The organism is Butyrivibrio sp. LB2008 (assembly GCF_000621565.1).
Classification (GTDB): domain Bacteria; phylum Bacillota; class Clostridia; order Lachnospirales; family Lachnospiraceae; genus Butyrivibrio.
In genome coordinates this window covers 1-87875 of sequence record NZ_KK211306.1, presented here as the reverse complement: position 1 = coordinate 87875, position 87875 = coordinate 1, and the positions used below count along the sequence as shown (strand labels likewise).

Below are 87875 nucleotides of genomic sequence, written 5' to 3'. Positions count from 1 at the left end.
AAATCAAGATACCAACAGGGAATCTAGGCGAAAATGCCCTGTTGGAAATGCAGGAAATCAAGATACCAACAGGGAATCTAGGCGAAAATACTCTGTTGGAAAAGCAAGAAATCAAGATACCAACAGGGAATCTGGGGCATTCAATAGTAAGAAGAAAAGCGGATAGGATTTATATAGAAAAAGGCAATAATAAAAAACTTGGAGACGTAAACTATTTTACTTTTGAACCACATATCAGTATTGCAGGTTCTAAGTATGGGTATAAAAGAGAAAACATATATTATTTTGAGAATCATAAAATAGAGGAGTTATAGTATATGACAATCGAAATAAATTACAGAGATAACGAATCGCTTCGATATTCCTTCAATGAGCTTGCCGGAAAGGTGTTTGGCGGACTGAACTTTGAAGGTTGGTACCGGAATGGCTTTTGGAAAGATAATTACATTCCGTATTCGGTTGTGGCTGACGGGAAGATTGTTTCGAATGTTTCGGTAAATACTTGCGATATGAACTATGATGGCAGAATTGTAAAGCTTATCCAGCTTGGCACTGTAATGACCGATCCTGATTACAGGGGGAGGGGATACGCAAGGATGCTGATGGAGAAGATTATTGAAGACTACGAAAACAAAGTTGATGGAATATATCTTTTTGCAAACGATTCTGTCGTTGATTTCTATCCCAAGTTTGGCTTTCGTAAGAGTAGTGAGTATCAGTTTAGTAAAGCTGTGAAGATTGATACAGAGCGGACTGCACAGCTTGTACCGATGGCAGAAAAGAGCGATTGGGACAATATGGTGCAAATTCTTAATAAAACTGAGCAGAATGCCAAGATGTACATGGTTTCCAATTCGGGACTTTATATGTTTTATCTGTCTCAGTTTATGCAGGAAAATACTTTTTACATTGCGGATTGTGACAGTTATGCGATTGCTGAGATTGAGAGCGATACGTTAATTCTTCATGCAGTTATAGGCAGTGGCGAGCTTGACCGCGTGATAGCTGCCTTTGGAAAAGAGATTAAGAAAGTAATTCTCGCATTTACACCGAAGGATTCAACAGGTTATGATAAAAGCGTGGTTGTCGAGGAAGATACGCATCTTTTTGTGAGAGGTAAGTTCTTCGACGAAACCGGTGAGGATGAGTTTATGTTTCAGGCGATAACGCACGCCTGAAAGGGCGTTATAGCAGTAGTGCCGGTAGGAGTTAAGTTATGAAAAGACTAAAACAGGTCATAGTGGTTGTTATGATTCTTTTGCTATTGGCATTGCCTATAAGAATAGCATGGTTTCTGGTGGCGCTGAATTTTAAAGTTGATTTTTCGCAGGAATATCGAAAAGTAAAAGGATATGAAGATATTTTATTTGTCCAAGAGAATACCGCATATAAGCGTACATTCTGGGGACTCAAGGAAATCCCATTGGATACCGCTTCGTTAGGAGAGGAATCATGTTTTGAGGATGAGAAAACCTATGAGATGCTGAAAGATTCAAGGGAAGAAGATTATTATTTTATATCAAAGATGGTTTTATCTCCTGACAGAGATCAGGTCCTTTACGAAGAAGTACGTGCCTGGGGAGCCGGTGCTCCGACAGATGATAATGATATTTATTACAGAGTATTGAATCTGACTGATGGAAGCATTCATACAATTTTTAAAATGCCAATGCGTCAGTTCGATTTGTATTGGCAATGAGAGGATGGATATGGGGAACAACGAAAATCTCAATGTTGATAGAGATGCCGGATATGATGTAATTGCTGAAGTTAATAAGTTGGAACTAAAATACGGAGATGAGTTCAATTGGGGAACGGATATGGACAATGCCTTTTTTGAAAAAGAGCTCATAAAAGAGTTGGTCATTTCTCCAAATTCCAATGTTAAAGCGCTAGCAAGAAGCTATTCGGATGACGATGTTCTGTTTTTGCTGGATGAAGAGGTCTATAGGATTTACCATTTGACTTATTCAGTAGGGACACCTCGGTATATAGAATTTGCGGATGGCAAGTCGGCAGTTGAATATATAGAGAAGCAGTTTGTTGAAGAGTATTTGTGAGGTTATAAAAATGGATAGAGAGAGTAATTTAAGCTGGCTTCAAAACTGGTTTTTTGATCATTATGATAGTGATTTTGATTATGCCCAAGAGGTGAAGATAGAGGCAATTGATAATCCCGGATGGCATTTACAGATTGATCTTGAGGGCACAGAGTTAGAAGGAAAGTCATTTGAAGCTATTCAAATAGATAACGGAGATGATTGGCTTGTGTGCAAAGTCGAAAATGATATGTATGATGCGTGTGGAGATTCTTTTAAATTGGATGAGATGATCGGAGTTTTCAGGAGATGGGCTTCAGAAAATGAATAATGAAGTGTAGGGAGATTTTCGAGAATTATCCGCCGTATGATAATCTGGTCGGAGCGGTGTGTATGACAAAAAATCTGTGAAAAACGGTATATATTATATGTTGTGCAATAATGGACCACAAACCCCGTCCCTATGGACCAAAAGGACGGATACCAACGAAAGAGAAACTCATGGAAGATAAAAAATTTCTTTTTGAAAAAGACAATATACCGCATGCGCTGGGAGTGATGGCACTTCCGGCGGTTGCGAGTCAGCTGATAGCGCTTGTTTATAACCTTGCGGATACTTGGTTTGTCGGAAGGACGAATAATCCGTACATGGTGGCGGCTTGTTCTCTGGTTATGCCGATTTATATGCTTACGATTGTGATATCAAATATCTTTGGAGTCGGCGGAGGTACGCTTATTGCGCGCCTTATCGGTGCGGGAAATGATGAAGAAGCATCGAAAGTGTCGGCGGCCTGTATATGGATGGCGCTGGGAGTCGGATGTCTTTTCTCGTTACTTAGTTTGATAGGGATGACAAATGTACTTGTTTTTCTTGGGGCGAGCGAAAATGTGCTTGAATTTTCCAGGCAGTATATGTTTTTTGTGGTTGTTATCGGCGGAGTTCCGTTTATATTCAGCAGCACGGTTTCATCAATGCTAAGAAGCATAGGGCTTTCTGCGAAGGCATCGTTTGGGCTTAGTATGGGCGGCGTGCTTAATACTGTGCTTGATCCTATTTTCATGTTTGTGATATTGCCTGACGGAAAGCAGGTTATGGGCGCCGCACTTGCGACTATGCTCAGTAATATCGTGGTTTCGGTGTACTTTATCGTTACTTACCATAAAGCGGGCAAAGAAACTATTCTCAGATTCAGGACAAACGGCGATTATCCGTCGCGCGAGTCTTTTTCCTCGATATTCGGAGTTGGAATTCCTGCGGCTGTGGGAGTGCTTCTTTTTGACCTGTGTACGATCGTCATAAATCGCCTGGCAGCGTCATATGGCGATGTTGAGCTGGCTGCCATCGGTATCGTGCTGAAAGCCGAGCGTCTGCCGCTTAATATCGGAATAGGTATCTGCATGGGAATGGTGCCGCTGATCGCGTACAGTTATTCTTCGGGTGATAGGAAAAGAATGGATGGAATCTTCAGATTTGGCAGAGTAGTGGGGCTTGCGATAGGAGTTGTGAGTGTGATCTTGTATTATGCATTTGCGCCTTTTATCATGAGGGCATTTATCGGAGATCCCGACACGGTGCACTTTGGAACGCAGTTCCTTCGTGCGAGGTGCTTTGCTACGCCGCTGATGTTCCTTTGTTTTTCGATGGTTCATTTTGCGCAGGCAATCGGTCGCGGCAAGGAATCGTTCTGGCTTGCGGTGATAAGGCAGATTGTCTTTAACATCCCTATTCTGATTCTGTTTAATCACTGGTTTGGAATGACGGGAATCGTGTGGACGCAGGCAGTTGCGGATCTTTTTACGGTCATCGTTTCGTACGTGATATATTTCGGTATGAGGAAAAAAGAAGGCTGGCCGGCGGGAGTGTGACGGATTATGAGATTGGCAAGGCAAAGTGAGCGTAGGATTTGTGTATGGAAATTCTTCTTGTGATTGATGTTCAGGAAAAGTATATGGGCTTTTATCGGGAAGGGCTTTTGGATGCGGTTAATGCAAGGATTGATGAGGCAAAAAAGCTGAATCTTCCGATTGTGTACATAAGGAATATCGGTGTTCTGGGGAATGCGAGCGGTTATGAACTGGCGTGCGGACTTAATGTTGAGTCGGGGCTTGTGTTTGATAAAAGGTTTCCTGATGCATTTACAAACAAGGAATTTGCACAGAAATTGAAAGAGATGGATGTTGATACTATTGATGTCGTCGGTGTTGATGGCAGATGCTGTGTGTTTCGGACGGTGATGACTGCAATAGAGCAGGGGTTTGGCGTAAAATTGTACCTTGATGCAATAGGTGCCAGACAAAGCAGGTTTTATGAGAAGGAGCTTCAGGAGATGAAGGCAGCAGGAGCGGAGTGCGTAGAATGTCATTTTTGATTAAATATGTATTTGGCATGGCGAAGAGTGTTATGTTGCGGTACTTTCAATTGTCGATGTCAGGCGATTTTCTTGATTATATTTTTTGAGAAAAAAGAGGTGTGTATGAATTTTTTGTTTGTGGCTCTTGGAGGAGCTTTGGGAGCGGTGCTTAGGTATGCGATAAGCCTTATTCCTGTTAAGACGGGCTTTCCGGTATTGACTCTTGTTACGAATATTTTGGGCGCAGTCCTGATCGGATTTATCGTGGGACTGGTTGATAATAATGAGGGGATATCGGGCAATACGGTTCTTTTCTGGAAGACAGGAGTGTGTGGCGGATTTACGACGTTTTCTACGTTTTCGCTTGAGGCGGTGAATCTTTTTGAAAAGAAGCAGTATGGTGCAGGCGGAGTATATGTGGCGCTTAGTTTTGCGTGCTGCATTGTCGGCGTGATTTGTGGTAAGAAGCTTGCGGCGCTTGTGAAAGGGTGATTGCGTGGTGATGGTGAGTGAGATTTCAGAGTTGTGTGACTAAGAGGAAGAAAAATAGCGGAATTAGTCAACGCTGTGGGGGAATTTGGTTGAAAAAGAGAAGCGGATTTCAGAGTCAAGTGACTAAGAGGAAAAAAATAGCGGAATTAGTCAACGCTGTGGGGGAATTTGGTTGAAAAAGAGAAGCGGATTTCAGAGTCGAGTGACTAAGAGGAGAAAAAATAGCGGATTTAGTCAACGCCGCGTGGAAATTTGGTTGAAAAAAATAAGTGGATTTCAGAGTTGAGTGACTAAGAGGAGAAAAAATAGCGGATTTAGTCAACGCTGTGTGGAAATTTGGCTGGAAAAGAGATGCGGATTTTTGCGATGAGTGACTAAGAGAAAGAAAAATAGCGGAATTAGTCAACGCCGCGTGGAAATTTGGCTGAAAAAGAGAAGCGGATTTTTGTGATGAGTGACTAAGAGAAGGAAAAAGAGCAGATTTAGTCAACAACCTCGGAAAAAGGGTGATAAGCATGGATAAAGAGAATCGGGAAAAGAAGCTTAGAGAAAGCGAATTCAAGAATCTGAAAGAAATCAAGTCCAAGAATCTTAAGGAAATCGAGCTCAAGCAGAACAAGTATGCGGAGAAGATATCGGCGGTTTCAGCAGAACAACTGGCTAAAGCGTTGGAGTCTCTTATGGCAAAAGATAAAGACAAAAGTAAAAGATAAAAAGCAAAGATAAAAAGTAAAAAACAGAGATAACAGATAAAAACAGAGATAACAGATAAAAACAGAGATAGCAGATAAAAACAGAGATAACAGATAAAAGCAGAGATAACAGGTAAAATAGAGATAAAAGATATAAGCAAAAATAAAAAAAACAAGGACAAAGGCAGGAAAATGAGACAGTATATTGTAGATGCATTTACAGACAAGCTTTTTCACGGAAATCAGGCGGCGGTTTGCGTTTTGGATAAGTGGTTGCCTGAAGAGCTTATGATGAATATCACAAGGGAGAATAATTTTTCGGAGACGGCATTTACCGTGAAAGGCAAGGACGGATATGACCTTCGCTGGTTTACGCCGGGAGGAGAAATTAATCTGTGCGGGCATGCAACGTTGGCAACGTCGTTTGTTCTTTTTAACTATTATGAGAAGGATGCGGATGACATTACCTTTCATACCATGAGTGGTGATCTGTTCATTCATAGGCAGCAGGATGAGATTGTCATGGACTTTCCGGCATATCGGCTTAATGAAACACCTGTCACTGAACAGATGACCAGGGCAACAGGGCATACGCCTGTCAGAGCATTTATTGATCGTGATCTTCTGCTTGTTTATGAAGATGAAAAGACAATTCGCGAGATGTCTCCCGATTTTGGCGAAATGATGCTACTTGATGGACTCGGCGTAGGTGTTACGGCTCCGGGAAAAGAGTATGATTGTGTTTCAAGATTTTTTACCCCGAAAGATAAGATAAATGAAGATCCCGTTACCGGTTCGGTTCACTGCATGATTGCGCCATATTGGGCAGAGCAGCTTGGGAAAAAAGAAATTCACGCCTATCAGGCATCTGAACGTGGAGGCGAACTGGAATGCAGATTACAGGGCGATAGAGTAGTGATTTCAGGCAAAGCGGTGCTGTATTCTGTGGGTGACTTATTTGTGTAGGAGAAAAATATGAAAAGAGAACTTGGAATAGCAAGGTGCGGACTGGCATGCTGCCTTTGCAGCGAGAATGAGCATTGCGGAGGCTGTGATTCAGGGGAGTGTCCGGGAACTGCTTGGTGCGAGAACAGAAAATGTTCTAAAGAGAAGAATTACGGGCATTGCTATGAGTGCGACAGCGATTGCAAGAAAGGAATGTTTGGCAAGATAAAGCCGTATGGATTCACGCTTTTTGTAAAAAGATACGGCGAGGACGAGTTGCTTGACTGCCTTGAGAGGAATGAGCGAAACGGTGTCGTTTATCACAGAGAAGGGATTATCGGAGATTATGATGATTTTGAAGACGTTGAGGAATTGATACGATTTATCAAGACGGGAGAAAAGTAAGATAGAAGCTGTTGGAAAGTCAGGAGGAACAGAAGCTTTGCGCCTTCGTGGGTTGAGATGACAGCAAAAAACGACGACAAGGAAAAGGACTACAGAAATGGAAAAAGAAAAAAGAATAGTAACAGCTACGGAACAAGACCGTGAGGAGATACTCGCGCTGTATAAAGCGCAGATAGGAAGGGAACTTTGTCCGTGGGATGAGTATTATCCGTCTAATGAAACGATTGATGCGGATTTTGCGCGTGACGGACTGTTTGTATTAAAGGAAGACGGGATAATTAAAGCAGCAATTTCGATTGATGAAGATGAGGAAGTTAACGGGCTTACGTGTTGGAATAAGAATCTTGAACCCGAGGGAGAGCTTGCAAGGCTTGCGGTTCTACCTACGGAGCAGAATAAAGGACTTGCGCGGATAATGCTTAAGCATGGCATGAAGGAACTTAAGAGACGCGGGTGTAACGGAATTCACATCCTGGTAGGCAAGTACAATACCAAGGCAATACGCTCATATGCGGTTTTTGGATTTGATGAAGTGGGTGAGTGCCATTTATATGACCAGGATTTTCTGTGTTATGAAAAAGAGTTGTGATTGTAATACATAATAATTGATATGCTATAAAATGTAGGAGCGTATGACTTGAAAGGATTAAAATCAAATTATGAAACAAAATGAACCACAAACCCCGTCCCCTAGGACCAAAAGCAGTTTGCTGCAGAACAAATTTATAGTCTGCCTTCTGGCAGTATTTTGCTGTCTTTTGTGGGGGAGTGCGTTCCCAAGCATCAAGGTGGGATATGAGATGTTTGAGATTGGCGCGCAGGACAGTATGTCGCAGATTCTTTTTGCGGGAATCAGATTCTTACTGGCGGGAGTGCTGACGATAATTTTTGGAAGCATTATTCAGGGAAAAGCTCTTTTTCCCAAGAAGACATCGTGGAAGATGGTATGCACGCTAAGCGTTTTTCAGACGATGCTGCAGTACTTTTTCTTTTATATAGGACTTGCGCATGCTTCGGGAGTGAAGTCGTCGATAATCAACGGAATGACGACTTTTTTTGCAATTCTTTTGGCTTGCCTTGTGCGGAAGCAGGAGCACCTGTCTTCGGAAAAGATAATCGGATGCCTTCTTGGAACTGTGGGAGTAATCATAGTTAGTTTGTCAGGAGGAAGCATCGATGCGGGATTTGCGCTTGACGGCGAAGGATTTATCCTGATCGCGGCGGTATCATATGCGGTTTCGTCCGTACTTATCAAGGAGTACTCCGTAAAAGAAAATCCGGTGACGCTGAGCGGGTACCAGTTCCTTATAGGCGGCTTTGTCATGATGGTTGTAGGCTTATTAGTCGGCGGAAGGATTCATCTGACGAAACCGATTGGAATCCTGCTTATCATATATATGGCGCTTATTTCGTCGGTTGCGTACTCGATATGGGGGATTTTGCTCAAACACAATCCTGTTTCGGCAGTCACAATCTACGGCTTTTCCAATCCGATTTTCGGGGCGCTGTTGTCGGCTTTTTTCCTTGCGGAGTGGGATAAGCTTAATCTGCGGTATGTTGCGGCTCTTTTGCTTGTCAGTCTCGGAATATATGTTGTTAACAGGAAGTAGTTTCAGATGTTTTGTGGAGGTGCATGATGAGTGGTCTTAATGGCGGTAAGTACAATGTGGAATGTGTCGGCAATGAGAGGTATGCGCTCGGCGAGGGGCCTTTCTATGATCCGAGATTTAAGCGGCTTTCGTGGGTTGACATCATTGGGCAGAAGGTCTGGTTTATTAAGGATGGGAAAAAAGATTGTATAGAATTACCACAGCCTGTCGGGGCCGCGATTCCGCTTGCCGGTTCGGAAGGTTTTGCGCTTGCGATGAAAGACGGAATCTATGTTTATGAAAATGGGGAGATTTCTTTGCTGGTGGATCTTAAGGGCGTTTTCAAGGATTACTGGCGCTCGAACGATGCCAAAGCAGATGCGAAAGGACGCATATGGTTCGGGGCATCGGTGATTGACGGTGTCGACCACGAGGCGGAAGGGAATCTTTATCTTTTTGATAAGGGCAAGGTTAGTGTTAAGGTAGAGGGGACGAAGATTTCCAATGGTATGGCTTGGAGCTCCGATAAAAAGAGATTTTTCTTTTCCGATTCCTTGGAAAATGCCGTTTTTGTCTTTGATTACGATGAAGAGAGCGGAATTCTGCAGAATAGGAGAGAACTCTTCCATGTAGATGAGAATATTTCTGACGGTCTTACGATTGACAGTGAGGACAATCTCTGGGTTGCCTTCTGGGGCGGAAGCAGGATAGAAAAAAGAAGCGGCGCGACGGGAGAGCTTCTTGAAAAAATTCCAATTCCAGCAAAGCAGGTGACATCGTGTTGCTTTGGCGATGATGATATGAAAACACTATATGTTACTTCTGCTGCAACAGGACTGGACGGGGAGTTTGACGGATGCCTGTTTAAGATAAGGACAGACGTAAAGGGAGTTGCGCCGGATTATTGTAATAGATAAGAGGAATAATGGGGAATAGGGAGATTAATTAAGAAAAAATGGACCACAAACCCCGTCCCTCCGGCTTGTTTTGGTTGTGAAAGATTAGTGAAAAAATGTGAATAAAAAGTTGTTGAAATATTAAATTAAATGACGTATAATAACCATGCTTGAACTTGAATGTGCGAAAAAATTACCGTGATAACAAATATATCCGGTATAAGTAAAACAAAGGAAAGAGTTATAGGAGGATTATTCAAATGTCATTTACAGAAGCAATTGGTTCAGTTTTTTCAAATTATGCAAATTTTTCGGGAAGAGCACGCAGAAGTGAGTATTGGTACTTCACTCTTCTTAATGCCTTGGTTGCAGGTCTTGGGTCTGGTTTAACGGTTGCAACAGACGGAAAGCTTGGTTTTGTATCAGCTATTTGGTCACTGGCTGTATTTATTCCGGGACTTGCAGTTACAGTAAGAAGACTTCATGATGTAGGAAAATCAGGATGGTATATGCTTATGGCTCTTATTCCGTTGGTAGGTGGAATCATTCTTCTTGTTGCTGAAGCAACTGATTCACAGCCCGGTTATAATCAGTATGGTCCTAACCCTAAGGGAATCGGAAACAACGATCAGCAGATGATGTACTAATTAAATATAAGATTATATTGAACCTCGCGATGATTTCGTCGCGAGGTTTTTTCTGTAATTTCATTTAAGATGTCATACAATTATGAAAAAAGTGTAAAGATATTCAATATTTACGTAAATGCGTGAAAAGGTGATATAATTTATAATAGATGTAAAACGAAGGGAGTTTGCTATGCAGGAAAATCATTTAAAACGCACTTGTAAGCTATTATTTCTTGTTCACGTTATAACAACGATCTTTACAATTATAGGTCTTGCTTCTCAGATTGCGTTATCGGACCTTGCTAAGATTAGGGGGATTATTCCGCTAATTATTGTTATTGTGGTATTTGTCGCTGATACTGCTTATTTATTTATCAGTAAAGGCGGTGTTATGTATATAAGGTTACTGGCCATAACATATTCTGTTGTATATTGCGCAATGCTTAACAGCGGAAATACTGTTACATCGTATCCATATATGATTCCATTTCTGATCGTATTTGTTCTTACACTTGATAATTTTAGTGTAAAGGTCGGAGTTGTCGGTTTTGGAATTTCTAATTTTATAAGAGTTATCCTGACTATAGCCACTTCTGCAAATGTTCAGGATGACATTGAGATCATAATGATCGAATCTATCATTTCGATTCTCACTATAGTAACGGTTCTTAAGGGATCGGGTCTTTTTATGCGATTCTTCGAAGAGTCTCTTGAAGAGGTTACATCGGTTTCGGATAAGAACAAATCTATCACTGATAAGATCACTGAGGTTGCAGAAAGAGTAGTTGATGATGCCAATTCCATGAGCGATGCGCTTAAGACAATCGGTGAGTCTGTAGAGCTTCTTGATGAGACGATGGAAAATATCATGGCAGGAACACAGCATACCGCTGAAGCTATTACCAATCAGACAACACAGACACATGATATTCAGGATATTATCGATGATACCAAGAAGAGTGCGGAAGTAGTCGACGGAATTAACAAAGAGGCTGCGGAAGCACTTAAGGAAGGTATGAGCGTTATGGAGTCATTGTTTGAAGAAGTTGAGAAGGCCAGAAAGGCAGGAGATAACCTTCAGACAGCGGCTGATGAACTTCGTTCCAATACAGAAGACGTTAGTGGAATCACAAGTATTATCCTTTCAATTTCATCTCAGACCAACCTTCTGGCACTTAATGCTTCGATTGAGGCTGCAAGAGCGGGTGAAGTAGGTAAGGGATTTGCGGTAGTTGCTGATGAAATCAGAAATCTTGCAGAGCAGACAAGGAATGAGACGGAAAATATTACCCGTATCATCGAGATCCTTACGGCAAATGCCGATACGGTTGCGGATTGTGCGACTATCAGTTCTCAGTCGGCTAACCGCGAGACTGAATATACACAGAATGCATCCAAGAAGTTTGAATTTATTCAGGATAAGTTAATTGAGCTTGGTAAAGCAATAAAAGAGATCAGTGATTTCATTTCATCTCTGAGCAGCTCGAACAATGAGATTGTTGACAGTGCAAGTACATTGTCGGCAACCAGTGAAGAGATAAGCGCAAGCTCTACAGAGGCAGCAAAGGCCAGTGCTCGAAATGTTGAACTTATTGCGAAGTTCAAAAAGTCGATGGATGAAATCATAGAAAGAATCACAGAGCTTCAGAAGTATACTCAGTAATGTGCAGATAATCAAATAGCAGATATTTTAAGAATCGGTACACCGAAACAGTGGTGTTACCGATTCTTTTTTGTTTCATGAACGGAAGAATGAAAAGAAATAAAATTTTATATTAACGTTTTTTGGGTGAAATACTTATGCTATTATGTATTGGGAAAGAGACAAATAGAATAGTGAGGTGAAGATATGTCGATAAGAGTGTACAAAAACATTAATGATGCGTATCAGCCAAGAAATATTGATTTGTTATCGCTTGCAAGAGAGCAGGACCATCAGCCGACCAGTATAAAAGATACCGAAATAGGAAAAGATATACAGCCTATTAAAGTGGATATCTCTCCGGAAGGTCTAAGAGCTCTTTTAGCATCAAAGTATCCCAATCAGATTTCCACAAAAACCTGGAATGAACAGTACGAGACCAGATTTGAATATCAGGAGATCACAAGTTTTCGTGACAGACTTTCTCTGGATATGTATGAGAAAGTTGAATCGTTTCATTCTGCCGGTGAGATAACTCTTTCTGCAAAAAGGGAAGCGCTTATGGAGAGTTTTAAGTCAATCGCGGATGAGATATCTTCCGGATATGAAGACGGTACTAGGATAAGATATGTGGAAGATGAGGAATCGGAGGACGGATACAGGAGGTTGTCCAAAGAAGAGGAACTTGCTGTTTTGCAGCAGGATTTCGATGATTTTGTTGAGGAAAGATTTGGTGAAAATCGTCGGATGAGCACCAGGGAAGTGCTTGATACGTTGAAGGTATTCGGGAATGTTATGATGGACATTTCCTGGCTTAAATATTATGAACCTGAAGTAATACCGGAGGATTTTATAAACGGAATGCTTGACGAGTCGCGGGAGTACATCGCGGGGCTTAAGTAAAAAAGGTGTATCTTAAGTAAAAAAGGTGTATTAAGAAAATCTTTTGCATAAGTAACGTCAAAAAGTTATAATATATATCATTAAATAATTACATTGGCAAACATACAGTGATGTATGGACGCAAAGTCGTAAGTCTTTGAATTAAGATGGTTTGGCTGCAGGATTAAAAAAATCTTGCAGCCTCTTTTTTATTAAAAGGAAGGGGTAAATAATGAATATTAACAATTTTGAGAATTCAACAAGAAAGTTTGTGGAGAGCAAGGAGAACTTTTACTTGCTCGAGTATATGCGTGATTGCAGCGTTACTCCGATGACTGCGGAAACAGAGTACTACATGAGCAGGATGGGAGTGCGCAAGAGACAGGTTGTTATACAGCTTGACGATAGTCATTCTGCAGTGATACAGGCAGGAGCAATGCAGTGGATGGCAGGAAATATCAATGTCACAACAGGTGTAAAAGGGGTTGGAGATCTTTTTGGAAAAATGGTAAAAGGCGCAGCTACAGGTGAAGCTGCCATCAAGCCTGAGTATGTAGGAAACGGTTATCTTGTGCTTGAGCCTACTTATAAGCATATTATTTTGGTGGATGTTGCCGAATGGGGAGCAGGCATCACTATTGAGGACGGCATGTTCTATGCTTGTTCCGGATCTGTGAATACAAACCTGGTTGCAAGAAGGAATGTTTCATCTGCAGCGCTCGGCGGAGAGGGACTTTTTAACCTTAGTCTTTCGGGCTACGGAGTTGCTGCTTTGGAAAGTAATGTGCCTTATAATGAGCTTGTTGAAATTGAGCTCAACAATGAGACATTGAAGATTGACGGAAATCTTGCTATGTGCTGGTCTTCAAATCTTGAATTTACTGTTGAGAGAACAACAAAGACACTTATCGGCTCAGCAGCCAGCGGAGAAGGCCTTGTAAATGTGTATAGAGGAACAGGTAAGGTTCTTATGAGCCCTGTTGCGCCAACAAGAGTTATGTGAAATATTCGATGAATACTAGAGAGCAGTCGCTTTTGCGGAGTGGCTGTTCTTTTTTGATGCTTTTTTTCATATGTTGACTTTTGAAATAAAAGTGATATCATAATGATATCAGATGGATATTTTTCAAAAGAGAGGTATGCAATATGAATGAGAATGTAAAAGAAAAGGTAATTAGCAATAACAAAAACGGAATGCAGATGATGCTTGTGATATCGGCAATATATGCATTTTCAATATTTCTTCTTGTTGTGACGGCGATAGGGCTTGACGGTTCGTCAGTGCTTATAACTGGTGTGCTGGGGAGTGGAGTGAATCTGTTTTTGTTTATTCTTAGCTGTATTTATGTTTCGCTTGGATGGTTTCCTTATATCGGACTTAAAGTTTTAAAGCCGGGTGAAGCTTTGGTGCTTACTCTTTTTGGTAAATATATCGGTACGATCAAGGAAGAGGGGTTCTACTATGTGAATCCTTTCTGCATGGCATGTAATCCTGCGGCAGATACTAAGCTTGGCCAGAGTGGTGATATAGCTGAGAAAAAGAATGTTGTTGGAATATCCATCACAGGAAGTGATGCACAGATTTTTTCAGGTTCATCTTCGAAAAAGATTTCCCTCAAAGTCATGACACTCAGTAATTCAAGGCAGAAAGTAAATGATTTTCTCGGAAATCCTGTTGAGATCGCGGTTGCGGTTATGTGGAGAGTTACAGATACAGCAAAGGCTGTATTTGCGGTAGACAATTACAAAGAATATCTTTCTCTTCAGAGTGATACGGCTGTAAGAAACGTTGTTAAACTGTACCCTTACGATGTTACCGAGAATGTAGATACTACAGGTGACGGACAGGCTGATGACGGAAGTCTTCGCGGATCTACTGAAATTGTGGCACAGAAGATCAGAGAGGAGATCCAGTCAAAAGTTTCTGAGGCCGGAATAGAGATTGTTGATGCAAGGATCACATATCTTGCGTATGCTCCCGAGATTGCGGCAGCTATGCTTCAGAGACAGCAGGCATCAGCCGTTGTTGATGCAAGAAAGCTTATTGTAGACGGTGCGGTTGGAATGGTTGAGCTTGCGCTTGAGAGACTTAACGAAAAAGAGCTGGTTGAGCTCGATGAGGAGAGGAAGGCAGCTATGGTATCCAATCTTCTCGTAGTTCTTTGCGGAAATCATGACGCACAGCCGGTTGTTAATTCGGGAAGCTTATACTGATGGCAGAAAAGAAACAGGTACCGCTTAGACTGAATGCGAAGTTATACGATGCGCTTGCTGCCTGGGCTGAAGATGACTTTCGTTCTGTTAACGGTCAGATTGAGTATCTGCTTACCGAGTGTGTGAAGCAGAGGAAGAAAGATGGCAAGTACGTGTCAGAGCACTTGGACGAGCCACCGGAATTTGATATTAAATAAAATCGAAAAAGTACCAAGCGGAGCAGAATTCGCAAGGTACTTTTTCTTTTTGCAACTTAGACATTCCCGGTTGCAACTTGGCACCATAAATATTGAGAGGAAGCTCCTTTTGCCGTAAGGTATGCATATGAGATGCAACGACTAGCGGAAAGGAGCTTTATTAATGAAAACAATGACGGTTACAAAAGAGAAAAACACTTTTTTACAAGGGCTTGATTTTTTGACTTACGGGCTTGAGATATTTGGATTTATCGGATTTGAACTGGTGCTTGCTTACGGGATTGAATTCAATGTATATGGATGCAATTTTAAGGGATTTACAGTGATGCAGAGTATTTTACACTGGGTGTTAACCTGCGCGGTATGGCTGTTTGGAGCGTTTATTGTTGTCAGAGATTGTGCTGTGAAAACAGGTGTTGATCTTATTAGGGACTTTAAGGAAAAGAGCTTTATTCAGGGGGCAAAAGAAATGTCTTTTTTCCAATGGATATTACTTATTGCAGGAACGGCGCTCTGCCTTATCTCAACATGGATAGACTGGGGCGGAAGCAAGGTGGCAAAAGAGCTTGCGAGTAACGGAGTTCTTTTTCCGATGCAGTATCTGTACTATCTGGTTGAAGTTGTTATGGTGCTTCTGATCATTGTTTTCGGGCAGTACGCATTTGAAAAGTGGTTTAAAAATGATAAGATTCCATATGGAGGGATTCTGGTGGCGCTCACCTGGGGACTTGGACACTGGTTTACGAAAGGATCGCTTGTAACCGGCATCTATACTGCAATCGTGGGATTCGTTTTTGGGAGCGTATATATTCTTACAAGAAGAAATATCAAGCTGTCATACCTGTTCCTCTGCATCATGTTCATTTTATAAGGGGTAAAAAATGAGACTCGTTAAGACCAGGGAAGAAGGCATCGAGGAAAACTATTTAGAATTACATTATGATGAGATGGACGAGGAGACGGTCGCGGTGCTTGAGAGGCTGCGGCCTGCTCTTAAGTATATAGAGGGAACTACGGATGGTAAGAGGCTTACAGTGCCGCTTGCCGATATGTACTATTTTGAAACGGTGGACAGGAAGACTTTTGGATATACCAAGGATTCTTGTGTCGAGGTAAAGGAGACTTTGCAGGGGATAACCTATGAGCATGCAAGCGCAGGCTTTGTGCGGATAAGCAAGTCATCTGTCGTTAATCTCTACAAGATAAAAAAGCTTCAGGGGGATCTTAACATGAGAACCCTGATATATCTTAAAAATGATGAGTGCCTTGTGATGAACAGGGGCTACAGAACAGAGTTTTACAAGGCTTTAGACAAACTGCGCGGGAGGAAAAAGGCGTGAAGATAATTAACAGGAACAATTTCATATCTATTGTCTGTGTCAGCTTTACGCTGATTGTCTGCGGTAAACTCTTATATGAAAAGATGATCGGTTTTAAAGATAATAACTATACCGCGAATATCTTTATGTGTCTTGGAATTTCTGTGCTTGCAGTAGCTATTTTGTCCCTGCACTACCATTTGCAGCATCTTCCCTTTGTTTCGGTGGTAATCGGACAATATTTGCTTTTGATAGGACTTGTTTTTGCGGGTGTTTGGATTTCCGGACATTTCACGGACAACGCGCCATCAGCCTATAGGGATATGTTCGTGTCCGTGACAGTTCCGTATGTAGTTGGGGCGGTAGTTTATTATGTCAGTTTTTTTCTGCAGATAAGAAGGGCAAATGAGATATTTTTGGGACTGGATAGCAGGGAATAGACATGATTTATCACGTAAAGTGATTTTATATTCATATTTTAATCTGTTTTTAATCTTTCAAAAATCTTATATTAATCTTGAGTGTGTATCATTTCAGATATCAAATGAACAAACAATTCATATATATCTGAAAGGAAGGTTATAGTATTATGGAAAATAACGAAATGATTGAAAAGCTCATAGAGAAGACAGGCGTATCCTATGAGGAAGCAAAGGCGGTCCTGGAGGAAAAAAACTATGATATTCTTGACGCTGTTTTGGAACTTGAGCGTCAGGGTAAGACAGATGCACCAAAGGATGGCAGTTATACAGCCGGAGCAAGTCAGGACATGGAAAATGTTAGGAAGTTTGAGGTTGCTCAGAAGCAGTATGAAGAAGATTGCAAGAAGAACAACTTCAAGGAAGGTTGCAAGAATCTCGCTGATTTCTTAAGAGCAATGTTCCGAAAGAGTCTTGAGATTGACTTTAACATAAGTAAGGACAATAAGAAGGTTGCAAGCGTACCGCTTTTGGTATTGATACTTCTTTTGATCGGATTCTTCTGGGTGACCGTTCCGCTTATCATAGTAGGTCTTTTCTTTGGAATAACTTATAATTTTACAGGTATAGATAAAGTGGTCGTAGATGTCAATGAAGTTTGTGACAAGGCATCTCAGACTGCCGAGAACATCAAAAACGAATTTAAAAAGGAAGAAGAGAAGAAATAATGAGCAAAATATTAATCGTAGAAGATGAGGCACAGCTGGCACGTTTTGTTGAACTTGAACTTATTCACGAAGGAAATTCTGTAGATAAGGCTGAGGATGGTAGGACAGGCCTTGATATGGCTCTTTCTAACGATTATGATCTGATTCTTTTAGATGTTATGTTGCCCGGCATCAATGGCTTTGAAGTGCTAAGGAGAATAAGAGTCAAAAAAGAAACTCCTGTTATCCTGGTAACGGCAAGAGATGCTGTAATGGATAAAGTATCAGGCCTTGATGCCGGAGCAGATGATTATATAACCAAGCCTTTTGCTATAGAGGAGCTGCTGGCACGTATCAGAGTTGCGCTTAAAAGAAAGGGCGCATCCGCGGCAGTTTCCAGACAGCTTACTGTAGGAAAAGTTACTATAGATCAGGACAGGCATGAAGTATGCGTTGATGGAAATCCTGTGGAGCTCACTAATTACGAGTTTGAGCTCCTTAGGATTCTTATGGAGAATTGCAATATAGTTCTTGATAGGGAACGTCTTATAAATGAAATCTGGGGCTATGATTATGATGGTGAGACCAATGTTGTTGATGTCTACATCAGACATCTTCGCACCAAAATAGATGATAAATATGGCATTAAGCTTATCTGGACAGTCAGAGGTGTCGGATATGTTATAAAAGAAGGGCAGCTATGAATAATGTAAGCAAACGTACATCATCAATAGCAAGACGAATCAATACAGCTTTCTGTTTTAATAAACTGAAAGCTTTTTTTACATTGGATTTACTCATGGTTCTGGCTTCGTTTGGGTTTTTTTGCCAAAACAGTTTCCGTACGATTCCGGAAGGAGAGTCGGTCAAAAGGTTTTCTATAACCGGTGACAGTTACGAAAGTATAGTTCTTAATTTTTTTACGGACATCTCCGAGTATAGTTTTCCTATGGACGAATACGCCCATTTCATGGGGATAATCCTGATTGCGGTTATCGCCTATCAGCTTCTGAACTTATTATTTTCTTTTGCCCATACTTCTAAGATCAGAAGAAGCCTCAAACCCTTGAATGAACTGGCATTGCAAGCAGAGGCTATAAGTGAGGTGCCGCTTGATACAACCAAATTTGAAGAGCTTGAAGAGGCTATTTTGAAAGTCCCTGTTGATAAAAAAGGTGCAAGGATATCAACGGGAGATAGGGATCTTGCCAGTATAGAAGCTGCGCTTAACAGCTTGATCCACAGGATGCAGGATGCAAGAATGCAGCAGGCAAGATTTGTCGATGATGCTTCTCACGAGCTTAGAACTCCTATAGCCGTTATTCAGGGCTATGCCAACATGTTGGACCGTTGGGGAAAAGACGATCCGGCTGTCCTTGAGGAATCCATTACAGCTATCAAGAATGAATCCGAGAATATGAAAGAGCTCATCGACCAGCTTCTTTTCCTTGCAAGAGGGGATAACGGCCGCCAGAAGTTGTCAATGGAAAAGCTTAATCTTTCCGATGTGATGAGAGAAGTCTGGGAAGAGTCAATGATGATAGATTCAGAACATAAGTATCTCTTTGAGGATGGTGAGAACTGTTATATTAATGGAGACCTTGCCATGATCAAGCAGTCTGTCAGAATATTTGTCCAGAACGCTGCCAAGTACTCTGATAAGGGCAATACTATTAAGCTCTCTGTAAAAAGAGCCGGTGATAAGGTTTCGTATATGGTTCAGGATGAAGGTATTGGTATGGCGGGCGAAGAGCTTAGTCACATCTTTGAACGCTTCTACAGATCCGATAAGGCCAGAAATTCATCCACCGGAGGATCAGGCCTTGGTCTTTCCATAGCAAAATGGATCATTGATGCTCATCAGGGAAGTGTGGAAGTCATCTCCAGGCAGGATATTGGGACAAGAATGACGGTGACGTTCAGGGCATCTGACTGATTTGCGTTGTGCTTTGTGTATAAAGAATACCAGCACTTCGTTCCTTTCAAATATTCTGTGTGATAATTTTATCAACGAAGCGAATAAACACAGTTCACGAGTTTTTCATTGGAGGCTAACACGATGGCTAAAACACTGATAGCATTCTTTTCAAGAGCAGATGAGAACTATTTTGGCGGAGCAATGAGATACGTAAAGATCGGGAACACCGAGATCGTAGCAGGGATCATGAAGGAGCTGGTCGATGCGGATACATATAAGATTGAGATGAAGGATCCTTATTCACCGGTGTACATGACCTGTATCGATGAAGCGAAGAAAGATAAGCAGAATAATGCAAGACCCGAGCTTACCGGATACTTAGACAGTATCGATGAGTATGACACAATCGTTCTTGGTTACCCGAACTATTGGGGGACTTTCCCGATGGCAGTCGCAACTTTCCTGGAAAGATATGATTTCACCGGAAAGACCATCCTTCCACTTTGCACCAATGAAGGAAGCGGAATGGGATCCAGTGAGAGTGATATTAAAAAGTCTGCCAAAGGAGCAACAGTAAAGAACGGACTTGCAATCACTGGTTCTAAAGCTGCGGATTCCAAGGATGCGGTAAAGAATTGGTTTGCAGCTAACGGTTTGATCTAAAAAAGGATGGTGACAGAGATGGAGGGGTGTACAATGGAATATGTAACACTTAATAACAAACTGGAATGTCCTGTAGTCGGGATCGGAACATTTATGCTTTCGCCTGCCGATGCGGAAAACAGTGTAAGAGAAGCGCTTAAGATGGGATATCGTCTCATTGATACTGCAAATGCATATGTAAATGAGCGGGCAGTAGGAAGAGGTATGAAGGACAGCGGAGTAAAGAGGGAAGAAATCTTTCTCTCCACAAAGCTCTGGCCCAGTGAATATGAGAATCCGAATGCTGTGGATGAGACTTTGGAGCGCCTTGGTGTTGACTACGTGGACCTTCTTTATATCCATCAGCCTGCCGGCAACTGGCTCGCAGGATACAGACAGCTTGAGAAGGCTTATAAGGAAGGCAAGGCAAAGAGCATCGGTATCTCAAATTTTGAAGGAAAGTATATTGAGGAGCTTGAAACAAAGTGGGAAATCGCACCGCAGTTTATTCAGGTAGAGGCTCATCCATATTTTACACAGAAGGAACTGAGAATAACGCTTGATAAGTATGACATCAAGCTTATGAGCTGGTATCCCTTGGGACACGGCGATAAGAGTCTTATAAATGAACCGGTATTTGCCGAGCTTGGAAAGAAGTACGGAAAATCTCCCGCACAGATCATTCTCCGCTGGCATACACAGATGGGATTTGTGGTGATCCCCGGCAGCAAAACGAAAGACCATATCAAAGATAATCTCAACATTCTCGACTTTAAGCTGATGGACGAGGAGATGGCTAGGATCGCGGAGCTTGATAAGAATGAGAGATATTATCACAGGACAGATGAGCAGCTTGTCCAGTTTGCAGGCTGGAGACCTGATTTTGAAAAGGGCTGAGGTGAAGATCAGTGAAGAGAAAAATGAGAATTCTAAGTTTGGTTCTTACAGCGCTTATGGTAACAGGTCTTGGCGGATGTGGAAGCACAGATAACAGTATAGAAAGTAATGCGCCGCAAAACAGTACGGTTGTGAATGATCAAAACACAGAGGCAGATACAGATACAGCTGAAGCTTCGATAGCAGTGGAAACGCCCCAAACTGAGAAAGAAACGGTGGAGCCGGAACCGGGAAGTGAAAACAGTGATATTTTGGTGGTGTATTTTTCACGCACCGGCGAGCAGTATACGGTAGGCGTCATTGACAAAGGAAACACTGCTATCGTGGCCGAAATGATCTCTGAGGAGACAGGAGCTGATCTGTTTGAAATAATCCCGGAAGATGATCACTACCCGATGACGTATTCTGAACTGACAGATGTAGCAAAACAGGAACAGAACAATAATGCCAGACCTGCATATGCGAAAGATGTGCCGGATCTGTCGCAGTATTCCACCATATTTATAGGCGCACCTGTCTGGTGGGGTGACTGGCCGATGATCATGTACACATTCTTTGAGAATAACGTAGAAGGTTTGTCGGGGAAAACGCTGATTCCTTTTTCCACACATGAAGGATCGGGTCTTTCAGGTTTTGATAAGAAGCTTTCTTCAGCCTGTCCGGATGCAACGGTTTTAGACGGACTTGCCATAAGAGGAAACGACTGTCAGAATGATCAGGACAGCGTCAGGAAAAAAGTCAGCGAATGGGTGACGGGACTGGGATATTAGAGGAGTGATTTGTTTGAAAAAGAAGATCAGGATTATAATCGATATCTCTATGACAGTCATGCTACCGTTGCTTATGGCATATTCTCTGATAGGAGAATTGTTTCATGAGATCACCGGGAGTCTTCTCTTTATACTGTTTATTATCCATCATATATTGAACAGAAAGTGGTATGGCTCGATTCCCAAAGGAAAATATAGTGCGAAGCGTATTTTTCAGACCATCCTTAACGCGTTTCTGTTGGTGTTTATGATATTGCAGCCGTTAAGCGGTATCCTTATGTCAAAGCATCTATATATTTTCTTGCCGGATTTTTATGTATCAGCCCTTGCAAGGAGTGTACATATGTTGTTTGCTTACTGGGGATATGTGCTTTTATGTATTCATGCGGGAACACATATGTTGCCAATGTTTACTGCAAAGAAAGTAAATGGCCTGAAGAGAGTCTTATATTTGACCACCGGTGCACTGTCAGTTTATGGTGTCGTGGCGTTTGTCAAGCGTGACTTCCCGGGATATATGTTTGGTAAGACAATGTTTGCATTCTTTGACTATGCAGAACCCAGGGTTTATTTTTTTATCGACTATATCGCGATCATGATACTGTTTATGATGACGGGATGTCTGCTGACGTATGTATTAAATATGATAAGCAATAGATCCCCAATAAGGTGAATAAAATCAGAAGTTTGAGGAGACAATTATGATAATCGAAATGGAACCAATTGGATATGTTAGAAATGAAGTAAAGGACAGAAAAGATGTTTCTTGGGGAGAAGACGCTTCTTCTATAATATTGGATGAAGAGTATATCTCCGGTTTGAAAGGACTTGAAGATTTTTCTCATGTGAATATCATTTATCATCTTGATAAAGCGAAGTATGAAAAGGACAAGCACCTTCAAAGAAGGCCTCAGAATCGAGATGACATGCCATTAGTTGGGATTTTTTCACAGCGTGGAAAAGATAGACCTAACCGTATCGGAATGACCTCTGTAAAAATAGTTTCCGTTTCTGAAGACAGAATTGTTGTTGAAGGTCTTGATGCTGTAGATGGCACCCCGGTTTTAGATATAAAACCATATTATCCAGTATATGATAAGAAAGATGCATCCGTTCCAGAATGGGTTGAACGTTTGATGGAACATTATTTCTAAAAGGGAAATTTCCGTTTGAAGGGATGGTGAGTTCTTTCCGAAGATAAATTGCAGTAGAGGATGTATATTTGATCATGATAAGAAAAGCAAGTGTAAAAGACTTATCGCGTATAGCGGAGATACAGATTTTTAACTATCGTTTGTATTTTTATCCAATATTTAAGGCAGATAAGTACTATTTTGAGGAGCTTCAAGTACCGTCTTTGATGCAGAAGTATGAAGCTGATATTGACAGTGTCTATGTTTACGATGATGGAGTGGTCAAAGGTTTTATAAAAATTGAAGGAACCTATATATCTAGACTGTTTGTAGAGCCTGTTCTTCAAAATGCCTCTGTTGGTTCAAAATTATTAGAATTTGCAATTAATAAGCATCATGCGGATCATTTGTGGGCATTGGAGAAAAATGAAAAAGCTATACGCTTCTATGAAAGACATGGTTTTGCTCTAACAGGAGAGAAAAAACTTGAAGAAGGTACAACGGAATATCTTATCCAACTGAGAAGAATATAAAACCGGAATATATTTTCAGTTTAAGATGCTTGGAACACCTGTTGGAAAAGAAAGGCCTGCGGGAAATCCGCAGGCCCATTTTAACATCATCCTTCGATGAGTATCTGTTTCTTTTCGGGAAGCTTCTCTTTGTCCTTCTTAGGAAGGGTGAGATTCAAAACTCCATGCTTGAAGCTTGCCTTGATATCTTCTTCGGTGATGTTCTCGCCGACATAGAAGCTTCTCTGCATTGATCCGGAATAACGCTCCTGCCTGATAAGTTTGCCCTTCTTATCCTTTTCGTCCTTATCCAGACCTTTGTTTGCACTGACAATGAGATATCCATTGTTCAGCTCCAGACCAATCTCTTCTTTCTTGAAGCCGGGCAGGTCGATATCTACTTCGTAGTGATCGTCATGCTCATGAACATCGGTCTTCATCATCCTGTCGGCGTGTCTGCCATACAGCTTTCTTTCGGTTCTGTCCAGATCTCTGAAATCCGGGAATACGAACCAGTCGTCAAATAAATCTTCTCCAAAAATACTAGGTCTTAACATAATGATTACCTCCTTTTCACTCAATACTGTTAATAGCTACTGAGCAAGGGGAAGGAGGGATTAGATCATTGGAACATCCCGTTCTTTTGGTCTTCTCTGTTCCTCTGTTCGATTATGTTATACCACTAAGATTAGCACTCGTCAAGAGAGAGTGCTAATAATATTTGTGAAATATTTGTAAACTGTCTATGCCGTGTGAGCAGAATGCACATATACATGGCTATAGGAAATTCGTTAAAATTGTCCCTTGAATCATGTTTATTTTTTATGCGCGAGGAGGAGGTAAAAAATGAACGGAAACGAGAACAGGTATGATGAATACCAATACGAAGGTATAAAAATTGTCGATTTAGCTGATTGGCTGTTAGAAGCATGAATTAGCCAAAAGCAGAAAAAAATTAAAAATGGCTAATAGATATAAGATTCCGAATTTAAATGTAAATTATTTCTTATAGTTTTTCCGGAATTTGGTGGCAATGTGAGGATTACGGATAAGGAGCGGAGATTCAAAACGATATCTGGCAACCGGTATAAATGAGCCTGCTTATTCCGGCGAATGGAAGTTGGTCTATCCAAAGAATATTAAGAGAATGAAAAACGGAGGGCTAGAAGATCTGCTATAGACAGTCTTGTATTTTCAAAAATAAAATCAGATTTGTTCCCGGTTCTGGCTGTGAAGGATAAATCTCCTTATAAGCCTATAAAAGCTCTCAAAACCGCATGGAATAAGGCTTTGCGAAAAATTCTATCCCTATAAATCTTGTTATAGATTCATAAAATTCATAAAAAAATGGCACTCCCGTGGCACTCGATGGCACTTGCGGGAGTTCCGTCGGAACTATAATAATTGTCCCCAAATCAGCAAAATTGAATATGCAGAAAAACGCTAAGTCGCAAGCAATTTTATGCTGATGGACAAAACTATAGTCATCAGCATACTTTACAATGGTGTATATATAGTGTAAAATGTATACACCAATGCAAGGTTTGCTTGAGGTGACATATATGACTAAGTTTGAAGAGATTGATAAATTGTTGGAACAAAATGATGGATACTTGTTTTCAAAAGATGTAGAGAAAACCGGAATATCCAGAACGTATTTGGCTAGCTATGTTAAGGAAAGAGGACTGGAGAAAGTATCAAAAGGAATCTATATTTCGCCGGATACATGGGAGGATGAACTGTACATTCTCCAACTTCGTTATCCAAAAGTTATTTTCTCCGGAGAAACTGCGCTGTATCTTCATGAAATGATTGATAGAGAATACTCAAAGATTACTGTGACGGTCCCACCAAGATTTAATCGGACCAGATTATTGTCTGAAGGGGTTGTGATTCGGCAGGAACAGGAGGCTAGTTATAATCTTGGAATCACAGAATTACAAACAAATTTTGGAAACACAGTTAGGGTCTATGATGTGGAAAAGACGATCTGTGATCTTGTAAAAATGAGAGGCAAAATAGAAGTTCAACATTATCAGACTGCAATTAAGTCATATATGAGAAGAAAAGACAAGGACTTAACGCGTTTGCTTAAGTATGCAGAAACTTTAAAAATTCGAGATGAAATCATGAAATACATTGAGGTGATGGTATGATAAAAACTGCTATACAGCTAAAAGCAAAGATAAGAAATATATCCGGTAGTGATAGCAAAGTTGCTATGACTATGATACGAGTATTCTTTATGGAAAGATTTTTGGAACGTGTTTCAATATCAGCGTATAAGAATCAGTTTGTGTTAAAAGGTGGTATGCTTGTCTCTTCGTTGATTGGGTTAAATAGTCGCGCAACAATGGACATTGATGCTACCGTTCAGGCGCTTCCATTGACGCAGGAAGAGATTGAAAAGATTGTAAATGAAATTGGTGGGATTCCGTTAGAAGATAATGTGTCTTTTGAAATCAAATCCATAGAAACAATTATGGATGAATTTGATTATCCGGGGGTACGTGTTCATATGGAAGGAAAACTTGATAATCTTAAGCAGCCGATTAAAATTGATATATCGACTGATGATGTAATAACCCCGCGGGCGGTAGAGTATGGGTATCAATTGATGTTTGAAGATAGAGATATTGAATTGCAGTCATACAATATCGAAACTCTATTAGCTGAAAAATTACAGACTATTCTTAGCCGTGGATTGGCGAATACGAGAGCGCGAGATTTTTATGATGTTTACGAGATTACTCATAAGAAGTCTTTTGAGAGAGAAACATTAAAGACAGCATTTTTAGCTACGTGTAAGAAAAGAGATACAGTGTTCACGTCTGAACAGATGCAAACGGTTCTTGAGGACATAGGTTCTGATATGGAGATGAGAGAACGTTGGAACCAATTTAAGAAAAATAATTATTATGTTGAGGATTTAAGCTTTGATGAAGTAATGGATTCTGTTCAAAATCTAGTGGTATCTTTCTTATAATAGGATTACGAAGGATACTTAGGCTTAAGTGTCCTTGATTAATACAAAACAAACCCGTCCGGGAATGTCAATGACAGAGCAGGTTACTCTGGCGATTGACGTGCCTGGACGATGGCTTTTGTTATTCTTGGGTGGCAAAGTAGTTATTGGTTGGCAACCATATCACAAAAATATTTATGAATATGTAGAGAGTCATTAAGCTCAGGATGAAATGCAGTTACTAGTTGATTTCCTTGTCTTGCGGCAACTATGTGACCATCAACTGTAGCAAGTGGTCTTGCTTTTTCTGAAACTGCTTTGATGTAAGGAGCTCTGATAAATGTCATAGGAACAGTACCAATTCTCTCAAAATCAGCCTCAGTGTAAAAGCTTCCAAGCTGTCTGCCATAGGCATTTCTTTCAGCTACGATATCCATAGTCTGTAAGTAACTGCGGTCATCATTATTTATTTTATCTGCTAAAAGTAGCAATCCTGCGCAGGTGCCAAATACAGGTAGTCCGTTTTCAATCATTTTCTTTAATGGCTCAAAAAGTCCTAGTTCCTTAAGGAGCTTTCCCTGCACGGTACTTTCTCCGCCGGGAATAATTAAGCCATCAAAATCTTTTTCCAAATCTTTTTGTTGTCGGATTTCTATAGTGGACACACCAAGCTTTGAAAGTATTTTTTCGTGTTCTATAAAGGCTCCCTGTAGAGCAAGTACAGCGATGTTCATCTTATTTACCCCTTTCAGCCATAAGCAAATCAATTTCCTGTTCGTTAATTCCCACCATTGCTTCACCTAAATCTTCTGAAAGTTCTGCAAGCATTTTTGCATCTGTAAAATTGGTGACTGCTTTAACAATTGCGGCTGCTCGTTTTGCAGGATCTCCTGATTTGAAAATACCAGAGCCTACAAAGACTCCTTCGGCACCAAGCTGCATCATAAGTGCTGCATCTGCAGGAGTAGCTACGCCACCGGCTGCAAAATTTACAACAGGAAGTTTGCCATTTTCATGAACGTATTGAACAAGCTCGTAAGGGACTGCCAAGTCTTTTGCAGTATTGAAAAGCTCATCCTCTGACATTGAACTGATACGTCTGATTTCAGATTGCATTAAGCGCATATGCCTGACAGCTTGCACGATGTCACCTGTTCCTGGTTCACCTTTTGTGCGAATCATTGATGCACCTTCATTTATTCTGCGAAGGGCCTCACCTAAATCCTTGGCACCGCATACGAATGGTACATCAAATTTTGTTTTATCAATGTGATATTTATCGTCGGCAGGAGACAAAACTTCTGATTCATCGATGTAATCTATTTCAATAGCCTGAAGAATTTGGGCTTCTGCGAAATGTCCGATACGGCATTTTGCCATTACAGGAATTGAAACTGCATCCTGAATACCTTTTATCATTTTAGGATCACTCATACGGGAAACGCCACCGGCTGCGCGAATATCAGCAGGGATTCTTTCTAGTGCCATTACAGCGCAGGCACCAGCAGCTTCGGCAATTTTGGCCTGTTCCGGAGTAGTTACATCCATGATGACTCCACCCTTTAACATCTGTGCGAGATTCTTGTTTAATTCATAACGATTATTCAACATTTTATTGTTCCTCCTTGATTGATGAGGAAATTATAGAATATAATTGCATATATTAAATACCCAGTATGGAGAAAAAATATATATGCAAAATTCAAATAAAGCCTCAAACGATAAAAAATGCCCCAATACATACGTATTTACGATAGATTAAAAAAGAATATAATTTCTGGAGATTATCCATACGGAACCAGGCTCCCATCCAGAAAAACAATGGCAGATGAAATGCATGTTAGTGTAATAACCATAAAGCATGCCTATGAGCTGCTATGCGATGAGGGGTATCTTGAACCCAAGGAGAGAAGCGGATACTATGTGATTTTTCGAAAGGAGGATGGTTTTGTATCCACAGCAAAAATCTTAAGCCATGAAAGCCATACTTATCAGAGAACTACCTATGCATTTCCTTTTTCAGTATTAACGAAAACTATGAGAAAAGTAGTGAATGATTATGGCGAGGCCATACTGGAAAGGCCAGCAAATAAAGGGTGCGAAGAAACCAGAGAAGCTATAAGAAAATATCTGGCTAGAAATAGAAATATACATGTGGATATAAGCCAGATAATCATAGGCTCTGGTGCAGAATATTTATACAACCTCATCGTCGGATTGTTTGGCAAGGACACTGGTTTTGCGCTGGAGTCCCCATCCTATAAAAAAATAGAGCAGGTCTATAGAATGTCTGGGGTTACCTGCCAGATGCTGCCACTTGAAGAAAATGGTATAGCAAGTTCGGCACTGCTAACCACTACAGCATCGGTATTACATATTTCTCCTTACAGAAGTTTTCCATCAGGGGTAACTGCGTCCGCATCTAAAAAATATGAATATATCAGGTGGGCTGCACAAGGTGAGCGCTACATAATTGAGGATGATTTTGAATCAGAATTTTCTATATCAAGCAAGCCTGAGGAAACTATGTTTGCTATTTCTGACAGAGACAATGTCATATACATGAATTCATTTTCCCAAACCATTTCTCCTTCACTTCGTGCTGCCTATATGGTGTTGCCAAAGCATTTGACGGAGGTATTTGATGAAAGGCTTGGATTTTATTCCTGCACAGTTCCTACATACGAGCAGCTTGTGATAGCTCAGCTCATCAATAGTGGTGACTTTGAAAGACATATTAATCGAGTCAGAAGGAGCAAGAGGAAGGCATAAAAAGTGCCAATTTACTGCCTGTCGGAGGTTATAATCCACTAAAATGTCGTTGGTTTTGCTGTATGGTTGTGTGGTATCTTCTGTATTCTTTCAATCATATTTAAGATGATTCCATGTGCGATCTTCTTTGCGGCGATACTGATAGTCATGTTTGCATGTTTGTTCGCGGCAGCCAATATTCAGCTTTTCTTAGAATCAGCTCACAGAGTATTAAAAAGAGTATAAAACTAAATAAATGATATAGACCAAGGGACAGTTTTTCCAAAACGGAAGAGCTGTCCCTGTCTTTTTGAAAGGAGAAGCATATGGCGGCAACGAGACTTATGGCTCTTCATCAGATCAGGGGCAGAACCATCGCAGAGAGCTTAAAGGAGCGAATGGATTATACAGAAAATGATCTTAATACCGAGGCGAAAAAGTATATTTCAACTTATGGCTGTGATATCGAAACTGCGGATGAAGAGTTTTTGCTTTCTCAATCGTAGTACCACAATGGCGTTAGGGATGTCAGAAGGAAAGAAATAATCGCATATCAGATCAGGCAATCTTTTAAGCCCGGAGAGGTGACGCCGGAAAAGCAAATGAGATCGGATACGAGCTTGCCATAGGATCTAATAGATTGTAAAAAACTTTTGAGGAGTATTGATTTCGATTAATACTCCCTCTTTTTCATTTAGATAGAAGTTCAAGTATATTTGGGAGTTTATTGGATACTATTTTTGAAATGCCAATTCTGATAGATATGATGGATAAAGAAATTGTTGATTATATTAAGCGTAAAGTTAATCAAATTGATATATAGAAGCCGCTGAAAATGGAAATGTGGAATTGAGTTAAAAATTAAAAGATTATATTTGGGAAAATTTGTCACGAAATTTTGTTCGCCCAGTTGAATGAAAATCGCAAGAACTTGAATAAAAACACCATTATTTGGTGCGTGTGATATCTCATTATGATAAAATTAGTAGGATGCAGCTGTATCTTTTTTATCTGTGAGGCAAACTATGAAAATCAGTTACAAGAAATTATGGGTAATGTTGGCAGAACAGGAAATGAGCAAGCAGGAGTTTCGAGAAGAATTGAAAATTGCCTCTGGTACTATGACAAAATTAAATAAAGGACAAGAAGTATCTATGTCTGTTATTCTTCGTATATGTGATTTTTTTGATTGTAACATAGGCGATGTATGCGATGCAGTAAAAGTAGAATAAATATATTGGTGATTTTATGATAGAAAGAATATGCCCTAAATGCAAGGTCCCTATGAATGGCACTAATTGTATTAATCCAAAATGTGGTCATGCTACGGAAATGTCATCAACGTTATATTGGTGTGATGAATGCGGTATTCCTATATATGAAAATGAATGCCCGATTTGTGGCAAAAAAAGGAAAATATATTGCGACAGATATTCGACCGGTTTTTCCAGAAGAAAATATATTGATTTCTCTGTTGACTACGGGTGACCCATATAAGTATCAGAAGAGCTCAATCTGGTATGGCTCTAATTCCTATATTATCGATGGTCAAAAGATTAAGCTTTCTGTAAGTAAGGAGAATTCTAAGCCAATAGAAGAAATTAAGGCTGTGAAAGAAGCTTATGAAAAAGCAGTAGAAAAAATAGATTATGATTCTTTAAGCAACATATAGACAAATTCGTGAAAGCTAAGCAATTGTTTATGTAGAAGAGAATAATGATTGATATAGCATTTGGGGAAATGCTGTTAAAGGTATTGGCGGAGGGATTTTTGTTTTGGCAACTATGTTTAATTATTTTGGAAAAAAAGATAGATTAAAAAAGAATGTTCATGATTTAAATTGGATAGATTTATCTGATTTTATATTTGAATCAGGCAATTATGCGATGTCTCATAGCGTGGAAATGATAGCAGAGGTAAAACGTCGAGCTAATGGCAATCCTCAAAAAGCATATGAGAGCTTATTAGAAGTTTGTGATGAAAAAATTGATGAATTCGAATCAATAGAAAATAGGCATTGCTGTTGCAAAAGGGGATGTTCATATTGTTGTTATCAGGCAATATATCTGTCTCAATTTGAATGGAAGATGCTTTTATATTTAATTAACAGAATGACACGAAATGAGCGAAAGGCTATAAAAATAAAAGCAGAAGCAAATTTGGAAAAAATTAAGTCAAAAAATATTCCGATAAAACTTACACCATTCATGGATGAGACAGCAAATAATAAATTGTATTTGAAACAGAATATCCCTTGTCCCCTTTTGGGAGAAGATGGTGCTTGCTTAGTTTATCGAAGGCGACCACTAGCATGTCATAGTTTCAGAAATTATGGTATTTCTTCAGAGTGTGAAGGAAAGATACCTCAAAATTCATATACTTTTGATGAATATCATCCAGCAGTAAGACTTCCAATTATTATGGAGTTTTCTAATACAAATGATATGTTAAATATGAATCTGTTATCCTACCTTTTGGCAGAGAATTTATAGTTTGTTTTTAAGTTAGAGATAGATGTTACAAATGATATTAAGGAAACGCAATCTGATTTTGTGTGCCAAGATTATTATTGCTTGAATGATAATTTGATTATGCGAGATCATGCGGATTTTAGAGGTGTTCCAGAGTGTACGGGAACAGAGGAAAATTATTTTGATTCTAATAAATACGTTGCAAAAAATAGAGATAATATTGTGCAATTTATTGAAACAAATTTTAAAACATTTCCGGCTTCGGTTTATTGCCGCATAGATTTTGATGAACCCTTGGAGGACATTGTAAATTGGATGCAGGATCTTATCATGAAAAAAATGATGGTCATGCAGAAAAGAGCAATTTTGTATAGTTCAATGAATTTGCATGCAGGGACTGTTATATTCTATGTAAAATAAGCAGTCATAGTGCGAATCGTGGGGATGGATTATAAAATGCTATAAAAAAACGGAGAGCTACAATGACATGTTTGTATATTTATCGAATGACTGATGATTCCGGGTTTGCGCCATGCGTGGAAAAAGGATTATTGTCGCTTGCTTGTTGCAAAGGTGGGCAGATACGAAACGGAAAAATAGTCAATACTGGGTTAAGGCATCGTATTGGAATACATCGAGAGGCAAATTATGCTACTGATGATGTTTATATTCTTGGGGTGTATAAAAATAAAATGCTTTATTTCGCCAAGGTAACAAATGTTGTTATGATGGAAGAATACTTTGGCGGGATGTCAAAAGGGCGAACTGATGATATTTATAGTTTGGTTCGTGGTAAGCTTATTCGAAATCAGAATTTGCGTAATGAAGATGTACATACTGAGCCTGATAGAGTAGTAAAAGATCTTGCGGGGAAGTATGTTGTCTTGTCAGATGATTATATCTATCTTGGGGAGGATGCTGTTGTTATAGATGGCATCACTCAGTATTATCCAAATTTTCAAGAAACAAAAGTGTATACAGATGAGCTGGCGCAGAAGATTGTTAATGAGTGTATGAAGTATCGAGATAATAAGGAACATGCTCCAACTGCGCCTATTTATAAGAAAGGAAAATGCAGATGAAAATAATTCTTTCGAGAAAGGGATTTGATTCATCAAACGGAGGGTGTCCTAGTCCTATAATGCCCGACGGAACCCTGTTATCAATGCCTATACCTACAGATGATGATGTTTCTTTCTCAGATGTTGCATGGAATGGAATAACTTATGCGGACATTCTAAAGCAGATTAGTCCAAGAAAAACATATAGAAATTGTCATTTGGATCCTGATATTAGGGATAATAGGATAAATAAAATAAAAGGATGGAAGCCGGCTTTTGGGCAGACGGGGGCAGCACAGGGATTACTTGTAAATGCCGGAGTTGAAGTTGGTGATATTTTCTTGTTCTTTGGCTGGTTTCGTCGTGTAGAGGAAACAGGCAAGGGATATAGATTTGTGACACGAAAGACGAATGATTTTTATTATGGGAGCAATCTGCAGGTTATATATGGATATATGCAGATTGGGCAGATAATCACTGATCAAGAGGAGATAAAGAAATACTTTTGGCATCCTCATTCATCATCTATACATACTTGTAATCCAAATAATGCATTGTATTTACCGGCGGAGAAATTGTCTTTGAATCCGAGTTTAAGTGGTTATGGCACATTGGATTATCGCAAGGATAGGGTTCTTACCATGGAAGGTAAGGGAAGAGCAACATGGAATGAATATAGCTTTCTGGAACCTGAGTATATATACGGTGGTAGGAAAAACTGTGCAAAGGATGGCGGATTATATTATGCCGGTATTTGGCAGGAATTGGTTATAAATGAATCTGAAGGTTTGATTGACTGGGGAAAACAGATTATTGTGTAATTTTTTATCTGATTTGAGAGGTTCATTATGAAGAAAAGCATAAATGAGATATCGCAGATAAAGATTAAAGAAGAATTTTTTAGCACCGAAGTGTTTGGAGTTAGATGAAGCCAGAAAAATAGCAATGAAGGATATAGACTTTTATATAAATGATTTTTCGTAATTTTTTTAATGGAGTAATGGTATGAAGGATATAAAGAAAGATCCGTTTGGTGAATATATAAGAAATTTGCCACCGACGCGAAAAGAGTTGGGGCAGGCATGGTCTACTGCAATTGGATTGCAAGATGTAGATGGGCTTAAGCCATCAGAATATCTCTATGAAACAGCAAGAAAGAGTATTGATGGAGAAATTTCAGTTGATGAAGCAGGTGATCTAATCAATAGCTATTATGAGAGTAAGGATGGTCGACTTGCAGCTGAAACTAGAACAGAAGAAGCTGATAAGGTTTCTGCCAGGATTGCTAAATTACTTTCAGAAAAAGCATTCATTTTTTCTCCGACACAGTATATTTCAATTCATAGGGAACTATTCAATGGCATTTATTCCCATGCAGGAAAAATACGTGATTATAACATCACCAAGAAGGAATGGGTATTGGATGGAGATACTGTTTCTTATGGCGGAGCGATAGATTTGCGGGAAACCTTGGATTATGACTTTTCACAGGAAAGAGATTTTAAGTTTAATGGCCTGACAATGGATGAGACAATTCATCATCTGGCAGTTTTTATTTCCAGATTGTGGCAGATTCATGCTTTTGGTGAAGGTAATACCAGAACTACTGCCGTATTTTTTATCAAGTATTTAAGAATGCTGGGATTTGATGCAGAGAATGATATGTTTGCAGAGAATTCTTGGTATTTTAGAAATGCTTTGGTTAGAGCTAATTATACAAACATTAAAGAAGGAATATATGAGACTACTGAGTTCTTAGAAAAATTCCTTAGAAACCTGCTTTTAGGTGAGAAACACGAACTGCATAATCGAGAGATGCATATACGTGGTGAATTTTTATTGGGTCACGCTGACCCGATAAATGACCCAATAAATGACCCGATAAAACTTGACGAAAGGGAGAGCCGGATTATCGAGTTGTTGCGTGAAAATCCGTCATTAACCAGAGCTGGAATGGCGGAACAGTTAGGGTGCTCAGATTCAACAGTAAAGAGAATCTTGCAGAACTTGGTTGATAAAGGTGCAATCAAGAGAATTGGATCAAATAAAAAGGGCGAGTGGATAATCTTGTAAGGTGTGTCCTCTTGCAATATAGCGATAATTGTAATGTTTTTTCCGGAGGTGCCATATGACTGTAGTATGATATATTTCCATATGCAATTGATAAATCGGAATTTGGTGGTGAGGTGGCAAAATGATTAGAATTATGGAGAACACTGACTTAGCACAATGTGGCATGATTTATTCAAAAGCATTCCCTATGGAGCATTGGGGAATAGATTGGACAGCAGAAAATGCAACAGAATATCTTCAAGATTTTTTTGAACAGAAAAGATTTGTTGGGTATGTATATGAAGAAAACAGCGAAGTATTAGGATGTATATTTGCACTTTGTAAGATTTCTGGGAGCAAAGAAGAGATTTACATTAATGAGATGGCAGTACTTCCCGAACGACAAGGGCATGGAATAGGTAAACAGCTATTAAATGCGGTTAAAGATTACAGTAAGGAAAAAGGACTTGCGGGAATTGTTCTTTATACAAGCGAGTATGCACCAACGGCTAAGTTTTACGAAAAGAATGGATTTAAGTTATCAAATGGAACTATATGTATGTATTACGAATAATTGAAAGGTAGTTTACAGAACCACTTTTAGCTTGTCAGAACGACAAATTCCAGTTTATAGACATCTTTCAAACTTTAATAATAAACGTTACATAGAGCAGTTATCAGAAGATAGCTGCTTTTCTTTATTTTGCAAAAATTTAAATATTGTTGATTTGCGAAATTCGCAGACGGAATTAAAATATGATTTGTCTTGATTTTAGGCACTAAAGGTGCTATTTTTAATTTGTAACATAAAATACGTTACAAATTAAAAAAAGAGGTTTATATATGAAAGAATTTATAGAGAAGAGCATTGGGATGGAAGTAGATATTAAAGACATAGACTATAATGGAAGACTTCCAATGATCTATTCTTCATTATATGATTTCAAGATTGCTAGTATGCATAATATAGAGTGGCTAATAGCAATTCCAAAAGAAAAAATCAATTTGGCTCAATTACGAAAGCACCATAGGCAAATTGAAAAACTTTTGGATTTGCGTTGTGCTTTGTATATAAAGAATACCAGCACTTACTCTAAGAATGCAATGATAGCAGATGGAATTCCTTTTATTGTAGAAGATAAGGAAATATATCTTCCATTTTTAGGTATCCTTCTCAATTCTGCTCGTGAAAGAACTATAAAGCCAGTTCAAAGAATATCATTTTTAACTCAAAAAATGATTCTTACAGCAATTTATGAAAGATGGAATGGGGTTACAGTTACAAAAGCGGCAGAACAACTAGACATTACAAAAATGTCTGCCTCTAGGTGTTTTGACGAGATAGATTTTTTTGATATGCCAATTCTTGGAACCAAGGGCAAGTCACGTGTCATTAATGTACCGGATGATATAAAGGAACTGTGGAGTAGTATTGAAGTTTACATGAGAAATCCGGTGATTAATAGCTTTTATATTAATGATAATTTGAATCTTCCTGTTTTTGGTGGAATGTCAGCGCTTGCTGAATATTCGATGATATCTGATAATAAATATCCGACTTATGTTGTGGCAAAGAAAGATATAAAAGATTTGGCACTGAAGGATAGGTTGGTTGATATAAAAAAAGACGAACCTGGCTGTATTATACAGGAGGTAGGTTACGTGGTTTCTTTTGACAAAGGTGGTGCTATTGATCCATTATCACTTTTATTATCATTGTCAGATGATGAAAAAAAAGATGAAAGAATCGAGATTTCTATAAGAGAAATGTTGGAGGAATATGTATGGTAGCGGGGGTGCTGAAATTTAAAGAGTACTTCAAAGACTACTGTAAGTCAATAAAAAACTTGGATTTTAATGATAACGAGATAGTGGTTTTGTTTGTTAATCTGAAAGTCTACGGTATAATACTGAGTTCTCTTTCTATATCGCAATTCTCCACTTACTGTTATGCGTTTCAAAATATAATCGTACCTTCCGCTTGTAATCAAGCACGACAACAATACATTCAAAAACAAATGTTGAGTAAGAAACATAGAGCCCGTCCGGAGTAGTATAAGGCCCCGGATGGGTTATAGTTCTATAACCTTTTATCGTATAATTTTCATATTGGCCATCTTCGTTCATCAGCCGGAAGCGGAGGGGAATTACTTCGCCGTTCGACTTGTGCTGGCAGATGACGTCTACAGTATCAATCACTCTACTCATAATATATAACCTCAATTAAAAAAGAACTAATGTTTGGGTATAAATATAATATACCTTTGAAACAGATGTTTCAATAAAGTTTTAATAAAAAATCACCTTACCACAGTCAAGTAAATCCTCGATTCAGTTAGGCTAAATGCAGTAAGTTATTACTCTACAATAATTATGTAGTACTTCGTGGGGATTGGAGGTTTTTTTACCACAATGGATGTTACTGCTAAATGGCTGATTGATAGGATTGATAATCTACGTGGCGAAAAGAATATGTCAGAATACAGGCTGTGTGAGCTGTCCGGAGTAACTACTTCGACTATGTCCGCGATGAGAAGGCGGACCAGCATGCTACAGATTCAAACAATACAAAAGATATGTGATGTGTTTGGAATATCTTTGAGCGATTTTTTTAAACCGACTGCGGAGCCAAAAAGTGGCATGTATTTATCTGATAAAGAAATGGAAATATCGTAATATAATGGTTCAGTCAGTTTAAGAGATCTTGGCTGAACCTTTTTTGCGCCCACATTCTCCAAACTAAATGCAACACAGGATACAAGAAAAAAGCGTGCCGTAAAAAACAGCACGATAGTGATAGGTAAGAAACAGAAAAACAGATTTTAATATGCGGTGGAACTGCGGGCGGATGGAAAGTTAATTCGCCACGTGACACCGTATCGAACAAAAATGCGGAATCCGCAAAAATGTCGATTAGAGTATTGAATAAGCTATTCTTATGATGTATGATTCTATTGAACAAAAATGCGGATTCCGCATTTTTGTTCAATAAGTAATGAGGTGACAATATGGAAATACGCAGAGATATATATTTGAATAAGCTTATTTCAAAAAAGCATAACGGACTAATTAAGGTTGTAACAGGTATGCGAAGATGTGGAAAATCATACCTTTTATTTAATCTTTTTAAAGAGTATCTGGTAAATGAAGGAGTTAATGAAAATCATATTATTGAGATTGCATTTGACTCTTTTGAGAACAGAAAGTATCGAGATCCTGAAGTTTTATTTCCATATCTAATGGAAAAAATCGTTGATAAAGAAATGTATTATGTTTTATTAGATGAAGTTCAGATGCTCGATGATTTTGAATCAGTTCTTAATAGCCTCGGAAGAAAGAAAAATGTGGATGTATATGTAACGGGAAGTAATGCCAAGTTTCTGTCAAAAGATATTATTACTGAATTTCGTGGACGTGGGGATGAAGTTCATATGTATCCGTTAACATATAGTGAATTTATGAGTGTATATGACGGTGACAAACAGGAAGGCTGGAGGGATTATGTGCTGTTCGGTGGAATACCGCTTGTGCTAGGCTTTGAAACGGCTGATCAAAAATCTGATTTTTTAAAATCTCTATTTGAGGAAACCTACATTTCTGATATTACTGGAAGGAATAATATACGAAATAAGGCAGAGTTAGAAGAACTTCTGAACATTTTATCATCAGCAATTGGATCGCTTACGAATCCAAGCAAGTTATCTGCGACATTTAAAAGTGTTAAAAACAAGACTATAAGCAAAGAAACCATAATCAAATATATAGATTACCTTAAAGATTCATTTCTTATTGATAGTGCAATTCGATATGATATTAAGGGTAAAAAATACATTAATACTCCATCGAAGTATTATTTTACCGATCTGGGACTTAGAAATGCGAGACTTAATTTTAGACAGGTTGAGGAGACTCATGCAATGGAAAACATTATATTTAATGAATTAAAAGTTCGTGGATATAATGTGGACGTTGGTGTTGTTGTGATGAATGAAGTTGACAAAAATGGTAAGAAGATTCGGAAACAGTTGGAAGTGGATTTTGTCTGCAACAAAGGTTCAAAGAGATTTTATATTCAATCAGCCTATGCGTTGCCTGATAAAGAAAAGATGGAACAGGAACAACGCTCACTAGTGAATACAGGCGATGGATTTAAAAAAATTATTATTACAAAGGATGCTGTGGCACCGCTTTATAATGATGAAGGCATATTGGTAATGAGTGTTTATGATTTTCTTCTAAATCCAGATAGCATGGAAATCTAAATGAATATTATATTACGCGACAAGGTTTAAAATCTATCTTTTGAGGGGAGCAGTAATTTCAAAAGAGGGGGTATAGGTCTTGGAACATGTAGAAGAGAAAATGATCTATGTCTGTTGTCCTGTTTGCGGGCGATTGCTGTTCAAAGGTGAGAGTTTCTCAGGTGTTGAAGCAATGTGCCCAAAATGCGGGGCGAAAATTAAGGCAGAAAGACAGCGGATTTATATTCGTATTTCGTTCGAATCTAAAGAAGCTGTATAGTTGTTACAATTAAATACCTGAGTTATCCGTACCGGCATCGGATCCGGCTGTGAATCGGAATGGTTGCGGCGGGTAGCAAGAGTTTGGAGAAGCATTATCCCGGAATCGAGGGAGATGCAAAATGGGCGATAGCTACAGATCTGTCCCGTGAGGAGCTGGAGGCGTGCCAAAAGCCATTGATCCGGAAGAAGCGATAAATGCTTATGTTCTTCGCGTTGCGATAAATCAGCTGCCGGATAAGCTTCAAAGGAGGCTACGAATGTTCTTTTTCCATGGCTTCAGCGAGAAGGAGATAGCAGATATTGAGGGCGTGTCTCAACCGGCGGTGCATTACTCTTTGCAGTCGGCGATAAGGCAGATGAGGTATGTGTTGGATATTTGATAAAGAATCCCTATGGCATCGGATATATCGGTGCCATAAGGGACATGAGATTTTTTACTAAATTAGAAATACCCCTGCGCTGTGCAGGGGTATTATTATGATATTAGAGAGATAACGCAGCCTTGTAGCCGCCTTCTTTATGAATCTCGCGCATGTATTCATCTGCGGAATGGATATGCAGTGGGCCAAGCTTTTGGAATGCCTCAGTAATTCCGGATTGTCGATCAAAGTATGCCCAAAGAAGACATTGCGCATAGCATTGTCTTCCTCATCTCAACCACGTTTAAAAATATTTATTCATGAATTCGGAGCTCACTTCGATACTCTTTACCGGATCATTGTCAATCCAGTTCATGTGAGTTTCCAAAATAACTGCCATAACACCCTTTTCCTTTATGACTTCAGAAAGGCCCTTAAGATTCATATTGCCTTTTCCAAGCTCTGTGGCCTTTTCTTTAAGGATGGGTGTCATATATGGTCCTTTTTGAGTGTTTCCTCTGTCATTAATATGCCAGTACTTAAGACGTGAGCCGAGCTTTTCTATTATTGGATAGACGTCAGCGCCTCCGTCAGTCATCCAATATGTGTCCAGCTCAAAATTCACATATTTATCGTCAGTGTTTTCTATAATCACATCATAAGCTGTCTTATCCGTTGAAACCTTCTGCAATTCACAGTTGTGATTATGATATAAAAGCTTTACGCCGTGTTCTTTCAGAGCTTTTCCTGCAGTATTTAACCGCTCTGCCAGACTCTCAACCTCGTTTAAATCGCTATAATCAAATCTGTACATTCCTGTTATAACAACTACGTCTGTGCCATAGCTTTTTGCAAGATTCGCAACATTCTCAGGATCTGCTTCTATTGCACCGAGATTTGAATGCATACTGCTTACCTTGAGCCCGCTCTCATAAATAAGCGTATGCCAATCCTGATTACCGCTGTTTCCTATGTCCATTCCACCAAATTTTGTCAAAAGCTTTACTATAAAAGGAGATTTTTCTATCATGAAATCATTTATCTCTATATAATCATATCCGGCAGCTTTAACATGTTTCAAAGCGTCAAGCGTAGTGTCGTAATTATCTGATACTGTACCGAGCATAATCTGCTGCACGCCTTTTTTTACAGTATTCTCCTGAGTATTAAGCTGTGCACTGAAATAATCAGCTATTTCTTTTCTTGTAACTTCATAAGGTCCTGCTGTGGCATTTAGATATATATTTCTTATCAAAAAGGCAATAATCATGCACAACACGGCAATTAAGACGGTGAATATCAGCGGCTTTTTTTCCTTTAACTTTCTCATTTTAGATACTTATATTTCCTTTCGGTTTATTTTTGCTTATAATATAATCATCATGTGTTGATTTCAACCGACAAATATTTAACTTCTGTTGATTTCAGAAAAGGAGTATCAATGACAGCCTCCGGAGAGACCAAGATTTTACATACAAAAGAGCGTATAAGAAATTCCCTTATACAAATGCTTGGAAATATCACTATAGAAAAGATAACTATAAAGGAATTATGTATGACAGCCGGCATAAACAGGACAACTTTTTATAAATATTATGGCAGTCAATATGACGTGTTAAACGAAATTGCTTCAATATATATATCTAAAACAACCGCTCTGGTTATGGAGAATTTAGCCGAGAATCGGAAAATAGCTGATGATTTGGTAAATGCACTTCAGTTCATAAAAGACAATGCGGATTTTTTTATCTTATTTCTGGGAAAAGATAACTTAAATCCTATATCAGATATAAGCTCATTACTACCGGATTTTAATAAATTTGTGCTGGCATCCATGCGTAATTCATCTATCACAGAATATGAAAAAAAATATCTGTCCTCCTTTGTTTTACACGGAAGTGTCAAAATGATAAGTGACTGGATATCTGACGGATGCAGCCTTAGCTGTCAGAAAATGTGCAGTTTAATATTAAATGCATCCGGAAGAGTAATCGGAATATGAATTGCATTCTATGAATTTAAATGTGCCGATAGTTTCTGTATATGTCGATGGGACAGAGCTTGCATCCTTAAATATAGGTGATGTTGTTTTTGAAGAAAACATTATGGACAGTTCAATGAATCAAAACTATGTATATACGCTAAGAAAAGGGAAAAAGCAACATTCCAAGAAGCCTTCCAAAGTATTTTTTTCGGAGGAATCAAAAGAATATATCACGGAATACCTTGAAGAACGCGCAGGCAAGGGTGAAAAACTAAAAGATAGCTCTCCTCTTTTCATAACCGGAGAGGGCAATCGTTTGTCTGTCCGTGGAATACAGGACATGGTAAAAAAATATGTAAAAGCGGCTCTTGGTCGCAGTGATATCAGCGTACTTAAGCTTAGATCCAGCTTTGCCATGGAATTTTACAAGAGTGAGAAAAACCTCCTTGTTCTCCAGGAGCGCATGGGCCATAAGTCGATGGCTGCCACCAACATCTATGCCAAGGCCAGTGATAAGAAAGTACGCTGTTTATGCGTAATAGGCACTCCGACTATCTAAATTCATCGCTCCGCCATAAGCGGAATGGTTACGCCATTTGTCCGAAATATGCAACAAAGAGGAGTAAATAGCATAAAGGAGCATATTGCCATATTTAAAGAATATGAATGTTTTAATAGAACTCACAAAAAAAGCAATAGGTAAAGCGTTGATAAAGGACGCAATAAATGATGTAGAGTATGATTTTAAATGGAATGATCCGGCAGATCTAAATGAAATAGAAGATTTTGAAAAAGAAACCGGCTGCAAAATTCCGGATTATTATAAAGAGTTCCTTCTTTGTTCCAATGGGGGAATTCTTTATAGAATAAATGAAGAAGATGCCGGATTTGAATTGCTTGGTATAAAAGAGCTTAAAGAATATACAGACGAACTTAATGATGCCGGATATGAGATACCCATCGGATGCTATGTTTTTATGAGATGCTTTTTCAGTGCGGATATCATGCTGTTTGACACAAATAAAGGATCTCGTTGTATTTTGGATGGTGATGTAGGATATCCCTCAAATGAATGGAAATTCTTAAACTGTGATTTCAATACCTTCTTTGCCAGACTTGTTACATGTAATGGCGCGATGTTTTGGAGATGGTAAAGAATGGTTCCTTCCAATGGAGACGTTTTCATCCTCTATTTTTATGCAAATGGGGCGCAAAGACAATATATATTGTGGCGATACGGTCTATGAACGGCTGTGTCGCTATTTCTTTATGATTTTCCGTGCTTGCTGCCGTATATTTATGCGTGATAAAGTATTACCGAAATGTTACAAAAGATTAAATATAAGGAAAAGAAATATATGGCAGAAGATAAGGTTTTTATGGACACAAACGTGTTCACGGGGATAGTTAATGATATAAGAAATGCGGCAGACAGCTTGGTTCTATCTGAGGAGCCGCTTAGTAAGACAAGTGCGCTTGAAACCTTTGCTGCAGGAAGAGAGATAATCGAGACTTTGGAAGAAGTCTACAAGAATTCAGATGTTTACAGATATGAGGCATCGCAGGCACTTCCAAAAGGGTTACTTACGCTCCGTGACAGCATGATAAATGTTGACAGGGTAGCAAGCGAAAGTATTAACGCAGAAGGTGGAATCGGAGGAAATAAAAGATGAGCCGTGAAAGTGATATACATTCAGAAATACATCATCTTAAAGATAAGATCAGAGGATATGAGAATGAGATAAACGACCTTGAGAACAAATCAAGGCTTATAGAAGGATGGCAGAGAAATATTCAGGAAGGTGCGTATGAGCCTGAAAAAGCATATGACATGACCTATGGAGGAAATTTTGCGGGTGAACTTGAAATCAAAGCAGAAGAATACCGGACGCAGCTTTGTCAAAATATAGAGATTGGTCAGAATGGTACCTCGCAGCTTCTTTCAGATATAAGAAGAATAATAGAGACAATACGTGAACGTATAGAAGAGTGCTGGAGTAGAATATCAGACCTTGAAGATGAGCTTGATGCTCTTGCAGAGAATAATTCGCACAATAATGAGGAATAAAGATAATGGATTACGATTACAAAAAATATGATGCCCAAAAGGTAAATGACTTTATAGAAAGCTACGCTCACGCCGTAGATGGATATACCTCGGAAGGCAGTTATGTTGAGGCGGGATATGTGGAGTATCACAACAACGATAAAAACGGTGATAGAAGTAGCGATAAAATAACAAATGCATCTTTTTATTGCCATGGTAGATCTCCGAAAAGATTCAAAGACCTAAAGGAAAATGAGTTGTCGTTTGCTTATGATTGTGGTGACGATAGTCAAGAAGCCAAATTTGCATTTCTGCAATCGGATGTTGGAAAGTTGAATTCTGAAGCATTTGATAATACTACAACATATTTTTATTCTTGTAATTCCGGAACAGATGATGGAAATAAAGGCTCTTTTGCTCAGGCATGGAGCAATAAAACCGGTGGCAGAAGTTTGGGATTAAAGAATGCCAGAACTTTATATGCGTTTATTAATTCGACAGGAAATTGGGGGTTCTATTTTGGCGGAGGAATAGCTCTTTCACCATCAGATTGTTGGAATTATGCAATGTCATTTTTTGGAAAAGAGTCTGATTCATGGAAAGAAAAGAAGGATATAAAAGATAGTCGTAGAGATAGTCATAAAGGTTATTCTGAATTAGGTTCATTGCAATATCCTTGGATGGTATCTTTGGCGGGAGAGTTTGTAGATTCAGGCTGGTTAGATGCGTTTGATAGACATTGGGCATGGTATGAACCGGAAGAATGTGAGGGGTGATTGAATGAAAAAGAAAGTATTATTTGGAATATTGTGTATGCTGTTGCTTGTTGGCTGTGGAGATAGTATGTTTCCTGACCTTCCTAATGATGCAATTGCTTTTGAGTCTAAAGAATATTTAGAAAAAGGAAGAAGCAATGATTGCTATTTTTATGAATTTGAATATAACGGAAGGAAATATGTTGATTATGGGGATATTAGAGGATTTCTTAATAAAAAGGATATCGATAAGTGTATAGGATATATAGTTCAACCAGATGGTAGCAACAACGTAAGAATGTATACGCTTACGGAAGATAAAGAATGCAATTTTATAATTACTTTTGAAGTAAAATCTAAAGAATTGATGAATCCTGGGGTGCTAAGAGCAGAAGATACTATGGGGAAGGATATCGGTTTGCCTAAACATGTTTTTCCTGCAGAGTGCTATGAAAGAATATGGAAATAGTTAGTAATACAGGGCGTTTGAACAGGAAGAATGTGAGGAATTAAGTGAAAAAGAGAACACTATTTGGAATAATATGTGTGCTGTTGCTTGTTGGCTGTGGAGATAGTATGTTTCCGGACCTTCCGAATGATGCAATTGCTTTTGAAACTGAGGAGTATTTAGATAAAGGAAGATGTGATGATTTTTATTTTTCTGAGCTTGAGTACAATGGCAGAAAATATGTTGAATATGGTGATTTTAAGGGCTTTTTTCATAAAAAGGATATCGACAAGTGTATAGGGTATATTCCTCAACCTGATGGTAGTGATAACGTAAGAATGTATACGCTTACAGAGGATAAAGAATGCAATTTTTTAATAACTTATGAAGTAAACGCTAAGGATTTGATGAATCCCTGGGTGTGGAGAGCAGTAGATACTATGGGCAAGGATATTGATATACCTAAACATATTTTTCCTGCAGACTATTGCGAAAGAATATGGAAATAGTTATAAATAAAACTCGTAAAATAAAAGAAATAATAGGAACTGTACTTGCTGAAAAAGGCTTTAAATATATACGTTGTGAAAGAAGGCTTATCTGGACTTTTGGACGGAAAGTGGAAGAAGTTGAGCAGGAAGTATATATTCAGCAGCATGATTATTTGGAAGACGATTATAAATTGATGTTCTGGAGTTCTGCTGATGGAAACGGTATGGAGGAAATCGGAGGAATCTGTTGTGTTGCAGTCTTTTTGTGTTATGGGATATATAGGATGGAAAGTGATTCAAGAAAAAGAAATATAATTGAAAGATTTTTGGATTTAAAACTTACGCAAAAACTGGTAATATTGCTGGATTTATTATTTTGGTATATTTGCATATTGCCTGTGATACATGTAATTGCGGATTGTGTTGATGGTGCTGTTAATGGAGCTGTTCCATGGATGTCATCATTTGGAAATGATGCTGTCGAAAAAATATATGGGATGGATGCGGTTAAGGATATTCTTTCGTTTTATTTTGGCTTTCTTCTTGCCGGTGTTGTGATGTGGATATTTTGGTTGATATTTACTATTGGTTTTACGTCGTATGCCATGGCATGTACGCATTATAGGAAGCCTCAGCTTTATACGGATGAAGGTGATTTTTTGCACATGGTAGGTGAGGAAGATGAGCAGAGTTAAACATGGATAAAAAGGAAAATATAGAAGGTAGCAAAGTGAATAGGCATTTTTTTTCTAAGGTCATAGTTTATTTGTCTGTTGCGTTGCTGGCGATAGTTACATTTTTAGTGGGATTAGTTCTCGTGTTGATGCTTGTATTTGCGGCATGCGGCAATGATAACATCGGAGATATTTCTTATGTTGCAATTTCGCCGACAAAACAATATCAGGCAGAAGTAGTTCAGATCAGCTATGGAGCTACCGGAGGTGAAAGCGTTATTTGCGTTGAGACTGCCGGAGAAAATGCTTTTCCTTTGGAGCATGAAAAAAATACTGACAATAGTATCAGGATTAAAGAAACCAAAATGGGCTGGGGAGGACAGTATGAAATAGAGTGGATCTCAGACAACTCTTTTACTGTTCTTTTAGGAACGGATTTTAAGCATTATTACCTGATTGAGATGAATGGAAATAGCTATACTGCTTTAGAGGGGCTTGTTATTAACGAAAGTAAAACACGAGTTTTGGAGAGGAACGTGTCCGGTGATGTTATAGAAGTGACCGCAGAGATATGTGTAAAAAATAATATAGATGATGTTGTTTCCTTTTCTGCAGATACGTATGCTGCAACAGACGGAACCCCCTATAGAGAAGCAAAATTAACAGCTGATGACAATCTTGAAACAGGGGAGCCTCTTAGAATAGGTCCAAATGAAGAAAAAACATTCATAATCAAATTTGTTGGGGAAAAGAATCCTGATGAAGAATTCTTGGATGATGAGATTGATAGGGTATATCTTGGCATCAGACAGATTGGGTAAAGATATGGTAGGTTGATGTGATAATGAAGTTTAAAGACAAAATAAAAGAGATGATGGCACCGGATGTAAAACAATACAAAAAAATTATTAAAGATATTATGGGACCTGATGCAAAAGAAAATGGTTTTGTATTAGGAAAAAATGGACCGGCAGGGCTTTTTAAGAGAACATTGGCATCTTATGAAAAGAGAATAGATTCTTCATATGTTCAGGGGTTCGATATTGAATATGATTCAGGTGAAGATAAGTTAGTACTATGGTCCGGAACAATAAGGGAAGAACGCTCTTTTGATAAGGATAATGAAGCTTTATTCAGGAAAAAAATTGCTGAATTTGCCAACATTATGAAAGAGAAGGGGTATACGGCGTGGAAAGAAGATGAAAAGATACCGCGTTTTAGTATGTCTGAACAAGGTTTTTTATTAAAAAACTATAATGATTTATCATTGCAGTTTTGCCAAGATAACAATATTGATGTTGATGCGGGCATCGTTGATAAACTAAATTATATTATAGAAAAGGTTGAAAAACTAAAAAATCGGAGATTTGAAGAAATAAAAGAAGAATTGTTTAAAATCGCGGCTTTTTATGCAACAACGATGCTGACATGTGATGGCGCGAGTATAAATGAATATAAGGGAGTTGATTATTATGCTATTGTGAGTGGTGAATTAGGCGTAATATATCCTTTAAATGGAATTTTGAGATTGTGGTTAGATTCAAAAGATGAGTGGTTTGTATATAATTCTTGCGAAACTATTTTATCAGAAGAAGAATTTGAAGCTCTGAATTTGTGATTGGAATGGTTATGAAGTAATTCTTTTACATTTTAAAGATGATGCTTTAACAAAAGTTGAAAAAGAACTATTGGCGTACTTATAAATGCTGACTATGATAGAGTACTAAAAACTCAAACTTAAATTCCAAGAATAATTATTCGAATTCAGTTAAATGAATAGAACGTAATCAAAATAGAGATATAAATACATGAAGAATAAACAAATGATTGTTTTAGATATAGCTTTATGGTTGTTAGTAATATTTCCTGTCATAAAGCTTATAAAAATATGTCTAGAAGCATACTATGTAGGAGCAAAACCAAGTTTTAATGAGGGTACTGTGTACTATGGAATGGAAGGCGTTAAGATGATGTTTTATATGATGATATTTTATGGTTTTGCTTATGTTGTTTTATGGATTATATGTCTCCTTGTAGCAGTAATTTTTACTGTTTATATGGTGAGGCAAATAAAAAAGGTTTGATAAATGAGAATAATTCGAATAGCTTTATTTGTTATGGCTTCTATAATGATTGTTGTTGGAGTTTCTATGATGATAAACGGATCATTGGAAATGTATCCAACAAGTGAACAGCAAGACAAAGCTCATATAGCAGGAGCAGTTTTAGCTTTTGTATGGGGAATAATAAGTATCCTAACATGGATTTGTCGAAAAAAAGTGAAATGTTTCGGATTATAGCCGTGAGGAGTATATTTTCAATAAATGAAAAAGTCAATAGACAAGCTTGATGTAGGGATTGGAACGATACTTGCTTTTCCGATTCTTCTGATAGCATTATATATAGTAATAGAGATGGTCGGATATGTAGCCAATCATGCAACAACATATATGCAGACAAAAGGGCTAACGGCATATATAGAGAAATCTATAGAAGATGTCAGTATTGTGGATGTATATTCATTTACAGGAAATACTACCGGAACAGGTAATCATGTTGAGTGTGAGTCTAAAGTTACTTTCAATTCTGGCTTGTCTGAGGATGAGGTGAGTCAGGTATTTGAAAAAAAGTACAAGGAGCACGTTTTGGAAAAGAAAGATGGTAGCTATGTCATAACTGTATATGGTGACGCACCTTTCCGAGATAATATAGAAGGGCATTAAAGAAGTAAAATATCCGTAAATGAAGGCGGGGGGCTCTGATCACGCAGGTGTCATCCGATGACACTATACAAAATGTCCCGCTAGGGTGATAATACAACTACAACAAAGATATGGAGCTGTGAGTGAGCAGCAGAAAGTTAAGAGGAAGATTTTTAGAATGTATTACGTAACTATCAACAAGCAATTTAATAATAAACAGTTTAAGCAGTTCTGCAATAATCAGAAATGTTTTGTTTGCTATGCAAATTGCAAGTTGGTGGAATGTAATCAAGGTTCTCAAAAATAAAAGGAATCTCCAAAGCATTAAATGTATAGGTTAGTCTGTATGCCACTTAGCTTGCAAAGGTTAAGTGGTTTTTTAATGCGAAAAAGGAGATTAGAAAAATGGATTATCCAATAATAGATATTGAAGGAACAGGAATACATATAAGAGATTTGATAAGGGAAAGCGGTCATACAGTTACAGAAGTTTCTGAATACCTTGGGACAAGCACTTCTCTTGTATACAGATACTTAAGAGGAGAGGTTCTTCCAAGCATTGACAGGATTGTGGCTCTTTCTGTGTATCTTGAAGTCCCTATAGAAAGAATAATAGCAGTCGAGTGAGGCTGCACTATGCGGTATGGGGTAATGGTAGCCCACAGGATTTTGGTTCCGGTAATCTTGGTTCGATTCCAAGTACCGTAGTTTAGGCGTAGTAGCCAAGATGGAAAGGCTCCGGACTGCAACTCCGGGATCGTGAGTTCGAATCTCACCTATGCCTCTATATGGATTCGTAGCTCAAATGGTAGAGCGGGAGATTGAAGATCTCCGCGTAGGCGGTTCGATACCGTCCGAATCCATTACGCTTCCTTGGCAGAGCGGATATGCACCGGCCTTTTAAGCCGAGAGATGCGGGTTCCCTCGCGGAGCTCGGAGTCGCAAACGTGGCATCCCCCGGATGCCTGCGACCCCATGGGGAGTATTTAGCTGTCTTAGCTCAGTTGGAAGAGCAACGGTCTTTTAAACCGTAGGTCATGGGTTCAAGCCCCATAGGCGGCATTAAGCTGTTGTAGCTCAGTTGGAAGAGCAGCAGACTCTTAATCTGAAGGTCGTGGGTTCGACACCCACCAGCAGCATTGATGCGGTATAGCTCAAATGGTAGAGCGCTTGATTCTGATTCAAGATGTTACAGGTTCGATTCCTGTTACCGTAGTTTCGGACATATAGCTCAATCGGCAGAGCATCCGGCTGTTAACCGGAGGGCTGTGGGTTCAAATCCCTCTATGTCCGCTGTTTCGGTTTTTCTGTTTTGAGGAATCGGGTTATAAATTTCATTTTTTCTTTAGAAAGTTGCGTACTTTAGCGGATTTGCTATAATGTAAGTGAGTATAATTTGTTTTATGAATGGGTTATCTTCTGTTCTGCATAACAAAGAGTTTAAGCTATCCGGAAGAACAAAAAACTATCAATCCTTCATATGATAGCAAGAGTGTAAGGCTTGATGTGTATGTGGATGATGAAAAAGGCACAGTTTATAACATTGAGATGCAGACAACAAATCCGGGTAATATTCCGAGGCGTGCGCGTTATTACCAGGGGATGATAGATCTTAATTTGATAGAAAAAGGCGAAGATTATCATAAACTGGCAAAGAGTTACGTCATTTTTATCTGTACTGAGGATATTTACGAATTAGATAAACCGGTTTACAGATTTGAGAATTACTGCAGAGAGTATGAGCTTCCGTTTGGAGATGATTCAAACAAGGTTATTCTTAACGCAGCTTGTACTGAACTCCATGACACAGAGCTTGGAAATTTCCTGAGGTTTGTTCGTACCGGTGAGCCGATGGATGAATTTACAGATAATCTACAAAACGAAGTTAATGTTGTTAAACGCAAGCTACCTTTATTGCTGCGCATGTGAAAGCCTTCGAGTTCTTCGGAGGTCGCACCAAAGAGATTGTTTACGATCAGGATAAGGTCCTTGCGGTAAGCGAAAATAATGGAGACATTATCTACACTGATGGATTTCAAAGCTATCTCGACGAGATGAAATTTGATGTTTATCTATGCAGAGGAAGTGATCCTGAATCTAAGGGTAAGGTAGAAAATGTAGTAAAGTACGCAAAGCATGGCTTTGCCGAGCACCGCATATTTGTTGATATAGATAGTTTCAATGATGACTGTGTGAAATGGCTTGCTAGAACTGGAAACGCCGAAGAACATGGCACAACACACAAAATACCGGCAGAAGTATTCGCACGCGAAAAAGAATACTTGATACCGGTACCTCATTACAGTTTTGAAACTGCGCCAAACGAGAGTATATCTTATCAGGTAAGAAAAGACAATGTTGTTCTCTATAAAGGGAATCGTTATAGAGTGCCTACAGGTACATATGCTCCCGGTAAAAAGGTCTTTATGATAGTAGATGATGAGGATAACGTAACAATAACTGATGCAGTAACATTGGCTGTTTATGCCAAATATCCGGTATGTCATGACAAGGGACAACTAGTAGGCAGTCGTCATAACCGTGACAATAAAAGTGCATCCCTTAAAGAGGTTGAAACTGCTCTTAATGAATTATTTAACCAAGATGAGCTGGTTGGTCCATTCCTTGAACATCTACATCAGGAGAAATCTAGATACTATCGAGATCAACTTAATGTAATAAAAAAGCTATTTGAAGAATGGAATGCTGATGCAGTAATCAAGGGATTGCACTACTGCAGTGAACGAGAGCTGTATTCAGCAGGTGAACTAAAATCAAGCATTATATTTCTGAGCCAGGAAGATATTTCTGCTCACAAAACTAAATATCCTGAAGCAAAGCTTCCTGACAAGTATCAGAACACTGGTCCTGAGGTGAGAAACCTAAAAGATTACGAAGATGCAATGGATAAGGAGGTGCGTGCTAATGGATGATGGATTTAACCTTTTAATGTTAAAAGCCAATGCAAAAACACTTGGCTTAATACAGACTAAAAATACAGTAGAACAGCTAGTACATGCGGCTGAGGAATCGCAACAGACGTATGCAACCTTCCTCAACGATGTACTAAGTGCCGAGATTAAATATCGGCAGGATAAAGCTCAGGAAAAAAGAATTAAGGAGGCAGGATTTCCATATCCTAAGTATCTTAAAGACTTTGATCTTGGCTTTTGTAAATCAATATCAAAGAAGCAGTTTAATCAACTGGCGGAACTGACATGGATAGATGGAGTTTATAATCTGATTCTTTCAGGACCTCCAGGTGTAGGTAAGACACACCTTGCCATAGCTCTTGCTTATCACGCGTGTGAACGCGGATATAAATCAAGCTATACAACCATGCAGTCACTTATGCAGTGCTTAAAAACTGCTGAAATAGATCGACGTAGTAAGACAAAACTAAATAGGATAAAGAAATCTCATCTTCTTGTTATAGATGAAGTAGGCTATCTCCCAATAACAGCGATGGAGGGAAATCTATTTTTTCAGCTGATATCAGATCTACAGGAACAAACGTCTATCATCATTACGACAAACAAAGGGTTTGAGGAGTGGGCCGAATTCTTAGATGATCCCGCTCTAGCAACAGCAATCCTTGATAGACTTTCCTATCAGTGTGACAGGATAAAGATGTCAGGAAAAAGTTATAGACTTGAGAATCGAAAATCATTTCTAAGGAGGATGGTAAAGATGAGATTTAAGAAAAACGTATCCGCAGAATTACGCGCAATTCTAAGAGAACAGCTGCATAAATATAAACGTGAAAATAAAGACATCACTGAAGAAGAAATGAAAGAATTAGAGGATTGGGTGGCAGCTGGCAACAGTCCATACGACAATCCTTATAATGGGTATCGGGAGGATGGTTGGCCACTTGATTTCATCAGTACAATAAGAGATATAGAGGAAGAAAACAGGTGGTTCGAAAGTCTAAGTGAAGAAGAAAAAGAGGAACTCAGACATCCTAAGCCAAGCTCAACATTTGAAGAATTAGACCTTGATGCCTGTCTTGCAGAGTAGTTCGTATAATCTAAAAAAATACCCACGGAGAAATCCGTGGGTGCTATGAAAAAGTGGCGGATTTTAACTGCCAAAAACTGCTGGTTCTTAACTGCCAAAAAACGCTGGAAATAAAGTGCCAAAATTTGCTGGTTTTTACTTGCCGTTTACATGAAGTTATTACATTTGGCGAAGCATGTAATTTGAAATGAATGAAATGAATTGTCATATGTAACAAGCTGTGTTGAAGTAAAGGAGAGAAGGTATTTATGAAGGCAATGGAAAACTTGAATATTAGGATGAAAATAATGGTTCCAATGTTTATGCTGGTACTATTATTAGTTATTACGTTTTTATCATCGATTTCTAGTTTGACGCAGATGAAAAACGCAGATGAGAGGATTTCTGGTTATTATGCAGAAAGTATGTCGTTGCTGGGGGATATTTCGACTGATGTTGAGGCTTTACAGAAATTAGCCTATTCTCACTGTACAGCTACTGATGTAGAAATGAAAAAGTCAGTAGAGGCAGAAATTGAAACTGTTACAGCGCGTTTGGCTGAAACATGTTCGAAATATGAAACAGTATTAAAAGCAAATAATGGAGATGCTGCTTTATATGAGCAGTATAAGCAGAAATATGATACTTTTATGGACACCTTTAATACAGTAATTACATGTAGTTCATCGTATCAATATACAACAGCTCAGGGAATGGCAAACGTTGAGTTAAAGGCTCAGGGAAGTGATGTAAATACAATGGCTAACCAGATGCGTGAAGCAAACAAGCAGGAAATGGGTGAAGCCGTTCGCAAGAATAGAGGAGCGTACAGTGCTTCAATTAATATAAGCTTGATTATTTTATTACTTGCTGTTATTTTAACAGTACTTTGCTTTATTGTTTGCAAGAGAACAGTTATTAAGCCATTAGAGAAAACACATGAGACATTGCAGCACATTGTAGATGAAATCTCGGATAATAGAGGAGATTTGACAAGAAGAATTGAAGTTAAGGGTACAGATGAAGTTGGTCAGATGGGTAAAGGTATCAATGAGTTTATTGAAGCTTTACAGAGAACGATGAAGAGTATTATTTCAAATTCATCTGAGCTTGACAAGATCGTTGGAAATGTTGCTCACAATGTGACTACAGCAAATGAAAATGCTTGTGATATTTCATCTGTTATGGAGGAGTTATCTGCTTCTATGGAAGAGATATCAGCTACTACAACTGGTGTAAATGAGAATGCAGCAAATGTTGACGCACATGTTGCTGATTTGGCGAGTGTATCAGAAGACTTATCTGGATACGTTCAGGAAATGAGAAATAGAGCCGATGAGCTTGAGAGAACGGCTGAAGAAAATAAGAAAAATACAAATATAATTATGGGAGATATATTAAGCGCTCTCCAGGAAGCGATTGAAGAATCAAAGAGTGTAGAGAAGGTTAATGGTTTGACAGATGAGATTTTAAGTATTTCATCTCAGACAAACTTACTTGCATTAAATGCTTCCATCGAGGCTGCTCGTGCAGGAGAAGCAGGAAAAGGTTTTGCAGTTGTTGCAGATGAAATTAGACAGTTGGCTGATTCAAGTAGAGATACAGCAAGTAATATTCAGAATATCAATGATATGGTAACAGTTGCAGTTAAAGAATTAATTAAGAGCTCAGACGAGATTATTACGTACGTTAATGAAACAATCTTGCCTGATTACGACGGTTTCGTATCAAGTGGACAAAAATATAGAGAAGATGCAGCTTACGTAGATAGTGTTGTACATAAATTTAATAAAATGTCTATTGATTTGAAGGATTTGGTAGGAGGTATCAAAGAGGCAATTGAAGGAATTACATCAGCAGTTGATGAAGGTGCAAAAGCAATTTCGAATGCAGCGGATAATACATATGATTTGGTAAGAAAGATGGAAAATATCGATGAACAGATGCACGGAAATAATGAAGTAGCAAGACAATTAAAAGTTGAAACTGATAGATTTGTTAAATTTTAACTGGAGATGTAATATGAAGAGAAAAATTATATCATGTATATTGGCAACGGGCTGCGTTATATCGCTTTGTTCGTGTGGAACTGACAATGCCGCTCCTAAAACAGAAGCTGGTATAGAAGAGAGTTCACAGCAGCCAGAGCAAACTGAACAGTCTGAGACTGTTAGTGCAAGAGATGTTTATATTTTACCACAGCATTTAGATAATCCGAATTTGGTGATTGTTTGGGATATGTCAGAAGAAGAGTGGGAGAATTTTAAAGCAAATGATTCCAATGCATTTAACCTTGTATGGTCAACAAAAGAAGCCTTTGAGCAAATGTATGGTGGTACTGTAACTGTATATGGCGTAGGCTGGGGTGAAATGATCAACAAAACAACTGAAATGGTTGAAAAGGGTGAGGTCTGTGATTTGGTTCAGGCAAATGATCAGAATTTCCCACGATATGCAAACGATGGAATTGTACAGGATGTGTCTAAGCATGTAAATTTGGACGATGATTTCTGGTATGATAATGTAACAACAGCTTTCACTTTTGGAGGAACTCCATATGCGATGGGGGCAGATGCTAATCCTGTAGTAATTAGTTACAATAAGACCCTTTTTGAACAAAAAGGTGTGAAAACGCCTTCGGAATATTTTGAGGAGGGGAATTGGAACTGGGATACCTTTAAAGAGGTTGGAACTAAAATGGCAGAAGACACCGATGGTGATGGAGAAAATGATATTTATGGCTTTGGCTGGTGGGATTCATTTTATGTTCAAGTGCTAAATGCAGATGGCACTACTGCTTTAGTTTACGACGATGAGGGTAAAGTTCATAGCAATTATGCGAGTAGTGAAGCTAAGGAAACTTTCGAATTTCTTCAGGATGGATATTGTAAAAGCAAGTATATACAGCAGCCAGGAGTAGATTTTGTAGAAGCATTTAAGAGTGGAAAGCTTGCGATGACATGTGAGTATGGTTTTGCTGCAAAATCGGTTTATGAGTGCGATTATGAAGTGGGATGGGCACCACTTCCGACTGGACCATCTGGAGAGGCATATAGCAGCGGAGGAAGTATTGCAGGCTTTGCAATTCCTGTAACGAGTGCAAATCCAGAGGGGGCAGCAGCTTTTGCAAGAATGGCATACGAGATGCAGCTGGATTATAATAGACGTCAGAGAGTTGAACAGAATGGATTGCAGGAAGTTGAATTAATGAATGAACTTTCAAAGCACATTTACTTTGCACCAATCGGTGTAAATAATTATTGGGATGCTCAGTGGATTGTTGCTAATGGTATAGTGACAGGTCAACCAATTCCAGAATTTACAAAAGAAGCAGATGATAAATTGAGAGAAGGAAATAAATAAGCAATGAGAAATGGGAGGTGGAGTACATGACACTTCTGATGAGAGATAGAGAGAAAATTGAAGAAGGAAAAAAAGAAGGACGAAAAGAATATCAGCTACTTCTTAGGGCTATTCCAAAAGAGTCTGATGATTTTACGCTTGCCCTGACTGCTGAAGACGATGTCATTGAAGCTCTTATGGAAAAATATAATATCTATTCTGAAGAATAATATATGACACAGCTGAATTATCGGTGTTTAAAATGATTTTTTATGATTAAGTTTTTGCGGCTTTCACTTATAGTATAGGTGAAAGCTGTTTTTATTTTTTTAAATAGACTTATTATTCCCCTTATTTCTGTAGTTATTAGTGAAGGGATTTTCCCTTGTCTGTACTTTGACAAGAGAATATACATTCACTAAGTACGTTCCTGTAGTATGTAGCCCCAAAGGTACGCCTTGCGCGATATAGCCTCACTGGAATGTCGGTAGCACCGGCACTGGCGATGACAACTACGGGTATAATGATACTTCCGCTCAGCCACAACTCATCGTAATGGGAGCGGTCTTGCGAGAACCGCAGGAAGGGGTGAGCCTATGGAGCTGTGCTGCAGCCGCTTAGTGATTTCCCGTAATCTCCGGGGCGCCGTGGGCAAATAGGAGAACATATAACTGTTTGATTTTAAGAAGGTATTCCGCTGTGTACTGGCAGTGGGTGCCTTCTTTTTACTTCATAATTATAGGAGAGAATACACATATGAAAGAGATAAAACGTGGTGATATATATTTGGCAGACTTGGGAGATAATATAGGGTCTGTACAGCGAGGAGAACGGCCTGTAATCGTCGTTCAGAATAATAAAGGTAACAGATATTCACCAACAATCACCGTGATACCAATTACAACCAAAATTCATAGGAGCAAAGGATTCCCGACACATGCCATCCTGGATCATATGGGAGGATTAGATGAGGAATCGGCATCCATGGCTGAACAGATAACTACAATTAGCCGCGGCAAGTTGGCACGGTATATAGGACATTTAAATGATAAATTCATGATTTCCCATATAGATAAGACATTGCAGATACAATTGGGGCTTTTTACGCCAGCAAGTGGCGTAAATTACGCCAGGGGCAAAGCCGCAGAAATACTGGATTCTTTCGGTTTGGGGAGTGAAAAAAGTAGCGGAATTGGCGTACCGATATGGTACAAGGTTTCCCTAACCGTTGAGGAAGCTGCAGAATATTCCAATATAGGTGTCAATCGCATCAGGGAATTGTGCAAAGATCCCATGACAAAGTTTTCGTTTAAGGTGGGAAAAAAGGTTTTGATCAAGAGAGAAGCATTCGATGAGTATTTGCGTGGCATCAGCTTGATGTAGTTGTGCTATGCTTGAAAATATCGCGTTTCTGTGTTATTTTGTTATACGCATGAGGATGCTCTTTTTAATATGAAAAGGAGCGTTTTATGGGAAAAGATTTAAGAGGCCGGGAGATGGGCGAAGGCATCATGCAACGCAAAGATGGTCGCTACTCGGCACGATTTACAAGCAGAAGAGGACGTAGAGTAGAGAAGTGTTTCGATACTGTTGCTGATGCAAGAAAGTGGTATATGAGAAACAAGCTTCAGGATGAGCAGGAAGGTGAAGAATCCATAGAGTATACCATGACGGTAGACCAATGGTTTCATTACTGGTTGAAGACTTTCAAGAGCAACCTGTCACCCAATACCATTCGTAACTATACAGATCGTTATTACAGCGATGTAAAGAATGCGATCGGTGATATGCTCTTAGTAGATGTGAAGGCAATGCATTGCCAGCAGATTTTAAATAATATGGAACCATATTACGCGAAATCCACCATCTATCAGACATACATCTGTATAGGCTCTATGTTTAAATCAGCATTGAAGAACGACTTGATTACGAGGCATCCGCTGGATGGTGTTGATTTCAAATGTAACAAGATGAAGAAGCCGATTCGATTCTTGGATTTAGAGGAACAGAACATTTTCCTTGCGTATGCCGACAAGAACAGCAATGCCAAGGCTTTTCGCTTAGTATTGCAAACGGGATTAAGAACGGGTGAACTGGTAGGTCTTACCTGGGATAACTTTGACAGAGTAAAGAGAACGCTTACAGTTGATAAGACGATGGAATATCGTTATGAGAGCGGAGCCTGGAGAGTCGGCCCGCCTAAGACGATGTCAGCATTTAGAACCATTCCTCTTACCAATGAAGCGTATGATATTCTTTTCGAGTTATATATTAAAAGGGAGACCAGAAAGGAATCGCCGGTACTGTCTCGGGTACTTACATTCAGAGATCCCAGAACCGGTTTGGTACGCGAAGTGTGCATGCAGGATTTGATTTTTATCAACTGCCGTACCGGCGAGCCAACCAAGAATTCAACGTATGATACCAATCTGGAGAAGCTTTGCAGAAAGGCTGATATTAAGCCATTCAGCATGCATGCGTTGAGACATACTTTCGCAACCAGATGCGTCGAAAGAGGAGTTAATCCTAAGTCTTTACAGAAGATTTTAGGACATGCACAGTTGTCAACCACAATGGATACTTATGTACATGTTACAGACGATTCATTACAGGTTGCGATGATGCAGTTTCAGGCAGTTTAAGTTGCCTTGTTTTTTTACACCAAAATTTTGGGGAGTAAAAAAATAATAAAAACTTATCATTTCTGGCGTAAAAATTGCGAAAATCAGACATGGTGAAACAAAAAAACCCGTATTTACGGGCATGGAGGAATAAAAATGAAACTAGGAATCGTGGGACTTCCGAACGTCGGAAAGAGTACACTCTTTAATTCACTTACAAATGCAGGAGCGCTTGCTGCGAACTATCCGTTTGCTACGATTGACCCTAACGTGGGCGTTGTTGCTGTTCCGGATAACAGGCTTAAGCAGCTCGGTGATCTTTATCATTCAAAGAAGGTTACGCCTGCAACTATAGAATTCGTTGATATTGCAGGACTTGTTAAGGGAGCATCTAAGGGTGAGGGACTCGGAAACCAGTTCCTTGCAAATATACGTGAGACTGATGCTATTGTGCACGTTGTAAGATGTTTTGAAGATCCTAACGTTGTTCACGTTGACGGAAGTGTTGATCCCACACGTGATATAGAGACAATTAACTTAGAACTTGTATTTGCCGATCTTGAAGTTCTTGAGCGCAGAATCGCTAAGACTGCAAAGACAGCAAGAATGGATAAGACCGCAGCCAAAGAGCTCGAGACATTAAATAAGATAAAAGAGGTTCTTGAAGCTGACAAGATGGCTAGAGAACTTGAATTTGAAGATCCGGAAGAGCTCGCTTTTGTAAACAGTCTTGATCTTCTTACATGGAAGCCTGTTATCTACGCTGCAAATGTAAAGGATGAAGATCTCGCCGATGACGGTGCTTCAAATCAGTATGTTGCGGCTGTAAGAGAACTTGCATCAAAGTCACACAGCGAAGTGTTTGTTATCAGTGCACAGATCGAAGCTGAGATCTCAGAGCTTGATGAGGGTGAGAAGGCAGAGTTCCTTGAGAGCATGGGACTTACAGAGTCAGGACTTGATAAGCTCATCGCTGCAAGTTACAAGACACTTGGCCTTATGAGCTTCCTTACATCAGGTGAAGATGAGACAAGAGCTTGGACAATCAAGATCGGAACAAAGGCTCCTCAGGCAGCAGGTAAGATCCATACTGACTTTGAGAGAGGCTTTATCAAGGCGGAAGTTATCAATTATCAGGATCTTCTTCGCGAAGGCTCTATTGCGGCAGCAAAAGAGAAGGGACTTGTGCGTATGGAAGGAAAAGAGTACGTAGTCCAGGATGGAGATGTGATTCTGTTCAGATTTAATGTTTAATAGGGAGGAGCAATATGACTGCTGGCGATATGGGGAAAATGGACATTGCTTTTCCTAACCTGAATATTTATCTGAGTAATGTCCCCAAGAGCTTTGAAGTTTTCGGATTTACAATTGCACTCTATGGAGTAATTATAGGAATGGGCTTTTTGCTGGCTCTTTTCCTTATAGCGAAGGTTGCCAAGAAAACTGATCAGGATCCTGATATTTACTGGGATCTTGCGGTTTATGTAATTATCTTTTCCATAATAGGAGCGAGATTATATTATGTAATTTTCTCCTGGGATAGCTACAAGGATGATCTTCTGAGCATTCTTGCGATAAGAAACGGCGGACTTGCTATTTATGGCGGTGTTATTGCCGGGTTCACTACGATCTATATCTTTTCAAGAGTTAAGAAGTGCAAGTTTTTGAGACTTGCAGATACGGTTATGCCGGGACTTCTTTTGGGACAGGCAATCGGAAGATGGGGTAACTTCACTAACAGAGAGGTTTTTGGTGAGTATACCAATGGGCTTCTTGCGATGAGACTTCCTGTTGAGATGGTCAGAGGCAGTGATATATCCGATCTTATGATACAGCACATGGATGGCGCCAATTATATTCAGGTTGCGCCGACGTTTCTTTATGAAAGTTTGTGGAATCTCGGGCTTCTTGCGATAGTGCTTCTTTATACAAAGCACAAGAAGTTTGACGGTGAGATCGTTTTGCTTTATCTTGGTGGATACGGAATCGGAAGAACCTGGATCGAGTATGTGAGAACGGATCAGCTCTATGTGACAGGGACTCATATACCGGTATCAATGCTGATCGGAGCATGCTGCTTTGTATTTGCTGTTATTGCAGAGGTGATCACACGCGTGAGACTGTCTAAAGTGACGGCAACAGGCACAGATACGGCAGATGAGAAAGATTCGGAAGAAAAAGAAACGAAAGATAAATCTGAGACCGGATCGGAAATTGATACAAAAGAGATTTCTGAAAAAGAGCCGGAGGATGAATCAAAAACAGAATAATGTACATATAATTAGCTTAAAAGCGATTAAGAAGAGTCTCGAAAGAGGCTCTTTTTTGTGCTTAAAAACTGCTTTACCGGCGCCATATCTAAGCTAATACTTTAGCAAAATTTTACGTTTTTAAGGTTGTTTAATGATTAATTTTGTTTTATAATGACTTCAGGTGGTAAAAAGTGTTAAAAAGTGGTTGAAAGTGGGAGATAAGTGGGAACAGCATTTAAAGGTGAATACAGCCATTCCATCGATGCTAAGGGAAGGCTCATAATTCCTGCTAAATTCCGTGAGCTTCTTGGTGAACAATTCGTGGTTACTAAGGGGTTTGACGGCTGTCTTTTCGTATTCGCCGAAGAAGGCTGGGAACAATTTGAAGCAAAACTCCAATCACTTCCTATGGATAAACCTGAAGCCAGAATGTTGGGACGTTTCTTTATCGCCGGCGCCATTGACGCAGAGCTTGATAAGCAGGGTAGAATACTTCTTCCCTCAAATCTCTTGCAACACGCCAAGATTGAGAAGGAAGCGATAATTGCCGGAGTCGGAAACAGAGCCGAGATCTGGAGTAAGGCTGAATGGGAGAAGGCCAGCACGTTTGATGATATCAATTCAATTGCGGCCAAGATGAGCGAATATGGCTTAAGTATCTAAGGAAAACACATGGAATTTAATCACTATTCCGTACTTCTTGAGGAAGTACTTGAAAATCTGAATATTAAACCCGATGGAATATATCTGGACGGAACTCTTGGGGGAGCCGGACATTCTTTTCACATCGCTGAGAAGCTTACTGAGGGTGGACATCTTTACGGAACGGATCAGGACGAGGACGCAATCAACGCGGCGACTGAGAGACTTGAACCGTTTGCGGACAGAGTCACTGTCATTAGGGATAATTACGAGAATGCGGTGAAGAGATTAAGAGAGCTTGGCGTAACCGGAGTTGACGGAATATTACTCGATCTCGGAGTGTCTTCATACCAGCTTGACAATGCCGAGAGAGGTTTTACTTACAAAGAGGATGTTCCTCTTGATATGAGAATGGATCAGAGACAGGAACTTACAGCAAGGGACATTGTCAATGACTATTCTGAAACAGAGATATTTCATATTATAAGAGATTTTGGCGAGGACAAGTTCGCTAAGAATATAGCAAAGCACATTTGTATTGAGCGTGAGAAGAGCCCCATAGAGACAACCTTCAGACTCAACGAGATCATCAAGGCAGCCATCCCTGCCAAGATGAGAGAGAAGGGTGGTCACCCGTCAAAGAGGACTTATCAGGCAATACGAATTGCTTTGAACAGAGAACTTGATGTTTTATCAGGTTCTTTGGATGGATTCATAGACTTTTTGAATCCCGGGGGGAGACTTTGTGTTATCACTTTCCATTCATTGGAAGACAGGATAACCAAGAATAATTTCAGAACAAACGAGAGACCTTGCACATGTCCTCCGGATTTCCCGGTTTGCGTTTGCGGAAAGGTTTCGAAAGGCAAAGTAATAACAAGAAAGCCCATACTCCCAAGTGAGAGAGAGCTTTCGGAAAACAAGAGGTCACAGAGCGCCAAACTCAGAGTGTTTGAGAAAGCTTTGTGACAGCGAAGCATCTAAACTATGAGGAAGGAGAATGAATATGGCTAACGCATACATCCATGGCAGCACAGTCAGACGAATATATGAACCTGATCAAGTGCGTAGAAGAATCCATGTTCAGGAACCTTTAAGAAGACATAAAAAGCGTCATCATATGAGCTTAGGTTATTTGCTGTTCTTATCATTTGCTATGCTTGTGATGGTAGGAACCTTAGCTTTTTATATTTCGCTTCAGTCAAGAGTCACAACCAGTATGAAAAATATATCCAAGCTCGAAAGCCAGCTTAATCAGCTCAAACAGGATAATGATGAAGCCTATAACAGAGCAAACGGAAATGTCAATCTTGATGAGATAAAGAAGATTGCAATTCAGCAATATGGAATGACTTATGCTTCTGAAGGTCAGATAGTTACGTATTCCGACGGGGGCGGTGAAGATTATGTGAGACAGCTCGCGCCTATACCGCAGACACCAAATAAGTAATAAGGAATATTTTGCTATGAAAACAGTAAAAGAGAAAGCAAAACAGAAATTTACAATAGGAATGAAGAAAAAGCTGGTAGTACTTTTTGTGTTGGTACTACTGGCTTTCGTTGGATTAGGAGCCCGGCTCATAGCCATCACTAAGAATAACGGTGAAGAGTATGAGAAAAAAGTTCTTTCACAGCAACGATATGACTCCAAAACAATTCCTTTTAAAAGAGGAAAAATCCTTGATTGTAAGAATTCTGTTCTGGCATACAGCGAGAAAGTCTACAATGTAATACTCGATTCGACGGCTTTTTTAAGAGATGATTCAAAGTACGTGGAGCCTACGCTCAGTGCTCTTAAAAAGTATTTCGGAGATAAGATCGACACTGCGAAGTTACAGACTTATGCAAAAGATAATCCGACTTCCAGATATTACATTCTTGCCAAAAAGCTTTCATATGATGAGATCAGAGGATTCCAGGAACTCATTACTCCCGGAAATGATAATTATGATTCCAATGTCCAGGGAATCTGGTTTGAAGATGATTATATAAGGAAGTATCCCAACAATACTCTTGCAAGTGACGTTATCGGTTTCACCAGCAAAAAAGAGAATGAGGGAATGTACGGTCTTGAGGAGTATTACAATGATGTACTTAACGGAACCGTAGGAAGAGAGTACGGCTATCTCGATGATGATCTTAAACTTGAGAGAACAACAATCCCTGCGGAAGACGGAAATGATATTGTTACTACCATAGATGCTCATCTTCAGGAAATAGTAGAGAAGTATCTTAATGTATATAATGATGAGTTCAAGAATAATACACATGCCGGAAACGGTGCGGACAACGTGGGATGCATAATGATGAATGTCCACACGGGTGAGATTCTTGCAATGGCAAGTTATCCGAATTTTGATCTCAATAATCCGTGGGATACATCCAAACTTGTGGGAATGCCTGAGTTCATTTCCAAAAAAGAAGATGTAACGGATGAACAGGGGAATGTCATTAAGACTATTGTAAAAGTGGAAAAGGCAAAAGATGAAAAGGGCAATACCGTTTATATTTCGCAGGACCAGGTTGACGAGTTCAACAGCAGTGATGATGCGGAAATAAACGAACTTAAGATGCTCAATCTGAAAGCGCTTTGGAAAAACTTTTGCGTATCGGATACATATGAGCCCGGTTCCGTATCTAAGCCGTTTACTGTTGCTATTGGAATCGAAAGCGGAACTATTACGGGAAATGAGTCATATGATTGTCCCGGTTACTATGAAGTTGGCGGACACAAGATTCACTGCCATAACAAAAATGGTGACGGAACACTTACAGTAGCTGAGTCCATTGAGAGATCCTGTAACGTTGCAATGATGAAGATTTCTCATGCAATAGGTATTCAGACTTTTTCAAAACTTCAGAGAAACTTTGGATTTGGACTTAAGACTAATATCGATCTTGCAGGTGAGTCAAGAACGGATACCCTGGTTAAAAGAGCCGGCGGAGAAGACGGACTTACACCTACCGATCTGGCAACATACTCTTTTGGACAGAGTTATAACTGTACGATGATAGAGATGATAACTGCTTTCAGTTCGTTGGTAAATGGTGGATATCTTTATGAACCTCATGTTGTAAAGAAAATCGTTTCAAGCAGCGGCTCAACAATCAAGAATATTGAACCAAGGTTGCTCAGGCAGACTATTTCGGAATCTACTTCCAAGAAAATCGTGGAGTATTGTAACACGGTTGTAACGGGAGAACACGGTACAGGTAAAACGGCAAGACCGGTTGGATTTATGATCGGTGGTAAGACAGGAACAGCTGAGACGGTTCCGCGTAACAAGAGAGATTACGTAGTTTCTTTTATGGGATACGCGCCTGCGGACAATCCTGAGATCGCAATCTATGTTGTTGTAGACAGACCTAACTATCCTGTTCAGGATGATGCTAAGAGAGCAACTTATATCGTGCATAATGTTCTTACTGAGGCTCTTCCTTATCTAAACTATCCTATGACAGAACCGATAAGTGAAAAAGAACAGAAAGAGCTCGATGAGTTCAAAGAGAAATATGACATTATTTCAGTAGAGCCTGTTGTAGAAGCGGCTACTGAAGCAAGCTCAGAGGTACAGGAAGAAGACTCTGAAGCAAATAAAGAAAAAACTGACGAAAAAGATGATAAGCCCAAATTGGATTGGGAATCATTTGACGTTGATCCTGCGACGGGGTATTATATTAACCCGAATACAGGTCATCTTTACGATCCTGATACCGGACATGAATTTGGCGCCGGAACCATGGATGAACTGGAAGGTGACGATGATTCGGCCGAGAGCAGCAGTAATAATTAATTTTTTAAAAGTAGTGGGGGTGTACACGTGAATGATTACATTGTAAGAACATTGATACCGGTATGCACATCATGCCTTATAGCGGTGATTGCCGGACCTAAGATAATATCAATGCTTAAAAAACTGAAAGCGGGACAGACTGAGAGAGTTGAGGGGCTCGAGTCTCACCAGAAGAAGACAGGAACGCCGACAATGGGAGGCATAATCTTTTTACTTCCCTTCTTTATTATAGGTGTTTGCTATGCGGCATTTCATAAGGAAGTAATACCGGTTCTTATTCTTACATTCGGTTTCGGTGTTATCGGATTTATCGATGATTACATCAAGGTGGTAAAAAAACACAATCTGGGACTTAGAGCCTGGCAGAAATTCTTGGGACAGCTCATTATCGCAGTGATTTTTTCGATTTATGTTGAAAATTTCACCGACATGACGCTTGCTATGAGATTCCCTTTTTTGGATACCACTGTTGATTTTGGAATAATGAATATTCCTATCTTGTGTTTCATAGCACTTGGAACTGCTAACGGAACTAACTTTACGGACGGAGTTGACGGACTTTGTGCATCGGTAACAGCTGTTGTTGCTGGATTTTTTGCATTGGCAGCCATGCATTACGGTTCTACCGGAGCAGAGGTTATGGCAGCATCTATGCTTGGTGGACTTCTCGGATATCTTGTATTCAACGTATATCCCGGAAAAGTCATGATGGGAGATACCGGTTCGCTTGCTATCGGCGGATTTGTTGCAGCAATAGCTTATGTTATGAATATGCCTCTTTTCATTGTGATCGTAGGATTTATCTATTTTGTTGAAGTAATTTCAGTTATCATGCAGGTTACTTATTTTAAGCTTACTAACGGAAAAAGAATCTTCAGAATGGCTCCAATCCATCATCATTTTGAAAAAGGCGGATGGTCTGAAACAAAGGTAGTTAATGTATTTACAACGGTAACAATTATTTTATGCCTTATAGCATATGCAGGTTTATAACAGAGGTTGAGAGATATGAAAGCTAGTGATATCAGTGGAAAAAAAGTTCTTGTGATCGGTACGGGATTGTCGGGAGTGGGTTCTGTGAGACTCCTTCACCAGGTTGGTGCGGTTCCCGTAATGCTTGAAGAGAATACCAAGGTTACAAGAGAAGATATTGTAAAGAAACTTAATGATGAAGATAAGGACAATACGGAGATTATTATCGGAGAGATTTCAGATGCGGTACTGGATGAGCTTGCGCTTGTTGTTCCAAGTCCTGCGGTTCCTCTTGATGCACCGACTGTTCTCCGTATAAAAGAGAAGAATATTCCCATTTGGAGCGAGATTGAGCTTGCTTACAATTTTGCAAAGGGCAAGATCGTTGCCATTACGGGAACAAACGGAAAGACTACAACAACAACTCTTGTGGGCGAGATAATGAAGGCTTATTTTAAGAGCAGCTATGTTGTCGGAAATATCGGAGTATCTTATGCGGAGAGTGCGCTTGAGATGACAGATGATTCCGTCACGGTCGGAGAGATCAGTTCTTTCCAGCTCGAGGCGGTTGATAATTTCCACGCGCAGGTTTCGGCTATTTTGAACATAACACCCGATCATTTGAACAGACATCATACAATGGAATGTTATGCTCAGATGAAGCAGAATATTACCAACAATCAGACCAAAGAGGATACTTGCGTACTTAACTATGACAATGAGTATACAAGGGCTTTTGGAGAGAAGTGCCCCGCTAAGGTGGTGTTCTTTTCCACATCGGAGAAACTTAAGGACGGATTCTATCTTGACGGCGAAGATATATATATGAGCATTTCGGGCGAAGCTGTCAAAGTCATGAATATTCATGATATGAATCTTGTCGGAATGTGTAACGTTGAGAATGTTATGGCTGCTATTGCGATGGCTGTTGCGATGGGAGTACCTTTTTCAACTATTCTCAGAGTTGTTCGCGATTTCAAGGCTGTTGAACACAGAATCGAGTTTGTTGCGACAAAGAACGGCGTAGACTATTACAACGATTCCAAGGGAACAAACCCTGATGCGGCAATTCAGGGAATTAAGGCTATGTGTAAGCCTACCATCCTCATCGGAGGCGGATATGATAAGGGAAGCGAGTATGACGAGTGGATAGAGAACTTCGGCGATACTGTTAAGATGCTTGTTCTTATCGGACAGACCAGGGAAAAGATTGCTGAATGTGCTGAGAAACACGGATTTACCAAATATATATTCAAAGATACTTTTGAAGAGGCGCTTGAATATTGCAGCGCAAATGCACAGGAGGGAGAGGCGGTGCTTCTTTCACCTGCATGTGCAAGCTGGGATATGTTCCCGAATTACGAAACCAGGGGAAAGAAGTTCAAGGAATATGTCAACAAGCTTTAAAAATACTACAATGAGGGGATGATTTGATATGGCAAGAGCCGGGGTAAGGGTATTAAGAAGGCAAAGAGAAGAAGTTTATATTGATTACAGTATGATATTCATAATACTTTTCCTGCTTGCTTTCGGACTCGTAATGATCTATTCGACAAGTACATATTGGGCTAATCTCAAGGTCGGAGGCGATTCGTCGTATTACTTCAGGCATCAGTTCGGAGCGGTGCTTGGTGGAATTGCAGCCATGATGTTTATGTCTTATTTTCCGTACGGGCTGCTAAGAAAGCTTTCGTTTCCTTTGTATGCAACTTCAGTTGTGTTACTTTTTCTGACTCCGATTATAGGAATCAAGCTTAACGGTGCCAAGAGATGGATTAAAATCCCGGGAATTGGTCTAACAATTCAGCCTGCGGAAATTGCCAAGATCGCTGTTATTGTATTTATGGCAAGTATTATCTTAAAACTCCAAAAGCTCCTTCTTACGCCGAAAGGATATGGCGTTGCGGTCGGATTTCCTGCTTTTCTTGCACTGCTTATCCGTGCATGTACAAAGAATCTTAGTTCGGCGATTATCGTTATGGCTATTGCCATTGTTATGCTTTTTGTGGCAACTCCCGGATATAAGAGATATGTTGTGGCAGCGCTGTCGGTGCTTGGTTTTGCAATAGTCTTGGTTCTTATAATTGTCAATGCCGGAAAAGGAGGCGGAGGCTTCCGTTCAGAACGAGTTCTGGCTTGGCTTGATCCCCAGGCACATGCGAGCGGTAAGGGATTCCAGACGCTTCAGGCTCTTTATGCCATTGGATCAGGCGGAACATTTGGAAAAGGTCTTGGTGAGAGTATGCAGAAGATGGGATTTATTCCCGAGGCGCAGAATGACATGATTTTTTCAATCATCTGTGAAGAACTTGGACTTTTCGGCGCGATCGCGGTAATGCTTATGTTCCTGCTTCTTATCTGGAGACTCATGATCATTGCGAATAATGCACCTGATATGTTTGGAGCACTTCTTGTTATCGGCGTTATGGCGCATATAGCTATTCAGGTTGTGCTTAATATCGCGGTTGTTACCAATACAATTCCCAATACCGGAATCACACTTCCTTTTATCAGTTACGGCGGTTCTGCTGTTATTACTCAGCTTGCCGAGCTTGGTGTGGCACTTAATGTGGGAAGAAATATAGGAAGATAGTTTGGATATGGCAAAAAAACGCAAAAAAAGAAAAAAACGTTCATATGCTGCCAAACCGGCTTACACGCCATTTATGAGATTAAAAGACTCCTTTATGTATAAACGGAGTCTTTATATTATTGTGTTCATTGTCGGCTTTACGGTCTTTGCGGCTATCGCAGGCGTTATATATATTGCTGACAATTACACGATCAAGAACGTTGATGTTCTTGGAAGCACGCATTATACGACAAAAGAGATAGAAGATATGGTAATGACGGACAGCTTTTGCCATAACTCGATGTTTCTTGCTGCAAAGTACAGGAACAAGAGTATAGAGGATGTTCCTTTTGTCGAAAAGATTGATGTGGATATTGTTTCAAAGGATACGGTTGAAATAAATGTCTACGAAAAAGCTATTGCCGGATATATAGCATATCTTGGGCGTTATATGTATTTTGACAGAGAGGGAATTGTTGTAGAAAGCTCACTTGAAGCATCCGATGATGTTCCGCAGGTTATGGGGCTTGACATTGCGCATGTCGTACTTCACGAAAAGCTACCTATAGATGAGGATCACAGGGGTGTGTTCGAGCAAATCCTTAATGTTACTCAACTTTTGGATAAACATGAACTTCATGCAGATAAGATATTTTTTGACGACGATTATAATTTATATCTTTATTTTGGTGGAGTTGAGGTCAGTTTGGGTAAAGCTGACTTTATTGATGAAAAAATCATGCAACTTCCACACATTTTACCGAGTCTTGAAGGTAAGACGGGGATTCTCAATCTTGAAGAGTACAACGAAGATAATAAAATAACTCAATTTGAGCCTAAAAATCAAGGAATTGTGTCTGAGTAAAGTGAAATTTAAACAAAAATCTACTTAAAAAACGGGTTGATAATTGAGTAAAAAAATCGTATCATAGCTAATAAGGAGTCCATGTATGAAGGAGGAGAAAACTTGCTTGAAATAAAGTCAAACGATGCTGAAACTACTTGCAAAATCATCGTCGTAGGGGTTGGCGGTGCAGGTAATAATGCTGTTAATAGAATGGTAGATGAAAATATTACCGGCGTGGAGTTTGTCGGTATTAATACTGATAAGCAGGCACTTCAGCTTTGTAAGGCACCCAAGCTTTTACAGATTGGTGAAAAGCTTACAAAGGGTCTAGGAGCAGGTGCTAAGCCTGAGATTGGTGAGAAAGCGGCAGAAGAGAGCGCAGAAGAGATTTCTGCAGCGCTTAAAGGTGCTGATATGGTATTTGTTACGTGCGGTATGGGCGGCGGAACAGGTACAGGTGCAGCGCCCGTTGTTGCTAAGCTTGCCAGAGAAATGGGGATTCTGACAGTAGGCGTTGTAACAAAGCCTTTCAGCTTTGAAGCACGTGTACGTATGCAAAATGCTATGCTTGGTATCCAGAATATCAAGAATAATGTTGATACACTTATCATAATCCCTAATGATAAGCTTCTACAGATTGTAGACAGGCGCACTACTATGCCTGATGCTCTTAAGAAAGCGGATGAAGTTTTACAGCAGGCCGTACAGGGAATTACAGACCTTATCAATGTTCCTGCTGTTATTAACCTTGACTTTGCCGATGTTCAGACCGTTATGAAGGATAAGGGAATTGCTCATATCGGTATCGGTAGCGGAAAGGGCGATGAGAAGGCTATTGACGCCGTTAAGATGGCGGTAGAAAGTCCTCTTCTTGAGACAAAGATTAATGGTGCTTCCAGTGTTATCATCAATATTTCCGGTGATATTACACTTCAGGATGCATCCGATGCTTCTGAATATGTTCGTCAGCTTGCAGGAAATGATGTAAATATCATCTTCGGTGCAATGTATGATGAGAGTAAGACAGACAATTGTACAATAACTGTTATCGCAACAGGTATTGATGACAAGGCTCAGGCTACACAGCCTAAGGCTGCTACAACGCAGAGCGCAGCAAGTCGTGTATTTGCTTCAGCTCAGCCCACACCGGCTCCCGCGCCTACACCGACACCGGTTATTTCTACACCGGTTACACCGATCGCGACGGTACAGCCTGTGCAGCCGATTATTTCACCTATCTCAGCTGTTACTGATGCTCCTGCCGCATCTGCGACACCAAGACCGGGGCTTTCAATTAACAGACCCAGCGAGATAAAAGCAACAGTGGAACCCAAATCTCTCAAGATTCCGGATTTCCTTCAGCGCAAGTAAACCAAAAACTTCCGCATTACTGCGGAAGTTTTTTATTTGATAGGAAATTCCTATCAAATAAAAAACGCTCCGCTATGGATGCGACCGATGCGCAGAAGTATTATGCAAGCTAAAGCTTGCGCGCATCGGCGCGCAAAGAGTTGCAAAGCAACTCTTTGTTTTGGCCAAAAGAGTGACGCGCATATGCTGAAAGCCGAGGGCTATAAGGCGGATTTTCTCGTTGTTACATATGTTGATATTCAAGGCATAAAAAGTCTTCTTAATTCATTCTTCGCTCCAAAACTCGCCCATAAATGGGCTCAGACAGTTGGAGCGAAAGCAGAATGAATTAAGAAGACTTTTTATGCTCTTGAATATGGCACCATATGTAAATACTTCAAAAATCCGCCTTATAGCCCTTGGATTTCAACATACGCGCTGGTTACGGCTTTTTGGTACTTGAAAATCTCAGGCATAGGTTCTGGAACAGGTGGGGGATTTTACTGTAATGAAGAACATAGGCCTGAGATTCTGAGCTAGGCGTTTATAGCTATATTCGCAGTAGGTTAGCGTTGCGAGTTGTGCTCTATTCAAGGGTGGTGATTTCTTTATTCTTCAGTTTTAAAGTGGTCAAAGTTTTACAATTTCTCGGAATACGTTTTTCAGGATACATCTAAACAGATTAGAGAGGTATAATTGGTGCTGTTTATCTGTGATTTGGAGGCTAATAAGGTGGAGAAAAGCTTGAAAACCCAGATAAGTAATGATGTTTATGCTACTTTGATCTGTGTTTTTATCAACATTTATAAGGGTTATATCAAAAAAACACAGATAGATAGGTCTGCTTGTGCAGCTTCTATCTGTGCTTTCGGGCTTTTGTTGCAAGAAATGGCCTAAAAATCACAGATAACCGGGAATGCTTTAATGGTTTCTATCTGTGTATCTACGATTTTCTTGCTGGAATCCGTTTAAAATTCACAGATAATTAGCTCATAGTATGTATTTTTTATCTGTTAATCTGCTGTATATCTTTAGGGGATAACATTCGCTGATGTGTATGACATCTTAAATGAAATTACAGAAATCCGCACTGGTTGCGGATTTCGTGAGAACATGAATCAGGAGTCAGCCAAGCCCTATCGACGAAGTCGATTCAAATTGGCTTGGTTGATGCATTCTTGAACTTCATGTTCAAGAATGCATGATTTCTTGATTTGGTAGAGAGGGATATAATAAGATTCTAATACTTTTATTAAAGGATACACATGATAATCAATATAGAAAATGTACTCAAATAGCAAAATTAATAGAATCAGATTGCTCTCATGAGCCGGATATGAGATTAGTATTATTATGGAGTTGCATTGTCTAAACGTGCAGAAGCTTAGGGCGCGAATTGACAGATGGATTTGGGGAGCAGGATTTTTTCAGAGGGATAGATTTATGAGTGTAAAAAAGCGGGAGGATTCATTCTGCTTTCGCTCCAACTGTTTGAGCCCATTTATGGGCGAGTTTTGGAGCGAAGAATGAAGCCTCCCGCTTTTTTACACCATAAATCTCCCTCTGAAAATCACCTGCTCCCTAAATATATCTGCCAATTTGCTCAAAACCCTACACGTTAGCCGAAAGCACCGGTGTTGATTATAAATTGTGTGGAAAAATACGAAAAATGATGATACAATAATTTGTGGAAATGGATTTTGCATAGGCAATATATTGTGGACATAGTGGAGGATTCTGTATGAAGTGCCCATTCTGCGGAAAAGACGATACAAGAGTAATTGATTCAAGACCCGCTGATGAAAATACTTCAATTAGGAGGAGACGTGTCTGTGATTCGTGTGGTAAACGATTCACGACGTATGAGAAAGTTGAGACGATTCCCCTTATTGTCATTAAGAAGGGTGACATCAGGGAACCTTATGACAGAGCTAAGATTGAGGCAGGCGTATTCAGAGCATGCCATAAACGCCCCGTAAGCGCAGAACAGATTACAAAGATGGTTGACGCTGTTGAAACGGAAGTTTTTAATATGGAACAGAAGGAAATACCCAGCAGAGCTATTGGTGAGATAGTTATGGACAAGATGAAAAATCTCGATCCGGTAGCTTATGTAAGGTTCGCCTCTGTTTACCGTGAATTTAAGGATGTTAATACCTTTATGGATGAACTTAAATCGGTTCTGAAAAAAGAGGCTGATGGCATCATCACTGATACGACAGATAAGAGCACACCGCTTCTTAAAAAGGAATAAACTATAGCCTTGACATTTTTTTGTCAAGGCTATAATCTTGAACAGAGCACTTAGCGAGGTGTTTTCGAGCTTAGTGCGAGTCATGGGGATGAACTTGATGAGGTTTTGCACGAATCTAGTTCATATCCCAGAACAGAGCACTTAGCGAGGTGTTTTCGAGCTTAGTGCGAGTCATGGGGATGAACTTGATGAGGTTTTGCACGAATCTAGTTCATATCCCGGAACAGAGCAGGCGTGAAGCCGGCTCATATTACAAATTCAGGAAGGAAGATATTAACATGATTACAGGAAGGCATGGCAGAAAGAGTATCTGCTCACTTCTGACACTTGTGTTAACTACACTGACTGTTGCATTGAGTGGATGCTCAAGCGACAAGACAGGGGATTCCGCTAACAACTCGGGCGCAGGTTCATCTGCAGCTACTGAGTCTGCAAATGCGGGAGATACTTCCAAACTTATCGTGGGAATACCTCAGGATATTGACAGTCTTGACCCCCATCATATGACAGGGGCAGGTACGAAGGAGGTAATGTTTAACGTGTTCGAAGGACTCGTTAAACCCGATGAGAACGGTAATCTTAACCCTGCTGTAGCCAGTGAGTACACAGTATCAGAGGACAATAAGGTTTATACCTTTACACTCAGAGATGGAGTAAAGTTCCACGACGGAACCGATGTTACGGCAGAGGATGTAAAGTATTCTTTGGAACGTAACGCGGGAGTTGATGGCAGCGAACCGCTTATTTCTTCTTTTTCAGAAATTGAGAGTGTAAATATTGTAGATGATAAGCATATTGAGGTGGTTCTCAATAAGGCTGATTCGGAGCTTTTGCCACAGTTTACGGTGGCAATAATTCCTAAGGCCAATGAGAATCCCGAGACCAATCCTATCGGAACAGGTCCTTACAAGTATGTTTCCAATGCTCCACAGGAGAGTCTTGTGGTTACAAGATTCGATGATTATTGGGGAGAGAAGGCATATATCAAGGATGTAGTATTCAAGATTGAAGCTAACTCAGATGCAATCGTGCTTGACCTTGAGGGCGGTTCAATCGATATGTATGCAAGAATCCCTTCGGCACAGGTTGCACAGCTTTCAGACAAGTTTGAGATCTATGAGGGAACAATGAATCTTGTTCAGGCTCTTTATCTCAATAATGCTGTTAAGCCTTTTGATGATGTGAGAGTTCGTCAGGCACTTTGCTATGCGATAGATCCGCAGGAGATCATGGATTTTGTTTCCGACGGAGCAGGTACAGAGATCGGTAGTGCGATGTATCCGGCATTTACAAAGTATTTTTTGCCTGAGCTTAATGATACTTACAATCAAGATACAGAGAAGGCTAAGGCTCTTTTGGCAGAGGCGGGATATCCGAACGGATTTGAGTTTACGATAACAGTTCCGTCCAACTACAAGCAGCATGTAGATACTGCACAGGTTCTTGTAGAGGAGTTTAAGGCTATCGGAGTTACGGCAAATATTCAGGAAGTTGAGTGGAATACATGGCTCAGCGACGTGTATACTGACAAGAAGTATGAGTCGACGGTTGTTGGTTTCGATGCTTCTACAGTATCTGCGGGAGCACTTCTTGCAAGATATGAGTCGACTTCAAGCAAGAATACATTTAATTACAGCAACAAGGACTTTGATGAGGCACTTCACAAGGCTATGGAGACAGCCGATGATGCCCAGAAGACCGAGTATTACAAAGAGTGCGAGCGTATCCTTTCCAAGGACGCGGCAAATGTATATATTCAGGATCTTCCCGAGTATGTTGCGCTCAATAAGAAATTTACGGGATATGTTTTCTATCCTATATATTTGCAGGATATTGCAAAAATAAGACCGGCTGAATAAGTCATTTTTAAGAGTTTGCGAGGAATATGCACATGAAATATATCATTAAAAAAGTCATTTCTATGATAATTACTTTAGTGGTTGTTTCGCTGTGCGTATTCCTCGCTTTTAGCATAATTCCGGGAGATCCGGCACTTAAAAAGCTCGGCACGGAGGCTTCTCCCGAACTCATAGCTCAGACAAGAGAGCAGATGGGGCTTAACGATCCTGTCATAGTCAGGTATTTCAGATGGTTCGGAGCTTTTTTGCAGGGAGATATGGGAAAAAGCTACAACTACAGCGTACCCGTTGCGGGAATGATACTGAATAAGATACCGATCACGCTGACTATGGCCATTATGTCTTTTTTACTTACAATTGTGGTCTCGATTCCTTTGGGGATTATAACAGCCAAGCACGAAGGCGGTATGCTAGACCGCGTGGTTACGGTGATAAACCAGATAATTATGGCTGTTCCGCCTTTCTTTTCCGGAATACTTATTACATTCATTTTCGGAATGGTATTAAAGCTTTTTAAACCCGGAGGCTTTATATCATATAGTGAAGATTTTGCGGGCTTTGTGGGATATCTTATTTTCCCGTCGATAGCGGTTTCTCTTCCAAAGATTGCCATGACGGTAAAGATGCTTAGAGGAAGCGTAATTGACGAGGCGAAAAAAGATTACACAAGAACCGCCTACAGTAGAGGTAATGATACAAACGGCGTTCTTTACAGACATGTTCTTAAGAATGCACTTATTCCCGTTATAACTTTCCTTGGCATGCTCCTTGCGGACATGATTGCGGGAAGTATCGTAATAGAGCAGGTTTTCGGAATCCCGGGGATCAGCAGGATTCTTCTTACGAGCATAAGTAACAGGGATTACCCCGTGGTTGAAGCTATAATCATGGGAATTGCGATGATAGTTATTGTCACCAATCTTTTGGTTGATATTATTTATAGAATTGTTGACCCGAGAATAGGGATTGAAGAATGAGAGATAAGATTACTGAGATTTTTAGGAAAATAAAAAAAGATCCCTATATGTGCGCGGGTGTTATGATTACCGGGATGATTCTGCTTATGATAATAGTGGGACTATTCTGGATGCCGTATGAGCCCACCAAGATGAACGCATCGGAAAAGCTTAAGGGAATCTCTTTTAAACATATTATGGGAACCGACAACATGGGTAGAGACGTGTTTAGCAGAGTTATGTACGGAAGCAGGGTTACGTTCCTTATAGCTCTCGGAACGGTGTTTATCGGTGCGTTTATGGGAACTCTTATAGGAGCTCTTACAGGCTACTACGGAGGTCTGTTTGATGAGATCACGATGAGAGTTATTGATGCGATGTTTGCGTTTCCGAGTATTTTGCTGGCACTTGTTATTGTCAGTGTTTTCGGAACGGGATGGATACAGCTTCTCTTTTCGCTGGGAATAGCATTTATTCCGAGCTTTGCGAGAATCGTAAGGGGAGAAGTGCTTCGTTGCAGAAATACGGATTATGTGGAAAGCGCCAAACTTCAGGGCGTATCGGATGTCAGGATGATATTCGTACATATTTTGCCCAACATTAAGGGAGTATTGGCTTCATCGATACTTATCGGATTTAATAATGCAGTGCTTGCGGAAGCGGGACTTAGCTATCTGGGAGTTGGTTCGCAGCCGCCTTATGCAAGCCTTGGAAAGATGCTTTCCGATGCACAGCAGTATTTGTTTACGACTCCGAGTTATTGTCTTTGTCCCGGACTTGTTATTGTTTTGATGGTTTTGGGATTTTCGTTTTTGGGTGAGGGAATCAGAAGATGGGAGTGATACTTGACGTAACTGATCTTCATATAGAGTTTCACGATCACGGTTATCCCGAGGTTGCGGTTGAAGATTTCGACCTTATGCTTGAGGAGGGCGAGATTGTAGGCATTGTGGGCGAGTCGGGCTCGGGAAAGAGCATGAGCGCGCTTGCGATAGCGGGGCTTCTCAGCAGACATTCGATAACCAAGACGGGGAGGATAATGTTTGACGGGGAAGATCTTCTTACCTGCGACAGAAAGACTTTGAGGACCTATCAGGGAGATGAGATCTCGATGATCTTTCAGGAACCGATGACGAGTCTCAATCCGGTTAAAAGAATCGGCTGGCAGGTTGAGGAATCTCTTTTCATCCATCATCCTGATATTGACAAAAAGAAGCGCAAGGAAATGGCGATAGAAATGCTTCTGGCCGTGGGACTTAGCGATGCGGAGAATATCTATCATATGTATCCGCATGAATTATCGGGCGGTATGAGGCAGAGAGTTATGATAGCCGCCGCGATGATAGGAAATCCCAAGATCCTGATCGCAGATGAGCCTACAACGGCACTTGACGTGACTGTTCAGGCGCAGATTGTTGAGCTTTTGAAAAAGATAAACAAAGAGCGCGGGACGTCGATAATTTTTATTTCGCATGACCTGAGTCTTGTGAATCAGCTCTGCGAGAGGGTTATCGTTATGCAGAAGGGCAATATTGTTGAGAGTGGCGCGACGTCGAAGGTATTTGGTTCGCCGCAGGATGTTTATACGAAGAAGCTGATCGCAGCAATTCCAAAGATTGACATAGGAAACTGATTATGAGCGAGGATAAGGTTTTAAGAGCTAAAAACCTCAATGTTTTTTATAAGAACAGAAAGAGAAAGCTCTTTTCCAAAAATAAAAAAATACAGATTCTTCATGATGTGACTTTCGATATGGAAGAGGGCGAAGTGCTTGCGATCGCGGGCGAGTCGGGATGCGGTAAATCAACGCTTGCGAGGGCAATCGTGGGGATAAACAAGGATTACACCGGTGAGCTTGTGCAGAAGTATGACGGGCCGCAGATGGTATTTCAGGATCCGTACAGTTCGCTTAATCCGTCCAAGAAAGTGGGATGGCTTATGGAGGAGCCTCTCAAGGTTGATAAGAAGAGGAAGTGGACGAAGGAAGAGCGCATGGCTCGGGTAAAAGAGGTCATGAAGGAGGTTGAGCTTCCGATAGAAATGCTGGACAGATATCCTTCGCAGCTTTCGGGAGGACAGAGGCAGAGAGTGTGCATAGGTATTGCTCTCATGCGATATCCGAAACTACTTATCGCGGATGAGCCGGTATCTGCGCTTGATGTGACTATTCAGTCACAGATAATGGAACTTTTGCGTTCGCTTCATAAAAAGCTTGGAATATCTATTATTTTTATATCTCATGATCTTAGAGTGGTCTATCAGATCAGTGATCATGTGATGATAATGAAGGACGGAGTCATAGTTGAGCATGGCAAGACGGATGAGGTGTACAGGCATCCGCAGGCTGATTATACCAAGCGGCTTTTAACGGCGGCGGGTATCAGAAAGTGAGATGCAAAGCATTTTTGAATTGCGGTACTTATGTGTAAGTTATATTATATGCGAGATTTCATAAATATTTTATAATTTGCGCTTAATTTATGGGCTTTTCTTCCGATATATATTTTAAAAGGGCGACAATATGTAACCTTAAACGATTTCGTATTTTTATATCATAGGAAATTGCTTCCCTATGATATAAAAATCGCTCCGCAGGGATGCGCAGCTCGCGGAAAGGAATATATTGCTTGTGCAATCCGCTCGCGCGCTGGCATTTAAGGGACTGATGTGGCAAAGGAAAGGAGGCTTGGTGTTATGGCGATTAGCAGAGTTAACGGGTATGGTGGAAGTAGTGCTTACAAATTTCCGACAACTGTTGGTAATGACGCGAAAGATAATACTGAGTTTCTTAAATCCGACAGCACATTGGAAGAGAATGACTTAAAAGCCGATAAGTCGGAGGAGTTCGTAGTAAGAGGAAACGCATCGATTGATAATGTTGCGATCTCTTTTGGAGTCTATGATGATTCGTCTTTTAGCCTGTTTAAGATAGACGGTCTGTTTTCCGATGACATGGAGCAGGCAATTTCAGGAATGCAGAAGGATCAGATCCTACGTGAGTATCAGTACTTTGTGGGGGATGACCTTTCAGGAAATAAGAGCAGTATAATTGCCAGCACCGAGGACGGGCTTGTTATAAAGAAGAATTGAGCAAATATAGGTCTGACCTGTATTTTCACTTGAATATAGGAAAAGCGAAAGGGACGTGCATGACGCGTCTCTTTTTTGTTGAATAGGAGATTTCTCCGAAATTCCCTATTCAGCAAAAACGCTCCGCTTGAGCTAAGCACTTGCTGAGATTTTATCGAAGCTAGTGCACCGAATAATAATTATCTGGCATATTCTCTTGTCTGGTTGCACACAGGCTGCTTCATCCTCAATCAGCAATGCCCGCATTGCTGATTGAGGATTCATTGCATATGCACAATCATTCAGCGTGAATGTACCAGTAATTTATTCTTCGTAAAAAGGTCGAGGTATTTGATGACAGCAGTGCGTGCTATACAGAGTAGGGGTGCGCAGCTCACGTGAAAGCGGCATGTTTATATAATGTGTAAGTAGCAAATTGCACGGAAGATTGACTAAGAACGAAGAAAAGAGCCGATTTAGTCAACGCAGCAAAGAAATATGAAGTGGACAAAACAGAAAATTACAGGAAAGAGTGACTAAGAGCGAATAAAAGAGCCGATTTAGTCAACGTAGCAAAGAAATATGAAGTGGACAAAACAGAAGATTACAGGAAAGAGTGACTAAGAGCGAATAAAAGATACGATTTAGTCAACGCAGCAAAGAAAATTGAAGTGAACAAAGCAGAAGATTACAGGAAAGAGTGACTAAGAGCGAATAAAAGAGCTGATTTAGTCAACGTAGCAAAGAAATATGAAGTGGACAAAACAGAAGATTACAGGAAAGATTGACTAAGAACGAAGAAAAGAGCCGATTTAGTCAACGCAGCTCGCGGAATGCTAAATAATTGCTTTATTGGTGAATAGAAGGTACAATTTATAGCAAACGACTAAGACAATACGTAAACAGAAGAGGTGGCAGAATATGAATCATACTGATGGAAATACGATGACATGCGGACTTATTGGGAATCCTGTGAGACATACATTGTCTCCTCTTATACATAATTCGATTGCTGCGATGAAGGGCGTTAACCTTGTATATGTTCCGTTTGAGGTGCCCAAGGGCGGCGTAAAGAATGCTGTAAGGGGTGCGAATGCACTGGGAATAAAGGGGCTTAATGTCACTGTTCCTTATAAGAGCGATGTTATCGATCATCTTGTCGAGGTGGATCCGCTTGCTGAGGGAATCGGCGCAGTTAATACGCTTGTGAGAACAGAGGGCGGATTTAAGGGATACAATACCGATATGTCGGGACTTTACCATGCTATGCAGGATGAGGGCATCGTGCTTGACGGAGAGTGCGTTGTCATCCTTGGTGCAGGCGGAGTTGCAAGGCCGGTTGCTTATCTGTGCGCGACAAAGGGCGCGGAGAAGGTATATGTTCTTAACAGGACATATGAAAAAGCTGAGGCGGTTGCAAAGGAAGTAAACGATGCGCTTGATGAGAGCCTTGGAGAAAAGATTTTTCCTATGCCGCTTGATGATTATAAGGAAGTTCTTCAGAAGGAAAAGAGATTTTTTGTTGTTCAGTGTACTTCGGTAGGTCTTTTCCCCGATGTGAACAGTGCGGTCATAGAGGATGAGGAATTCTATAAGCATGTCTATGGGGCAATCGATGTAGTATACAAGCCTCTTGAGACTAAGTTTATGAAGCTTGTTAAGGATGCAGGAGGAAAGGTCTTTTCAGGGCTTAAGATGCTTCTTTATCAAGGAATTGATGCATTTGAGCTGTGGTTTGAGGATGAAGGAATCAAGATAAGCAAAGAAGAGGCGGACATCATATACAAGTCACTTATGATGGAAGTTCTAGGCGCGACCAATATAATTCTTGAGGGCTTTATGGGAAGCGGTAAGAGCACGGTTTCGGAGCTTATTTCCGAGAAGCTTGAGCTGGAGCTTATAGATACTGATGAAGCTATTGAAGAGGCTGAGGGCAGGAAGATTTCTGATATCTTCGAGCAGGATGGCGAGGAAGCTTTCAGAGATATGGAGACTGAGCTGATGGAGATGGTTGTCTCGGATCACATGCGTGAGACGGTTATTTCGCTCGGCGGCGGACTTCCTGTCAGAGATAAGAACAGAGAACTTCTTAAGAAGGCCGGAAAAGTTGTTTATCTTCGCACTTCACCGGAGACTGTCTATGACAGGTTAAAGGGTGATGACACGAGACCTCTTCTTAAGAGCGACGATCCGCTTACAAGGATAAAAGAGCTTCAGGATAAGCGCGGAAAGATCTACGAAGAAGCGGCGGATATCATTGTCGATACGGATGGAAAGACACCTGCGGAAGTTGCGGATGAGATAATCGCTGCGATAGGATTTGCAAAGTGAACAAAGTTAATTATTCCAAGGAACTGGAAAAGAGAATAGTTGAATTTCAAAAAAAGAACGAGGTGCCAAAACTTCTTTTGCATGCGTGCTGTGCACCCTGCTCGTCGCACTGTCTTGAGTATCTTCGGGAGTATTTCGATGTGACGGTATTTTTTTACAATCCGAATATCACGGAGAGCGAGGAGTATTACAAGAGAGTTGCCGAGGAAAAGAGGCTTATAGAGGCGTACAACAGGCAGGTGGATGCGCAGGATTTTGAGGGAATGCACTCAGGTGAACGCGCAAGAAAGATCGGTATCATCGAGGGCGAATATGACGTTAAGCAGTATCTTGACGTTGTTCGCGGGCTTGAGGATGTTCCCGAAGGTGGAGAGAGGTGCAGGAAGTGCTTTGAACTGCGACTTAGGGAGACTGCTGAGATTGCGGCAAAAGAAGGTTTTGAATATTTTACGACGACGCTTACGATCAGCCCTTTGAAGAATGCGGATGTGCTCAATGAAGTCGGGGCGCAGGCTGCGGAATATGTGAACGGGAAGATGGGGGCGGATGGCAGGAAAGTTGTTTTTTTACCGTCTGATTTCAAGAAAAAAGAGGGCTATAAGCGGTCTATAGAGTTGTCACAGATGTTCGGGCTTTACAGGCAGGACTACTGCGGCTGCGGATTTTCGAAGGCGGAAAGAGAGCGGCAGAAGGCAGAGACGGAGTGATAGTGCTAAAACAGCCGTACATGCGGTATGTGGCATTTGACGTTGCCATAGATAGTAGATTTTGATAAAATCGTGTAGTTGGTAATCTTAAGAAACACTGGATCGGTGTTTCTTTTTACGGAAATAAAAAGCTTTTAGAAAGAAGGTTTTGATTTGGATAAAGTATTAGAGATTATTTCGAAGGAAGTCGGAGACGCGTTTGAGAAGGCGGGATATGACAGGGAGCTCGGAAGGGTTACCATTTCGAACAGACCGGATCTGTGCGAGTATCAGTGTAATGGAGCTATGGCAGGTGCCAAGAAATACGGCAAGGCGCCATTCATGATCGCTGACGATGTTGCTGCAAATCTTGCGGGCAATGAGATGTTTGAAAAAGTTGAGTCCGTTAAGCCCGGATTTCTTAATATCATTGTGAGCGGTGATTTTGCAAGAGGTTACATCGTAAGAATGCTTCACGAGAAACACATGGGTGTCACAATGCCCGGTCATGAGCCTACATATATCATTGATTACGGCGGACCTAACGTTGCGAAGCCTCTTCACGTGGGACATCTTCGTTCTGCCGTTATCGGAGAGAGTATTAAGAGGATTCTCAGATATACAGGAAACAAGATTATCGGTGACGTGCATCTCGGCGACTGGGGACTTCAGATGGGGCTTGTTATCACAGGTCTCAAGGAGAGAAAGCCCGATCTTTGCTACTTTGATCCTGATTATAAGGGTGCTTATCCCAAGGAGGCACCGTTTACAGTGTCAGAGCTTGAGGAAATCTATCCCGCAGCCAGCAAGAAGTCCAAGGAGGACGAGGAGTTCAAGGCTGCAGCTATGGAAGCAACCAAGCTTTTACAGGATGGATACAAGCCTTACAGAGCTCTTTGGCATCATATTTTGAGTGTTTCTGTAGAAGATCTTAAAAAGAACTACAACAAGCTCGGAGTTTCTTTTGACCTCTGGAAAGGAGAGTCTGACGCTCACGTAGCTATCCCGGATATGGTCGAGTATATGAAGAGCAAGGGATATGCCCATGAGAGCCAGGGTGCGCTTGTAGTCGATGTTGCAGAGGAGACTGATACAAAAGAGATTCCGCCTTGCATGATTCTTAAGTCAGACGGAGCTTCATTGTACAACACAACCGATCTTGCGACTATCAGACAGCGTATGGACGAGGTTCATCCTCAGGGAATCATCTATGTTGTAGATAAGAGACAGGAGCTTTATTTTACTCAGGTTTTCCGTTGTGCGAGAAAGACAAAGCTTGTTATGCCTGAGACAGAGCTTCATTTCGTTGGTTTCGGAACAATGAACGGCGCTGACGGCAAGCCTTTCAAGACAAGAGAGGGCGGTGTTATGCGTCTTGAGAATCTCATCTCAGAGATCGATGAGAAGATGTTTGCAAGAATCAAGGAAGGAAATCCTGACATTTCTGACGAAGAGGCAAAAGATACAGCGCACAAGGTTGCTGTTTCCGCAATCAAGTACGGAGATCTTTCAAACCAGCCTTCCAAGGATTATATATTTGATATTGATAAATTCACTTCATTCGAGGGAGATACAGGTCCGTACATCCTTTATACAATGGTACGTATCAAGTCTATCCTCAAGAAGTACGAAGAAGCAGGCGGAAACACCAAGGAAGCCAAACTTGGCAATCCTGACAGCGATGCCATGAAGAACCTCATGCTCCTTCTCACAAGATTCGCCGATTCCGTCGAGAGTGCCGCCAAAGACCTCTCCCCCAACAGAATCTGTGCCTATATCTACGACCTCAGCAACGCATTCAACAGCTTCTACCACGGAACCAGAATCCTTGCAGAGACGGATGAGTATAAGAAGGAGAGTTATATAGCACTTCTTGCGATCACACTTAAAGTATTAGAGACAGGAATAGACCTCTTAGGCTTCTCAGCGCCAGAGAGGATGTGAGCGTAGGATTGCGGGAGCGCGTAAGCGCGGAGCAATCCGTATATCGCGCACAGGTGTAGTATGGTAAAAAATATGAATAACAACACCCAAAACTCAAACTCAATGTTCAGCAACAGGCACCTTTTCCTGTTGCTGATTCCTATTATAGCGGAACAATTCCTCACCTCCCTTATGGGCATGGTCGACTCCATGATGGTCAGTAACGTCGGAGCCGCAGCTCTATCGGGAGTATCACTTGTTGACGCTGTAAATCTTCTAGTCGTTCAGGCATTCAACGCCATGGCAACCGGTGGCGTTATAATTTGTTCCAACTATATCGGTCAGAGAAATATCAAAAAAGCCAATGATTCAGCGCGTCAGGTGCTCTTGGTCTCGCTTTCGCTTTCTCTTTTCATGACAATTCTGGGACTTATCTTCAGAAACGGCCTTCTGAGCCTAATATTTGGTGAAGTTGATGCTGATGTAATGAGAGCTTCGCAGATTTATTTCCTTTTGACCATAATTTCATATCCGTTTGTATCGCTTGCCGCAGCGGGCAGTGCAATTTTCAGATCACAGTCCAATACGGGACTTCCGATGAAGATCGCGATTATTTCTAACATGCTCAATGTTGTGGGAAACGCAGTTCTTATCTACGTATTTAAGATGGGAGTTGCAGGAGCGGCAGTATCTACGCTTATATCCAGAGCGTTTAATGCAGTTGTGCTGTTGATTCTTCTAAGAAGCGATAAGAATGAGATTTCTGTAAGAGACTATCTGAAAATTCGCCCCGATAGGAAGAGTATCAGAAAAATCCTTGCTATGGGCATTCCGAACGGTATCGAGAATTCCATGTTCCAGTTCGGAAGACTGGCAATCCAGTCATCAGTTTCAACGCTTGGAACAATAACCATTGCTGCGCAGTCTATGACTGTTATCCTTGAGAACGTCAACGGAGTTGCAGGTGTTGGCGTTGGAATAGGTCTTATGACTATTGTCGGACAATGCCTTGGAGCGGGTAAAAGAGATGAGGCTGTCTTTTACACAAAAAAGATGATCAAATGGGGCTATATGGCTATACTTATCAGCTGCCTTATCGCATATGCAATTGCGCGTCCGGTTACCATGCTTGCCGGAATGCCGGCTGAGAGTGCAAAGCAGTGTATTTATATGATGGGATGGATAACTATTATCAAGCCTCTTGTGTGGTCACCTTCATTTGTGACGGCTTATGGCATGAGAGCTGCCGGAGACGTCAGATTTTCGATGATCGTTTCAACTCTTACCATGTGGCTTTGCAGAGTATCACTTGCGACTTACCTTATACGTGTTGCGCACATCGGAGCCATGGGCGTTTGGATCGGTATGTTCTGCGACTGGTCGATAAGAGCAGTCATATTTACTATTAGATTTGTAAGCAAAAAGTGGATACACAAAGTCGTGGAATAGAAAATGATATTTTGATAAGGGCTTATCTACGGATAGGCTCTTTTATTTTGCTTGAGTAAAGGCATCTTTATGTGATAGCATGTTAAGGGAAAGTTTATAATATTAACTAAAATTGCAAATTCAAAAAATGCTAGCGATGAGGCTATTGAAAAAACAAAAAAAGAATTTATCGATTATCTTGAAAAAGAGAGGTCTGAATGAATATGGATAAGCAAACAAAAGAAGTTATGATAGGCGTAGCGATTTTCTTATGGGGGATTGTTGCTTTACGTATATTTATTGATATAATCGAGTTAATTAACGCTTATAAAAATGGTTTTGGTAACTATGTTGGTATAGATGCAGTAGTAGAACAACTAGATTGGGCAGTTATGTGGGAAGTAGTATTTATGTGGCCTTTATACGTTATTACCATTGTGTATACTATATATATGATTATTAAATTTAAGAAATGTAAGGGTATGTGATTACATTAAGGCTCTGCAGAAATGCAGGGTCTTTTTCTTTCGCAATAAAAACGCAGGTTATTGTAGGAAAGGCGTTACGATATTATGCGCTAACATTATTTGCAGGCACAGCATTATGCAGTATTATGCAGTGAGCAAAAAAATATGAATTGACACACAAACATCTGTTCGATATACTAGTGTTAAAGTCATCAAGTATATCGACTTACTTAAATGTAATTTTTAATTCCAGTTTGCAAGAGTAAATTCTAGGGTTATGGAAGTTACTCTTACACATATATACTTGCCATATTGATATTCACATATAGATCTCTATATAATGTTCGGGCAGCTGATTGCCTGCCTGTGCAGATTGGAGATTTATTATGAATAAAGGCAATCAGAAACATATAACATTTGAACAACGTGTAGAGATTGAAAAAGGATTGACCGAAAACAAGTCCTTTGCTGAGATAGCAAGGATAATCGGGAAAGATCCTTCAACTGTCTCAAAAGAAGTACGTTTGCACGCTCAAGTTAAAGAACGGCCAGATCCCGGATATACAAATCCACCATGCATACACCGCAAAGACTGCCAGATAGTATGTCTGTGTGACGATCAATGCGGCAGGCTCTGTAAGATATGCAGAAAGCCTGATTTCAGATGCATAGATATATGTCCCGGTTATGAAACCGCTGAGTGTGCCAAGCTCAAGAAGCCACCATATGTGTGCAATGGATGTGGGAAGAAAACTCATTGTTCTATGCCCAGAAAGTTTTATTCGTCCAAGTATGCACATGATGAGTATCGCAGAGTCCTTGTTGACTGCAGGTCTGGTATAAACCAGACTCCGGAGAGCATACAGGCAATGAATGACATCCTTGTTCCACTGATAAAGGATAAGCATCAGTCAATAGGTCACGTATATGCTACTCATGCAGAAGAGCTTGGGTGTTCCAGAAGAACACTCTACTCTTATATCAATGATAGTGTCTTTGACGTCCGTAATGGAGACCTTAGGCGTGCTGTCAGGTACAAGAAACGAAAGAAAGCTACTCAGGCAAGTGCAAGAGATCGTTCCTATCGTAAAGGTCACAACTATGAAGATTTTCTCAAATATCTCAAGGAGCATCCTGATGTAAACGTAGTTGAAATGGACTGCGTAGAGGGCCAAAAGACTGAGAATAAGGTTATTCTGACCTTCACATTCCGTAACTGTAACCTGATGCTTATGTTCTTGCTTGAGCATCAAAATCAAGACTGTGTACTAGAAGTATTCAAGTGGTTAGAAAACAACCTTGGAAAGGAAGCTTTCAAAAAGCTGTTTCCCGTTATACTGACTGATGGTGGCACAGAGTTTTCTGCCCGCGAAGCGATGGAAACATTCAGTGACGGCTCAGAAAGTACTATAGTTTTCTACTGTGACCCTTATTGCTTTTGGCAGAAAGGTGCTTGTGAGAAGAACCACGAATACATACGTTATATCAGACCCAAGGGAAGCTCTTTTGCTGATCTTGATAAAGATAAAATTCATCGCATGATGAATCACATAAATAGCGAAAAAAGAGACAGCCTCAATGGGCACAGCCCATATGAACTATCTCTTTTACTCCTGGACAATTCGATTCATAAAGCATTGGGCCTAGAACATATAGCCCCAGATGATGTAATGCTGTGTCCAGCCCTGTTGAAATAAAATAGTTTAAGCACAGGCAGATTTCACTGCACCAGAATTTAGTCTTACACACAAGGCATGTGGAATTTAGTCTCGCACACTATTTTCCAGGTGCCCCATTAGCATGCAAAAAACTATCAAACTGGGTGCTTATGGGCTCATTATATGGCAAAAATATGAAATTGTTAAGGTGCAAAAACGGAATTTAAATCCGCATTTTGAGGCATTTATTAGCAACTGGAATTTACTTTTTCATTTAAGT

At 40.1% G+C, this 87875-nt stretch carries 100 protein-coding genes, 7 tRNA genes, 1 pseudogene and 1 riboswitch; of the genes and pseudogenes, 103 read left to right on the top strand and 5 right to left on the bottom strand.

What is annotated here, in order from left to right; translation table 11 throughout:
* The 32 genes and pseudogenes from T356_RS21860 to T356_RS0112720 all read left to right on the top strand — a co-directional run.
* Nucleotides 1–314: pseudogene (locus tag T356_RS21860) on the top strand (hypothetical protein); the annotation flags it as partial.
* A 3-nt stretch (nt 315–317) separates the two neighbouring features.
* Nucleotides 318–1178 (top strand): GNAT family N-acetyltransferase, encoded by an 861-nt coding sequence (locus T356_RS0112870; protein WP_026514836.1) that lies wholly within the window; start codon nt 318–320, stop codon nt 1176–1178.
* A 38-nt stretch (nt 1179–1216) separates the two neighbouring features.
* Nucleotides 1217–1699, top strand: coding sequence for a hypothetical protein (locus T356_RS0112865; protein WP_026514835.1), 483 nt, complete (start codon nt 1217–1219; stop codon nt 1697–1699).
* Between the two features lie 10 nt (nt 1700–1709).
* Nucleotides 1710–2060, top strand: coding sequence for a hypothetical protein (locus T356_RS0112860; protein ID WP_051563430.1), 351 nt, complete (start codon nt 1710–1712; stop codon nt 2058–2060).
* 10 nt (nt 2061–2070) lie between these two features.
* Nucleotides 2071–2370, top strand: a complete 300-nt coding sequence (locus T356_RS0112855; RefSeq protein ID WP_035781141.1) for an Imm53 family immunity protein — start codon at nt 2071–2073, stop codon at nt 2368–2370.
* 170 nt (nt 2371–2540) lie between these two features.
* Nucleotides 2541–3905 (top strand): MATE family efflux transporter, encoded by a 1365-nt coding sequence (locus tag T356_RS19420; RefSeq protein WP_242846612.1) that lies wholly within the window; start codon nt 2541–2543, stop codon nt 3903–3905.
* Between the two features lie 44 nt (nt 3906–3949).
* On the top strand, nt 3950–4408 hold the full coding sequence (locus T356_RS0112845) for a cysteine hydrolase family protein (RefSeq protein ID WP_026514832.1): 459 nt from the start codon (nt 3950–3952) through the stop codon (nt 4406–4408).
* Nucleotides 4409–4513: 105 nt separating this feature from the next.
* Nucleotides 4514–4882 carry a fluoride efflux transporter CrcB gene (gene crcB / locus T356_RS0112840; RefSeq protein ID WP_026514831.1) on the top strand — a complete coding sequence of 123 codons (369 nt, stop codon included), beginning with the start codon at nt 4514–4516 and terminating at the stop codon, nt 4880–4882.
* Nucleotides 4883–5397: 515 nt separating this feature from the next.
* Nucleotides 5398–5595, top strand: coding sequence for a hypothetical protein (locus T356_RS0112835; RefSeq protein ID WP_026514830.1), 198 nt, complete (start codon nt 5398–5400; stop codon nt 5593–5595).
* A gap of 171 nt (nt 5596–5766) precedes the next feature.
* Entirely contained in the window at nt 5767–6540 is a 774-nt protein-coding gene (locus T356_RS0112830; protein WP_026514829.1) for a PhzF family phenazine biosynthesis protein, read from the top strand.
* Between the two features lie 9 nt (nt 6541–6549).
* Nucleotides 6550–6924, top strand: coding sequence for a hypothetical protein (locus T356_RS0112825; protein WP_026514828.1), 375 nt, complete (start codon nt 6550–6552; stop codon nt 6922–6924).
* 97 nt (nt 6925–7021) lie between these two features.
* Complete coding sequence (locus T356_RS0112820; RefSeq protein WP_026514827.1) at nt 7022–7513, top strand: GNAT family N-acetyltransferase; 492 nt, start codon at nt 7022–7024, stop codon at nt 7511–7513.
* 70 nt (nt 7514–7583) lie between these two features.
* Nucleotides 7584–8534 carry a DMT family transporter gene (locus T356_RS0112815; protein WP_051563429.1) on the top strand — a complete coding sequence of 317 codons (951 nt, stop codon included), beginning with the start codon at nt 7584–7586 and terminating at the stop codon, nt 8532–8534.
* A 26-nt stretch (nt 8535–8560) separates the two neighbouring features.
* Nucleotides 8561–9430: an SMP-30/gluconolactonase/LRE family protein gene (locus T356_RS0112810; RefSeq protein ID WP_026514825.1), complete on the top strand. Its 870-nt coding sequence runs from the start codon at nt 8561–8563 to the stop codon at nt 9428–9430.
* A gap of 239 nt (nt 9431–9669) precedes the next feature.
* Nucleotides 9670–10056 (top strand): DUF805 domain-containing protein, encoded by a 387-nt coding sequence (locus T356_RS0112805; protein ID WP_051563428.1) that lies wholly within the window; start codon nt 9670–9672, stop codon nt 10054–10056.
* A 172-nt stretch (nt 10057–10228) separates the two neighbouring features.
* Nucleotides 10229–11701 (top strand): methyl-accepting chemotaxis protein, encoded by a 1473-nt coding sequence (locus tag T356_RS0112800; protein ID WP_026514823.1) that lies wholly within the window; start codon nt 10229–10231, stop codon nt 11699–11701.
* A 186-nt stretch (nt 11702–11887) separates the two neighbouring features.
* Entirely contained in the window at nt 11888–12583 is a 696-nt protein-coding gene (locus T356_RS0112795; RefSeq protein ID WP_026514822.1) for a hypothetical protein, read from the top strand.
* An 85-nt stretch (nt 12584–12668) separates the two neighbouring features.
* Nucleotides 12669–12746, top strand: a riboswitch (cyclic di-GMP riboswitch).
* A 48-nt stretch (nt 12747–12794) separates the two neighbouring features.
* A complete protein-coding gene (locus T356_RS0112790) occupies nt 12795–13565 on the top strand; it encodes an AIM24 family protein (RefSeq protein ID WP_026514821.1) in 771 nt (256 codons plus the stop codon).
* Between the two features lie 143 nt (nt 13566–13708).
* Nucleotides 13709–14776, top strand: coding sequence for an SPFH domain-containing protein (locus T356_RS0112785; protein ID WP_026514820.1), 1068 nt, complete (start codon nt 13709–13711; stop codon nt 14774–14776).
* Entirely contained in the window at nt 14776–14973 is a 198-nt protein-coding gene (locus tag T356_RS0112780; RefSeq protein WP_026514819.1) for a PTS ascorbate transporter subunit IIC, read from the top strand. Before T356_RS0112785 ends, T356_RS0112780 begins: the two co-directional genes overlap by 1 nt.
* A 163-nt stretch (nt 14974–15136) precedes the next feature.
* Nucleotides 15137–15844 (top strand): hypothetical protein, encoded by a 708-nt coding sequence (locus T356_RS21320; RefSeq protein ID WP_197020914.1) that lies wholly within the window; start codon nt 15137–15139, stop codon nt 15842–15844.
* A gap of 10 nt (nt 15845–15854) precedes the next feature.
* On the top strand, nt 15855–16313 hold the full coding sequence (locus tag T356_RS0112770) for a LytTR family DNA-binding domain-containing protein (RefSeq protein ID WP_026514817.1): 459 nt from the start codon (nt 15855–15857) through the stop codon (nt 16311–16313).
* Nucleotides 16310–16732, top strand: coding sequence for a DUF6608 family protein (locus tag T356_RS0112765; protein WP_026514816.1), 423 nt, complete (start codon nt 16310–16312; stop codon nt 16730–16732). The genes T356_RS0112770 and T356_RS0112765 overlap by 4 nt, the downstream gene beginning before the upstream one ends.
* A gap of 149 nt (nt 16733–16881) precedes the next feature.
* Nucleotides 16882–17439, top strand: coding sequence for a hypothetical protein (locus T356_RS0112760; RefSeq protein WP_026514815.1), 558 nt, complete (start codon nt 16882–16884; stop codon nt 17437–17439).
* Nucleotides 17439–18122, top strand: a complete 684-nt coding sequence (locus T356_RS0112755; RefSeq protein WP_026514814.1) for a response regulator transcription factor — start codon at nt 17439–17441, stop codon at nt 18120–18122. The genes T356_RS0112760 and T356_RS0112755 overlap by 1 nt, the downstream gene beginning before the upstream one ends.
* Nucleotides 18119–19354, top strand: coding sequence for a sensor histidine kinase (locus tag T356_RS0112750; protein WP_035781139.1), 1236 nt, complete (start codon nt 18119–18121; stop codon nt 19352–19354). Before T356_RS0112755 ends, T356_RS0112750 begins: the two co-directional genes overlap by 4 nt.
* A gap of 123 nt (nt 19355–19477) precedes the next feature.
* Nucleotides 19478–19999 (top strand): flavodoxin, encoded by a 522-nt coding sequence (locus T356_RS0112745; protein WP_026514812.1) that lies wholly within the window; start codon nt 19478–19480, stop codon nt 19997–19999.
* A gap of 33 nt (nt 20000–20032) precedes the next feature.
* Nucleotides 20033–20875: an aldo/keto reductase gene (locus tag T356_RS0112740; RefSeq protein WP_026514811.1), complete on the top strand. Its 843-nt coding sequence runs from the start codon at nt 20033–20035 to the stop codon at nt 20873–20875.
* An 11-nt stretch (nt 20876–20886) separates the two neighbouring features.
* Entirely contained in the window at nt 20887–21645 is a 759-nt protein-coding gene (locus T356_RS0112735; protein ID WP_197020913.1) for a flavodoxin, read from the top strand.
* 13 nt (nt 21646–21658) lie between these two features.
* Nucleotides 21659–22318, top strand: coding sequence for a DUF4405 domain-containing protein (locus T356_RS0112730; protein ID WP_026514809.1), 660 nt, complete (start codon nt 21659–21661; stop codon nt 22316–22318).
* A 28-nt stretch (nt 22319–22346) separates the two neighbouring features.
* Nucleotides 22347–22799, top strand: a complete 453-nt coding sequence (gene tsaA, locus T356_RS0112725) for a tRNA (N6-threonylcarbamoyladenosine(37)-N6)-methyltransferase TrmO (RefSeq protein WP_034461942.1) — start codon at nt 22347–22349, stop codon at nt 22797–22799.
* A 74-nt stretch (nt 22800–22873) separates the two neighbouring features.
* Nucleotides 22874–23311 carry a GNAT family N-acetyltransferase gene (locus T356_RS0112720; RefSeq protein WP_035781135.1) on the top strand — a complete coding sequence of 146 codons (438 nt, stop codon included), beginning with the start codon at nt 22874–22876 and terminating at the stop codon, nt 23309–23311.
* An 86-nt stretch (nt 23312–23397) separates the two neighbouring features.
* On the opposite strand, the gene T356_RS0112715 is transcribed toward T356_RS0112720, so the two are convergent.
* The gene (locus tag T356_RS0112715) at nt 23398–23847 is read right to left on the bottom strand and encodes an Hsp20/alpha crystallin family protein (protein ID WP_026514806.1); all 450 of its coding nucleotides are present in this window, start codon (nt 23845–23847) and stop codon (nt 23398–23400) included.
* A gap of 1005 nt (nt 23848–24852) precedes the next feature.
* On the opposite strand from T356_RS0112715, the gene T356_RS0112705 reads away from it, so the two are divergent.
* Nucleotides 24853–25446 carry a type IV toxin-antitoxin system AbiEi family antitoxin domain-containing protein gene (locus T356_RS0112705; protein WP_026514805.1) on the top strand — a complete coding sequence of 198 codons (594 nt, stop codon included), beginning with the start codon at nt 24853–24855 and terminating at the stop codon, nt 25444–25446.
* Nucleotides 25443–26276 (top strand): nucleotidyl transferase AbiEii/AbiGii toxin family protein, encoded by an 834-nt coding sequence (locus tag T356_RS0112700; RefSeq protein ID WP_026514804.1) that lies wholly within the window; start codon nt 25443–25445, stop codon nt 26274–26276. Before T356_RS0112705 ends, T356_RS0112700 begins: the two co-directional genes overlap by 4 nt.
* Before the next feature lie 143 nt (nt 26277–26419).
* On the opposite strand, the gene pdxT is transcribed toward T356_RS0112700, so the two are convergent.
* Both pdxT and pdxS read right to left on the bottom strand, forming a co-directional pair.
* Nucleotides 26420–26989 carry a pyridoxal 5'-phosphate synthase glutaminase subunit PdxT gene (pdxT, locus tag T356_RS0112695; RefSeq protein ID WP_026514803.1) on the bottom strand — a complete coding sequence of 190 codons (570 nt, stop codon included), beginning with the start codon at nt 26987–26989 and terminating at the stop codon, nt 26420–26422.
* A gap of 1 nt (nt 26990) precedes the next feature.
* Nucleotides 26991–27866 (bottom strand): pyridoxal 5'-phosphate synthase lyase subunit PdxS, encoded by an 876-nt coding sequence (gene pdxS / locus T356_RS0112690; protein ID WP_026514802.1) that lies wholly within the window; start codon nt 27864–27866, stop codon nt 26991–26993.
* Nucleotides 27867–27983: 117 nt separating this feature from the next.
* Between pdxS and pdxR the strand changes: the two genes are divergently transcribed.
* From pdxR to T356_RS0112630, 11 genes are all read left to right on the top strand, one after another.
* Complete coding sequence (gene pdxR / locus T356_RS0112685) at nt 27984–29027, top strand: MocR-like pyridoxine biosynthesis transcription factor PdxR (protein WP_026514801.1); 1044 nt, start codon at nt 27984–27986, stop codon at nt 29025–29027.
* Nucleotides 29028–29332: 305 nt separating this feature from the next.
* Nucleotides 29333–29512: a hypothetical protein gene (locus tag T356_RS0112680; protein WP_026514800.1), complete on the top strand. Its 180-nt coding sequence runs from the start codon at nt 29333–29335 to the stop codon at nt 29510–29512.
* 519 nt (nt 29513–30031) lie between these two features.
* Nucleotides 30032–30238 (top strand): helix-turn-helix domain-containing protein, encoded by a 207-nt coding sequence (locus T356_RS0112675; protein ID WP_026514799.1) that lies wholly within the window; start codon nt 30032–30034, stop codon nt 30236–30238.
* Nucleotides 30239–30294: 56 nt separating this feature from the next.
* Nucleotides 30295–30678, top strand: a complete 384-nt coding sequence (locus T356_RS0112670; protein ID WP_026514798.1) for a hypothetical protein — start codon at nt 30295–30297, stop codon at nt 30676–30678.
* A 112-nt stretch (nt 30679–30790) separates the two neighbouring features.
* Nucleotides 30791–31498 carry a YkgJ family cysteine cluster protein gene (locus T356_RS0112665; RefSeq protein WP_242846622.1) on the top strand — a complete coding sequence of 236 codons (708 nt, stop codon included), beginning with the start codon at nt 30791–30793 and terminating at the stop codon, nt 31496–31498.
* A 99-nt stretch (nt 31499–31597) separates the two neighbouring features.
* A complete protein-coding gene (locus tag T356_RS0112660) occupies nt 31598–31897 on the top strand; it encodes a hypothetical protein (protein ID WP_026514796.1) in 300 nt (99 codons plus the stop codon).
* A gap of 62 nt (nt 31898–31959) precedes the next feature.
* The gene (locus T356_RS0112655; RefSeq protein ID WP_026514795.1) at nt 31960–32559 is read left to right on the top strand and encodes a hypothetical protein; all 600 of its coding nucleotides are present in this window, start codon (nt 31960–31962) and stop codon (nt 32557–32559) included.
* A complete protein-coding gene (locus tag T356_RS0112650; protein WP_026514794.1) occupies nt 32556–33359 on the top strand; it encodes a hypothetical protein in 804 nt (267 codons plus the stop codon). The genes T356_RS0112655 and T356_RS0112650 overlap by 4 nt, the downstream gene beginning before the upstream one ends.
* Before the next feature lie 184 nt (nt 33360–33543).
* The gene (locus T356_RS0112640; RefSeq protein ID WP_026514793.1) at nt 33544–34611 is read left to right on the top strand and encodes a Fic family protein; all 1068 of its coding nucleotides are present in this window, start codon (nt 33544–33546) and stop codon (nt 34609–34611) included.
* A gap of 121 nt (nt 34612–34732) precedes the next feature.
* Nucleotides 34733–35164 (top strand): GNAT family N-acetyltransferase, encoded by a 432-nt coding sequence (locus tag T356_RS20500; protein ID WP_081777850.1) that lies wholly within the window; start codon nt 34733–34735, stop codon nt 35162–35164.
* 269 nt (nt 35165–35433) lie between these two features.
* A complete protein-coding gene (locus T356_RS0112630; protein WP_026514792.1) occupies nt 35434–36381 on the top strand; it encodes a hypothetical protein in 948 nt (315 codons plus the stop codon).
* A 132-nt stretch (nt 36382–36513) separates the two neighbouring features.
* On the opposite strand, the gene T356_RS20885 is transcribed toward T356_RS0112630, so the two are convergent.
* The gene (locus tag T356_RS20885; protein ID WP_081777849.1) at nt 36514–36798 is read right to left on the bottom strand and encodes a hypothetical protein; all 285 of its coding nucleotides are present in this window, start codon (nt 36796–36798) and stop codon (nt 36514–36516) included.
* Between the two features lie 204 nt (nt 36799–37002).
* Here T356_RS20885 and T356_RS19410 point away from each other — a divergent pair, with 204 nt between their 5' ends.
* From T356_RS19410 to T356_RS0112605, 4 genes are all read left to right on the top strand, one after another.
* The gene (locus T356_RS19410; RefSeq protein WP_051563426.1) at nt 37003–37266 is read left to right on the top strand and encodes a helix-turn-helix domain-containing protein; all 264 of its coding nucleotides are present in this window, start codon (nt 37003–37005) and stop codon (nt 37264–37266) included.
* Between the two features lie 332 nt (nt 37267–37598).
* A complete protein-coding gene (locus T356_RS0112615) occupies nt 37599–38852 on the top strand; it encodes an ATP-binding protein (RefSeq protein ID WP_026514790.1) in 1254 nt (417 codons plus the stop codon).
* 100 nt (nt 38853–38952) lie between these two features.
* Nucleotides 38953–39111, top strand: a complete 159-nt coding sequence (locus T356_RS21855; protein ID WP_420314842.1) for a Com family DNA-binding transcriptional regulator — start codon at nt 38953–38955, stop codon at nt 39109–39111.
* 163 nt (nt 39112–39274) lie between these two features.
* The gene (locus tag T356_RS0112605) at nt 39275–39493 is read left to right on the top strand and encodes a sigma factor-like helix-turn-helix DNA-binding protein (protein ID WP_026514788.1); all 219 of its coding nucleotides are present in this window, start codon (nt 39275–39277) and stop codon (nt 39491–39493) included.
* Between the two features lie 283 nt (nt 39494–39776).
* Here T356_RS0112605 and T356_RS0112600 read toward each other — a convergent pair whose 3' ends face one another.
* Complete coding sequence (locus T356_RS0112600) at nt 39777–40802, bottom strand: sugar phosphate isomerase/epimerase family protein (protein ID WP_081777848.1); 1026 nt, start codon at nt 40800–40802, stop codon at nt 39777–39779.
* A 177-nt stretch (nt 40803–40979) separates the two neighbouring features.
* On the opposite strand from T356_RS0112600, the gene T356_RS0112595 reads away from it, so the two are divergent.
* The 54 genes from T356_RS0112595 (at nt 40980) to T356_RS0112320 (ending at nt 87634) form a co-directional block, all read left to right on the top strand.
* On the top strand, nt 40980–41474 hold the full coding sequence (locus tag T356_RS0112595; protein ID WP_197020912.1) for a TetR/AcrR family transcriptional regulator: 495 nt from the start codon (nt 40980–40982) through the stop codon (nt 41472–41474).
* Nucleotides 41475–41484: 10 nt separating this feature from the next.
* Entirely contained in the window at nt 41485–42015 is a 531-nt protein-coding gene (locus T356_RS0112590) for a tyrosine-type recombinase/integrase (protein WP_026514785.1), read from the top strand.
* 85 nt (nt 42016–42100) lie between these two features.
* A complete protein-coding gene (locus T356_RS0112585) occupies nt 42101–42610 on the top strand; it encodes an SMI1/KNR4 family protein (RefSeq protein WP_197020911.1) in 510 nt (169 codons plus the stop codon).
* Between the two features lie 204 nt (nt 42611–42814).
* Nucleotides 42815–43129: a hypothetical protein gene (locus T356_RS0112580; protein ID WP_026514783.1), complete on the top strand. Its 315-nt coding sequence runs from the start codon at nt 42815–42817 to the stop codon at nt 43127–43129.
* Nucleotides 43126–43524 (top strand): hypothetical protein, encoded by a 399-nt coding sequence (locus T356_RS0112575; RefSeq protein WP_026514782.1) that lies wholly within the window; start codon nt 43126–43128, stop codon nt 43522–43524. The genes T356_RS0112580 and T356_RS0112575 overlap by 4 nt, the downstream gene beginning before the upstream one ends.
* Before the next feature lie 5 nt (nt 43525–43529).
* Nucleotides 43530–44279: a hypothetical protein gene (locus tag T356_RS0112570; RefSeq protein ID WP_026514781.1), complete on the top strand. Its 750-nt coding sequence runs from the start codon at nt 43530–43532 to the stop codon at nt 44277–44279.
* Nucleotides 44280–44283: 4 nt separating this feature from the next.
* Nucleotides 44284–44727, top strand: coding sequence for a hypothetical protein (locus T356_RS0112565; protein ID WP_026514780.1), 444 nt, complete (start codon nt 44284–44286; stop codon nt 44725–44727).
* Nucleotides 44728–44771: 44 nt separating this feature from the next.
* Nucleotides 44772–45215, top strand: a complete 444-nt coding sequence (locus T356_RS0112560; protein ID WP_155839035.1) for a hypothetical protein — start codon at nt 44772–44774, stop codon at nt 45213–45215.
* A complete protein-coding gene (locus tag T356_RS0112555) occupies nt 45206–45892 on the top strand; it encodes a hypothetical protein (protein WP_026514778.1) in 687 nt (228 codons plus the stop codon). Before T356_RS0112560 ends, T356_RS0112555 begins: the two co-directional genes overlap by 10 nt.
* Before the next feature lie 2 nt (nt 45893–45894).
* Nucleotides 45895–46692: a hypothetical protein gene (locus T356_RS0112550; RefSeq protein WP_026514777.1), complete on the top strand. Its 798-nt coding sequence runs from the start codon at nt 45895–45897 to the stop codon at nt 46690–46692.
* 23 nt (nt 46693–46715) lie between these two features.
* Complete coding sequence (locus T356_RS0112545; protein ID WP_026514776.1) at nt 46716–47489, top strand: hypothetical protein; 774 nt, start codon at nt 46716–46718, stop codon at nt 47487–47489.
* A 190-nt stretch (nt 47490–47679) separates the two neighbouring features.
* Nucleotides 47680–47955 carry a hypothetical protein gene (locus tag T356_RS0112540; protein WP_026514775.1) on the top strand — a complete coding sequence of 92 codons (276 nt, stop codon included), beginning with the start codon at nt 47680–47682 and terminating at the stop codon, nt 47953–47955.
* Nucleotides 47956–48195: 240 nt separating this feature from the next.
* The gene (locus T356_RS0112530) at nt 48196–48594 is read left to right on the top strand and encodes a hypothetical protein (protein ID WP_026514773.1); all 399 of its coding nucleotides are present in this window, start codon (nt 48196–48198) and stop codon (nt 48592–48594) included.
* A gap of 384 nt (nt 48595–48978) precedes the next feature.
* The gene (locus T356_RS0112525) at nt 48979–49200 is read left to right on the top strand and encodes a helix-turn-helix domain-containing protein (RefSeq protein WP_026514772.1); all 222 of its coding nucleotides are present in this window, start codon (nt 48979–48981) and stop codon (nt 49198–49200) included.
* Between the two features lie 10 nt (nt 49201–49210).
* Nucleotides 49211–49281: transfer RNA gene (locus T356_RS0112520), tRNA-Gln, on the top strand.
* Between the two features lie 4 nt (nt 49282–49285).
* Nucleotides 49286–49357: transfer RNA gene (locus tag T356_RS0112515), tRNA-Cys, on the top strand.
* 6 nt (nt 49358–49363) lie between these two features.
* Nucleotides 49364–49436: transfer RNA gene (locus T356_RS0112510), tRNA-Phe, on the top strand.
* Nucleotides 49437–49562: 126 nt separating this feature from the next.
* A tRNA-Lys gene (locus T356_RS0112505) sits at nt 49563–49635 on the top strand.
* A 4-nt stretch (nt 49636–49639) separates the two neighbouring features.
* Nucleotides 49640–49712: transfer RNA gene (locus tag T356_RS0112500), tRNA-Lys, on the top strand.
* Between the two features lie 4 nt (nt 49713–49716).
* Nucleotides 49717–49789: transfer RNA gene (locus T356_RS0112495), tRNA-Gln, on the top strand.
* Nucleotides 49790–49793: 4 nt separating this feature from the next.
* Nucleotides 49794–49866, top strand: a tRNA-Asn gene (locus T356_RS0112490).
* A gap of 114 nt (nt 49867–49980) precedes the next feature.
* Nucleotides 49981–50502: an Rpn family recombination-promoting nuclease/putative transposase gene (locus T356_RS19405; protein WP_051563425.1), complete on the top strand. Its 522-nt coding sequence runs from the start codon at nt 49981–49983 to the stop codon at nt 50500–50502.
* Nucleotides 50499–51506, top strand: coding sequence for a transposase (locus T356_RS19400; RefSeq protein WP_051563424.1), 1008 nt, complete (start codon nt 50499–50501; stop codon nt 51504–51506). The genes T356_RS19405 and T356_RS19400 overlap by 4 nt, the downstream gene beginning before the upstream one ends.
* Nucleotides 51499–52593, top strand: a complete 1095-nt coding sequence (gene istB, locus T356_RS19395) for an IS21-like element helper ATPase IstB (RefSeq protein ID WP_081777846.1) — start codon at nt 51499–51501, stop codon at nt 52591–52593. Before T356_RS19400 ends, istB begins: the two co-directional genes overlap by 8 nt.
* 248 nt (nt 52594–52841) lie before the next feature.
* Nucleotides 52842–54581, top strand: a complete 1740-nt coding sequence (locus T356_RS20495) for a methyl-accepting chemotaxis protein (protein ID WP_051563423.1) — start codon at nt 52842–52844, stop codon at nt 54579–54581.
* A gap of 13 nt (nt 54582–54594) precedes the next feature.
* On the top strand, nt 54595–55935 hold the full coding sequence (locus T356_RS0112465; RefSeq protein ID WP_026514771.1) for an ABC transporter substrate-binding protein: 1341 nt from the start codon (nt 54595–54597) through the stop codon (nt 55933–55935).
* 26 nt (nt 55936–55961) lie between these two features.
* Nucleotides 55962–56144 carry a hypothetical protein gene (locus T356_RS0112460; protein WP_026514770.1) on the top strand — a complete coding sequence of 61 codons (183 nt, stop codon included), beginning with the start codon at nt 55962–55964 and terminating at the stop codon, nt 56142–56144.
* Between the two features lie 526 nt (nt 56145–56670).
* Nucleotides 56671–57297: an excisionase gene (locus T356_RS20880; RefSeq protein WP_081777845.1), complete on the top strand. Its 627-nt coding sequence runs from the start codon at nt 56671–56673 to the stop codon at nt 57295–57297.
* An 86-nt stretch (nt 57298–57383) separates the two neighbouring features.
* Nucleotides 57384–58556, top strand: coding sequence for a tyrosine-type recombinase/integrase (locus T356_RS0112450; RefSeq protein ID WP_026514769.1), 1173 nt, complete (start codon nt 57384–57386; stop codon nt 58554–58556).
* Between the two features lie 135 nt (nt 58557–58691).
* Nucleotides 58692–59789 carry a redox-regulated ATPase YchF gene (gene ychF, locus T356_RS0112445; protein ID WP_026514768.1) on the top strand — a complete coding sequence of 366 codons (1098 nt, stop codon included), beginning with the start codon at nt 58692–58694 and terminating at the stop codon, nt 59787–59789.
* A gap of 14 nt (nt 59790–59803) precedes the next feature.
* Nucleotides 59804–60805 (top strand): prolipoprotein diacylglyceryl transferase, encoded by a 1002-nt coding sequence (gene lgt / locus T356_RS19380; protein ID WP_242846611.1) that lies wholly within the window; start codon nt 59804–59806, stop codon nt 60803–60805.
* A gap of 204 nt (nt 60806–61009) precedes the next feature.
* Nucleotides 61010–61450 (top strand): division/cell wall cluster transcriptional repressor MraZ, encoded by a 441-nt coding sequence (gene mraZ / locus T356_RS0112435; protein WP_026514767.1) that lies wholly within the window; start codon nt 61010–61012, stop codon nt 61448–61450.
* 9 nt (nt 61451–61459) lie between these two features.
* Entirely contained in the window at nt 61460–62398 is a 939-nt protein-coding gene (rsmH, locus tag T356_RS0112430; protein WP_026514766.1) for a 16S rRNA (cytosine(1402)-N(4))-methyltransferase RsmH, read from the top strand.
* 37 nt (nt 62399–62435) lie between these two features.
* Nucleotides 62436–62879 carry a cell division protein FtsL gene (locus tag T356_RS0112425; protein WP_026514765.1) on the top strand — a complete coding sequence of 148 codons (444 nt, stop codon included), beginning with the start codon at nt 62436–62438 and terminating at the stop codon, nt 62877–62879.
* Between the two features lie 16 nt (nt 62880–62895).
* On the top strand, nt 62896–65223 hold the full coding sequence (locus T356_RS0112420; RefSeq protein ID WP_026514764.1) for a penicillin-binding transpeptidase domain-containing protein: 2328 nt from the start codon (nt 62896–62898) through the stop codon (nt 65221–65223).
* Nucleotides 65224–65250: 27 nt separating this feature from the next.
* Nucleotides 65251–66216, top strand: a complete 966-nt coding sequence (gene mraY / locus T356_RS0112415; RefSeq protein WP_026514763.1) for a phospho-N-acetylmuramoyl-pentapeptide-transferase — start codon at nt 65251–65253, stop codon at nt 66214–66216.
* A 15-nt stretch (nt 66217–66231) separates the two neighbouring features.
* Nucleotides 66232–67602, top strand: a complete 1371-nt coding sequence (murD, locus tag T356_RS0112410) for a UDP-N-acetylmuramoyl-L-alanine--D-glutamate ligase (RefSeq protein WP_026514762.1) — start codon at nt 66232–66234, stop codon at nt 67600–67602.
* A gap of 28 nt (nt 67603–67630) precedes the next feature.
* Entirely contained in the window at nt 67631–68788 is a 1158-nt protein-coding gene (locus tag T356_RS0112405; RefSeq protein ID WP_026514761.1) for an FtsW/RodA/SpoVE family cell cycle protein, read from the top strand.
* A 94-nt stretch (nt 68789–68882) separates the two neighbouring features.
* Nucleotides 68883–69632 carry a cell division protein FtsQ/DivIB gene (locus tag T356_RS0112400; RefSeq protein ID WP_242846610.1) on the top strand — a complete coding sequence of 250 codons (750 nt, stop codon included), beginning with the start codon at nt 68883–68885 and terminating at the stop codon, nt 69630–69632.
* 102 nt (nt 69633–69734) lie between these two features.
* Nucleotides 69735–70985, top strand: coding sequence for a cell division protein FtsZ (gene ftsZ / locus T356_RS0112395; protein ID WP_026514759.1), 1251 nt, complete (start codon nt 69735–69737; stop codon nt 70983–70985).
* 183 nt (nt 70986–71168) lie between these two features.
* The gene (locus T356_RS21145) at nt 71169–71312 is read left to right on the top strand and encodes a hypothetical protein (RefSeq protein ID WP_155839034.1); all 144 of its coding nucleotides are present in this window, start codon (nt 71169–71171) and stop codon (nt 71310–71312) included.
* 1393 nt (nt 71313–72705) lie between these two features.
* Nucleotides 72706–73218 carry a transcriptional regulator NrdR gene (gene nrdR / locus T356_RS0112380; protein ID WP_026514756.1) on the top strand — a complete coding sequence of 171 codons (513 nt, stop codon included), beginning with the start codon at nt 72706–72708 and terminating at the stop codon, nt 73216–73218.
* Nucleotides 73219–73496: 278 nt separating this feature from the next.
* Entirely contained in the window at nt 73497–75077 is a 1581-nt protein-coding gene (locus T356_RS0112375) for an ABC transporter substrate-binding protein (protein ID WP_026514755.1), read from the top strand.
* 32 nt (nt 75078–75109) lie between these two features.
* On the top strand, nt 75110–76054 hold the full coding sequence (locus T356_RS0112370; RefSeq protein WP_026514754.1) for an ABC transporter permease: 945 nt from the start codon (nt 75110–75112) through the stop codon (nt 76052–76054).
* Nucleotides 76051–76875, top strand: coding sequence for an ABC transporter permease (locus T356_RS0112365; RefSeq protein ID WP_035781133.1), 825 nt, complete (start codon nt 76051–76053; stop codon nt 76873–76875). Before T356_RS0112370 ends, T356_RS0112365 begins: the two co-directional genes overlap by 4 nt.
* Nucleotides 76866–77666, top strand: a complete 801-nt coding sequence (locus T356_RS19375; protein WP_051563422.1) for an ABC transporter ATP-binding protein — start codon at nt 76866–76868, stop codon at nt 77664–77666. The genes T356_RS0112365 and T356_RS19375 overlap by 10 nt, the downstream gene beginning before the upstream one ends.
* Before the next feature lie 2 nt (nt 77667–77668).
* The gene (locus T356_RS0112355) at nt 77669–78424 is read left to right on the top strand and encodes an ABC transporter ATP-binding protein (protein WP_035781130.1); all 756 of its coding nucleotides are present in this window, start codon (nt 77669–77671) and stop codon (nt 78422–78424) included.
* Between the two features lie 303 nt (nt 78425–78727).
* The gene (locus tag T356_RS0112350) at nt 78728–79123 is read left to right on the top strand and encodes a hypothetical protein (RefSeq protein WP_026514751.1); all 396 of its coding nucleotides are present in this window, start codon (nt 78728–78730) and stop codon (nt 79121–79123) included.
* A gap of 900 nt (nt 79124–80023) precedes the next feature.
* Nucleotides 80024–81433, top strand: a complete 1410-nt coding sequence (aroE, locus tag T356_RS21570) for a shikimate dehydrogenase (RefSeq protein WP_026514750.1) — start codon at nt 80024–80026, stop codon at nt 81431–81433.
* Nucleotides 81430–82140 (top strand): epoxyqueuosine reductase QueH, encoded by a 711-nt coding sequence (locus T356_RS0112340; protein ID WP_026514749.1) that lies wholly within the window; start codon nt 81430–81432, stop codon nt 82138–82140. The genes aroE and T356_RS0112340 overlap by 4 nt, the downstream gene beginning before the upstream one ends.
* A 153-nt stretch (nt 82141–82293) precedes the next feature.
* Nucleotides 82294–84063 (top strand): arginine--tRNA ligase, encoded by a 1770-nt coding sequence (argS, locus tag T356_RS0112335; RefSeq protein WP_026514748.1) that lies wholly within the window; start codon nt 82294–82296, stop codon nt 84061–84063.
* Between the two features lie 60 nt (nt 84064–84123).
* The gene (locus tag T356_RS0112330) at nt 84124–85491 is read left to right on the top strand and encodes an MATE family efflux transporter (RefSeq protein ID WP_242846609.1); all 1368 of its coding nucleotides are present in this window, start codon (nt 84124–84126) and stop codon (nt 85489–85491) included.
* Nucleotides 85492–85688: 197 nt separating this feature from the next.
* On the top strand, nt 85689–85958 hold the full coding sequence (locus tag T356_RS0112325) for a hypothetical protein (protein ID WP_026514746.1): 270 nt from the start codon (nt 85689–85691) through the stop codon (nt 85956–85958).
* A 365-nt stretch (nt 85959–86323) separates the two neighbouring features.
* Nucleotides 86324–87634, top strand: coding sequence for an IS30 family transposase (locus tag T356_RS0112320; protein WP_026513189.1), 1311 nt, complete (start codon nt 86324–86326; stop codon nt 87632–87634).
* Nucleotides 87635–87875 lie beyond the last annotated feature (241 nt).

Excerpts from the sequence above, each read along its gene's own strand:
- T356_RS0112860 (WP_051563430.1), top strand. The coding sequence starts at position 1,710 with ATGGGGAACAACGAAAATCTCAATGTTGATAGAGATGCCGGATATGAT.
- T356_RS0112655 (WP_026514795.1), top strand. The coding sequence starts at position 31,960 with ATGACATGTTTGTATATTTATCGAATGACTGATGATTCCGGGTTTGCG.
- nrdR (WP_026514756.1), top strand. The coding sequence starts at position 72,706 with ATGAAGTGCCCATTCTGCGGAAAAGACGATACAAGAGTAATTGATTCA.
- T356_RS0112575 (WP_026514782.1), top strand. The coding sequence starts at position 43,126 with ATGAGCCGTGAAAGTGATATACATTCAGAAATACATCATCTTAAAGAT.
- T356_RS21320 (WP_197020914.1), top strand. The coding sequence starts at position 15,137 with ATGAAAACAATGACGGTTACAAAAGAGAAAAACACTTTTTTACAAGGG.
- T356_RS0112805 (WP_051563428.1), top strand. The coding sequence starts at position 9,670 with ATGTCATTTACAGAAGCAATTGGTTCAGTTTTTTCAAATTATGCAAAT.
- T356_RS0112570 (WP_026514781.1), top strand. The coding sequence starts at position 43,530 with ATGGATTACGATTACAAAAAATATGATGCCCAAAAGGTAAATGACTTT.
- T356_RS0112460 (WP_026514770.1), top strand. The coding sequence starts at position 55,962 with ATGACACTTCTGATGAGAGATAGAGAGAAAATTGAAGAAGGAAAAAAA.
- T356_RS0112640 (WP_026514793.1), top strand. The coding sequence starts at position 33,544 with ATGAAGGATATAAAGAAAGATCCGTTTGGTGAATATATAAGAAATTTG.
- T356_RS0112450 (WP_026514769.1), top strand. The coding sequence starts at position 57,384 with ATGGGAAAAGATTTAAGAGGCCGGGAGATGGGCGAAGGCATCATGCAA.
- T356_RS0112365 (WP_035781133.1), top strand. The coding sequence starts at position 76,051 with ATGAGAGATAAGATTACTGAGATTTTTAGGAAAATAAAAAAAGATCCC.
- T356_RS0112375 (WP_026514755.1), top strand. The coding sequence starts at position 73,497 with ATGATTACAGGAAGGCATGGCAGAAAGAGTATCTGCTCACTTCTGACA.
- T356_RS0112525 (WP_026514772.1), top strand. The coding sequence starts at position 48,979 with ATGGATTATCCAATAATAGATATTGAAGGAACAGGAATACATATAAGA.
- T356_RS0112835 (WP_026514830.1), top strand. The coding sequence starts at position 5,398 with ATGGATAAAGAGAATCGGGAAAAGAAGCTTAGAGAAAGCGAATTCAAG.
- T356_RS0112675 (WP_026514799.1), top strand. The coding sequence starts at position 30,032 with ATGAAAATCAGTTACAAGAAATTATGGGTAATGTTGGCAGAACAGGAA.
- T356_RS0112800 (WP_026514823.1), top strand. The coding sequence starts at position 10,229 with ATGCAGGAAAATCATTTAAAACGCACTTGTAAGCTATTATTTCTTGTT.
- T356_RS0112555 (WP_026514778.1), top strand. The coding sequence starts at position 45,206 with ATGGAAATAGTTATAAATAAAACTCGTAAAATAAAAGAAATAATAGGA.
- T356_RS0112465 (WP_026514771.1), top strand. The coding sequence starts at position 54,595 with ATGAAGAGAAAAATTATATCATGTATATTGGCAACGGGCTGCGTTATA.
- tsaA (WP_034461942.1), top strand. The coding sequence starts at position 22,347 with ATGATAATCGAAATGGAACCAATTGGATATGTTAGAAATGAAGTAAAG.
- T356_RS20500 (WP_081777850.1), top strand. The coding sequence starts at position 34,733 with ATGATTAGAATTATGGAGAACACTGACTTAGCACAATGTGGCATGATT.
- T356_RS0112825 (WP_026514828.1), top strand. The coding sequence starts at position 6,550 with ATGAAAAGAGAACTTGGAATAGCAAGGTGCGGACTGGCATGCTGCCTT.
- T356_RS19375 (WP_051563422.1), top strand. The coding sequence starts at position 76,866 with ATGGGAGTGATACTTGACGTAACTGATCTTCATATAGAGTTTCACGAT.
- T356_RS20885 (WP_081777849.1), bottom strand. The coding sequence starts at position 36,798 with ATGAGTAGAGTGATTGATACTGTAGACGTCATCTGCCAGCACAAGTCG.
- T356_RS0112870 (WP_026514836.1), top strand. The coding sequence starts at position 318 with ATGACAATCGAAATAAATTACAGAGATAACGAATCGCTTCGATATTCC.
- T356_RS0112705 (WP_026514805.1), top strand. The coding sequence starts at position 24,853 with ATGACTAAGTTTGAAGAGATTGATAAATTGTTGGAACAAAATGATGGA.
- T356_RS0112590 (WP_026514785.1), top strand. The coding sequence starts at position 41,485 with ATGAATTTAAATGTGCCGATAGTTTCTGTATATGTCGATGGGACAGAG.
- T356_RS0112715 (WP_026514806.1), bottom strand. The coding sequence starts at position 23,847 with ATGTTAAGACCTAGTATTTTTGGAGAAGATTTATTTGACGACTGGTTC.
- pdxR (WP_026514801.1), top strand. The coding sequence starts at position 27,984 with ATGCCCCAATACATACGTATTTACGATAGATTAAAAAAGAATATAATT.
- T356_RS0112370 (WP_026514754.1), top strand. The coding sequence starts at position 75,110 with ATGAAATATATCATTAAAAAAGTCATTTCTATGATAATTACTTTAGTG.
- T356_RS0112855 (WP_035781141.1), top strand. The coding sequence starts at position 2,071 with ATGGATAGAGAGAGTAATTTAAGCTGGCTTCAAAACTGGTTTTTTGAT.
- T356_RS0112720 (WP_035781135.1), top strand. The coding sequence starts at position 22,874 with ATGATAAGAAAAGCAAGTGTAAAAGACTTATCGCGTATAGCGGAGATA.
- T356_RS0112750 (WP_035781139.1), top strand. The coding sequence starts at position 18,119 with ATGAATAATGTAAGCAAACGTACATCATCAATAGCAAGACGAATCAAT.
- T356_RS0112740 (WP_026514811.1), top strand. The coding sequence starts at position 20,033 with ATGGAATATGTAACACTTAATAACAAACTGGAATGTCCTGTAGTCGGG.
- T356_RS0112795 (WP_026514822.1), top strand. The coding sequence starts at position 11,888 with ATGTCGATAAGAGTGTACAAAAACATTAATGATGCGTATCAGCCAAGA.
- T356_RS0112320 (WP_026513189.1), top strand. The coding sequence starts at position 86,324 with ATGAATAAAGGCAATCAGAAACATATAACATTTGAACAACGTGTAGAG.
- aroE (WP_026514750.1), top strand. The coding sequence starts at position 80,024 with ATGAATCATACTGATGGAAATACGATGACATGCGGACTTATTGGGAAT.
- T356_RS0112670 (WP_026514798.1), top strand. The coding sequence starts at position 30,295 with ATGGCACTAATTGTATTAATCCAAAATGTGGTCATGCTACGGAAATGT.
- T356_RS0112580 (WP_026514783.1), top strand. The coding sequence starts at position 42,815 with ATGGCAGAAGATAAGGTTTTTATGGACACAAACGTGTTCACGGGGATA.
- crcB (WP_026514831.1), top strand. The coding sequence starts at position 4,514 with ATGAATTTTTTGTTTGTGGCTCTTGGAGGAGCTTTGGGAGCGGTGCTT.
- T356_RS0112530 (WP_026514773.1), top strand. The coding sequence starts at position 48,196 with ATGAAAAAGTCAATAGACAAGCTTGATGTAGGGATTGGAACGATACTT.
- T356_RS0112630 (WP_026514792.1), top strand. The coding sequence starts at position 35,434 with ATGAAAGAATTTATAGAGAAGAGCATTGGGATGGAAGTAGATATTAAA.
- T356_RS0112755 (WP_026514814.1), top strand. The coding sequence starts at position 17,439 with ATGAGCAAAATATTAATCGTAGAAGATGAGGCACAGCTGGCACGTTTT.
- T356_RS0112425 (WP_026514765.1), top strand. The coding sequence starts at position 62,436 with ATGGCTAACGCATACATCCATGGCAGCACAGTCAGACGAATATATGAA.
- T356_RS19405 (WP_051563425.1), top strand. The coding sequence starts at position 49,981 with ATGGGTTATCTTCTGTTCTGCATAACAAAGAGTTTAAGCTATCCGGAA.
- pdxT (WP_026514803.1), bottom strand. The coding sequence starts at position 26,989 with ATGAACATCGCTGTACTTGCTCTACAGGGAGCCTTTATAGAACACGAA.
- T356_RS0112550 (WP_026514777.1), top strand. The coding sequence starts at position 45,895 with ATGGATAAAAAGGAAAATATAGAAGGTAGCAAAGTGAATAGGCATTTT.
- T356_RS20495 (WP_051563423.1), top strand. The coding sequence starts at position 52,842 with ATGAAGGCAATGGAAAACTTGAATATTAGGATGAAAATAATGGTTCCA.
- istB (WP_081777846.1), top strand. The coding sequence starts at position 51,499 with ATGGATGATGGATTTAACCTTTTAATGTTAAAAGCCAATGCAAAAACA.
- T356_RS0112780 (WP_026514819.1), top strand. The coding sequence starts at position 14,776 with ATGGCAGAAAAGAAACAGGTACCGCTTAGACTGAATGCGAAGTTATAC.
- T356_RS0112830 (WP_026514829.1), top strand. The coding sequence starts at position 5,767 with ATGAGACAGTATATTGTAGATGCATTTACAGACAAGCTTTTTCACGGA.
- T356_RS21145 (WP_155839034.1), top strand. The coding sequence starts at position 71,169 with ATGCTGAAAGCCGAGGGCTATAAGGCGGATTTTCTCGTTGTTACATAT.
- T356_RS0112565 (WP_026514780.1), top strand. The coding sequence starts at position 44,284 with ATGAAAAAGAAAGTATTATTTGGAATATTGTGTATGCTGTTGCTTGTT.
- T356_RS0112785 (WP_026514820.1), top strand. The coding sequence starts at position 13,709 with ATGAATGAGAATGTAAAAGAAAAGGTAATTAGCAATAACAAAAACGGA.
- rsmH (WP_026514766.1), top strand. The coding sequence starts at position 61,460 with ATGGAATTTAATCACTATTCCGTACTTCTTGAGGAAGTACTTGAAAAT.
- ychF (WP_026514768.1), top strand. The coding sequence starts at position 58,692 with ATGAAACTAGGAATCGTGGGACTTCCGAACGTCGGAAAGAGTACACTC.
- T356_RS0112400 (WP_242846610.1), top strand. The coding sequence starts at position 68,883 with ATGTATAAACGGAGTCTTTATATTATTGTGTTCATTGTCGGCTTTACG.
- T356_RS0112665 (WP_242846622.1), top strand. The coding sequence starts at position 30,791 with ATGTTTAATTATTTTGGAAAAAAAGATAGATTAAAAAAGAATGTTCAT.
- T356_RS0112820 (WP_026514827.1), top strand. The coding sequence starts at position 7,022 with ATGGAAAAAGAAAAAAGAATAGTAACAGCTACGGAACAAGACCGTGAG.
- T356_RS0112815 (WP_051563429.1), top strand. The coding sequence starts at position 7,584 with ATGAAACAAAATGAACCACAAACCCCGTCCCCTAGGACCAAAAGCAGT.
- T356_RS19410 (WP_051563426.1), top strand. The coding sequence starts at position 37,003 with ATGGATGTTACTGCTAAATGGCTGATTGATAGGATTGATAATCTACGT.
- T356_RS21855 (WP_420314842.1), top strand. The coding sequence starts at position 38,953 with ATGATCTATGTCTGTTGTCCTGTTTGCGGGCGATTGCTGTTCAAAGGT.
- T356_RS0112790 (WP_026514821.1), top strand. The coding sequence starts at position 12,795 with ATGAATATTAACAATTTTGAGAATTCAACAAGAAAGTTTGTGGAGAGC.
- T356_RS0112325 (WP_026514746.1), top strand. The coding sequence starts at position 85,689 with ATGAATATGGATAAGCAAACAAAAGAAGTTATGATAGGCGTAGCGATT.
- T356_RS0112405 (WP_026514761.1), top strand. The coding sequence starts at position 67,631 with ATGGCAAGAGCCGGGGTAAGGGTATTAAGAAGGCAAAGAGAAGAAGTT.
- murD (WP_026514762.1), top strand. The coding sequence starts at position 66,232 with ATGAAAGCTAGTGATATCAGTGGAAAAAAAGTTCTTGTGATCGGTACG.
- T356_RS0112330 (WP_242846609.1), top strand. The coding sequence starts at position 84,124 with ATGGTAAAAAATATGAATAACAACACCCAAAACTCAAACTCAATGTTC.
- T356_RS0112760 (WP_026514815.1), top strand. The coding sequence starts at position 16,882 with ATGGAAAATAACGAAATGATTGAAAAGCTCATAGAGAAGACAGGCGTA.
- T356_RS0112810 (WP_026514825.1), top strand. The coding sequence starts at position 8,561 with ATGAGTGGTCTTAATGGCGGTAAGTACAATGTGGAATGTGTCGGCAAT.
- T356_RS0112845 (WP_026514832.1), top strand. The coding sequence starts at position 3,950 with ATGGAAATTCTTCTTGTGATTGATGTTCAGGAAAAGTATATGGGCTTT.
- T356_RS0112545 (WP_026514776.1), top strand. The coding sequence starts at position 46,716 with ATGAAGTTTAAAGACAAAATAAAAGAGATGATGGCACCGGATGTAAAA.
- T356_RS0112540 (WP_026514775.1), top strand. The coding sequence starts at position 47,680 with ATGAAGAATAAACAAATGATTGTTTTAGATATAGCTTTATGGTTGTTA.
- T356_RS0112745 (WP_026514812.1), top strand. The coding sequence starts at position 19,478 with ATGGCTAAAACACTGATAGCATTCTTTTCAAGAGCAGATGAGAACTAT.
- T356_RS0112865 (WP_026514835.1), top strand. The coding sequence starts at position 1,217 with ATGAAAAGACTAAAACAGGTCATAGTGGTTGTTATGATTCTTTTGCTA.
- T356_RS0112770 (WP_026514817.1), top strand. The coding sequence starts at position 15,855 with ATGAGACTCGTTAAGACCAGGGAAGAAGGCATCGAGGAAAACTATTTA.
- T356_RS0112595 (WP_197020912.1), top strand. The coding sequence starts at position 40,980 with ATGCTTGGAAATATCACTATAGAAAAGATAACTATAAAGGAATTATGT.
- T356_RS0112615 (WP_026514790.1), top strand. The coding sequence starts at position 37,599 with ATGGAAATACGCAGAGATATATATTTGAATAAGCTTATTTCAAAAAAG.
- T356_RS0112650 (WP_026514794.1), top strand. The coding sequence starts at position 32,556 with ATGAAAATAATTCTTTCGAGAAAGGGATTTGATTCATCAAACGGAGGG.
- T356_RS0112350 (WP_026514751.1), top strand. The coding sequence starts at position 78,728 with ATGGCGATTAGCAGAGTTAACGGGTATGGTGGAAGTAGTGCTTACAAA.
- T356_RS0112420 (WP_026514764.1), top strand. The coding sequence starts at position 62,896 with ATGAAAACAGTAAAAGAGAAAGCAAAACAGAAATTTACAATAGGAATG.
- T356_RS0112355 (WP_035781130.1), top strand. The coding sequence starts at position 77,669 with ATGAGCGAGGATAAGGTTTTAAGAGCTAAAAACCTCAATGTTTTTTAT.
- T356_RS0112660 (WP_026514796.1), top strand. The coding sequence starts at position 31,598 with ATGCGAGATCATGCGGATTTTAGAGGTGTTCCAGAGTGTACGGGAACA.
- T356_RS0112700 (WP_026514804.1), top strand. The coding sequence starts at position 25,443 with ATGATAAAAACTGCTATACAGCTAAAAGCAAAGATAAGAAATATATCC.
- pdxS (WP_026514802.1), bottom strand. The coding sequence starts at position 27,866 with ATGTTGAATAATCGTTATGAATTAAACAAGAATCTCGCACAGATGTTA.
- T356_RS20880 (WP_081777845.1), top strand. The coding sequence starts at position 56,671 with ATGAAAGAGATAAAACGTGGTGATATATATTTGGCAGACTTGGGAGAT.
- T356_RS19420 (WP_242846612.1), top strand. The coding sequence starts at position 2,541 with ATGGAAGATAAAAAATTTCTTTTTGAAAAAGACAATATACCGCATGCG.
- T356_RS0112680 (WP_026514800.1), top strand. The coding sequence starts at position 29,333 with ATGGCGGCAACGAGACTTATGGCTCTTCATCAGATCAGGGGCAGAACC.
- T356_RS0112600 (WP_081777848.1), bottom strand. The coding sequence starts at position 40,802 with ATGAGAAAGTTAAAGGAAAAAAAGCCGCTGATATTCACCGTCTTAATT.
- lgt (WP_242846611.1), top strand. The coding sequence starts at position 59,804 with ATGACTGCTGGCGATATGGGGAAAATGGACATTGCTTTTCCTAACCTG.